Source organism: Streptomyces sp. NPDC040718, from assembly GCF_055593565.1.
In genome coordinates this window covers 1-111665 of sequence record NZ_JBVIXO010000018.1, presented here as the reverse complement: position 1 = coordinate 111665, position 111665 = coordinate 1, and the positions used below count along the sequence as shown (strand labels likewise).

Sequence of the window (111665 nt, the reverse complement as noted above, 5' to 3'; positions counted from 1 at the left end):
ACCGGGGTCACAGGGTGGGCGATGGTCTCCCGGAACCACTTCACCACCCCAGGAGGCGCGACATGGCCGCCAGACGCGACAGAACCCATTACCTGTACATCGCGGTGATCGCCGCGGTACTGCTCGGCATCGCCGTCGGCTTCGCCGCACCCGGCGTGGCCGTGGAGCTCAAGCCGCTGGGCACCGGCTTCGTGAACCTCATCAAGATGATGATCTCGCCCGTGATCTTCTGCACGATCGTGCTGGGGATCGGCTCGGTCCGCAAGGCCGCCAAGGTCGGCGCGGTGGGCGGGCTGGCCCTCGGGTACTTCATGGTGATGTCCACGGTGGCGCTGGCCATCGGCCTGCTGGTGGGGAACCTGCTGGAGCCGGGCAGCGGACTGCACCTGACCGAGGCCGCGGCACGGGCCGGCGAGGCGCAGGCCAAGGCGGGCGGGGCGGAGAGCACCCAGGAGTTCCTGCTGGGGATCATCCCGACCACCCTGGTCTCCGCCTTCACCGGGGGCGAGGTGCTCCAGACCCTGCTGGTGGCGCTGCTGTGCGGGTTCGCCCTCCAGGCGATGGGCCCGGCCGGCGAGCCGGTGCTGCGTGGGATCGGGCACGTGCAGAAGCTGGTGTTCCGCGTGCTGGCGATGATCATGTGGGCGGCGCCCGTCGGCGCCTTCGGGGCGATCGCGGCCGTGGTCGGCGCGACCGGGATCGACGCGCTGAAGTCCCTCGCGGTCATCATGATCGGCTTCTACACGACCTGCCTGCTCTTCGTCTTCGTGGTGCTGGGCACCCTGCTGCGGGTCTGTACGGGCGTCAGCGTCTTCGCGCTGCTGCGCTACCTGGGCCGGGAGTTCCTGCTGATCCTGTCGACCTCCTCCTCCGAGTCGGCGCTGCCGCGGCTGATCGCGAAGATGGAGCACCTGGGCGTCTCCCGTCCGGTCACCGGCATCACCGTGCCGACGGGCTACTCGTTCAACCTGGACGGGACCGCCATCTACCTGACCATGTCCTCGCTCTTCGTCGCGGAGGCGATGGGCAAGCCCCTGGCCCTGGGCGAGCAGATCTCGCTGCTGCTCTTCATGATCGTGGCCTCCAAGGGCGCGGCCGGGGTCACCGGCGCGGGACTCGCCACCCTGGCCGGCGGGCTCCAGTCGCACCGGCCCGAACTGGTCGACGGGGTGGGGCTGATCGTCGGCATCGACCGCTTCATGAGCGAGGCACGGGCGCTGACGAACTTCGCGGGCAACGCCGTGGCCACCGTCCTGATCGGGACGTGGACGAAGGAGTTCGACCGCGAGCGGGCCGCCGAAGTCCTCGCGGGGCGGATGCCCTTCGACGAGGCCACGCTGGTGGACGACGGCCACACGGCGCCTGGCGGACCGGTCGAGCCCGCCCCGCCGGCCGTACCCGGCCCGGCGGCCGGCCCCAAGGACGGTGTGCCGGCCTGAGCCTCCGGGCCGGTGCACCCGGCGGATCCGGTCGGGCAGGGCTCGCCCCCACGGTGCCCAGCCCGGCCGGATGCCGCGTCAAACACCCACGAACGGCCGCGAACCGTTACTTTCGGCCATGTGATCTTCAACTCTGCTGCGCTGAAAGGTACTTCCCTACGGGGCAGCGCGTCTGACATCTTGCGTCCACCACTCGTTTCGTACGGCCCGGCAGGTGCCACCAGCACCGCCGGGCCGTCCTTCGGAGGACGCATTGATACCCCACATATCCAGCCGACCTCGACGTGCGATGGTGCTGGCGGCCGCCCTCGGCGCCGCCCTCACCTTCGGAGCCCCCGCCGCGCTCGCCGGCACCGCTCCCGTCGGTCCCTCCGGCTCCCCGGCCTCCGCCCCGGCGGCGGCCCCCAAGGCTGCGGCCCCGGCTTCCCAGAGTGCGACCTGGGCCGCCGGCACCCGCGCCTACCTCGTGATCACCGCTCCCGGTGACAGTTCGGCGGTGCGCTCGGCCGTGACCGCCAACGGCGGCACGGTCTTCGCGTCCTACGACGCGATCGGCGTGATCGTCGCCCACTCGGCCTCCGGCACCTTCGCCACCACGATGCGCGGGGTCAGCGGGGTCCAGAAGGTCGGCGCCACCCGCACCTCGGACGTCCCCGCCGACGCCTACAACCCGGCGCTGCCCGCCAACCCGGCGCAGTCGACGACCCCGGCCGGCGAGCCGGTCCGCGCCGACATGAGCCAGATCAAGGCGGACCAGGCCTGGGCCGTCAACGCCGGTTCGGCCGCCGTCAAGGTCGGCATCCTCGACACCGGTGTGGACGACCAGCACCAGGACCTGGCGCCGAACTTCAACGCCGCCGACTCGGTCTCCTGCGCCTACGGCAAGACCGACACCCGCGCCGGCGCCTGGCGCGACGTCGGCGACCACGGCACGCACGTCGCCGGCACGGTGGCGGCGTCCAAGAACGGCAAGGGCGTCATCGGCGTGGCCCCGGGCGTGAAGATCTCCTCGGTCCGCATCGCCGAGCCGAACAGCTCGCTCTTCTTCGCCGAGAACACCATCTGCGGGTTCGTGTGGGCCGGTGACCACGGCTTCAAGGTCACCAACAACAGCTACTACACCGACCCGTGGCAGTTCAACTGCCCGGACGACCTGGACCAGGCCGCCATCATCGAGGGCGTCAACCGCGCCCAGGCGTACGCCGAGGGCAAGGGCTCGCTCCAGATCGCCGCGGCGGGCAACGAGAACTACGACCTCGCCCACAAGACGACCGACACGGCGAGCCCCAACGACTCGACCCCGGTCACCCGCGACATCACCAACGCCTGCGTCGACATCCCGACCGAACTGCCGGGCGTGGTCACGGTCGCGGCGAACGGCACCGGCACCACCAAGGCCTCGTTCTCCAACTTCGGCCAGGGCATCATCGACGTCGCGGCCCCGGGCCAGGACGTCTACTCCACGCTGCCCGGCGGCAAGTACGGCTCCAAGAGCGGCACCTCGATGGCCACCCCGCACGTGGTGGGCGTCGCCGCGCTGATGGCGAGCGCCAACCCGGCCCTCACCCCGGCGCAGATCCGCGACCGGCTGGCCACCCAGGCCAACGACATCCCGTGCCCGTCGGACGGCCGCTGCACCGGCACCACGGCCAACAACGCCTTCTTCGGCGAGGGCCAGGTCGACGCGCTGAAGGCGGTCGGCGGCTCCACTCCCCCGGCCGGCAAGTACTTCGAGAACACCGCGGACTTCGCCATCCGTGACAACACCACGGTCGAGAGCCCGATCACCGTCACCGGTGTGACCGGCAACGCCCCGGCCACCCTCAAGGTGGGCGTGAACATCGCGCACACCTACATCGGTGACCTGAAGGTCGACCTGGTCGCCCCCGACGGCACCGTCTACACGGTCCACAACCGGGCCGGCGGCAGCACGGACAACATCAGCCAGACCTACACCGTCAACGCCTCCTCCGAGGTCGCGAACGGCACCTGGAAGCTCCGTGTGAACGACAACGCGGGCGGCGACACCGGCAAGATCGACTCCTGGAACCTCACCTTCTAGGACGCACCGCCACCACGGGGCCATCGGGGAGCGGCAGGTCCGCTCCCCGGTGGCCCTTCGCGTCACCGGGTGCGCAGCACGCAGTCCCCGCAGAGTCCGCCGCCCGGCACCCGGTAGTAGAGGCAGCAGCTGCGCCGTACGAAGGCCACGCCCAGACCCGGTTCGTGGACGAAGGAGCCCGTGCCGGCCAGCGCCCCGCCGTCGGCGAGGAGGGCGCCGGCCAGCTCCACCGCGGCCCCGCCCTCCCCGGGCGGTACCCGGTCGAGCAGCACGCGCAGGGCGCCGACCAGCCCGGAGGCGGCGTTGCCGCGCAGGACCTTGGCGGAGACCCCGTACCGCTCCCGCAGGGCGGCGTCCAGCGGGCCGAGGCTGCCGAGCACGCTCTCCCCGAGGGACTCGGCCGGCAGGTCCGCGGCCGGCTCGGGCAGCCAGAGCTCCAGCGAGCCCGCGCCGGGCAGCCGCCACCACACCCGGCCGGGGTCCAGGTCCGGCAGCCGCCCGGACAGGGCGGCGCAGCCCAGGCCCAGCGACCACAGCCGGGAGGCGATCCCGAACTGGGCGGTGGAGGCCGCGACCCGCCCCGGGCCGCTCCGGGTCCGGCGGCCGACCTCCTCGACGTAGGGGCCCAGCCGCTCCCCGTACAGCTCCGCGAGCGGCCGGAAACCCGGTCCGGGCGGTTCGGCGCCGCAGGGGACGGAGAAGAAGGGCCCGACGGCGGCCAGCCGGCGCAGTACGTCGTCCATGTCCATCCCCGGATGATCTCAGGCGGGGCCGTCACCTCCGCCGGCAAGCCAGCCGAGCATCGCGGGAGTGGCGTCGAAATGGCCGCCGTGCCCGGCATCGGGCTGCCGCGTCAGGGTCGCGCCCGGGATGCGCGCGGCCAGCCATTCGCCGTGCGCCGGCGGCACGAGGGTGTCCAGGCCGCCGTGCCAGAGCCGCACCGGCACCGTGACGGCCGCCGGGTCGAAGCCCCACGGGGTGCCGAAGAGCGCCACGACGTCGTCCACCCAGCCGTCCAGCCCGGGACGGACCGCCTCGGCGAAGGCCGCGCCCAGCATGGCGCTGACGTCCGGCCGGGACAGGACGGCCTGTTCGACCTCCGGCAGCGGCGGCAGACCGGCCGTCCCGACGTTCGCGAGGTGCTCCATGACGGCGGCCCGCCCCACCAGGGCGGCGGCGGCACTGCGGCGGTTCCCCTCGTTCATGCCGGCGGTCCAGTCCAAACCGGCCGCGTCCCGCGGCGCCAGGCTCGCCAGCGCTCCCGCCCGGGTGACGCGTCCGGGGTGCGCGGCGGCGCACGCCAGGGCGTGCGGGCCGCCACCGGACACCCCGAGCACCGCGAAGCGGTCCAGCCCGAGCGCGTCGGCGACGGCGGCCACGTCCGCGGCGGCATCGACGACCCGGCGCCCCCCGCTCGGTGCGGAGCACCCGAATCCGGGCCGGTCGTAGGTGATCAGACGGACGCCGAGCCGCCGGAACAGGGAGTCGTCCGGGTGGCGGGCCAGCCTGCTCATCGGGCTGCCGTGCAGGTACACGACCGGTGTCCCGCCGGGCACCCCCCACTCCTCGACCGCCAGCTTCCGACCATCTTCCAAGATCACTTCGCGCATGGCGGCCAACCTAGCCCCGCCGCCCGTGCGCGGCCAGGGCGTTCATCGACGGCGGAACAGACGGAACGGCAGCCACCGCGGAGCACCGCTCACGGCAGGGAGGCGAGGAACTCCAGCAGGGCCCGGTTGAAGGCCTCCGGCTGTTCCACCCCCGGCAGGTGGCCGGCCCGCTCGATCACGGCGAGGCGGGCGTGCGGCGCCAGCGCGCACATCGCCTCGGCCTCGGCGACCGGGGTGTAGACGTCGTCCTCGCCGACCAGCACCAGGCAGGGCACCTCCTCGGGCAGGGCGGCGAGCACGGGCCGGTAGTCGGGCCGCTCGGCCCGCCCGCGCAGGGCCGCCGCCGCACCCTTCGGGTCGGTGGCGCACATCATGGCGGTGACCCGGGCGGCGGCCTCCGGCTGGCCGGTGACGTTGTAGGGCGCCAGCATCTTGTCAATGACCTCTTCGGTATACGGGCGCATACCCTCCGCGAGGAGCCGTTCGGCGAGCTTCCGGCGGAACTCCTTGCCGTCCTCGGACTCCGGAACGGGGGAGGTGTCGGAGAGCACGAGGGCCCTCACCAGACCCGGGTGGCGCAACCGGAGCTCGAGCGCGATCTGCCCGCCCATGGAAACACCTCCGACGACCGCCTGTTCGATTTCCAGGTGCCGGAGCCGGGCGGCCAGGTCGTCGGCGAAGTCCGCGAGCAGGGTCCGCTCCCCGACCGCCGGGTTCTCCCCGTATCCCCGCAGGTCAGGGGCTATGACCCGGTAGCCGGCGGCGGCCAGTACCGTCGCCTGGGGCGCCCACATCGAGCGGTTGAACGGGTGTCCGTGGACCAGCAGGACGGCCTCCGCGCCGCGGGGACCGAGGTCGTCGGAAAACGATGCCGCGCCATTGCCAAATTGGGGGTTCATGAGAGGACTTTAAGGGGCTACATTGAGCCACTCGCGTTCACCTGACAGCCCGTTGCCTTTCACCCGCGTTTTGCGCGGGGGGCGACGTCAGGAGCGCACACTGTGCAACCACCCCACCGCCCAGAAGGACCGAAGGCTCCGTGCCCGTACCCGTACTCCTCGCCGGCCGCTCCGTGCGGCTCGAGCCCCTCGCCCCCCACCACACCGAGGCCCTGGCCGTGGCCGGGGCCGAGGATCGTACGACTTACGCCTTCACTCCCGTGCCGCACGGGTTGCAGGCGTCCCACGAGTACATCGACCGTGCCCTCGCCGATCAGGCAGCGGGTCGATCGCTTGCGTTCGCCGTCGTCAGAGCCACTGACGGTCGGGTGGTCGGCTCGACCCGGTTCCTGGAACTCGACTACTGGCAGGGTCCGCTGGTGTGGCCCGCCGTCCCGGGGGTCCCCTTCGGTGATCCGGCGACGGCGATCCCCGATGCCGCCGAGATCGGGAACACCTGGCTGTCCCCGGACGCCCAGGGCACCGGCATCAACACCGAGGCGAAGCTGCTCATGCTGCGCCACGCCTTCGAGACCTGGGGCGTGCGCCGGATCTCGCTGCGCGCGGACGCCCGCAACGGCCGCTCCCGTGCCGCGATGGAACGTCTCGGCTTCACCTGCGAGGGGGTCCGCCGGGCCCATTCGCGGGGGCTGGACGGGGCGGTGCGCAGCACGGCCTTCTACTCGGTCCTCGACGAGGAGTGGCCCACCGTCCGCTCGGTCATCGAGCTGCGGCTCTCCAGCGCCGCCCCGCGCCGCCGCCGGCGCCGGACGCTGATCCCGGCGTAACGGTCCTGCTGGGCTCTCGTCCCGGCCCTCGTCCCGCGCCCCTCCCCCGGTGTTCAGCCGAGGAAGGCCGGGGCGAGGGCCGAGGCCGTCAGCCGGGCGGGGGCTCCGCCGCCGTCGGCCGGCAGGGTGTACAGGTCGGCTCCGAAGTCGCCCGGCAGGGAGTAGACGAGCGTCCGGTCGTCACGCCACACCACCTGGTCGTCCACACTGCGCTCCTCCGCGAGCGGGGTCTCCCGCATGGAGGCCAGGTCCAGTACGTACAGCCGCCAGGGCGCCTCGGCGGGCAGGCCGGCCACCCGCTTCTTGAACACCAGCCGCGTCCCGTCGGGGGACAGCGAGGGGCACTCCAGGTTCTCCCGGAGCGTGGTGACCGTGCGCGCGGCCAGGTCGCCGCGGACCAGGTAGGTCCTGCCGCCGGTCGCGAGGGTCGCGTAGAAGGCCTTCTCGTCGGCGGTGAAGGTCACCCCCCAGAAGTTCACGTCGGCGCTGCGGTACTCCTTGCCGTCCTTGAGGACCGTGAAGTCCTCCAGGGAGGCGTCGAGCTTCCCGGTGCGCAGGTCGAGCAGGGAGGTGCGGGTGGAGAAGTCCGTGCCGGCGTACGAGTCCCCGCCGACGAAGACGGTCCAGGCGGCGAGGTGCCCGCCGGGCGAGACCCGGGCGCGGGTGGGGATCCCGGCGAGCGGGTGGGCCGAGACCTCCTTCAGGCCGGCGTCGAGGACCACGGCCCGGTAGCTCTCCTGCACCCCGCCCTTGTCGGCCTGGAGGCAGATCCCGGTGCCTGCCGCGGCGTGGAAGCGCAGGCAGCTGACTCCGGAGGCGGTACGGGGACCCTCGGGCGCCCCGGCCGGGACGGTGGCGAGCTCGTCGCGGTGCGGGCCCCAGGCCATGTTCCGGAAGACGATCCGGGCGCCGGCGCCCGGGGCCAGCGAGACCTCGCCCCGGGTGACCTGCGGCCCTCCGGCTCGGGCCTGGTCCTTCTCGGCGGCGCGCGAGGAGGCCCGCACGACGGCGAACACCCCGACTCCGGCGAGCAGCAGGACGGCGGTGACCAGGATCAGGATCCGGCGCTGGAGGGTCATGGGGGCCTTTCGGGGAGGGGGATCAGGCCTATGGGGTCCGCGAAGTGGCACCGTCCGTCCGGCGGGACAGGCGCCACTTCGCGGACACCCCCTAGGGGGTGTCGGCGGGCCGCAGCCACAGGCATCCGGCGAGGGCCGCGGCGAGCAGGACTGCGGCCGCGGCGAGTGCGGGCCGGGCGCCCCAGAGGGTCCAGGCGGCGCCGAAGCCGAGGGAGGCGGCGAACCGGGCGAGGGCCTGGCCGGTCTGGACGAGGGCGAGCCCGGCGCCGTGGTGCTCCTCGGGGACGGCTCCGGCGGCCTCGGCCATGAGCACGCCGTCGGTGGCGGCGTAGAAGGCGCCGTGCAGCAGGAGCACCGCGTACGGCAGCACCGGGTGGTGCGCGCCGGTGAGGAGCAGGGCGTACACGGCGAGCAGCGCGAGGTGGCCGCCGAGGAAGGCGGCCCGGCGGCCGACCCGGTCGGCGAGCCGGCCCAGCGGCAGGGCCAGCAGGAAGAAGGCGGCGGCGGTGCCCAGCGGGAGCAGCGCGAACCAGCGGTCGGCGATTCCGGTGGCCCGCTGGAGCAGTAGGAAGACGAAGGCGTCGCTGACGGTGCACAGGCCCAGCAGCAGGGCGCAGAGGGCGGTCCGGCGCAGGTCGCGGCGGCGCAGCAGGCCCAGGGCGCCGCGTAGGGACACGGGGGCTGCCGCGGCCGCGGGGGCGGTGCGGCGGCCGGGTACGAAGAGCACGAGGACCAGGACGCCGAGCGCTGCCACGCAGGCGCTGACGGTGAAGACGGCGTCGTAGCCGTCGGCGGCGCCGCGCAGGATCAGGAAGGCGAGGATCGGCCCGATCAGCGCGCCGGCGGTGTCCATGGCCCGGTGGACTCCGAAGGCCCGGCCGCGTGCGGCGGGGTCGGTGGCCAGGGAGATCAGCGCGTCGCGGGGGGCGGTGCGCAGTCCCTTGCCGGTGCGGTCGAGGGCGAGGACGGCGCCGATGGCGGGCAGGGTGTGGGCGAGCAGCAGCAGCGGCTTGCACAGGGCGGAGAGGCCGTAGCCGATTCCGGCGAGGGCCTTGTGGCGGCCGAGGCGGTCGCCGAGGTGGCCGCCGGTGAGCCGGACCAGGGCGCTGACGCCGTTGTAGAGGCCGTCGAGCAGGCCGAAGCCGAGGGGGCTGAGGCCGAGTCCGGCGACGAGGTAGAGCGGGAGCACGGCCGTGACCATCTCGGAGGAGACGTCGGTGATCAGGGAGACCGTGCCGAGGGCGAGGACCGTGGGGGCGAGGGCGGCGCGCCGCCCCGGGCTGGTGCCCGGGGCGGCGGCCTGCGGCCCGGCCGGCGCGGGGGTGCCGCGGCTGTCCGAGACGTACATGGTCAGGAGGCCCAGATCCCCGTGATGTCCTTGGCGGTGGCGGCGTTCCCGGCGTGGGTGGTCAGCCCGGCCAGGCCCTCCAGGGTGCGCAGCACGTCGTAGTGGTTGTAGGTGGTGGAGGAGGTGGAGCCGGGGGTGACGGGCTGGCCGTAGAGCACGGTCGGGATCTTGTTGCCGGCGAGCCGGTTGTCCTCGTCGAAGGTGACGACGAGGAGGCTGTTGTGGGTCTTGGCCCAGTCCGCGTAGGCCTTGAGCTTGTTCTTGAGCCAGGTGTCGCCGGTGCCGACGGAGCAGTCGTGCATGTCGTTGCACAGGTCGGGGACGACGAAGGACACCTTGGGCAGGGTGGTGAAGTCGGTGGGGAACTGCGCCATCGTCTTCGCCGTGCTCGTGGGCACGTTGGAGAAGGCGAACCAGGGGTTGTGCTTGCGGGCGTACTTGCCGCTGGAGCAGGTGGTGGAGCCCTGGCTGGGGAGACCCTCGTTGTAGCTGGCCCAGCTCTTGCCGGCGGCTATCAGCTCGGAGGCGAGGTTGGGGGCGGAGCTGAAGCCGGGGGTGTAGCAGCTGTCGCCGGTGACGCCCTGGTGGGAACCGGAGAACAGCTGGAGGTAGTTGGGCTGGCTGGGGTGGGTGATGCCGTAGGAGCTGGTGAGGTTGGCGCCCCCGGCCTTCAGGGAGTTGATGTAGGGGGCGCTGGAGCTGCCGATGACCTGGTTGTAGGCGTGGTTCTCGAAGACCACGACGACGGTGTGGTCGGGGGCGGGGAGGCCCGCCGCGTGCGCGGGGGGTGCGGCACCGATTCCGGCCCAGAGGGCGGCTCCGGCGGCGGTGGCGCCGAAGGCGGTGGCGAGGGCGGTCTTGCGGCGAGGCCGTGAAATGGTCATGCCAAACACGGGGACATACCTCCGGGCGTGGGGATGGCGCGGGGATGTGGGGCGGCGGCGCGGACGCACCATACCCACCGGCATGTGCATGAGCCAGGGATGCTTGGATAACGGGAAGGGAACACCGGGGGCACCGTGGGTGACGGGTAATGACCTTCCCCGCGGAAACCCAAGAGAAGTAAAAATGAGGAACCCAGCAGGGCTTTCGCTCATCATTCGAACGGAAGCAGACCATCCCCAAACGGGGCAGCAACAGCCGGAGAGCCACCGCACATGTCGTACGAACCCGACGGCCAGGACCAGCCGCCGTACCGGCCGCAAGGGCAGCAGCCCGGCCGGCAGCAAGGCCGACAGCAGGGCCCGCCGCAGTACGCGCCCCAGGGCGGCGGGCCCCAGCCGCCGCAAGGCCGCGCCCCGCAGGGAGCCGGACCCTACGGCGGGCCGCCGCAGGGCCGGCCGCAGCCGCCCCGCCCGCCGCAGGACCAGTACCGCCCCGGCGGCTACGACGAGCCCACGCAGGCGCAGCCCCGCTACGAGCGCCCGGACTACGAGCCGCCCCGCTTCGAGCAGCAGCGTCCCGGGCAGGGGTACCAGCCGGGCCCCGGGCAGCCCCCGTACGAGCAGCCGCAGTACGGCTACTCGGAGCCGCCCTACGGCGAGGAGCCGCGCCGCAAGTCCAAGGTGAAGCGCTGGATCGTCGCGGGCGTCGCGGTCCTGGCCCTCGGCGGCATCGCGGCGGGCACGATGGCCTACTTCGAGATACCCCCCTTCACCGACAAGGGCAAGGACGTCTCCTTCGGCGGTTCCGCCGGCGACAAGAACGGCGGGGCGGCCAAGCAGGCGCCGAACTCGAAGATGTCGATGCCCACCGGGCCGAAGACCGACTTCAAGAACACCTCGACCCTGAGCGACGGCACGCAGATCGGCGTCGCCACCATCACCGGCAAGAAGTCCGGCTTCTCGGGCAAGGTCTGGGTGTGGGCGCCCAAGGAGTACAACGACCCGAAGTTCGCCAAGAGCGGCTTCCCGGTCATGATCGCCCTGCCCGGCGGCGCCGGCTACCCGAACAACTACTGGATGGGCACCGACCTGGGCCTCCAGACGAGCATCAGCAAGTGGTACCACGAGGGCAAGGGCAAGCCCTTCATCCTCGCCATGCCGGTGCTCAACCCGGGACCGGACGACAAGGGCGTCTACTGGGACGGCTCCGACATCCCCGGCCAGCCCAAGATGGGCACCTGGCTGACCGAGGACGTCCCGGACCTGATGCGGGAGAACTTCCGCACCGTCAAGTCCCGTGACGGCTGGGCCTTCATGGGCTCCTCCACCGGCGGCTTCGCCGGCCTGAAGGCCGTGCTGAAGCACCCCGACAAGTTCAAGGCCGTGATCGCCTCCGGCCCGGACATCGTCCCGGACTCCTCCCTGTGGAAGGGCTACGACAAGGAGAAGGCCGAGAACAACCCGGAGCTCCTCGCCAAGCAGCTCATCGACAAGAAGGGCCCGGACGTCTACCTGGCCTTCCAGGTCGGCGACAACGAGAGCAACAAGAAGACGCTGCCGGACGTGCAGAAGTTCGTCCAGACGTACACCAAGGGCCCGATCCACACCAGCCTGAGGGTGATCCCGGGCGGCCAGCACAACGCCAAGACCTACGTGCCGAACATGGGCCTGGGTCCGATGGAGTTCATCAGCAAGGTCATGGAAGGACCAGTGGAGTAACGGCCTCCGCGCCCCGTACTGCCTCCGGCTCCGGCCCGTCGAAGAACTTCGGCGGGCCGTTGCCGTCCCAGGGCGCCCAGCCGGGATCCCCGGTGGCGGCGAAGCGGACCCACGCCCCGTGCATCTCGTCGGCCAGCGCCTGCGGGGCGTCCGGCCCGGCCAGCCACGTGGACTCCGGGACGCCGAGGGTGTCGAAGACGAACCCCAGCTCCAGGGCGTGGCAGGCGCCCAGGCCCGGTACGCCGCTGGGCCAGCGGAACTCGTAGAGGTGGCTGGGGGCCGGCCGCGGGGCGCCGGCGATCCTGCGCAGCGGGTCGCGCAGCAGCCGGTCGGTGATCAGGTGCCCGGCGAGGTCGGCCGGGGACGCCCCCGGCAGCGCGGCCCGCAGCGCCCGTACGGCCGCCCGGTCCTTGCCGCCGCGCAGCCGGCCCAGCGCCACCGCCGCCGGCCCGAGCCGGTCGAGCAGCCGCCCGCCGCCGGTCGGCGCGAGCCACAGCCGGTGCTCCTCGGCGGTCCAGCCCAGCAGCAGCGGCACCTTCGAGGCGGTGGCCGCCTCCAGCGGGTCGGCGGGCAGCGAGTCCGGGTCGGTGACCAGCCCGAAGGCGGGACCGCCGAGCACCGGGGAGGAGCGCCGCAGCACGGCCCCCTGGGCGGTGAGCAGCGCGGGCAGGCCCACCCCCGCGAAGGCCCGGGCGGTGGCGGGCACCTTGAGGAGGGAGGCCATCCGCCGCACCATGGTCCGCACCCCGTCGCGCGGCAGCGCCTCGGGGGCGCCGCTCTGCAGGACGGCCCGGGCGAAGAGGCCCTCGGCGCGGGGCGCGCCGAGCAGGGCGCCGACGCTGATGGCCCCGGCGGACTCGCCGAAGAGGGTGACCCGGGCGGGGTCGCCGCCGAAGGCCGCGATGTTGTCCCGGACCCATTCGAGGGCGGCGATCTGGTCGAGCAGGCCCCGGTTGGCGGGCGCGTCCGGGAACAGTCCGTAACCGAGGACGCCGAGCCGGAAGTTGACCGAGACGAGCACGATCCCGTCGCGGGCGAACGCCGACCCGTCGTAGACGGGCACGGCCGAGGAGCCCCGGGTGTGGGCGCCGCCGTGCAGCCACACCATCACGGGCAGGCCGGCGCCGGGAGACGGGTCCGGGGTCCAGACGTTCAGGTTCAGGCAGTTCGCGCCGGGGACCTTCGGGTCGGGCAGCAGGGCGGCGAAGGCCGGCGGGTAGGGAACCTTGGGCGCGGTGGGCCCGAAGTCCCCGGCGTCGCGTACTCCGTCCCAGGCCGCCGGGGGCCGCGGGGCGTCGAACCGGCGGGCGCCCACCGGCGCGGCGGCGTAGGGGATCCCCCGGAAGACGGCGGTGCCGTCACCCGCCCAGCGGCCCTCCACGATGCCGTGTCCGGTACCGGCCCGGGGCCGCCCGCCGCCCGCTGCGCTCATCCGTGCTCTCCTCACCGGGGTGTCCTCCGGGGCACCGTCGCACAGGCGTCCACGGCCTGACAAGGCACGATCGGGTCGCGCGGAACGGATCGCGCCGGGCCGGGAGTGTCGCTTGTGCGGCCGGGAAACGGTCACTCGGGTGCGGTCGCACTCCGGCTCTGTCCGTTTTCGTGTCACCCGGTAGCCGAACGGGCCGTGACCACTCGGCTCCCGCCGCGTTGTACGCCATGTCACGCGCCGCAGGGATGCGGCGCCCCACATCTCATGAGGAGATCTTGATGTCGCGTATCGCGAAGGCATTCGCCATCACCGCTGTGGCGGGCACCGCCGTGGCCGCGGGTGCGGGTCTGGCTGTCGCCGATGCCGGAGCGCACGGTGCGGCGGTCGGCTCCCCCGGTGTCGGGTCCGGCAACGTGGTGCAGGTCCCGGTCCACATCCCGGTCAACGTCTGCGGCAACACCGTCAACGTGATCGCCCTGCTGAACCCGGCCTTCGGCAACACCTGCGTCAACGCCTCCGGTGGCGGCGACAACCACCACACCGAGGGCGGCAGCTACGGCGAGTGATCGTCTCGCCCGCCTGACCGGCTGAAGGGCCCCCGCCGTACGCGTACGGCGGGGGCCCTTTCCGTGTCTCCGCGCGGCTGCGGAGCCGCGGCCCCCGGTGGTACGCGGGGCCGCCGGTCACTCGTAGCGGTAGACGCCCCGGTGTCCCAGCATCTCGCGCGGGGTGAGGTCCCACGGGGGCATCGGCTCGTCGAGGGAGATGACCCGGCCGCGCTGGAGGTCGCCCAGTTCGAGGGGGGCGGCCGGCAGGTAGCCGGAGCCGGGGTGGCGCTGCTGCCAGCGGTCCCAGAGCAGGTCCACGAAGGCGTGGTGCAGCCAGAAGGCCGGGTCGTTGGGGGCGGTGCCCCCGGTCATGTGGCCGCCGATCCACTGGTGGACCTTGTTGTGGTTGCGCCAGCGCTCGCTCCTGGGCGCCGCCCAGCCCTCCAGCTTGTTGCGGAAGCCGCCCTCGCGGGCGGTGGAGTCCCAGGGCGCGGAGTCGTAGACGGGGTCGTCGATGGCCCACTGGACTTCGGCGGCGGTCGGCAGGGCGATCGGGCTGGCCGGCCGGCCGAGGTTGCGGGTGAGGAAGCGGGCCTCGCTGACCCCGACCGTGACCGTCCAGTTGCCCCGCTCGTAGGCGAAGGGGCCCGTGGTCACCTGGCGGTCGCCCTCCCGGCCGGTGCCGCCGAGGAAGTCCTCGGCCCAGAGGGAGGAGACGGGGCTGTTGTCGGTGGTCCAGTCCCAGTACGGGATGGAGACCTGCGGGTCGACGGCCCTGAGCCGCTTCTCGAACTCCAGCAGGTAGCACCGGTGCCAGGGGAAGAACGACGGCGACATGTGCCCGACGCGCAGCTTTCGGTCCCGGTCGGGCACGAAGTAGGTGCCGTGGGTGCGGACGAACTGGTCGTAGGTGCCGTTGCGCTTGAGTTCCAGCAGGGCGGCCGTGAACCGCTTCTTCTGGGCGCTGGTCAGGTTCTTCTGGTTCTGCCGGGTGTACAACGCGGGGCTCCTCCCGTTCCCGTCCGTCAGCCGTGGTGCGGGGCCGCGAAGGCCAGTTGGTTCGTGCCGAGTTCGTCGACGGCGGCGCGGGCCAGCTCCAGCGGGGTCTCGTAGGACTGGAAGTGGTTGACCCCGCTGAGGTAGCTCCCGTCGGCACGGCGCATGACGTGCAGGGGCCGGCCGTCGATGCGGACCTGCGCCGAGGCCGGGTCGACGCTGATGTGGCGGCCGCGGTACGTCTCCTCGGCGAGCGGGGCCGGGGTGAGGGTCTGGCGGGGGCCGCGGGCGCGCAGTACGGGCGCCAGGGCCGCGGCCACGCCGCCCGCCACGGCCGCGCCGAAGGCCGTACGCAGGACCGCGCGGCGGGTCGGTGGTCCGGCGGCTGCTGCGTACATACGGTCTCCCTCGCTCGGCGGTCGGCGTTCACCTGTCCAACGAGGAGCGGCCGTGCGAGGTCACTTGTCAGCCGGTGGGCCCGGGGTGCCCGGTGCGGCCGGCCTCAGGGGTGCTCCGGGTGCTTGTGGAAGAGGGTGGTGGGGCGCAGCACGCCGGCCGGGTCGGTGGCGTAGTCGGGGATGGTGCCCGCCTCGGTCCATCCTGCGGAGCGGTAGACGTGCTCGGCGCCGCTGCCGGTCTCGGTGTCGAGGAAGAGCAGGACGATCCCGGCGAGGGCGGCTTCCCGTTCGGCTTCGGCCAGCAGCGCGCGGGCGGTGCCGCGGCCCCGGGCGGCGGGGTGGACCATGAGCTTGCGCAGCTCGGCGCGGTGGCGCCCGTTGGGCTTGGACTCCCGGTACCAGCTGACGGTGCCCTCCAGGCGGCCGTCGGTGCCGCGGGCGGCCCAGAGCGCGAGGGAGCCCTCCTCGACGGCGGGCCCCAGGCTGTCCCACCAGGCGGCTGCGTCCTCGTGGTCCAGGCCGGCGAGGAAGCCGAGGGAGGCCCCGCCGTCGACGATGTCGACGAGCAGGGAGGCGAGTTCGCCTCGGTGGGCGGCGAGGGCGGTGCCGGTGAGCCGGGTGATCGTGGTCGTCATGCGGTGAGGATAGGGACCGGCCTGCGGCGCGCGGGCGCCGGGGCGGGGGCTCCGCGTGGAGCGGGCCCCCGCCGCCGGGTCAGGGCGCCGGGAGTTCCGCGAAGTCGGCCACCAGGCCGCGGTGGTGGCCGGCGGTGCCCAGGGCGAGGGAGTCGGCCTTGGCGCGCTTGAGGTAGAGGTGGGCGGGGTGTTCCCAGGTCATGCCGATGCCGCCGTGGAGCTGGACGCACTCCTCGGCCGCGCGGACGGCGACCCCGGAGCAGTACGCCTGGGCGACGGCGACCGTGAGCGGGGTGTCCGGGGCGCCGGTGGCGAGGGCGTCGGCGGCGGCGCGGGCGGCCGCCCGGGCGGAGGCCACGTCCAGCCACAGCCGCGCGAGGCGGTGCTTGAGTGCCTGGAAGGAGCCGACGGGGCGGTTGAACTGGTGGCGGCCCCGTACGTGGGCGACGGTCTCGGCCAGGCACCATTCGGCGAGCCCGAGCTGTTCCGAGGCCAGCAGTCCTGCGCCGGACAGCAGGGCTCCGGCGACGGCGGCCCGGGCGCTGGCGGGGTCCGCGAGGCGGGTGGCGGCGGCGCCGTCGAGGGTGACGTCGGCGAGCGGCCGGGTCAGGTCCAGGGGGACCCGGGGGGTGAGGGCGGCGCGGTCCGCGGGGACGGCGTACAGCCCGGTGCCGGCGAGGACGAGCAGGACGTCCGCGGCCACCGCGTCCGCGACCGAGGTGACGGTGCCGCTGAGGACCCCGCCGCCGCTGTCGTGGACCGGTACCGGCAGGGGCGCGCCGGGGGCGAGGGTGAGGGGGAGGGCGGGGACGCAGACCACCCGGCCGGCCGCGGCCTCCCCGATCAGGGCGGCGGCTTCGGCGTTGTCGCAGGCGACTGCGAGCAGGATCTCGGTCGCGAGGACGGAGCCCGTGAGGTACGGCACGGGTGCGACGGCCCGGCCCAGTTCCTCCAGGACGACGGCGGCCTCGCGGTGGCTCGCGCCCGCCCCGCCGAGCTTCTCGGGGACGAGGAGCCCGGCGGCGCCGATCCCGGCGGCGAGGGTGTGCCAGAGCGCGGGGTCGTGGGGGCGGCCGGTCTCGGCGCGGGCGAGAACGCCGGCGGGCGCGCAGCGGTCGGCGAGCAGGGCGCGTACGGCGGCGCGCAGTTCCTCCTCGGTCTGCGAGTAGAGCAGGTCGTAGGGGGCGCTGGGGGCCCCCGGCGCGGGCTGCGGCGCCGGTGCGGGCTGCGTCGTCATCGGGAGAGGTCCTTCCAGGCGGTGTCCTTGTCGTCGCGCGGTTCGGCGGGCAGGCCGAGGACGCGTTCGGCGACGATGTTGAGGAGGATCTCGCTGGTGCCGCCCTCGATGCTGTTGCCCTTGGCGCGCAGGTAGCGGTAGCCGGCGTCGCGGCCGGTGAAGTCGACGATCTCGGGGCGGCGCATGGTCCAGTCCTCGTACAGGAGGCCCTCCTCGCCGAGGAGTTCCACCTCCAGGCCGCTGATCTCCTGGTTGAGGCGGGCGAAGGTGAGCTTCATGCCGCTGCCCTCGGGGCCGGGCCGGCCCGCGGCGAGCTGCTGGCGCAGCCGTTCGCCGGTGAGCCGGGCGACCTCCGACTCCACCCACAGTTCGAGCAGCCGCTGGTGCAGGGCGTGGGTGCGCAGGGCGGGGCGTTCGCGCCAGGCGGCGGCGACGGGGGCGATCATGCCGCCCTCGCGCGGGATCCGCATGCCGCCGATGGCGACGCGCTCGTTCATCAGGGTGGTGCGGGCGACGTCCCAGCCCTGGCCGACGGCACCGAGGCGGTGGGTGTCGGGAATGCGGACGCCGGTGAGGAAGACCTCGTTGAACTCGGCCTCGCCGGTGATCTGGCGCAGCGGGCGGACCTCGACGCCGGGGGCGTGCATGTCGCACAGGAAGTAGGTGATGCCCCGGTGCTTGGGGAGGTCGGGATCGGTGCGGGCGAGGAGGATGGCCCAGCGGGCGGTGTGGGCGCTGGAGGTCCACACCTTCTGGCCGTCGACGACCCATTCGCCGGCCGCTCCGTCGAGGACGGCTCGGGTGCCGAGGGCGGCGAGGTCGGAGCCGGCTCCGGGTTCGCTGAAGAGCTGGCACCAGACCTCCTCCCCCAGCCAGAGGGGGCGCAGGAAGCGGGCCTTCTGCTCCTCGGTGCCGTAGGCGAGGATCGTGGGCGCGGCCATGCCGAGGCCGATGCCGATCCGGCGCGGGTCGTTGTCGGGGGCTCCGGCGGCCTCCAGTTCGGCGTCCACGACGGCCTGGAGGGTGCGGGGCGCGCCCAGGCCGCCGAGTCCGTCGGGGTAGTGCACCCAGGCGAGTCCGGCGTCGAAGCGGGCGCGCAGGAAGTCGGCGGGGGCGGTGGCGGCGGGCGGGTGGGCGGCGAGGAGGGCGCGGGTGCGGGCGAGGAGTTCCTCGGCGTCGGCGGTCATCGGGCGGCTCCCGCGTGCTGGGACGGTACGACGACCAGGCGGCCGGTGGTGGTGCCGTCGGCGAGGCGCTGGACGGCGTCGGCGGCCCCGGCGAGCGGGACGCGTTCGCTGACGAGGGGGCTGATCGCGCCGTCGGCGGCGAGGCGGGTGAGTTCGGTGTGGCAGGCGAGGACGGCGGCGGGGTCCTTGGCCGCGTACAGGCCCCAGTGCAGGCCGAGTACGGCGTAGTTCTTGACCAGGGCGTGGTTGAGGGCGGGGGCGGGGACGGTGCCGCCAGCGAAGCCGACGACGACGATGCGGCCCTCGAAGGCCGCGCACTTGGCGGAGGCGGTGTAGGCGTCGCCGCCGACGGGGTCGTAGACGACGTCGGCGCCGTGTCCGCCGGTGAACTCCTTGACGCGGGTGACGATGTCCTCGGCGGTGCGGTCGATGACGAGGTCGCAGCCGAGTTCCCCGGCGGTGCGGGCCTTGGCCTTGCCGCCGACGACCCCGATGACGGTGGCTCCGGCGGCCTTGCCGAGCTGGACGGCGGCGCTGCCGACCCCGCCGGCGGCGGCGTGCACGAGGAGGGTCTCGCCGCGCTGGAGGCGGGCCCTGCGGTGGAGGCCGAACCAGCCGGTCTGGTAGCCGATGTGGAGGGCGGCGGCCTCGGCGTCGTCCAGGGTGTCGGGGGCGGGGAGCAGGGCCCGGGCGGGGGCGGTGACGTACTCGGCGAATCCGCCGTGGGGCAGGCTCGGGTTGGCGATGACGCGCCGGCCGTCCTCGGTCAGGCCGCAGACCTCGACGCCCGGGGTGAAGGGCAGGGGCGGGCGGATCTGGTACTGGCCGCGGACAAGGAGCGCGTCGGGGAAGTTGACGTTCGCCGCGAGCACGCGGAGTTTCACCTCGCCCTCGCCGGGCACCGGTTCGGGGACCTCTTCGAGGCGCATGGCCTCGCGGGGTTCGCCGGTCGTGTGTACTCGCCATGCCTGCATCCGGGGCCTCCAGCCGCCGTCGAGGGACCACGCTCGGCGGCATACTAAGCGGTCGCTTGCCCCCTTGGGAACCCCGGTCCGCGCCATCGCCGCCCGGCGGGCCCCCGCCCCGCCCCGGGCCCGACCACCCCCTCCGGAAATCGGACGAACGAACGACGGATGAACACCAGCGCCTGGAGATAGCATCAACGGGCCGCATGCGCACGGCATATGACGCACCAGGGGATTCCGCGCGCCCGGAGCCGACCGGTCCGGGCGCGCGGCTGCGCCACGAGCACACACCTCAGGGGGAACCGAACGATGTACAGCACACGCACCCGCACGAACACACGCCGCGCCGGCTCGGCGGCCGCCGCCGCCCTCGTCCTGGCCGGGATCGTCACCGCCGCCGGACCGGCAGCGGCCGCCACCGCCTGCACGCCCCGGATCCGGGTCCTCGGCTCCATCGGCTCCGGCGGCTACAGCGTGGGCTACGAGCAGACCGAGGGGGTCCTCGCCCTCGGCTCGGGCACCCTGTCCGCCGGCCTCTCCGGCGGCAAGCCCGTCTACTGGACCGGCACCCGGCTCCACAAGGTCCCGATGCCCGACGCGAACCTCTCGGGCGCGGTGCTCGCCGTGAACAAGGGCGGCCTGATGGTGGGCGCCGCCTACGGCGCCGACGGCTACCTCTTCACCTACCGGGCGGGCGACGCCGCGGTCACCCGGCTGCCGGGGAGCGACTCGCTGTCCGACGACGCCGACGTCAACGACGCCGGCTACGTCGTCTCGCGCACCCGGCCGGGCCAGGGCACCGTGTGGAAGGACGGCCGGAAGGTCCGCGACCTGGCCGTGCCGGCGGACGCCGCACCCGGCACCCGGGTCGAGCTGGTCACCGGCATCAACAACAAGGGCGACGTCATCGGCACGGCGCGCGAGGACTACGAGGTCCCGGAGACCGGCGCGCACCTGGAAGGGAGCTACCCGGTCCTCTGGCCCGCCGACGGCGGACCGGCCAAGGCCCTGTCCCGCACGTCCAACGACAGCTGGGTACAGGACATCGACGAGAGCGGCCGCGTGGTCGGCTACGACTGGAACGGCATGGGCTACCAGTTCCTGCCGGTGACCTGGACCCCGCCGTACTCCGGGCCCGTCGGCGCCCCCGGGGCGCTGAAGACCCACCCGTACGGCACCTTCGAGGCGATCAGCCCGACGGGCAACGTGTCCGTCGGCACCGCCAAGTTCCACCCGGACATCCAGACCCTCCCCGACCAGGCGCAGCTGTGGACGGGTACCGGGCCGGTCCTCGCCCTGCCGCGGCTCGCCGCGAACCAGGCGAGCGCCGCCTCGTCGGTCGCGGACGACGGCCGGGTCGGCGGCGCGGCCGTCAACGCGGGCGGCACGCTGAAGCCGGTGATCTGGACCTGCGCGACGAAGCAGGCGTACCAGCCGAAGTAGCGGCCGGAGCAGGGCCGGGCGCAGCGGCCGCCGTCACGGGCATGGCGATCTGCGCGGCGGCGCGCTATCGATGCCCCATGACGGACGAGATCAGGCGCGGCCTGCCCGCGCCCCCTCCGCTAGGCGCCGCCGCCCTGCCCCCCGGCACGTACGCCGGGCAGGTGGTCCTCGTGACCGGCGGCGGCACCGGGCTGGGCAAGGCCATCGCCGCCGAGTTCGCCAGGCTCGGCGCGGACCTGCTGATCGCGGGGCGCCGCGCCGGGCAGCTGGAGGCGGCGCGCGAGGAGCTGGCGGCCGTACCCGGCGCGGGCCGGGTGGCGGCCGCGGTCTGCGACATCCGGGACCCCGAGCGGGTCGCGGCGGTCTTCGACGCCGCCGGGGCCGCGCTGGGACTGCCGGACGTACTGGTCAACAACGCCGCGGCGAACTTCCCCAGCCCGGCCGAGGACCTGTCCCCCAATGCCTGGCGGGCGGTGGTCGACACCACCCTGACCGGGACCTGGTTCATGACCCGCGAGTTCGGCCGGCGCCACCTCGCCGCCGGCACCCCGGGGGCGATCGTCAGCGTCGGCGCCTCGTACGCGTGGACCGGCGGCCCCGGCTTCGCCCACAGCGCCGCCGCCAAGGCCGGGGTGAAGAACCTGGTGGAGACCCTCGCCGTGGAGTGGGGGCCGTACGGGATCCGCGTCAACGGCCTGGTGCCCGGGCTGTTCCCGCACGCCGACATGACCGAGGACATCCGGGGCGGGCTGGAGCTCGCCGCCCCGGACTCCAAGGACGGCCGGCAGCCCGCCCTGCGGGTGGGCGCCCCGCGCGAACTGGGCTGGGCCGCCACCTTCCTGGCCTCGCCGTACGCCCGCTTCGTCACCGGCCACACCCTGGTGGTCGACGGGGCGAACTGGCAGCGCCGGGCCCTGGTCCAGCCGGAGGTGGTACCGGTGCGCGAGCAGCTGGGGCGGGGGCCGTTCCACCCGTGAGGCGCTGTCAGTGCCGTGCGCCACCATCGGGTTCATGAAGACCGACGACTGGGCACCCTTCCTCCGCACCTGGAGCGCCGAGCGGGAGACGGCCGTGCGCGCCGGGACCCCCTCGGAGCCGCCCCTGGGCCGGCTGGGCTTCGACCCCGCCCCGCCGGAGCGGATAGCTGCGCTCGAAGCCAGGCTGGGGGTCCCGCTGCCGCCCTCGTACCGCTCCTTCCTGGAGGTCACCGACGGCTGGCGGTGGGCCGGGGAGTTCGTGGAGCTGCTCGCCCCGGCGGCGCGGGTGGGGCCGCTGCGGGAGCTGACGGACTACCTGTTCGAGATGCTCAGCGAGTGGGAGCAGGAGGACCTCGACGCCGAGGACGAAGACGACGATGGGGACGAGGGCGACGAGGACTTCGGCGGGGAGGACGACGGGGAGCCGTACGAGTCCGCGCGGTGGGGCCGGGCCGTCCAGATCTCCCTGGAGGGGGACCAGACCTGGCTGATCCTCGACCCCGGTGACGTCAACGCCGACGGCGAGTGGGCGGCGTACCGGTTCTCCAGCTGGAGCGGGTGCGGTCCGGAGCGGCACGAGTCCTTCGCCGACCTGATGTACGCCGAGTACCTCGGCTTCCGCGCCCTGCGTGAGCTCGACGGCGAGCTCGCGGTGCTCAGGCTCCCCTGAAGCGCGGGGGCCGGCGGGCGGCCTTGGCTCCGTAGCCTTCCGCGGCGTCCTCGGAGGTGAGGGTGAGGGCCGCCGTCATGGCGGCCCGGTCCAGGGCGGCGGGCAGGGCGGCATCGGCGTAGGCGTCGATCGAGCGCTTGACGCCCTGCACGGCGAGGGGGGCGTTCGCCGCGATCTCGGCGGTCAGGGCGCGGGCCTCGGCGTCCAGGCCGGCCCGGGGGACGACCAGTTGGACCAGGCCCAGGCGCTCGGCCGTGGCCGCGTCGATCCTGCGGCCGGTCAGGGCGAGGAACTTGGCCCAGCCCGCGCCGGCCTCCCTGGCGATGCGCAGGTCGCCGCCGGCGTCCACCGCCACGCCGAGCTGGGCTTCGGGGAGGGCGAAGACGGCGTCTTCCGCGGCGATCCGGATGTCGGCCATGAGGGCCAGCTCGAAGCCGAAGCCCAGGCAGTAGCCCTGGACGGCGGCGACGACCGGCTGCGGCAGGCGGGCGAGGACGGAGAAGCGCTCGTGGACCCAGCGGATGCCCTCGTAGTAGTTCCGGGTCCGTTCGGCGGCGGAGTCGCCCGTGATGGCGCCGCCGGGCGCGGTCACGTCGATGCCGGCGCAGAAGGCCCTGCCCTGGGCGCGCAGCAGGACCGCGCGCACTTCCGGGTCGAAGCGGATCCGGTCTGCGAGCAGGCCCAGCTGGCGGGTGGACTCCCAGCTCCAGCCGTTGAGCTTGTCGGGGCGGCAGAGGGTGAGGAGCGCGATGCCGTCCTCGACGTCCAGCCGGATGCGCTCCGCGCCCTCGTCCACCTCCCTGCCGAGCGTGTCGATCACCGTGTACCGCACCCCCGAAGTCAGCTGACGGAGCGTCAGCTTAGAGGGGGTGCGTTCAGCGGGGGAAGACCTCGAACGGCACCGCCGGACGGCCGCCGAAGCGGGCAGCGGTCTGCTGGACGTTGCCGGTGAGGAAGGTCCGTACGTACTCCTCGGGATCCTGGTCGGTCAGCGCGGAGATGTACGCCTTGTGCTCCAGCAGGGACCGGATCGCGCGCTCCAGGCCGGGGCCGGCGTCGACCGCGTGGGTGGGCGTGGACGTGTTCGCCACCGCCACCCAGCGCACCCCGTCCCAGGGCTCCAGGCCCTGCTCGGAGACGAGTTCGGGGAAGATCCACCGGTTGCCCGCGTCGGCGGCGGCGTCCAGCACGGCCCGGCCGACGGCCTTGTGGTCCGGGGTGTTCCAGTACCCGCCGCCGCCCGCCCCGCCCCAGGTGTCACGGTGGTTGAGGGTGACCACCAGCTCGGGGCGGTGCCGCCGGATGGCCGCCGCGATGTCCCGGCGCAGGCCGAGCCCGTACTCGACGACCCCGTCGCGGTGGTCGAGGAACTCCACCGTGGACACCCCGACGACCGCGGCGCTCGCGCGCTGCTCGGCCTCGCGCAGCGGGCCGCACTCGTCCGGATGGACCCCGTCGATCCCCGCCTCGCCGCGGGTGGCGAGCAGGTAGGCGACCTCGCGGCCGCCGTCCGTCCACTCGGCGATGGCGGCGGCGCAGCCGTACTCCAGGTCGTCGGGGTGCGCGACCACCGCGAGGGCGCGCCGCCAGTCGGCGGGCATCGGCTGCAAGGGCGGCTGCTGCTCAGCTTGTTCGGTCATACGCCGCACAATAGGCGACGTTCCCCTACTGGGCCTGCACGGAGAAGGTCGTCGCGTTGTTGCTCTTGATCGGATCGTTCGGGTAGTCGAGCGAGACGTGGATGACGCCGGAGCCCGGCCCCGCGACCTTGGCCAGCACCGGGATCTGGCCGCTCTCACCGGACTTGAGCGTACCGCCGGTGCACTGGTATCCGCCCGTGGCCCCACCGCCGGCCCCGAGGGCGGTGCACGTGAACCCGCTGAAGGTGCCGGAGTCGGGCGGCCGGCGGATGCTCAGCGAACCCGAGGTCTGCACCTGCAGCACCAGGCCGCTCGCAGTCACCCGGCCCTCGTTCGTGTACTGCACCCAGTAGTTGCGGGTGCCGCCGACGGGGGCGACGGCGTCCCCCGTGACGCCCCGCAGGGAGACGTCCGCGCTGAAGGCGCCGCCGTCGGTGATGACGGGCTCGCCCTCTTCGGCTTCACCGCTGGTCCCCGATTCGGTGCCCGTGCCCGGCCGGCCACCCACACAGATGGTGTTGGAAGGGGCCGTGTGCTCGGTGTACCGGTCGCCGACCCGGATGGCGCTCTTGACCTGAGCGCAGTAGGCGACGTCCGGCCGGATCTTGGCGTTGACGGTACGGGTGACCACCTTGCCGGTGCCGGGCACGCCCGGCGCCTGGAGCATGACGGAAACAGCCGGGTTGTCACGCTCTCTGACCATGACGAACACGACGCCGTCGACGCCCTCTCCGTCACTGTTGGGTTTGACGTTGTCACGGAAGGTCACGATGGCGTCCGGCGGGGACAGGGTGAGGCCCAACAGCGTGGGAGGGTCGTAGCCGACGGCGGCCTGCCCCGGCGCCGAGAGCGCGGCCGCGAGTACGCAGGCCAGCCCCGTACCGCAGGAGATCCGCATGATGCGGCGTCCGACACCGTGCGCGGATGTCATGGAAGCTCACCGCCTCGTGTGCCCGGCACAGGTTGTGTTCCGCTCCCATTCTCCGCCCGCCGGAACCGGCGGGCAAAGGGGACCTAGACCTCGTCGCGGACCAGGGACAGCAGCCGGTCCAGGACGCGGGGGCCGCCCGCGCGGACGCCGTCGTGTTCGAACTCGTCCGTCACCCAGGTGCGCAGGCCTCGGATCGCCCCGGCCGTGGCCAGGGAGTGGGCGGTGTCCACGTACATGTCGTCGTGGTAGACCGCGGCCGCCACCGGGACCTCGTTCGCGGCGAGCCGGGCCGGGTCGTAGAGGGGACCCCACCCGGTGCGGTCCGCCAGGAGGCCGGCGGTCTCGCGGAGGGGGGCGAGGGCCGGGTCGCTGGTGAAGTGCCAGGGGTGGATGGTCTCCCCGGTGAAGAGCACGGGGTCCTCACCCGCGAGGGCCTTCGCGGCGTCGAAGCGGGGGTGGGAGGCACGGACCCGTTCGGCGGCCCAGGCGGTGGGGGCCGCCGGGTCCTGGGCGTAGATCGCTTCGTGGAGCAGGGCGTAGAGGGGGTGGCCCGCGAAGGAGAGGTGGGTGTGGACGGCGTGCAGGAAGGCGTCCGAGAGGGCGGGCCCCGCCGGGGTGGTGACGAAGGCGTCCTCCAGCAGGTAGTGCAGCTGGTGGCTGCCGTCGCCGGCGCCGAGGACCAGGCCGAGGGACTGGAAGGCCTCGACGGTGAGCAGGTAGCCGCCGGGGAGTTCGGCGGGGCGCTCCGCGAGGTGGGCGGCGATGCGGCGGGCGCGCTCGACGTCCATGGGGTAGCGGGCGTAGTGGGCCAGGTTCTTGCGCTCGACGCGGGGGTACGCGGCCTCGTACACCTCGGTCGCGGTGGCGTCGAGGGAGGGCAGCCCGCCGGTGATCAGGGCGGCGGTCAGTCCCTCGGGCGCGGTGGAGAGGTAGTGGGTGGCGCAGAACCCGCCGAAGCTCTGGCCGAGGACGGTCCAGGGGGCGCCGCCGGTCAGGGCGGGGCGGATGGCCTCGGCGTCGCGCACGATGGAGTCGGAGCGGAAGAGGGCGAGGTGGGCGGCCTGCTCGGCGGGGGTGCCCCGCGCGGGGAGGGTCTGCCGGTTGACGGGGGTGGAGCGGCCGGTGCCGCGCTGGTCCAGCAGCAGCACCCGGTAGTCGGCGAGGGCCCGTTCCAGCCAGGCCTCGCGTCCGGTGAACCGCCGCGCCCCGAAGCCGGGGCCGCCCTCCAGGTACAGCAGCCAGGGCAGCCGCTCGGGGTCCTTGTCGTTCGCGACCACCTCGCGGGCGTACAGCTCGATGCGCTCCCCGTCGGGGCGGTCGTGGTCGAGCGGCACGGCGAAGTGGTGGTCGGTCAGGACGACACCGGGCTGGCGGTAGCTGCGCGGGAGGGTCACGGACGGCCCCTGGGGTGTGGGTGCGGATCCCCTCCCCCGCGCCTTCGCCGGATCGCGGCGGGGCCCGGGCCGGGGCTGACGTCCCGGCCGAGTCTATGCGGCGGGGCCCCTGGCCGGGGCCCCGCCGCAGCGGATCAGAAGCCGACCACGGAGCGGAGCACCTCGCCGCGCTCCATGCGGGCGAAGGCGTCCTCGACCCCGTCGAGCGGGATGGTCTCGGAGACGAAGGCGTCGAGGTCGAGCCGGCCCTGGAGGTAGAGGTCGATCAGCAGCGGGAAGTCGCGCTCGGGCAGGCAGTCCCCGTACCAGGACGACTTGAGCGCGCCGCCGCGCCCGAAGACGTCCAGCAGCGGGAGTTCGAGCTGCATCTCGGGCGTCGGTACGCCGACCAGGACCACGGTGCCGGCCAGGTCGCGGGCGTAGAAGGCCTGCCGGTAGGTCTCGGGGCGGCCGACGGCCTCGATGACCACGTCCGCGCCGTTCCCGCCGGTCAGCTCCTGGATCGTCTTGACCACGTCCTCCGTGCGTCCGTTGACGGTGTGGGTGGCGCCGAGGCCGCGCGCCCACTCCAGCTTCCGCTCGTCCAGGTCCACGGCGATGATCCGCGAGGCGCCGGCCAGCCGGGCGCCGGCGACGGCCGCGTTGCCGACTCCCCCGCAGCCGATGACCGCGACCGAGTCGCCGCGCCCGACGTTGCCGGTGTTCAGGGCCGCGCCGAGGCCCGCCATCACGCCGCAGCCGAGCAGGCCGGCGGCGGCCGGGGAGGCGGCGGGGTCCACCTTGGTGCACTGTCCGGCGGCCACGAGGGTCTTCTCGGCGAAGGCGCCGATGCCCAGGGCCGGGGAGAGCGGGGTGCCGTCCTCCAGGGTCATGGGCTGCGTGGCGTTGTGGGTGTTGAAGCAGTACCAGGGGCGGCCGCGCTTGCAGGCCCGGCAGGTTCCGCACACCGCGCGCCAGTTGAGGACGACGAAGTCGCCGGGGGCGACGGAGGTGACGTCGGGGCCGACGGACTCGACGATCCCGGCGGCCTCGTGGCCGAGGAGGAAGGGGAACTCGTCGTTGATGCCGCCCTCGCGGTAGTGCAGGTCGGTATGACAGACCCCGCAGGCCTGGACCTTGACGAGTGCTTCGCCGGGCCCCGGGTCGGGCACGAGGATCGTGGTCGTCTCCACCGGTGCGCCCTTGCTCCGCGCGATGACCCCTCGTACGCGATGTGTCACGTCGTACCCCGTTCTGTTCGTATCGGCCGGATCGGTCTGGATCATCGAACGTACACGGGCACGGCCCTCCAAGGGAGTTGTACCGACCCCCGCGTCACCCACCGTGTCCGGTTCCCGCCAGGTGCGGCGGTACGGACGCGTGCAGTGCCGCGGCGAAGGCGGCCACGGCGGGGTGTTCGGCGGCGCCGCTGCGGAAGGCGACCTTGGTGCGGCGTTCCATGTGCAGGCGGGTGAGGGCGATGCCGGGGTCCGGGGGGCCGGTCACTCCGAGCTGGGGGACGACGGCCACTCCCTGCCCGGCCGCGACCAGCGCGAGGACGGTGTCGAACTCGTCGACCTGGTGCCGGATCCGCGGGGTGAACCCGGCCGCCTGGCAGGCCCGGACGGTCATGGCGTGGCAGAGGGTGCCGGGCGTGGCGGTGATCCACGGCTCGTCCTGACGGGTACGCAGGACCGCGCCCTGGTCGGAGCCGGCGCCCGGGGGAAGACCGGCCGGAGCGGCGGCGGGCCGCGGTCCTCCGGCCGGGGCGGCCAGGTACATCGCCTCCCCGTACAGCGGCCGGGTGGCCAGCCCCGGCTCGGACGGCGCGGGGACGAAGTCGTACTCGTGGACCAGCGCCACGTCCAGGTCCCCGGCCCGCAGCGCGTGCGCGACCGCCGCCGGGTCGGTCTCGCGGACCCGCGGCTCCAGCCCCGGATGGCGCCGGGCCAGGTGGAGCAGGGCCGCCGGGACGATGGCCCGGGTGGCGGTGGGGAAGGAGCCGACGCGCAGGACGCCGGCGAGGCCGCTGCGGGCCTCCGCGAGGTCGGCGTCGGCCTGCTCCAGCCGTTCCAGGACGGCCTCGGCGTGACGTACGAGGTTCTGGGCGGCGGGGGTGAGGCGGACGCGGCGGCCGGTGCGTTCCAGCAGGGGCAGGCCGGCCTCGCGTTCGAGGACGGCGAGCTGCTGTGAGACGGCGGAGGGGCTGAAGGCGAGGGCCTCGGCCACGGCGGCGATGGTGCCCCGGCGGGCGAGTTCCCTCAGGAGGCGCAGGCGGCGGACGTCGAGCATCGGCTCAGCTTACGGGTCGAGTAAGAAATGCGAACTGGATTCGGCGCTCGGTACGGGCGAAGCTCTTCTGCATGCGACAGGAAACGGAATGCACCGAACAAACCTCTGATAACGCCCATCTCGCCTTCGAAGGCATCCACGTCCCGCTCATCACCCCCTTCACGCGCGGCGGGGAGCTCGCCACCGAGGCGCTGGAGGCCCTCGCCCACGAGGTGCTCGACGCGGGGGCCGCCGGGATCGTGGCACTCGGCACGACGGGCGAGACGGCCGCCCTCGATGAGGCGGAGCGCGATCTGGTCACCGGGATCTGCGCCCGGGTCTGCGGGGAGCGGGGGGTGCCGCTGACGGTGGGGGCGGGGGCGAGCGGGACCCGGGCCAGCGAGGTGGCGCTGGCCCGGTTGTCGCGGTGGCCCGAGGCCCGGGCGGCGCTGGTGACCGTCCCGTCGTTCGTACGGCCCTCGGCGGCGGGGGTGCTGGCGCACTTCACGCGGCTGGCGGAGGTGAGCCCGCTGCCGCTGATCGTCTATCACATCCCGTACCGGACGGGGCAGCCGCTGGACGCGGACGCATTGCGGGCGCTGGGTTCTCTGGCCGGGGTGGTCGGGGTGAAGTACGCGGCGGGCGGGATCGACGCGGAGACGGTGGCACTGCTGGGCCGGCTGCCCGACCGCTTCTCGGTCCTGGCCGGGGACGACGCGTACGCGTCCCCGATGCTGGCGCTCGGCGCCCCGGGCGCGGTACTGGCCTCGGCCCATCTGGCGACGGAGCGGTTCGTGGAGCTCGCGGCGGCCTGGCGGGCCGGCGACGTCGGGCGCGCCCGGGGGCTGGGGCACGGGCTGGCGCGGGTGTCGGCGGCGGCCTTCTCGGAACCGAACCCGGCGGTGGTCAAGGGCGTGCTGCACGCGCAGGGCCGGATCCCCACCCCGGACGTACGGCTTCCCCTGCTGCCCGCGTCCGCGCGAGCCGTGGACGCCACCCTGGAGGCCCTGGCCGCTCTCTGAGGACCCCGGAGCCGGCACACGAGTGCCCGGAATGCCCGGCTTAACAGTTTTCGCCGCTCTCATGCGGGTCGCCCGAATCGGCAGCATCGGGCCGCCAATTGACCGTATTGCGCGAGGCGGCCCCAAACCTGCCGGACCCGTGATGTGAGTCACGCGGGCCCGAACAACATCAATTCACCCGGAACGGCCGGCTCCCTTTCCCTGGAAAGGAAATCGGCCTTTTCGTGATCCCTATTTCATGGTCATTTACCGGACACCGCCCGAGAAGTCGATCTACCGGTGGAATTCGTGTCTTGTTCCCGCGCCGCGCGCTCGCCTACGGTCACCTCACTCCCCGCGGCCGACTGCCGAATCCGGCCGCCGCCGGGGCTCTCCCGTACCCCCACGTGAGGAACAGCGCCATGCCCCGACAGGGAAAGCACCGTCGGCCGAAGCACCACTGGATCGCCCGGAAGCTGGCGGTCGCCGGCACGGGTGGAGCGGCCCTCGCCCTCCCCCTGATCAGCGCCACGACGGCCGGGGCGGCCGGCACGCAGCCGGCCCCCGCCTCGCTCGTCAAGGCGGCCACGGAGAAGGCCGCCGCGCAGAAGCCGGCCGTGCAGAAGTCCGCCGCGGAAAAGGCGACCGTGGAAAAGGCGGCGGCAGCCCTCACCTATTCCGTGGTCGGCGGCGACACCCTTTCGAAGATCGCGGCCCAGCATTCCGTGAACGGCGGCTGGCAGGCGCTCTACGAGGCCAACCGCGGCATCATCGGCTCCGACCCCTCCGTCATCCGCCCCGGCCTCAGACTGAGCATCGGCGCGGCGGCGCGGGCGGCGGCCGCGAAGCCCGCCGCCAAACCGGCCGCCCCCGCCTACGGGAACAACCTCGACGGCTGGATCCGGCAGTCGCTGGACATCATGGCCCAGCACGGAATTCCCGGCAGCTACAACGGGATCCACCGCAATGTGATGCGGGAGTCCTCGGGCAATCCCCTCGCCATCAACAACTGGGACTCCAACGCCGCGGCCGGCATCCCCTCCAAGGGCCTGCTCCAGGTCATCGACCCGACCTTCCGCGCCTACCACGTGCCCGGCACGTCCCTGGACTCCTACGACCCGGTCGCGAACATCACGGCGGCCTGCAACTACGCCGCCGCCCGCTACGGCTCGATCGACAACGTCAACGGCCCCTACTAGGCGCCCGGTCGGCGGGGCGTCACAGCCAGCCCACGCCGGCCCCGGCCTCCATGGCCCGGCGCAGGTAGCCGGGCCGGCCGAAGGTGGTCAGGACCAGCACCCGGCAGCCGGGGAGCCGCGTGCGCAGCCCGGCGGCGGCGGTGACGGCGAACAGCACCGGGGCGAGCCTGCGTCCCCGTACCACCGCGCCCGCGGCGAGACACCGGCAGATCCGGCCGTACCGTCATCGGCAGTACGGATGTCACCGGTTCCGGAGCGCGCGGACCAGGGTGCCCACGGGGGCGGCCAGGCCGTAGCCGACGTCCTTGCGCAGGGCGCCGGTGCCGGCCTTCTCCACCGCGGCCAGCTGGTGTCCCATCAGCTCCGTCATGGCGGCGACCACCGGGCGCAGGCCCGGCTCGGTGAGGTCGAGGACGCCCCCGGCCGCGGCGAGGGCGGTGCGCGCCCGGGCGGACTCGGCGGCGAGGAGGGCGCGTACCGCCGGGGTGTCGCGGGCCTGTTCCAGGTCGGCGCGGGTCACGGAGTGCTCGGCGAGGCGGGAGCGCGGGATGCAGAGCCGGCCCTCGGCGAGGTCGCCGGCCAGGTCGGCGAGGAAGTCGACCCGCTGGGCGGCGTCCACGAAGGCGCGCCAGCCCGCGGCCTGGTCGGTGTCGGGCCCGCCCTGGTACTGGAGTCCGGTGAAGACCATGATGCCGGGCCAGGCGTAGGCGTCGAGGTAGGCCTGGAAGTCCTCCTCGGCGGCGAAGCCGTCGAAGCCCGCCTCGGCGGTGGCCGCGCCGTCGAGGAAGCGGGTGATCCAGCCGGCCGGCAGGCCCCTGGTGCGGACGGCGTGGGCGTAGGCGCGCAGCAGCGGGTCGGGGCTGTCGCCGGTCGACAGGGCCGACTCGACGCGGCCCGCCAGTGCGGCGAGTCCGGCGGCCCGCACGCTCGGGGTGCCGGTCTCGGCGACGTCGTCGACCAGGTTCATGAAGGCCAGGCCCGCCGAGAGCCAGGGCACCAGGGGCGGTGCGGCCAGCAGCCGCAGGGTGAGGTACGGGGCCGGTTCGCGGCGCAGCACCCGGCGGGCGGCGTGGGTGTGGTCGGCCCGCAGCCGGGGGTCGGTTATCCCGGCCTTGGTGAGGGTGGTGCGCCAGCTGGGCATGGTGGGCCGTGCTCCTTGGGCCGTGGCTGCCGTACGCGGCTGCGTGCGGGTGCGCGTGCGGGTGCGCGCGTACGGCTACACGATGTCAGGAGCGGTACACCTTCTTCACGTTGCCCTGGGTGTCGGCGTGGACGTAGCCGCCCCGGCCGTACTCGTCGGTGAGGTAGGGGCGCATGGAGGCGGTCGCGTCGAAGAGCCAGGGCTCGACGATGAGGTAGCGGGAGGTCGGCTTGGTGACGCCGAGTTCCTGCTGGGCCCGCTCCAGGAGGCCGGGCAGGGCGTCCCACTTCACGGCCGCCATGTCGATGAGCGGCTCGTCCGGCTTGACGGTGCCGCCGGGGCCGTCGTGCTTGACCTGGCCGTCGCGGTACTCGTACCGGTCGAAGGTGTCCGCCCCGGGGGTGGTGGGGATGGAGGCCAGCACGTACCCCTCGTAGACGGTCATCTCCACGAAGGTGGTGGTACCGGTCTGCTGCTTGAACGCCTCGATGACGGTACGGACCTTGTCGGGCGTGAGCAGGCTGCCCTTGACCGCCGCGGCGGGGGTGCCCTGGGCCTTGGGCGGGGTGGACCTCGGGGTGGCGGGCGCCTGGGCGACGGTGGACGCCGGGGCGGAGGCCGTGGAGCCCTTGGCGTCCGGGTCGCCGGACTTGCCGTCGGGCAGGGCCTGGACGAGCCCGGCCGCGCCGCCGGCCAGGGCCAGCACGAGGACTCCCCCGATCAGGGCGGCGCGGCCGCGCCCCCGGGCGGGGGCCGCGGCGGTGGCGGGAACGGGGGTGGTGTGCCCGTACGGGGAGCCGCCGCCGGGGGTGAAGGGCCGGGTGCCGGAGAACGTGGGAGGCGGGCCGTACGCGCCGGGGCCCGCGAGCGCCCCCGCCGGGGCGGCCCCGGCAACCGCGCCGAGAGCGGTGCTCGCACCCCGGAGCAGCGCTTCCAGCTCGGCGCCGTCGGGCCGCGCCGCGGGATCGCGTACGAGCAGCCGCTCCAGTACGGGGCCCAGCGGGCCCGAGCGCACGGGCGCGGGGATCGGCTCGTCGAGGACGGCGACCACGGTGGCCAAGCTGGTGGCCCGGCGCAGCGGGTGCGTCCCCTCCGCGGCCACGTACAGCATCATGCCCAGCGACCACAGGTCGGAGGCCGCCAGGCCCTCCTCGCCCCGGCACCGCTCGGGGGCGATGTACTCGGGCGAGCCGATCAGCACACCGGTGGAGGTGAGGGCGGTCGCCCCGTGCATGGCGGCGATGCCGAAGTCGGTCAGTACGCCCGCCCCGTCGGGCCGCAGCAGGACGTTGGCCGGCTTCACGTCCCGGTGGAGCACGCCCTCCGCGTGTGCGGCGCGCAGCGCGGAGAGGATGTCGAGCCCGAGCCGCACCACCTCGGGCAGGGGCATCGGGCCGTCGGCCAGCCGGTCGTGCAGGGAGCCGCCCTTGAGCAGCTCCATCACGATCCACGGGTGGCCGTCGGGGGTGCCCGGCGCGGGCTCCACGATGTGGTGGATCGTCACCACGTTGGGGTGGGCGAGGCGGGCCAGGGCCCGCGCCTCGCGGATGGCCCGCTCGCGCAGCTGGACGGCGAGGTCCGGCTGCGCGGCGGCGGTGGCGGGGTCCGGCGGGCGCACCTCCTTGAGTGCGACCTCGCGGTGCAGTGCGATGTCGCGGGCGCGCCACACCGTGCCCATGCCTCCGGCGCCCAGGGGGCCGATGAGTTCGAAACGGCCGTCGATCAGCCGTCTGCCGGCCTCACTGTTCTCCATGGGCGGTCATCGTAGGCCCCGCCACCGTCAGCAGCGGAGGCGGTCCTCCGTCAGGGCGCCCTGAGCGGTGGACACCGTACGGTCGTAACAGCCGCCGGGGATGTCCGACCCGTACAGGCGGTAGCGCTCGGTGGAGGTGCCGACGGCGTGCCGCTGGTCGCGCGGGACGTTCGCCGTGTAGGAGGCGTCGCCGGTGTACCGGTCGTCGAGGTGGGTGCGGCCGATCGGACGGCCGCCGCGCAGGGTGGTGGTGTCGGCCCGGTCGCCGAGGGACAGGACGGTGCGCAGCCGGTCGCCGGCGCCGAGGGTCGTCTCGCCGTCCATGGTGTACGTGCGGGCGGTGCGGGTGGTGGTGGCGCCGCGGGTGACGCTGTCCTCGTCGTTCCAGGCGGCGGTGAGGGCGTCCCGGTTCTCGCCGTCGGTCCAGCGGTGCGCGGAGGTGTGCGACACGGCCCGGGTGACGGTGGTGGTGACCCGGCCGTGGGAGGTGTCGAGGTATCCGGCGACGGTGAGGCGGTGGGCGCCGTCGGTGTCCAGCCGGTGTTCGCCGCCGGGGGCCGCGGGGGTCCAGCGGGAGGAGCCGGTGGGAGCTCCCTCCTCGTGGCGGGTCAGGGCGCCGGTGACGACCTGGCGGCCGTGGTCCTGCCAGAGCAGCAGGTTGGCGGGGGTGTTCCAGCCGGCCTGGCCGGCCGGGACGCCGGCGACGGCGACCTCGACGCGGTGCTCGCGGCCGTCGTTGAGCAGGGCGGCGTAGGGGGTGATGTCGTACACGATGGGCTGGACGTCGAAGGCGCGCGGGCCGGGGGTGACGTACCAGAGGAAGGGGTTGGACCAGCCGCCGGTCCACACGGTCGGGAAGGGCGCGGCCAGCCCGGCGAGTCGTCCGTCGACGGAGATCCGGACCTCGCGGTAGGGGCCGTCGGCGGCCTTGCATGAGTAGGGCGCGGCGTCGGGGACGGTCATGTACCAGTACTCCTCGCAGCCGCCGCCGGAGCCGGTGGCGTACACCTCGGCGAGGAGCCGCTCGGTGTTGCGCGGGGTGGTGACGGCGGCCCCTCCTCGGTCGGAGCCGGTGAGCGGCAGGACGCGGTCGGGGGTGTCGGGGGCCGGGGCGTGCCGGTCGGCGGCGTAGAGGGTCAGGGTCACCTTGACGTCGATGACGCCGGTGTAGGTGTCGTTGACGACGTTGCCGATCAGCATTTCGACGGGCTGGGGGCGGCTGAGCACGTCGCGGTAGCGGGTGACGTCCTTCTCGACGGACCACTCGACGCCGTCGGGCGAGGGCTCGGGGGTGGAGGTGCGCAGGATCTCGACGCCGCCGAGGGTGAGGTTGCCGAGCCGGTCGTACTGGCGGCCCTTGACCTTGCCGTCGAGGCGCAGGACGGCCTTGGCCCAGTCGGAGCGGCCGCAGCCGGCGGGCGGGGTGTAGGTCCCCTTGTAGGGGGTGAAATCCCGGAACTGGGCTTCGGCCAGGGTCACCTGGCAGGACCGGGTCGCGGGGCGCCGGACGGGCGGGGCGGCGGTGAGGGGGTCGTGCCAGTCGGTGCCGAACTCGGCGGGTGGGACGGGTCCGCCTGCGGCGGCGGGGCCCGCGGTGTCCGGGGATCCGGCGGCGGCCGCGGGTCCGGCCAGGGCCCCGGCGGCGAGGGTGAGCGCGCCGAGCAGGCCCATGATCCTGTGTCGTCTCATGGGCCCGCAGTGAAACCCCTGGCGGCCCGCCACCGCCAGGGCCGTGGCCTGCGGGTGGCGCGAAACCGACGGTGTCAGTGCCCGGCGGGCAGCACCACGACGCCGTCGTCGTCCACGTACACGGTGTCGCCCGGGCGGAAGGTGACCCCGCCGATGGTGACGGGCTCGTCGACGGCGCCCTCGCCGGTCTTGCCGCTCTTGCGCGGGCAGGTGCCGAGTGCCTGGACGCCGAGGTCCAGGGCACCGAGGGCGACGCTGTCGCGGACGGCGCCGTTGACGATGAGCCCGGCCCAGCCGGAGGCGTGGGCCGCGCCGGCGATGAGGTCGCCGACCAGGGCGGTGCGCAGGGAGCCGGCGCCGTCGACGACGAGGACGGCGCCTTCGCCGGGGGTGTGGAGGAGTTCGCGCAGCAGGGCGTTGTCCTCGTGACAGCGGACGGTGCGCACGGGTCCGGCGTACAGGTGCCGGCCGCCGATCCGGCGGAACGGGGTGGCGCAGATGCCGAGGACCTCGCCGTGCTCGTCGTACAGCAGCGTAGGCCAGGTGCTCAGCGGCGGGAGTTGCCGAAGAGTATGCGGTAGCCGATGAGCAGGACGAGGGAGCCCGCGATGGCGGAGCCCCAGGTGGCGAGGTCGAAGAACTGGGCCTGGATCGGCCGGTCGAGGAACTTGGCGGAGAGCCAGCCGCCGGTGAAGGCGCCGGCCACGCCGATGAGGGTGGTGACGATGAGGCCGCCCGGGTCCCGGCCGGGGAGCAGGATCTTGGCGATGCCTCCGGCCAGCAGGCCCAGGATGATCCAGCCGATGATGCCCATGCCGTTCTCCCCGCTCTTCGTGTGCGTCTCTGCCCCTGAGGACGCGGGCGGGGGCCCGGCGGTTCTCAGCGGTGGCGGGCGCGCCACAGCGCGGCGGCCGCGGCCGCTCCCGCGACGGCGCCGACCACCGCGACGCCGCTCCGGGAGCGGTAGGCGAAGAGGGAGAGGGTGGAACGGGCCGAGAAGGCGGAGCCCGCGCTCAGCCAGGAGGCGGTCGAGGCGACCGAGAGCGCGGACCCGAGGGAGCCTACGGAGAGGAAGCTGCCCGCCGAGCCGATGGAGAGCACCGAGCCCACCGAGCCGATGGACAGCACGGAGTTCCTGGACCAGAGGGAGAGGTACGAGCGGTCGGCCATGCCGATCATGCTGTCACATGGCCGGCCGGCACGGGGCGGCTTTCGGCGCCCTGCGCGGCGGGCGCGGTGCGGGTGAGCAGCAGGACCCCGCGGGTGGCGGCGAGGGCTCCGGCGGCGGCGAGCAGGATCCCGAGGGGCCCGTGCTGGAGGCGTTCGCCGAGCAGGATCATGCCGATCGCGGCCGCGGCGAGCGGGTTGGCCAGGTTGACCACGGCGAGCGGGGCACCGAGGCCGCCCCGGTAGGCCCGCTGCGAGAGCAGCATCCCGCCGACGGCGAAGACCACCACGAGCAGGGCCACGGTGATCACCCGGCCGCTGAGCAGGGCTCCGCCCCGGCCGCCCGCGACGGCGACGGTCTGGGTCAGGGCGGAGGCGACGGCGGAGGCCAGTCCGGAGGCGGTGGCGTGGCGCAGCCCCGGGCCGGGGTCCTTGCGGGCGGTGAGCAGGAGGATCGCGGCGACGGTGGCGCCGGACACGGCGAGCGCCTCGGCCAGGGTGAGGGTGTCGTCGGGGGCCGGTCCGGAGGCGGGGAGCAGCAGCAGTCCGAGCCCGGCGACGGTGGCGAGGGTGCCCCGCCACTCGGTGGCGGCGACCCGCCGGCCGGCGCCGCGCGCCCCCAGCGGGACGGCGGCCACGAGGGTGAGCGCGCCCAGCGGCTGGACGAGGGTCAGCGGGCCGTACCTCAGCGCGGCGGCGTGCAGCAGCGCCGCGGCGGCGTTCAGTCCGGCCGACCACCACCAGGCGCTGTTGCCGAGCAGGTCCCGGGCGGTGCGGGCGACGGCCCGGCGGGCGAGGCGCTCCTGGGCGACGGCGGCGGCCGCGTAGGTGGCGGCGGAGGCGAGGCAGAGGGCGACGGCGAGGACGGTGGCGTTCACCGGTCGCCTCCGGCGGGGACCGGCACGGGTGCGCCGGGGGCCGGGCCGGTCGCGGGGGCGCCGGCGTGCCCGCCCGGGGGTGCGGACGCCGCGGCGGGCGCGGGGGCGGTCGGCGGCGAGGGGGCTGCCGCCCCGGTGCGGACCGGCTCCGCGACCGGACGGGGACGCGGGCGCGGCAGGCCGCGTACCGCCGGTGCGGCTGCGGCGTCGGCGGCCGGGCGCGGGACCAGCAGCAGGGCCGCGCCCAGCAGCAGGGCGGCCACGACGGCGTCGACCCAGTAGTGGTTGGCGGTGCCCACGACCACGAGCAGGGTCACCAGCGGATGCAGCAGCCACAGGGCACGCCACCGGGACCGGGTCGCGGCGATCATCCCGAGGGCCAGCATCAGCGCCCAGCCGAAGTGCAGCGAGGGCATCGCGGCGAACTGGTTGGCCATGGTGTCGGCTTCCGGGGCGGCCCCGTAGACGCTCGGCCCGTACACCTGCGCGGTGTCCACGAGGTGCGCGGCGTCCAGCATCCGGGGCGGCGCGAGCGGGAAGGAGAGGTGCAGGACGAGGGCCGCGCCGGTGAGGACGGCGAGCACCCGGCGGGTCCACAGGTAGTGCCGGGGGCGGCGCAGGTACAGCCAGACGAGGAACAGGGCGGTCGCCGGGAAGTGCACGGCCGCGTAGTAGGTGTTGGCGGTGTGGACGACGGCGTCGGAGTGGAGCAGCAGCCGCTGGACGGCGCCCTCTCCGGGCAGGTGCAGGGCGCGCTCGGCGTCCCACACCCGGCCGGCGTTGTGGAAGGCCTCGTCGGTGCGGCCCGTCGAGAGCGTCCGGCCCGCCTTGTAGACGGCGAACAGGCCCGCGACGAGCAGCAGCTCGCGTATGAGCCGGCGGCGCGCGTCGCTCTTCCCGGCCGGTGGCCGGTCCGGTGTGGTGTGGGAGGTCATCCCCCGGTCTCACTTCTTTCGGTTCCTATCGACACGCCAGTGTATCGATACATGGGCGTATCGATACGCTGGTGTCCCGATAAGCTCGGATGGCCGTACACTCGGAGCACGGACCCACCGCTGGATCCCGTGAGGAGAAACCCACCCCATGACGTCGACGCCGCAGGTCACCGCGCGCCGCTCCAAGATCAGCCCGGAGCGCGAGCAGGAGTTCTACGACGTCGTCCTCGACCAGCTGCGCGAGCACGGCTACGAGGCCCTCACCATGGAGGGCGTGGCCGCGCGGGCCTGCTGCGGGAAGTCCACGCTCTACCGGCAGTGGAAGACGAAGCCCCAGCTCGTCGCCGCCGCCCTGCGCGCGAGCCGGGCCCGCCGCGGCGAGCGGACCCTGACGGACGTGGACACCGGGAACCTCGCGGGGGACCTCCGCGAGGCCGCCCGGATCGCGGCGGGCACCTCGGGCCGCGACGCCCGGCTCACCCAGGCGCTTGGGGTGGCCGTGTTCGGCGACGAGGAACTCCAGGCCGCGCTGCGCGAGGCCCTGGTGGAGCCCGAGCTGGCGGCCTTCGGCGCGATCGTCGAGCGGGCCGTGGCGCGCGGCGAGCTCGCCGCGGACCATCCGGCGGTGGAGTTCCTGCCGGCGCAGCTGATGGGCGTCCTGCGGATCCGGCCCGTGCTGGAGGGGCGGTACGCGGACGCCGACTACCTGGTCAGGTTCGTGGACGCCTCGCTGCTGCCCGCGCTGGGCATCAGTCCGCAGGCCCCTTGACCCCCTGAACCGGTGGGCCGCCGTTCACGATGACCGGACGGCGACCCACTCGCGCTGCCTCGTGGGGACGGCGGCAGCGCGCCACCCGGACGGGGCGGCGGCCACTCCCGAGCAGGGTGACCGCCGCCCGGTCCGGTGCGGACCACCCGGCGCGGTGCGGGTTCAGCCGCGCGCGGCGCCCATGACCCGGGCGTACTCCTGCGGGTCCGTGTCGAACCCGCGCGTGCGGGCGTCCAGCACCCAGCCGCCCGAGGCGTCCCGGGTGAACTCGGCGACGGTGGCCGCCGTGGCCCCGGCGAGCTCCGCGAAGTCGGTGGCGGCGAGGTCGGTGTGCCCCTCGCGGATGCGCAGCCCCGTACCGCCGACGGCGGCGAAGGTCCTGCGGTCCGGCGCCGCGGCCGTACCGGCGTCCTGGATCACCACGCCGACCACCACCCGGTCCAGCCCGGGCGCCAGCCGGTCCAGTTCGAGGGTCATCACCTCGTCGAAGCCGAAGCCCTGCCCGGTGCGGCTGTCCCGGGCCAGGGTGATGGTGCCGTCGGGGGCGCGGCTGCCGAAGTGGACGAGGTAGACGGGCTCCCCGTAGGGGTCCTGGGTGCCGTACACGGCGGCGACGATGTCCAGGTCGTTCGCGGGCGTGCCGGCGGGGCTGGGGTCCCAGCGCAGCGCTATCTCCACCTTGGCCAGGCTCTTGCGTACTCCGCTCACCGAACTCCCCCTCCGCGTGGCCGCTTGGGCCGTCTCGTCCGGCGCCATGCTGCCACGCGTACGTGATCACCGTACGAACGACCGTACACAACCGGCCAGTTCCCGGCCCTGCCCGCTCAGCGGCTCAGGTCGGCCGGGTCCAGGCGCACGGTCTCCACCCAGCCGGGCGGCTGCGGCGCGCCCGCCCCGATCAGCGCGGCGATCAGCCGGCAGGACGGGGACTCCGCGGGCCAGGGGGTGATGCCGTCGGTCAGCACGACCACGATCGACGGCCGGTCGGGCCGGGCCAGCGCGGCCGCGATCCCCACGCGCATGTCGGTGCCGCCTCCCCCGGCCAGGGCCACCTCCCGGGCACTGGTCACCCGGCTCACGGCGTGCACGTCCGCGTCGCAGGCGAGCACCGTGACCCGGTTGCCCCCCACGCCCACCTCGCGCAGCACCCCGGTGACCTCCGCGAGGGCCGCGGCGAGTTCCGCGTCCCCCATGGACCCCGAGGTGTCGATGACGACCGCCACCCGGGGCAGCGGCCGGCGCAGGCTCGGCAGCACCACCCGGCCGCCGAGTGCGGGCGTGCGGCGCGAGGGGCGCCGGTACGTGTAGTCCACCGCTCCACCGGCCCAGGCGGCGGCCTCCCGCACCGCCCCGGACAGGGCGCGGCGCCAGTCGACGGCCGGCTCCAGCACCTGTTCCGCCCAGCGCTCCCACCCGGCGGGCACGCTCCCCCGGCCCCGCGAGCGCAGATGGGCGCGTACGGCCTGGGCCGTCTGGCGGCGCAGGGCCTCCGCCTCCACCGGACCGATCCGGGCGGTACCGTCACCGTCACCGCCGAGCTCCCAGGGCGCCGGGGTGCCGTGCGCGCCGGAGCCGCAGTCCACGCCGTGCGGGGGCGTGGGCGGGACGCCGGCCAGGTAGCCCTCGAACAGCCCGCCCCCGGGGAGGCCGAAGAGCCCCGGCTCCATCCGGCCGGCGGGCAGGCGCAGCCCGTCGGCGAGGAGGTCGTCGTTGATCTCGCAGTCCTGGGCGATGTTGATCCGGACCGGATCGCGCTGGTCGGCGGGCGGCAGCCGGTCGGCCCGGCCGTGGTGGTCGCGCAGCAGGTGGGCCACCTCGTGGATCCACACCCCGGACAGTTCGGGGACGGGGGTGCGCTCCACGAACTCCGGCGAGACGTAGCAGCGCCAGTACCGGTCGACGCCCATCGTCCGCACCCCGGACGGGCCCGGGGAGGGGACGACGGTCAGCGCGTACAGGGCGGAGGCGAGGTAGGGCCGGGCCTCGGCGGCCGCGTAGCGGGCGGCGAGCAGCTTGGCCCGGTCGAGCGGGACGTCCACCGGCGCGGCCCCGCCCGTCAGCGGGCGCCGGGCAGGGCCCCGGCCAGCTGGAGCAGTTCCACGAAGGCGTCGATCCCCGCGGGGACCGGCCAGGACAGGTCGCGCATCGCCGCGAGGTCGGCGGCCGCCCGCGCGGCCACGTCGGGCACGCCCGCGTCGACGGCCTTGGCGAGGACCTCCCAGCCGGCCTCCCAGCGGGAGCGGGTGGGTTCGGCCTGCACGGCGGCGACGACGGCGATGAGGAAGGCCAGCTGGCGGTCTCCGCGCTCGGGCAGCGCGAAGGCTCCGGGGTCGGCCAGCACGCGTTCCGGGTCGGGCAGGTCCAGGTGCTCCAGGTAGGTCAGCAGCTCCAGTCCGGCGCCGTCCCCGACGGCCCCGGTGAGGGCGGCGGACAGCGCCTCGCGGCCCGCGCCGGCCGCGTACCCGGTGGCCAGCAGGCGCAACGCCATCTCCCAGGTGCGCGGGGAGGGCCAGGCCCTGCCCCGGCCCTCGGCGTCGTTCGGCATGTGGTGGACCAGGCCGGGCCGGGCCGTGAGGAACCCGGACACCGCGCCCCGGGCGCGGGCGACCGCTCCGGCGGACCGGGCGCGGACGACCACGGGGAGGGCGGTCTCGGGCCAGGTCCCGGCCATGCCGCGGGCCACGGTGCGCGGGTCGTGCGTCCAGTCGAGGTGGACGAAGCGGTTGGCGAGGGGCGCGCTGAGGTGCCAGCCGTCGGCCGCGCTGGCGGGCGGGTTCGCCGCCGCGACGATGCGTACGGAGGCGGGCAGCTCCAGGCTGCCGACCCGGCGTTCGAGGACGACGCGCAGCAGGGCGGCCTGGACGGCGGGCGGGGCGGAGGACAGCTCGTCGAAGAAGAGCAGCCCGTGTCCGGTGCGGGCGAGGCGCACCGCCCAGTCCGGCGGGGCCATCGGCACCCCGGTGGTGGCGGGGTCGTCGCCGACGATCGGCAGGCCGGCGAAGTCCGAGGGCTCGTGGACGCTGGCGACCACGGTCTCCAGGGCGACCCCGAGGGAAGCGGCGAGCCGCTCCATTCCGGCGGACTTGCCGATGCCGGGCTCGCCCCACAGCAGGACGGGCTGATTGGCCGTCACCGCGAGGGCGAGGGCCTCCAGCTGGTGGTTGGCGGCGGGCTCGGTACGGGTGGTGCCGAGCCGGGCGGACAGCTCGTCGGCGGCGGCCAGCGCGGGCGGGGGTGCGGTGCTCATTCCCGCGCTCCCGCGTCGCCGCCGGACCCGTCCGCGTCGAGGGCCTCCGGGGTGCCGGCCTCTCCGGTGCCGGCCTCCGTGCCGCCCGCTTCCGCGTAGCCGTCCTCTTCGTGGTCGTCGTCGAAGTCGCCCCATTCGGCGCGCTCGGCCATGAACTCGTCGTAGTCGTCGGAGTTGATGCCGGGGTGGCGCTCCTCGACGAGTTCCTTCAGGAAGGTCAGGTCGGTGCGCTTGTAGCGCGTCACCACCTGGGCCAGTGACAGCTCCATGCCGTCGACCACGTCGGTACGGGCTCCGGCCGCGAGGAGCGCCCGGACCAGGGACGCGGTGCCGCCGTTCTGGACGGCGCACTGGAGCGGGGTGCGTTCGCAGTCGTCCTCGTCCTCCAGGCCGAGTCCGGCCTCCAGCAGCCTGGGCAGCAGCTCCTCGTGGCGTACGAAGGGCAGCAGGTGCAGCAGCCCCTGCCCCCTGCCGTTGCGCGCCCGGGGGTCCAGCCCCGCGTCGAGCAGGGCGAGCACCCCGGGGGTGTCGCCGTGCTGGACGCGCTCGAACAGCTCCCGCCGCTCGGCGCGCAGGGCGCGCGGCAGCCGGCCCTTGCCGGAGGCCCAGGCCTCCCGGACGGCGAAGCAGCCGGCGACGTCGCCGCCGAAGGCCCGCAGGGCGCGCTCCCGCTGCTGTTCCTCGGCACTGTGCGGGAGTTCGAGCCGGCCGTCCCGGGAGCGCACCTCGTGCCACTCGCCCAGGCAGCGCACCCTGGCGGTGCCCGGCGCGGCGGGGCCGGGCGGCCCCGCGGCCGGTGCGGCGGCGGGGAAGAGGGCGGCGGTGACGAGCGGGTGCAGCTCGCCCGGGGCGGTGCGGCCGGTGCGTACGAGGTACGGGTCGGGCAGCGGCCGCCAGGCGTAGTCGGGCAGCCGGGGTACGTCGCGCACCTCGGACGAGTCCACCAGCCGGGCCCGCAGCCCGCCGTCCGCACCGGCGAGTTCCACCAGCAGCAGGCAGCGCCAGTGCGGGGCGAACTCGAACCGGTCGCCCCCGCCCGCCGCGGCGAGCCGGCGCACCCCGGTGGCGAGCAGGGCCGGGTCCAGCACGGCGGTCTTCAGCGCGGCCGCGGCGTCGCTCCAGCGGTAGGGGTTGACCGGGGCGCTCAGGTCGAGCTCGATCCCGGCGGCGGCGAAGGCCTCGACGGTCTCCCCGCGCGACTGGAGCACGGCGGCCCACTCCGCCCTCCCGGCGGGGTCGGCGGGGCCGGGGTCGGCGGTGGGCACCTCGTCCTCGCCCAGCGGGGTGCCGTCGGCGCGGAAGAAGGGCATCCGCTCGGCGGGGCCGACACAGGAGCGCAGCTCGGCGGTGTGCCTCGCGTCCCAGAACCAGCGGGCGCGGCTCCAGTCCTCGACGACCCAGTCGGCGTAGGAGTGGCGCCGCGCCGCGGGGTCGACCGGCGCGCAGTGCAGCCGCAGCCGCTGCGGGCCGTCCACCATGGCGCGGGTGGTGACGTACAGGACCGGCGCGTCCGGGCCGGAACCGTAGCGGGCCAGCACGACGCGGCGGTTCGGGGCGATGACGGTGCGGCCGCCCAGGACCCGGGGCAGGTGCCAGCGCAGCAGGTCGGGGGCGAAGTGGCGCAGGTCCTCCGCCACCGCTTCGGCGAGGTCGGTCCCGTGCCGCGCGGCGAGCGCGGCCAGGTCGACGGTGGTCTCCGTGCCGGCGGCGTCGCAGGCGGCGCGCCAGTCTCCGGCCAGGCGGTGTGCGGTGGCCCGCTCGATCGTCCCGGCGGGTACGGCGTAGCGGCGGATCCGCTGCCAGGCCGCCGCGTCCTGGGACGGGATCCCGCCGGGCGGCGTGGTGCGGGCGCGCTCGCTCACCGGTACACGCTCCCGATGGCCCGCAGGTCCGGGTGGGAAGCCCGGGCGGGGCGCAGCCGCTCGGCGAAGGAGCGCTTGAGGCGGCGGGGGGTGCCGGGGCCGAGGCCGACGTGCTCCAGCGGGGCGCCCTCGGGCAGGGCGGCGAGCAGGCTCTTGGCCCCGCGTCCGGTGATGCCGGTGTGGCGCAGTTCCAGGCGGCGCAGCGGGCTGCCGGGCAGGGCGGCGGCCAGGGCGTACGCGCCTTCGTCGCCGGTCTCGTTGCCGGCGGAGCCGAGGCTGCGCTCGGACATGGTCCGGCCGAGGTCCAGGGCCTCGATGCCGCCGAGGGCGTCGGCGAGGGCGCGGGCTCCGGCGACGCCGATGCCGTTGCCGCCGAGGCCGAGGCGGACGGGGCGCTCGGGGCCGGCGTCGGCGGCCGCGGCGGCGATGACGGCGACGCCCTCGTCGCCGAGGTGGTTGGCCGGTACGTACAGTTCCCGGACCCCGGCCTCGCGGATGAGGGCGGCCAGCAGCGGCGCGGCTTCGGCGGTGAGGCCGTTGCCGCCGAGGAAGACCCGCTCCAGGGGTGCCTCGCGGTCGCGCAGGGCGTCCAGGAGGAGGCGTACGCCGCCGGCGCCGATGCCGGTGTTGACGAGGTCGAGGGTGCGCAGCGCGGTGTTGCGGCGCAGCAGTGCGGCGACCGTGCGGGCGCCGACCTCGTGGAGGGGGTTGCGCTTGAGCCAGAGGGCGCGGACGGCGGTGTCGTCGGCGAGGGCTCCGGCGAGGGCGAGCACGCCGTCGGGACCGATGCGGTTGCAGCCCAGGTAGAGGGTGTGGAGCCCGTGGCGGCCGTCGGCGCCGGCGAGGGCCGTCGCGAGGGTGCGGGCGCCTTCGTCGCTCAGGGAGTTGGTGCCGAGGAGCAGGTGCGCGGCGTGCGGGGAGGTCAGCGCGACGGGCAGCAGGCGGGCCGTGCCGGCGGGGCCGAGGCCCTGCTTGCAGAGGTCGACGCGGCCGTCGGCGCGCAGGGTGCCGAGGGGGAAGGTCTCGTCGGTGTCGACGGGGTGGGCCTGGGCGAGGCGGACGAGCAGCGGGCCGAGGTCCGCCGGGTCGGCGAGGGGCAGGTCCGGGTGCTCGATTGCGGGGCACCGTACGGGCGTCGGCCGTGTCATCAGCATTCCACCGGTTCCGTCGCCGGCGCCCGGCGACCCTGCGACTTCGCGGAGCCGCGGCAGGCCGGCACGCTTCGCGCCGTGCTGCCGCCGTTCCGACATGACGGAAGAGAAAGGCAAGACCGGTCGGATTCGAACCGACGTCCTCCAGCTCGATGCTTGGGCGCGACGACCTCTGCGCTACGGCCTTGCCGACGGTGATCATAGCGGCTCCATGGCCGGAAATCGATCACCAGTTTGAACCACTGGGGGCCCCGGGGCCCCCGGACCCCCGGGCCCCGGGGGCTACCAGTCCCCGCCCTGGACCGGCTTGCCCGGGCGCGGCGCGTCGCCGAGCGGCAAGATCTGGCCGGGCGCCGGGGGCGTCCAGGGCGTGTGGTCGTCGCCGATCCAGTCGCCGACGGGCTTGACCTCGGCGAGGGGGCCGGCCGCCGGGAGGTCGGTACCGCTCTCGTCGTAGTAGTCGTACCAGGGCAGGCCGGCCTTGGTGTAGGCGGAGCGGTCCACGGGCGAGGGCGGCGCGTCCTCGCCGGTGATGCGGCGCCACTCGGGCGGCGTGACCAGGTGGACGAAGACCCGCGCGGCCGGCCGGTCGGCCCAGGCGGAGAGCTTCCGGTCGTCCTGGTAGACCTCCTGGCGCATCGCGCCGCCCACCCCGAGCCCCATGGCCGGGGCGGGGGCCCGGCGAGCTGCCGGGCGGGCGGGGGCCGCGCCGGGGGCGGCGGCGGCCATCGGCATGGGCGGCGCGCCCGGCGCGGACGGCATGGGCGGCGCCGCGCCGTAGCCGCCCCCGCCGTAGAGGTGTTCGGCGACGGCGCCCTCGCGCCGTACCCGCTCCTCCTCCCGCCAGGCCGCGAGGGCCTTCGGGCCGAGCGGGAACGCCTGGAGCTGTACCCCGCCGGTCACCTCCTCGCCGGTCACCTGCCCCTCGACCGTGGCGCCGAGGCCGAGCGGTACGGCGACGAACTGGCGCACCGTCCCGTCGCCGGAGTTGATCCCGTCGAGCCAGGGCTGACGGGGCAGCACCACGTAGTTCTGCGGCTCGCGCTCCAGCCGGCCGGTCCACCGCTTGCCTGAGACGGCGCACACCTTGCCCACGCCCACCTGGAGCGCGGCGGGCTCCCGCGAGCCGCCGAAGCTGAGCCACATGGCCTCGCGCAGGTACACCGGCAGCATCACGCCGCCCTTGGCGAGCCACTCCGGCGGAACCGTGTCCGGATAGTCCTCCACCCGCCGGAGCGGGAACTCCCCCAGCCCCGGCGGGAGTGCGTGCGTACCCGACTCGGGCAGGCGCAATGTCCGGATGAACCGGATCCGTGCCCCTTCGCCCAGCAGGAGCGTGTTGCCCTCGATCCTCGCCGCGCCCATTTCCTCGTTCGCCACTCGGGACAGCCCCCTTCTCCCGCCACTCACCGGAAACGCCGCAAGATCCACGGCTGAACCGGATCGTTATGCTCAAGTTTTCCTCAGAAGTAGTGACGGTGCGGCCGTCACCTTCCTAGCTTCCTCATACACGTGCCCCCGCGCCCCCGCGGTTCCGCACGCCTGCCCCCGTTCCCGCGACGTCCCCCGGGATTCCGCGTTCCCGAGGAAAAGAGTTCAGCATGAAGGTTCCCAAGGCCGGCGCGGTCGCCACGGCGATCGTCCTCGCCGCCACCGCCTCCGGCTGTGGTGGTGAAGCCCCGAAGGAGCCCATCTCCATCGGCATCAAGTTCGACCAGCCCGGCATCGGGATGCGCGAGCCCGACGGCACCTTCACCGGTTTCGACGTCGACGTGGCCACGTACATCGCCAAGGAGCTCGGCTACAAGGCGGACGAGATCGAGTTCAAGCAGGTCTACAGCTCGGACCGGGAACTGCTGATCCAGTACAACGAGGTCAAGTTCGTCGCCGCGAGCTACACGATCAACGACAAGCGCCGCGAGAAGGTCGAGTTCGCCGGGCCCTACTTCGTCGCCCACCAGGACCTGATGGTCCGCGCCGACGACAACTCGATCACCAAGCCGGAGGACCTGAACAACAAGCGGCTGTGCACGGTGAGCGGCTCCACCTCCGCCGAGAACATCCGCAAGAACCTGGCGCCGAAGGCGAGCGTCCTGGAGCTCGGCGGCTACTCGGAGTGCCTCGTCGCCATCCGGGACAACACCGCCGACGCGATGACGACCGACAACTCCATCCTCGCCGGGTACGCGGCGCGCAAGGGCAACGCGGGCAAGTTCAAGCTGCTCGGGCTGAACATGAGCAACGAGAACTACGGCATCGGCCTCAAGAAGGGCGACAACGACCTTCAGCGGAAGATCAACACGGCGATCACCAAGATGGTCTCGGACGGCTCCTGGGAAGCGGCCGTCAAGAAGCACTTCGGCCCGGCCAACTACAAGTACGAGCCGGCGCCCCAGGTCACGACCGGCAGCTGACGAACCCCGGGGCGGGGGCCCCGTCCGGCCCCCGCCCCGGTTCCCGGCCGGCCGCCAGGCCCTGTCCGGGCGGTCTTCGCGGGCCCGCGCCGCCCGGACAGGGTCTAGGAGAGCGGCGCCTTGCCGCGCAGCACGGTGAGGAACTCCCGCATCCAGGCGGGGTGGTCGGGCCAGGCGCGGGCCGAGACGAGGGTGCCGTCGACCACGGCCTCGGAGTCCCGGAAGCCCGCCCCCGCCGCCTTCATGTCGGGCTCCAGCGCCGGGTAGGCCGTGACCTGCCGCCCGTTCAGGCCACCGCTCGCGGCGGTGATCAGCGGGCCGTGGCAGATCTGGGCGATCGGCTTGTCGTCCCCGGCGAAGGCGGCCAGGATCCGCCGCACCTCCGGGTCGTTGCGCAGGTACTCCGGCGCCCGCCCGCCCGGGACGACGACGGCCGCGTACTCGGCGGGATCCACGTCCGCGAAGGCGATGTCGGCGGGCCAGGTGTAGCCGGGCTTCTCCGTATAGGTGTCGAAGCCCTCCTCGAAGTCGTGCACCACGAACCGCAGCTTCTTGACCGCGGGCGCCGCGATGTGCACCTCGTACCCCTCCTCCCGCAGGCGCTGGTAGGGGTAGAGCACCTCCAGGGACTCCGCCGCGTCGCCGGTCACGATGAGGATCTTCACTGCCATGGGCCACTCCAGTGCGAGCTGTCGGCGGCCGCGTCGGGGCCGCCGGGGGCACCCGCTACCGTGCCCTGGGCGCACCGCGGACAAACACCAAGGTCCACGTCCCCGACACATGGTTTTTGCTTGTAGGGCACATGACAATAGGATCCTCGCTCTGCCACCAGACACCCCGCCAACTGCCATGGCGGGGACGGTGTTTGTGGAGAGGTATCCCCCACGTCATGAGAATCTCCCGTACCGCCCCCTGGGCCGCCGGGCTCGCCGCGGCCGCCCTGTTCCTCATACCGGCCAGCGCCACCGCCGGCCAGCACCGCACCACCGCCGACACCGCGCAGGCCGCTCCCCAGGCCTACCCGGTCACCGTCGACGCGTACTACGCGGCCGCCGAGGGCAAGACCGGCGCCGCGCTGAAGACCGCACTGCACGACATCATCAAGACGCAGTCCAAGGTCAGCTACGACGGCGTGTGGAACGCGCTGAAGGTGACCGACCAGGACCCCGCGAACCCCGACAACGTCATCCTGGTCTACTCGGGCCGCTCCCAGTCCAAGTCCACCAACGGCGGCGGCGTCAACGACTGGAACCGGGAGCACGTCTGGGCCAAGAGCCACGGCGACTTCGGCACCGCCACCGGCCCGGGCACCGACCTGCACCACCTGCGGCCCGAGGACGTGACCGTCAACAGCACCCGCGGCAACAAGGACTTCGACACGGGCGGCAGCCCGGTGGCGGAGGCCCCGGGCAGCCTCACCGACGCCGACTCCTTCGAGCCCCGTGACGCGGTCAAGGGCGACGTCGCGCGGATGCTGCTGTACATGGCGGTGCGCTACGACGGCGGGGACGGCTTCGCGGACCTGGAGATGAACGACAGGGTCAACAACGGGACCGCCCCGCTCTTCGGCCGGATCAGCCTGCTCAAGCAGTGGAACCAGATGGACCCGCCGGACGCCTTCGAGCAGCGCCGAAACCAGGTGATCTACGACACCTACCAGCACAACCGCAACCCGTTCATCGACCACCCGGAGTGGGTCAACTCCATCTGGTAGCCGTCAGCTTCCGGGCCTGGCCGGGCCGGGGTCCGGCCCGGCCAGGCCCGGCTCCGGAGCGCTACTTGGCGTAGACCTCGACGAGGGTGTCGATGACCCCGGCCGCGTTCAGGTGGTAGCGGAAGGGCAGGCCCGAGTCCGGGTGGGCGATCACCCATGAGGTCAGCTCGTGCGTGGTGATCGGCTTGCCCATCACCTCGCCCGGCAGGATCGGCGAGGTCGCGGTGATCTCGGCGGTCTCCGAGATCGGGTAGAAGGTCTCCTCGCCCACCGGCTCGAAGGGCCCGGGGCAGCCGAACTCGCCGTGCCTGACGATGAGGTTGTGCGAGCCGCCCTCGGGCGTGTAGCGGTACACCGCGATGGTGTCGGGCGAGATCGGCATCTTGTGGTCGCAGGCGGGCGCGGGGGCCGGGGCCGGAGGCTTCTTCCCCGCCGGGGTGGCGGGCGCCGGGGGCTTGGCCGTCGCGGCCGGCTTCGAGGGCGCGGGCGCGGCGGACGTACCGGCCGCGGACGGCGCGGCCGGGGCCGCCGGGGCGGCCGCGCTGGGCGCGCCGTCCGGCGCGGCGGAGTCGTCGCCGTTCTGGCAGGCCGTGAGCGCCAGTGCCCCGCACATCGCGAGGGCGGCCATGGCCGCCCTCCCCCCCAGCGCTCCCATGCCCGTCTCCCTCTGCCGCGTTCCGGTGTCGCCGCACCGTAACCCTCGGGATCCGGCCAGGGCGATGGCCTGATGTGATTCGTCACCGGGCCGGGATCGGGTCGTTGCGGAGTACGGACGTCCGCCCCTGCTCAGCGGTGCCGGTCACCGCTCAGCGGCGAGCCGGCCGGCGAGGGACTGGAAGTCGGTCCAGGCGGCCTGCGGCGGGCGCGGGTCCCAGACCTTCTGGGACAGGGCGGCCAGCGGCATCCGGATGCCCGCGGCCACCTGGTCCGGGGTCTGCGCGGCGGCCAGGTCGCACCAGACGGCGAGGCGGGCGCCGAGCACCTGCGGGTCGTAGCGGGCCGGGACGGGGGTGGTGCCGCGCAGCACGAGCGGGGTCCACTGCTCGTAGATCCGTTTGCCGGTGGGGTAGGTGAACTGATTGGGCTCGCCGAGCACGTAGTAGAGGTACTCGTCGTTGAGGTTGACCACCTTGCGGCCGGCGTCCAGGTACTCCAGCGGCGGCCGGGCGCCGATCTCCTTGCCCGTCCAGTACTCGGCCTGGATGTCCTGGGCGGCCTTGGCGATCCCGCCCCTGAAGAATCCGTCGTTCCACGCCTTGAGGGCCTTGCCCGACGGCCGGACCACGGCGGCCCGGTCGTTCAGCCAGCCCGTCGCCAGGTCCTGCACCCGGGCGGTGGGCCCGTAGCGGGCCCGCGCGGCGCTCGCGAGGGCGGGGAAGGAGGCCTGGGGGTCGCGGACCACCAGCGCCTGGTACTCGTCCGCGCCCAGGTGCCAGGCGCCCGCGGGGAACAGCGGCAGGTACTCGCGCAGCAGGTCGTCCACGAGCTCGGCCGACGCCGGGTTGGATATGTCCACGGCTCCCTTGACGGCCCGGCCGGCCGCGTCGCGCAGTTGCAGCTCCGGGTGGACGCGGAGGACGGCACCGAGGTGTCCGGGCGAGTCGATCTCGGGGACCACCGCGATGTGCAGCCGGGCGGCGAGCGCGTTGATCCGGCGCACCTCGGCCTTGGTCAGGTGCGGTGTCGAGACGATCTCGGGGTGGGTGGCGGACTCGATCCGGAAGGCCTGGTCGTCGGAGAAGTGCAGGCCGAGCTGGTTGAGCTTGAGGTCGGCCATCTCGCGCAGCCGGCCCTCTATCCACTCCGGGGTGAAGTACTTGCGGGCGATGTCGAGGTTGAGTCCGCGCTGCGGCTTGGCGGGGGCGTCCTTCACGGTGCCCTCGGGGGCCGAACCGGCGCCGCGTATCTCCTGTTTGAGGGTGCGGGTGCCGTAGAAGACGCCCGCCTCGTCGGGGCCGGTGATGCTGACCCGGCCGCCCTGGACGGTGAGGGTGTACGACTCCGCCGGCCCTGAGCCCTTCGCGGCGAGGGCGAGCCGGACGTCGCCGGGCCCCGGCTGGTCCGACTCGGCGTACCCGAGGTCCAGTTCGCCGGCGAGGAGCTTCCCCTCGTCGGCCAGGGCCGCGCTGTCGGCGGGTGCGACGAGGACGCGGGCGCCCGGGGCGGGCTTCCAGCCGGGGCCCCGGGCGGGCACGTGCTCGCGTACGGACGGCACGGTGCGGGGGGCGCTGGAGAGGGGGTACGCCGAGGGGGGCGGCCCGGTCGGCTCCGGGGACGGGGCGGCGGCGGTCGGGACGGGGGCCGGGGAGGCGGCGCCCGGAGTGGCGCGGGTGCCCTCGGCACCGGCCGAGCAGGCGGGTACGGCGAAGGCGACCAGCGTGGCGGCCGCTGCCGTCGCGATGGCCCGACCTCCGCGGAACCGTCCGGTCGTCTGCCTCATCGTGAACCCCTGTCCCCCGTACCAACCTGGCACGGGGGACACGGTCGCGCGACCCGGGGCGTCGCCCGGCCGGGGCGTCCCCTACGCGGCGGAGTCGGCCCGCTCCAGGGTCTCCAGGGCGGCCGTCCCGAAGCCGTGGTCCTGCTCGGGGGCGCCGCCGCCCACGCCCACGGCTCCGATCAGGTGGCCGTCGCGGTGGACGGGGAGCCCGCCCGCGATGAAGAGCAGCGGCCGGTCGAGCGCGGTGGGCAGGCTGTGGAAGGGCCCGCCGGGCAGCACGGCCTCGGTGAGCTCGGCCGTGGGCGCGTTCAGCTGGAGGGCGGTGAAGGCCTTGCGGGTGCTGGTCTCGCCGGAGATCAGGACGGCCCGGTCGTCGCGGCGGAAGGCCAGCGGGTGGCCGCCCGCGTCCACGACGGTGACGCTGACCGCGACCCCGGCCGCCTCGGCGGCGGTACGGGCGGCCGCGACGAGCAGCTCGGCGTCCTCGGTGGTGAGCGGGGAAACGGCTGTGCGGGACATGTGGTGCTCCTGTTGCTGTGTGGTGGTGCGGGTGGGGGTCAGTGGTGGACGGGGGTGGGCGCCCCGGCGGGGGGTCCGCCCGCGATCACCCGGCTCGCGCCCGCCGTGCGGCGGACCGTGCGCCGCTCCAGCGCTCCGGAGACGAGGGCGAGGACGAGGGCGGAGGCGGCGAGGGCGGCGCCGACCCAGTTCGGGGCGGTCCAGCCGAGTCCGGCGGTGATGACGAGCCCGCCGAGCCAGGCCGCGAGGGCGTTGCCGAGGTTGAAGGCGCCGATGTTGACGGCGGAGGCCAGCGTGGGGGCGCCGGCGGCCTGGTCCAGGACGCGCTTCTGCAGCGGCGGCACGGTCGCGAAGCCGAGGGCGCCGATGAGGAAGACGGTGACGGCGGCGCCCGCCTTGTCGTGGGCGGTCAGGGTGAAGAGGGCCAGTACGACGGCCAGCGCGCCCAGGGACACGTACAGCATCGGCATGAGCGCCCGGTCCGCGTAGCGGCCCCCGACGAGGTTGCCGGTGACCATGCCGAGCCCGAAGAGGACGAGCAGCCAGGTGACCGAGGTGGCGGCGAAGCCGGCGACGTCGGTGAGCATCGGGGTGATGTAGGTGATCGCGGCGAAGACCCCGCCGAAGCCGAGGACGGTCATCGCCATGGCGAGCAGCACCTGGACGTTGCGGAACGCGGCCACCTCGTGGCTCACCCGCACGCCTTCGGGGCGGGGCAGGTCGGGGACCAGCCGGGCGATGCCGAGCAGGCCGAGCACGCCGAGGGCGGCGACGATCAGGAAGGTGACGCGCCAGCCGAGGTGCTGGCCGACGAGGGTACCGAGGGGGACGCCGACCACGTTGGCCACGGTCAGGCCGGTGAACATCATGGCGATGGCGCCGGCCTTCCTTTCCGGGGCCACGAGCCCGGCGGCGACCACCGAGCCGATGCCGAAGAAGGCGCCATGGGCGAGGGAGGCGACCACGCGTCCGGCCAGCATCACGCCGAAGGCGGGGGCGAGCGCGGAGAGCACGTTGCCGGCGATGAAGAGGCCCATGAGCAGCATCAGCATGCGCTTGCGGGGGACTCGGGTGCCGAGGACGGTCATCACCGGGGCGCCGAGGACCACGCCGAGGGCGTAGCCGGTGACCAGGAGGCCGGCGGTGGGGATCGAGACGCCGTAGCCGGCCGCGACCTCGGGGAGGAGGCCCATGATCACGAACTCGGTGGTGCCGATCCCGAAGGCTCCGATGGCGAGGGCGAGGAGCGCGAGTGGCATGACGAAGCTGCCCTTCAGGGTGCGAGGGGTGGGGGTGGGGGTGGGGTGGGGTGGCGTGCGGTGACACGGGGCGAGCGTTTTTGCGCTCGCCGGTTACGCTCGTCCACATTAATTGCAGACGCGGGATATTTGCAAGCGCGGGCTATTGCGCCAGTGACCTATCCTTGGCGGTACGCGCACGGCGCACGACCACGCCATCCCCACACCCACGACGGAGGAGCCACATGACGGCCACGGACAGCGCACTGACCGGCCTCGCCCAGGGCTGGTGCGCCCTCTCCCTCCTCCACGGGCGGATCGAGACGCACATCGAGCGGGCCCTCCAGGCCGGCCACGGGCTGAGCGTGCGCGAGTACTCGCTGCTGGACGTGCTCAGCCGCCAGCACGGCGGCCCGGGCGGGCACCTGCGGATGCACCAGGTCGCGGACTCGGTGGTGCTCAGCCAGAGCGCGACGACCCGGCTGGTCAGCCGGCTCGAGGACCGCGGGCTGCTGAGCCGCTACATCTGCGACACCGACCGCCGGGGCATCTACACCGACGTCAGCGAAGCGGGCCTGGCCCTCCTGGACCAGGCCCGCCCGACGAACGCCGCCGCCCTGCGCGAGGCGCTGGACGAGGCCGCGCTCAACCCGGAGCTGGCCCCGCTGGTGGCGGCGGTGGAGAACACGAGCCGGTAGCGGCCGTCAGCCCTTCGGCTTCGAGGAGGGGGTCGGGGTGCCTTCCGGCATCCCGGCCCCGCCGGCGGGAACCGGCGTGGCCGAACCCCCGGCGGGCACGGTCGCCGGGGGCGCGGACCGCGGCGGGCCCACCGGGGCCGACGTCGTCGACGGCGGCGGCGCGGGCGTTCCCGCCCCGGTACCCGTCCCTGCGGGGACGGACGGCGCGCTCGGCGGCACCGAAGCCGACGGCGACACGCTCGGCCGGGGCGTGCCCGCGGGCCCGGTCGGACTGAGCTCCGGCGGCGCGGCGGGCGGCTCGGGGCGGACCGGCCGCTGATCGGGCCCGCCGAGCACGAGGTACCCGGCCAGGGCGGCCGCCGCGAGGCCGGACACGCCCGCGAGGGTCCACCCCCCGCGCCGCAGCCACAGCGCGCGCGGGGACAGCCGCCGCAGGTGCGGGCCGGGCGGATCGGCGGGCCGCAGCGAGACGACCGTCACCTCCTCGGCCCGGGCTTCCAGGGCCTGGCGCAGCCGGCGCTCCACGGGGCGTTCGCCGTCGGGCGCGATACCCGTAGGACCGGTCATACCCTTCCCTCCAGAATCCTCTCCAGCGCGTCCAGGCCGCGGCTGGCGTTCGACTTCACCGAGCCCCGGCTGATGCCCAGGGTCTCGGCGATCTCCGCCTCGCTCATGTCGGACCAGTAGCGCAGCACCAGGACCTGGCGGCGGCGCGGGGTCAGTCTGCCCAGCGCGGCCAGCACCTCGCGGTGCGCCTCGTCCAGGACCACGGACGCCTCGGCGGAGGGGACGTCGGCGGTGACCGGCGGGACCCAGGCGCGGGCCGTGCGGCGGCGGCGCAGCACGGACCGCGCCGTGTTCACGACGGCGGTGCGCAGGTAGCCCAGCGCGTTGTCCACCTCCGAGATCTGCTCCCCGTACCGGCGGTAGAGGGCGGTGAACGCGTCCTGCACCACGTCCTCGGCGGTGCCGAGGTCGTCGACGAGGAGCACCGCGAGGCGGACCATGCCCAGCCGGTGGGCGTGGTACAGCTCGCTGACGGTCGGCGGGCGGGAGGCGTCCCCGGCGCCGTGGCCGCCGTGGCCGTACGTGTCGTCTTGCGCGTACGTGTACGCGCGGGCGCCCGGCGCGAACGGGCCGGGGCCGGCCGACGCCGGTGCGGTGCGCTCGCGGCGCGTGATCCACCACCACAAGCCCCGCCACGTCCGGGCGGAGCCGGACATGAGGGGGCTGGCGGATGGTGCGAGTTCGAGCACGGGTGTCCTCAGTTGGCGGCGCGGCGCCGCACGGCGAACAGGGCGCCGCCGCCTGCGGCGACGAGCGCGGCCGCACCGGCCCCGAGGGCGATGGTGGTCGCCGAGGAGCCAGTATGCGCCAGCTCGGAGCCCTCACCGGAACCGGGCGCCCCGGAGGGCTGCGCGGACGGCTGGGCGGACGGCTGCGCAGAGGCGGGCTGCGAGGGGACCGGGGTGGGCTTGCCGCTCGCGGGCGACGTCGGGGCGGGGCTCGGCGTGGCGCTGCCGGTGCCGCCGTTGCCGCCACCCGCCGGCTGCGAGGGGACCGGTGTGGGCTTACCGTTCGCGGGGTGCGTCGGGACGGGGCCGGGCACCGCGGAACCGGCGGGCGCGGGCGAGGCGGAGGGTCCCTGCGCGGCCGAGACCGGCCCGGCGAGGGCGAGGACCGCCCCGGCGGCGGCAGCGGCGACGGCCGCCCGGCAGGCGGTGACGGGAACAACGCGCTTCAGGTGCTTCACAGTGGCTCTCCACGGTCGGGTCCGGGGCGGGAACTTCGCCCTTCACCCCCGCACGACGTGCGAGTGACCGATCGGTTGCCGCCGTTTCGAAAAAACTTTCCGCGTGTTCCCGTCCCGCCCCGGCTCACGGGCGCGGCGGCGGCCAGGGCACCTCCTCCAGCAGGGGCAGCAGCACCTCCTCCTCGTGGTCGAGGTGGGCGTTCAGCTCCGCCGTCATCCGCGCCAGCTCGGCGCGGAACCGCACGGGTTCGGCGATGGCCGCCCCGCCCAGCAGGGCCACCAGTTCGCCCTGGATCCGGGCGACCGTGAGGTGTTCCTCCCGCAGCCTCTCGAAGACGGGCGCCAGGTGCGGGTGATGGGCCAGGGTCCCGGGGAACAGGTGGGCGTCCTCGCTGGTGTGGTGGAACTCCAGGCCCTGGCAGAAGGCCAGGCAGCGCTGGCGGATCTGGAGCCCGAGCCCGGGTGCCGGCGGCCGGCCGGGCCCGGTGTGGGCGGCGCGGGCGGCGAAGTGGGCCTCGGTCTCGGCGCCGACGTGGCGCAGCTGGGCCCGCAGCCAGGTGTGGACCTCCAGCAGCTTCCCGGCCAGGGTGCGGACCTCGGCGGGGGGCTGCCAGCCGTCGGGGTCGGCGGGTTCCAGCCGGATGACGGGGAGCACGCGGGTGGTGCGGGCCTGGTAGTCGGCGTATCCGGGAGCGGTGCGCAGGACGGCTTCGAAGAGCTCCTCCCGCCGGGCCCCTTCCGCGGGTACGGCGAGGGCCTCGAAGGCGTCGGTGCCGAGCTCGACCCGTACCTGCGGGTGGGCCAGGAGGTTGCGGTACCAGGCGGGGTGGGCGGGGGCGCCGAGGTTGGAGCCGACGACCAGCAGGACGCCCTCGTGGCGGACGAAGCCGAGCGGGGTGGTGTGCTCGGCTCCCGACCGGGCGCCGGTGGTGGTGAGCAGGAGCAGGTCCTCGCCCTCGAAGTGGCCGCCGACCTTCCCGTGGTTGGCGCGGAACTCCTCGATGACGGAGCGGTTGAAGTCCTGGGCGGGTGTTGTGGGCACGTGTGTGTTCTCTCTGGGCAGGCCGGTCCGGCACGCCGCCGGTCCCCCGACGGGCCGCCGTGGAGCGGGAGCCGCCGGAGCGGGGCGTGCGGGAGCGGACGTACGGACGTAGGCGCGTACGGAGTTGTGGAGGAGGGGAGGCGGCTGCGGCTCGATGGCCGGCCGCGACGCGGGAGCCGCGGGTGCGGCTGCTCTACGTCAACTGCGGGGCGCGGAGTTCTGACTCATGGCGTGTCCCTGAGTGAAGGGTGTTCGCCCGATCACCGGCCGGCCCACTGCTCTTTGGCCGGAGTCACGCGACACCGGTCGCCATTAGACGCAAGGGGCACGGCGGTTGTCAATGCCGATGATCTTGGACGGACTCCCGGAGCGCCCGGCCCAGGACGGCCACGCCCTCCTCGATCTCGCTCACCGGCCCGGCGGCGTAGCCGAGGATCAGGCCCGGCGGGCCGGGTCGCAGCCGGTGCCAGGACAGCGGGTGCGTCTTGACCCCGAGGGCCAGGGCCGCCCCGGCCACGGCGGTGTCGTCGAAGGACACGCCGTCGAAGGTGACGGTCAGGTGCAGCCCCGCCGCGGCGCCGTGCACCCGGGCTCCGGGCAGGTGCTCGGCGACGGCCCGCAGCATCGCGTCCCGGCGGCGGCGGTGGCGGCGGCGGACGAAGCGCAGGTGGCGCTCGAGTTCGCCCGAGTCCATCAGCCGGGCGAGGACCAGCTGCGCGAGGACGGGGTTGCCGAGGTCGGCGTAGCGCTTGGCGTCGACGACCGGGTCCCGCAGGCGGCGCGGGACCAGCAGCCAGCCCAGCCGCAGGGCCGGCGCGAGCAGCTTGGACACGCTCCCGGCGTAGCAGACCCCCTCGGGCGCCAGGGCCCGCAGGGCGGGCACCGGCGCACGGTCGTAGCGGTGCTCGGCGTCGTAGTCGTCCTCCAGGACCAGTCCCCCGGCGGCGGCCCAGGCCAGCAGTTCGCGGCGGCGCTCCCCGTCGAGGACGACCCCGGTCGGGAACTGGTGCGCCGGGGTCAGGAACACCGCCGGCGCCCCGCTCGCCCGCAGCGCGGCCACGTCCAGCCCGGCCCCGTCCACGGGTACGCCGACGACGTCCAGCCCGCCGTGTTCCAGCTGTTGCCGCGCCCCCAGCGAGCCGGGGTCCTCCACCGCCACCCGGCGCACGCCGACCCCGGGCAGCACCTGCGCGAGCAGCCAGAGGGCCTGCGCGACCCCGGCGACCACGACGACCTCGGCGGGATCGGCGCGGATCCCCCGGTTCCGGGCGAGCCAGCCCGCGACCGCCTCCCGGAGGGCGGGCGCGCCCTGCGGGTTGCCGTAGCCGAAGTCGGCCGGGGTGAGGGCGGAGAGCACCCGGCGCTCGGCCTGGAGCCAGGCGGTGCGCGGGAAGGCGGTGAGGTCGGGCACACCCGGCGAGAGGTCGATCCGGCAGGGCACGGCGCGCAGCTCGTTCACCAGCCCGCCGCGCGGTACGGCGGCCGCGGGCCCGGCCGCCGGGGGCGGCGGCGCGGCGACGACCACGGTGCCGGCCCGGCCCCGGCCCGCCACCTGGCCGGTCTCGGCGAGCCGCTGGTAGGCCTCGGTCACCAGCCCGCGGGAGACGCGCAGTTCGGCGGCGAGCACCCGGCTGGCGGGAAGCCGGCTGCCGACGGGAAGGGTGCCGTCGGCGATGGCGTCGCGCAGCCGGCCGGCGAGCCACTCGGTGCGGTTGCCGGGCGGGGCCTGGCCGATGTCGAGCTGGAGGAAGTCCGACCCGGTTATGGACCCCTCGACAGCGCCTTCATTGGACCTGCTCACGGGACCATTGTCCCTCCAGGCTGGGCGCATGAGCACCTCCGCCTCCGCCCCGCCCACCGCGTCCGTCTCCCCCTCCCCCTCCTCCCCCACGCGCTCCGCCGGCCTGCGGGACCTGGTCCCCGGGATCGTCGGGATGGCGCTGGTCGGCAGCAGCGTCACCGTCTCCCGCTCCCTGGTCGACGCCCCGCTGTTCGCCGCCCAGGCGGTCCGCTACGTGGCCGCCGCCGCGATCCTGGTCCTCCTCGCCCGGGCCGCCCGGGTCCCGCTGTCGCTGCCCCGGGGGCGGGAGTGGCTCTGGCTGGCCGGGATCGCTGCCGGCGGGCTGGTGCTGTTCAACGTGGCCGTGGTCCGGGGCGTCGCGCACGCCGAGCCGGCCGTCATCGCCGTCGCCGTGGCCTCCGTACCGGTCCTGCTCGGGCTGGTCGGCCCGCTCCTGGAGGGGCGGCGGCCCGGCGGCCGGGTGCTGCTGGCGGCGCCCGTGGTGGTCGCGGGGGCGGTGCTGGTCGAGGGGACGGGGCGCACCGACGCCGCCGGGGTGGGCTGGGCGGCACTGGCGCTGGCCTGCGAGGCGGCGTTCACCCTGCTCGCGGTGCCGGTGCTGGGGCGGCACGGCGCGTGGGGGGTGTCCGTGCACGCGGTGTGGATGGGGGCGGTGCTGCTGGCGGTGCTGTCGGTGTGCACGGAACGCCCGTCCGCCCTGGCGGAGCTGACCGCCCGCCAGTGGGGCGCCGTCGGGTACCTCACGGTGCTGGTGACGGCGGTGGCGTTCCTGCTCTGGTACCGCACGGTGGCGGCCGTGGGCTCCGGCCGGGCGGGGCTGCTGACCGGTGTCGCGCCGCTCGCGGCGGCCGGCGCCGGGGTGCTGTCGGGCGGCGGGACGCCGCGCCCGGCGGTGTGGCTGGGCCTGGCGGTGGTGGTGGCCGGGCTGGCGCTGGGACTGCGCGGCGGCGCGTCCTCCGACACCTGACCACGGCGCGTCCGGTCCTCCCCTCGACAGCGCGGGGGTTCTCAGGGGCGGCACCGGTGAGGGCTCCGGGGCCGGCCGGATGCTCCGCCCGGGTGCTCGCGGATCAGGTGCCGGCGGGCACCAGCACCACGGCCGTCCCGTAGGCGCAGACCTCGGTCCCGACGTCGGCGGCTTCGGTCACGTCGAAGCGCATCATCAGCACCGCGTTGGCGCCGCGCGCCCTGGCCTGCTCGATCAGCCGGTCCATGGCCTGGTTGCGGGTCTCCACGAGGGTCTTGGTGAGGCCCCTCAGCTCGCCGCCGATCATGGATTTCAGGCCGGCTCCGATCTGGCTGCCGAGGTGCCGGGAGCGCACGGTGAGCCCGAAGACCTCCCCGATGACCTGCTCTACGCGGTAGCCCGGGACGTCGTTGGTGGTCACGACCAGGACGCCGGTCTGCTGGGCGCCGGGGCCGCCGCCGTAGTCTTCGATACCCATGGGCCCACTGTGCTGCCGGGGGCGGTCGCGCGCATCCGCAGGCCTTCCGGGCTACCGGAGCCGCCTTGGAGAATATTGGGCATATCGGGCTAATCGGCGGTGCGTCGGCCAGGGCTCCGCCCCCTCCCTCGTCATAGTCGTCGGTGGCGGCCCCCCGGGCTGCCACCCCCAGCCGCGGCCTGCGGCCGGGCGGAAGCCTTCGTGGAGGAGCGGCTCATGCTGAAGCCCACCAGGACCATCCTCGCTCTTGCCGCCGGCAGCATGGTGCTCGGCCTGTTCGGCGCGGGCGTCGCCGTCGCGGACGACGGTCCGGTGGACAACGGGCCCGGCGCGGCGCAGGCCCGCGACGAGGACTCCGGGGACGACGAGTACGCCGAGTACGAGGACGAGGACGGATCCGAGTACGAGGAATCCGACGGGCAGTACGAGAACGGGCAGTCCGAGAACGGGCAGTCCGAGAACGGCCAGACCGAGAACGGGCAGTCCGAAAACGGGCAGGGCCGGCCAGGCGACGGTGACGGGCCCGTCACCTACCCCAAGCCCAAGTACGCCCTGGGCAAGGTCGTCTCGCACGGCCCGCTCAAGGTCCGCAGCAAGCCCACCACCCATTCCAAGCTCCTGTACAAGGTGTACCCGCACCAGAAGCTGTCGATCGTGTGCAAGAAGCACGGCGAGAAGGTCGACGGGAACAGCCTCTGGTACCTGCTGGAGCACAAGAAGGACAACAAGCCCGTGGACGGCGTCGACGGCATGAACGGCACCGGCGGCAAGCAGGGCGCCCAGGCCCGCAAGTACGAGTACAAGCACGCGTGGGTCTCGGCCCGCTACGTCAAGGACATCACGCCGGTGAAGTGGTGCCGCTCCTGACCCTCACGGGTCGCTCCCCGGGCGTACGGGACGGGTCCTCACGGCCCCGCCTCCCGTACGCCCGGCGGCGTGTCAGAAGTCCCCGTAGTTGACCTGCCAGGTCGGCAGCCCCATCCGGCGCCAGACGGCGACCACCCGGTCCCGGTCGTCGAGCGACACCCGGACGGCGTAGCGGTCGCGCACGTGCGCGTCGAAGAGCTCGGCCTTGACCACGTCGTCGCGCCGGGTGTCGCCCGCCGCCCGCATCCACAGCTCGTCGTACGGCACCTCGTGGCGCCGCAGCCAGGACTCCGTCTGCTCCCGGTGCTCCTCACCGCGCCCGGACAGCAGCACGATCGTGTCCCCGTCCGCGCGCCGGAAGGCGTCGAGGGCGTGCCGCACGGGCTCGTTCAGCAGGTCGATCTCGCAGCGCGAGAAGTCGTACGGGCCCCGGTCACCCGTGAGGGCGAGCGTGCCGTCGATGTCGCACATGACGGCCGGCGGGAGTCCCGGGTCGGCGACGTAGGGGCGCACCGGAGGCTGGTCGTTCAGCCACTCCGCCGTGAGCCGCCAGCCGCCCTTCTTCGCCTTGGCGTGCTTGTCGGCGAGTATCCGGATGATCTCCTCGCCGACCGGCCGCTCCCGCGCGGCGTCGCGGCGCAGGCACTCCTCGACGGGCACGTCGGTGAAGTCGTGCACGACGAAGGTGGCGCGGCCGGCGACCGCCGCCTTGAGCCGCTTGGGGATGTTCGACGTCAGGTGGGTGTTGTCGACGACCACGTCGAAGCCGCCCTCGACGGCCGCGCGGACCGCCGCGTCCTGGACGGCCAGCACGGTCTGCTCGTGCCGGTACGAGCGGCCCCGCTCGGGGTCGGGCACGTCGAGCATCGCCCGCAGGTCGTCGAGGTTGACCCGTCGCATGCGGCCGCCGGCCTCGGCCTGGAGGGCCCGGGCGGCGGTGGTCTTGCCCGAGGCCGGCAACCCCGTCATGACGTGGACCACGGGGAGTTCGGGCTCTTCGGACACGTTCAGTTCTCCTCGTCGGTGGTGTAGGGGTCGGCCGTCTCCGGCCGTACGGCCCGCCAGCTGACGAGCTCGGTCGAGCGGCCGTCCAGGCGCAGGAAGACGGCGGAGCGGATCTTGCCGTCCCGGATCTCCTTGGCGGCGCGCGCGAAGGCGCCCCGGTCTCCGGCCAGGTGCGCGAGCGCCTCGAAGGCCTCGTCGACGGCGCGTTCCCGCCGGCCGAAGGCGTCCTCCAGCCGGGCGATGACCTCGCGGACCCAGGCGTCGAACTCGTCGGGTACCTGCTGGAGGAGCGTGTCGAGCGGCTTGCCGCCGGCCTCCTCCACGTCCGCGGCGGTGCAGTTCAGGCCCTGCGCGAGCTGCTTGGCGGGCAGCCCCGCGAAACGCTGGACGCCGTGGGCTCGCCAGATGTCCCGCTCGGTGACGCCGGTCAGCAGCTTGTGCAGGCGTACGTACTCCGAGAGCTTGGCCTTCGCGCGCACGCCCGAGGCGAAGCGCAGCACGAAGCCCTCGGCGTCCGTGCCGGTCGCGGACCCGCCGCCGGGCAGGGTGTTGGACTCGGCCAGCGCGAGGAGCTCTTCGAGCGGCACGGCGGGCCACACCTTGACGACGGAGCCGATGCCCTGCCAGTGGCCGGCGGCCTCGGCGAGCGGCACCTCGGTGCCGTCCCGGCCGAAGGCGGCGAGCAGGACGAGGTCCCGGCGGTCGCCGTAGTCCACCACGATCCGGTTCTGCGGGTAGAGGATCTCGGCGAGGTAGGTCGTACCGGGCACGAGGGCCGTGGTGTCGCGGGAGTCGAGGCGGCGCTGCGCCCAGGCGGCCTGGGCGCTGATGAAGGAGCCCTTGGACGCGGCCCGCCAGTGGCCTGCGTAGTGGAAGACCACGGCGAGGCTGCCGTCGACCTTGTCGTACACCTCGAACGTCTCGTCGGGCAGGGCGGGCGCGTAGGGACGGCCGGAGGTGTGCTCGCCGACGTTGAAGAACTTCGGCAGCGGCAGCGCGACGACCGCTCCGGTCTCGTCGTCGGCGACGAGGCCGCGGCAGCGCGTGGTGACCCTGTTCCATATCTGCTCGTACTGCGCGGTGCGCGTGTACGTGTAGATGGACAGGGGCAGTTCGGGGTGCTGCTTGCGGGTCACGTGCCCGGCGTCGATGGCCTGCGCCAGTTCCTGCGCGGGCAGCAGGCCGTGCAGAGTCAGGTGGTCCTGGCTCATGGGTTCCCTCCCGGTTCGAGATGCCCCATTCTCACGTGCGGGAGGGATCGGCCGGTAGTCAATTACCACTGGTCAGCGGCCGGGGCGGTGGATGTCCCGGGCGGGCCGGGGGCGGCTGAGGGCGAAGGCGAGCAAGGTGAGGAGCCAGGCGGCGACCGCGATCCACAGCAGGACCTCGCCGAGGGGGCGCAGCCAGAGGACGCCGGTCGCGGGGGCGGCGGTGAGGCACGCGGTGGCGGTCATGCCGAGCGGGAAGACGGTGGACCAGCGGCGGACGTCGTAGCGGGTGCGGGGGCTGCGGAGTTCGGCGGCGAGGAGGACCGCGTACCAGGCCAGGGAGAGTGCGAGGGCCGTCAGGGTGGCGGTGCGCAGGGCCGTGTGCGCGGGGCCGGTCCACAGCGGCAGGGCGGTGAGTTTCGCTCCGGCGAGGGCGGTGATGGACAGGGCCCCGCCCGCGACCCAGTGGTCCCCGGCCCCGCTGACCACCTCGTGGAAGTCGAACCGGGTCAGGGCGAGGCCGTACAGCAGCAGGCCGAGGCAGAAGCAGGCCAGTGCGGACGCGGCCAGCCAGTCGGGGCTCCGGCCGGCGGCCAGGGCGGCCGCGAGGACGGCGAGGCCCTGGGTGGCGACGCAGACGAGGAAGGCGGCGCCGGGCACGCGGCGGCGCCAGTGGCGTACGACGGAGACGAGGAGGCCGGGCCAGAGCAGGGCGGCCAGCGCCAGCAGGGCGGCGGCCTCGCGCTGCCGGCCGAGCTGGGCGAGGCGGGCGCCGAGCACGGTGGTCGCGGCGACGGCGGTGAGGGCGGCCGGGGTGTCCGCCTCGGCCCGGAAGCGGCCCCGGTCGCCGATCAGCCGGGCGGTGAAGTCGCCGGCCAGTACGAGCCACAGCGCGCCCGCGATGACCAGCGCGGCGAGGGAGAGCCGGGTGCGGCCGGTCAGCTCCAGGCCGATGGAGAGGATGCCGGTGGCCATGACCGCCCCGCCCGCGGCGGGCGGGAGGGCGGAGCACCAGGCCCTCAGACGGCTCCCGCTGCGCATGGCCTCACATTACGCCGCGGGTGCGGAACTGGACGCTGATCCGGGGGCCGACGGCCCGTGCCGTCTTGGGGACGGCGTGTTCCATGGTGCGCTGGCAGGAGCCGCCCATCACCACGAGGTCGCCGTGGCCCAGCGGCAGCCGCAGCAGGGTGGGGCCGCCGTCGCGCGGGCGCAGGACGAGGTCGCGGGGGTCTCCGACGGAGAGGATCGCGACCATGGTGTCCTCGGTGGCGGAGCGGCCGGTGCGGTCGCCGTGCCAGGCGACGCTGTCGCGGCCGTCGCGGTAGAGGCAGAGCCCGGCGGTGGCGAAGGGTTCGCCGAGTTCGGCGGCGTAGTGCCGGCCGAGGGCGTCGCGGGCCTCGGTGAGCACGGGGTGCGGGAGCGGCTCGCCCTCCCGGTAGTGGGCCAGCAGCCGGGGTACCTCCACTTCGCGCTCGTACATCTGACGCCGCTCGGCGCGCCAGGGCACCTCGGCGGCGAGCCGTTCGAAGAGGGCGTCGGCCCCGGTGAGCCATCCGGGGAGGTGGTCGACCCAGGCGCCGGCTCCGAGCACGGTCCTCCGTACCGGTGAGAGCGGTCCGAGCCGGATCTCGTCGGTCTGGTCGAAGAGGGAGCCCTGGAGTGCGCGCATGGGACCATCCTACCCCCGCTATCGAACACGCGCTCGAAAGAATGGGGGGCTCCGGGGGGTAGTCCGGCGGCCGGAGGAAGAGGATCATGGCCGCACGCCGGCTCCGCCGGGCCACAGAGTCGTGGAGGTACACGTGTCGGTCGCGCCCAGTCACGCGTCAGGAAGCTCCGGGGTCCCGCTGCTGGACGAGACGATCGGGGCCAACCTCGACCGCACCGTGCGCCGCTTCCCCGACCGGGACGCCCTCGTCGACGTGGCCGCCGGGCGGCGGTGGACGTACGCGGAGCTCGCCGCCGACGTGGACGTCCTCGCCCTCGGCCTGCTGGACCTCGGCATCGCCGAGGGCGACCGGGTCGGCATCTGGGCCCCCAACCGCGCCGAGTGGACCCTGGTGCAGTACGCCACCGCGAAGATCGGCGCGGTCCTGGTCACCGTCAACCCGGCGTACCGCTCGCACGAGCTGGAGTACGTGCTGAACCAGTCCGGGGTCCGGCTGCTGGTCGCGGCGGACGGCTTCAGGGGATCGGACTACGCGGGGATGATCGAGGAGGTCCGGCCGCGCTGCGAGGACCTGGAGTTCACCGTGCTGCTGGGCGGCCCGCTGTGGGACTCGCTGCTGGAGCGCGGCGCCCAGGGCGACCCGGCGGACCTGGCGCGGGCGGCCGCCGCCCTGGACCCGGGCGACCCGGTCAACATCCAGTACACCTCCGGGACCACGGGCTTCCCCAAGGGGGCCACGCTGTCCCACCGCAACATCCTCAACAACGGCTTCTTCGTCGGGGAGCTGTGCGGCTACACCGAACGGGACCGGGTGTGCGTACCGGTGCCCTTCTACCACTGCTTCGGCATGGTCATGGGCGCCCTCGCGTGCACCAGCCACGGCGCGGCGATGGTGATCCCGGCACCGGCCTTCGACCCGGCGGCCACCCTGGCGGCGGTGGAGGCGGAGGCCTGCACCTCCCTGTACGGGGTGCCGACCATGTTCATCGCCGAACTGGCCGCGCCCGGGTTCGACGGGTACGACCTGTCGAGCCTGCGGACCGGGATCATGGCGGGATCGCCCTGCCCGGTGGAGGTGATGAACGAGGTGATCGAGCGGATGGGGATGACCGAGGTCTCCATCTGCTACGGCATGACGGAGACCTCCCCGGTGTCCACGCAGACCCGGGCGGACGACTCCGTGGAGCGCCGGGTCTCCACGGTGGGGCGGGTCGGCCCCCACCTGGAGGTCAAGGTCGTGGACCCGGAGTCCGGCGCCACCGTCCCGCGCGGCACCCCGGGCGAGCTGTGCACCCGGGGCTACTCGGTGATGCTCGGCTACTGGGGCGAGCCGCAGAAGACCGCCGAGGCCGTGGACGGGGACGGCTGGATGCACACCGGGGACCTGGCGGTCATGGACGCGGACGGCTACCTGAGCATCACGGGCCGGATCAAGGACATGGTGATCCGGGGCGGCGAGAACCTCTACCCGCGCGAGATCGAGGAGTTCCTGCACGGCCACCCCGACGTCCTCGACGTCCAGGTCGTCGGCGTCCCGGACGCCAAGTACGGGGAGGAGCTGATGGCCTGGGTGCGGATGCGCGAGGGGGCGGAGCCGCTGACGGCGGACGCGGTCCGCGCGTACTGCTCGGGCCGCCTGGCCCACTTCAAGATCCCGCGCTACGTCCACGTCGTGGACGAGTTCCCGATGACGGTCACGGGCAAGATCCGCAAGGTGGAGATGCGCGAGGCGGCGGCCCGGCTCATCGGGTAGCTGTAGGACGCATCTGGTTGCCCCGGGCGGCAGTTGGGTCTCTGACCGCACATGGCAGGCTGTGGCCATGCAGTTGCGTGATGTGATCCTGTCCGGCGGCCCGGCGCCGTTCCGGTACCTCGGCGGCGGCGAGGAGGGGCTCCGGCGGCCCGTGCTCGCCGCCGTGACCATCGACCTGCCGGATCCGGGGCGGTTCGTCTCCCCGGGAGACCTGGTGCTGTCGGGGCTGGTGTGGCTGCGGCCGGACCCCGGGCGCGCCGACGCCTTCGTACGGATCATCACGGAGGCGGGCGCCGTCGCGCTCGGGGCGGGCGAGGCGGAGTTCGGGAACGTACCGGACGAACTGGTGCGGGCCTGCGACCGGCACGGGCTGCCGCTGTTCGCGGTGGGCGTGGACGTCCCCTTCGGCCCCGTCGCCGAGTTCGTGGCGCGCGGCCGCAGCGGGGCCCGGGTCGGGAACCTCGCCGCGCTGGTGGACCGGCACCGGCGGCTGATGGCGCCCCGGCCGGGCAGCGGCGCCGGGACCGGCGCGCTCCTGGAACTGCTGCTGTCCGAACTGGACCTCCGCGCCCACGTGCTGTCCCCCACCGGGCGGCTGATCGCGGGCGCGCGGCCGCCGCTGCCGGAGCGGACGGCGACGGCCCTGGCCGGGCGGTTCCTGGCCGCCGAGCGCTCCGGCCGGCGCGCCCCGCACCGTACGGCGGCCCACGGACTGCCGTACTCGCTGTTCCCGGTGCGGTCCGCGCCGGGGGCCGGGCCCGCGCTGACCGACTGGGCCGTCGCGGTGGAGGCCGACAGCGGGGACTGGCACGACGAGCGCATCGGCCTGGTGGAGCGGCTGGCCGGGCTGATCGCAGTGGAGCGCGGCGGCCGTGACGCCGACCGCACCGCGCGTCGGCGGGCCGCCGGGAGGCTCCTCGGACTGCTGGACTCCGGCGGGACGGGGGCGGAGGCGCGGGAGCAGGTCCGGGACGCCGCCGGACGGCTCGCGGCCGAGGCGCCCGGCGGTGACGGGGCCCGCTGGCAGGCCGTCGCGGCCCGGCTGGACGGCGTACCGGGCGGGGACGGACCCTCGCCGGTGCGGGACCTGCTGGAGGAGGTGCTGCTGCACCCGGCGTGCCTGGGGCCCGGCGCCGCCCGGCGGATCGGGGTCGCCGCCGCGCTCGACGGGCGGGAGGCCGTGGCCTTCGTACGGGCCGGCGCGGGCGCGGAGCTGACCCCGGAGGCGGTCCGGGAGGCCGCGTGCGGTGCCCTGCCGCGCGGGCTGCGCGCCGGGGAGCGGCTCAGCCTCGGGCTCGGCGATCCGGTGGCGGAGCCGGACGACCTGCGGCACACCCTGGCGGAGGCCCGCAACGCCCGCAGGGTGGCATCCGGCCCGGACGCGGAGGCGGTCGCCGTGCGCGGCACCGGGGACATGGCGGCGCACGTCATGTCGCTGCTGCCGCTGCTCCCCGGGGAGGTCAGGCGGGCCTTCAGCCGCCGGCTGCTGGCGCCGCTGCACGCGTACGACCGGCGCCACCACTCCGAACTGGTCCCGACGCTCAGGTCGTTCCTGGAGCACGACGGCTCCTGGGCCCGCTGCGGGGAGGCCCTGCACCTGCACGTGAACTCGCTGCGGTACCGGATCAACCGGATCGAGTCGCTGACCGGCCGGGACCTGGCCCGGCTGGAGGACAAGATGGACTTCGCGGCGGCCCTGCGCATGGACTGAGAGCCCGGTCCCGGTCCGCGCGCCCGTCACCGCGCGTGGCGGATCCGGGCCAGGAGCAGGACCGTGTCGTCGGTGGCCGCGTCGGGGACCAGGGCCGACAGGACGCGGTCGACCTCCTGTTCCAACGGGCCTTCCACCGCCGCGAGCCGCTCCCGCAGGGCGTCCAGGCCGGCTTCGATGTCGTGGCCGCGCGCCTCGACGAGCCCGTCGGTGTACAGGGCGAGGACGGCCCCGTCGGGGAGGTGGGCGCCGGCCGAGCGGAAGGGGACCCCGCCGACCCCGAGCGGCACTCCGAGGCCGCCGTCGAGGGTGTCGACGGTGCCGTCGGGGCGGCGCACGAGGGGCGGGGGGTGGCCGGCGTTCGCGATGCGGGCGCGGCCGGTGTGCGGGTCGTACTCCACGTACAGGCAGGTGGCCAGCTCGATGCCGGACTCCCGGGCGCACGCGTCGAGTTCGCCGAGCAGCTGCTCGGGCTCCGGGCCGTGGCGGGCCAGCGCCTTGGCGGTGATGCGCAGCCTGCCCATGGAGGCGGCGGCGGGCACCCCGTGGCCCATGACGTCGCCCACGACGAGGGCGACCCGGCCCCCGGGCAGTTCGATCACGTCGTACCAGTCGCCGCCGACCTCGGTGGCCCGGCTGCCCGGCAGGTAGCGGTGGGCGATGGCCACGTACTCGCTGCCGGCCAGGGCGCTCGGCAGCAGTGCGCGCTGGAGGGTGAGCGCGATGTCCTGGACCCGGCTGTAGAGGCGGGCGTTGTCCAGGCACAGGGCGGCGCGGGAGGCGAGTTCCCCGGCGAGGCTCAGGTCCTGTTCGGTGAAGTCGGGGCGGGCGGACGACCTCCCGAACATGGCGATGCCCTGCACGGTGCCCCGGGCGATGAGCGGGGCGATGACGATGCGGGCGAGGCCGCTCTCCAGGAGCAGCCGGGCCCGGCCGGGCCGGTCGGTGGCCGCGGCAGCGAACGCCTCGTCGACGCGGACGCAGAGCGTACGGCCGGCGGCGAACATGCGGTGGATGCCGGAGCCCGGCGGGTACCTCACCCGCTCCAGGCCGGCCACCAGCTCGGGCGCGGGCGGCGGCAGCACGGTGCCGGACGCGATGCGGCGGGTGAACAGGGGCAGCCCCGGGTCGAAGGCCTCGGCGGGGTTCATCCACTCCACCAGCTCGACCACGCAGCCGTCGCAGAAGTCCGGTACGGCCACCTCGACCAGCTCCCTGGCCGTGGTGTCGACGTCCAGGGTGGTGCCGACGCGGGCCGCGGCCCGGTCCAGCAGGGCCAGGCGCTGGCGGGCCTCGGTGGCCTCCAGCAGGGCCCGCTCCCGGTCGGTGACGTCCACCAGCAGGCCACCCACCCCGGGGCGGGTCTCCCCGGCCCGGCTGAGCGGGAACAGGCTGACCGACCGGACCTGGTCGCGGTCGGGGCGGCCGGGGGTGCGCAGCCCCACCAGGGCGCCGACGAGGGGGCGGCCCTCGTCGGCGACGGCGCGCAGCATGCGCTGGAACTCGCCGTCGTCGGAGGTGAGCATGATCTCGTCGGTGGCGCGGCCGAGGTGGGCGGCGACGGGGATGCCGTCCATGTCGGCCAGGGCCTGGTTGAGGTGGACGTAGCGCAGGTCCTGGTCGAGCATGACCAGGCCGATGGGGCAGGTCTCGAAGAGGGCGTCGAGGAAGGCGAGGTTGGTCTTCACGCGGTCGAGCTCGTCCCCCCTGCTGGCCAGCCCCATGACCACCGGGTCGTCGGCGCTGCCGGCCACCGGGAAGACCCGGAACCCGCAGTCGAAGACCGAGCCGTCCCGGTGCAGGGCCGGCAGCCGGACCCGCCAGTACCCGAGGGTCCTGGCCCGTTCCGCCAGGCGGGCGGCGGAGTCGGGGGTGCCTTCGGGGGGTTCGGGGAAGAGGGCGGCGGCGGGCCGGGAGAGCACGTCGGCGGCCTCGTGCCCGAAGAGTCCCTGCGCGCCGGGTCCCCAGAAGCGGATCCGGCCGTCCCCGTCCATGCCGAACACCGCCACCGGCACGTGCTCCAGCAGGGACCCCGGCTCCGACCGGATCGGGCCGGCAGCCCCCGAGCCCCCCGCCTGCTCCGACGGCACCGGAAGCCTCCTCTGCCCGGGGCGCGCCGAGTCCCGGTACCCGCCCGCGCGGGGGCGGGGGGCTCGCCGCTCCCCTTCATTCTGCGCGCGGTCGGCGGAGCGGACATCACGGCGACGGACGGTCCGCGACCACCCGGCGCGGATCGAGGACGATCTGCCGGGGGGTCCAGCAGTCGGCGCTCTCGATCGCGAGCGCGGCCGAGCAGCCGGCGCACAGCATGTTGGCCCCGCCCGTGCCGTCGGGGCCGCAGCAGCCGCCGCGGCCCCGGTCGGTGGCGGGGGTCATGCCCCGGGCGTCGCCGGGGCCGATGACGATGCTGTCGGGCGGCCCGCCCCGGGCGAGGTGCGACTTCAGCGTGGGGTGGGGCACGGAGGCGAAGGCGGACGGTTCGGGGTCGTACGCGAAGCGGCCCGGCGGGATCCGCGGCGGGCACTCGCCCTCGGCCTCGTAGGGCAGCGGGCCCTCCCTCGGGAGGGGCGCCTCGTCGAGGTCGGCGGTGACTGCGGTACCGCAGTCGGCGCATCGGAACACGGTCATGCCCCATCCTCTCCGGCCCAGCCGGTCACGGCGATGACGTCGAGGGCGATGTCGGTGACGGGGCGGCCGTCGGTGGGGACGCGCACCACCCAGGGCGGCGCGGCGGCCTCCAGACGCCGGGACATCAGGTCGCCGCGGGCCACGTGGGCGTCCAACTGGCTGCCGGTCTCGCGGACGGCCAGGCGCCTGCGGGCGGTGGCGTCGGCGGCGGTGAGGAGGACCCCGATGACGCGGGGCGCACCGCCCATCGCGCGGGTGATCAGGCCTGGGTCGAGGACGGAGACGGTGTTGGTGTAGACCAGCCTGTGATGGCCGAGCGCGGTGTAGTTGCGCCAGAGCGCGGCGAGGTTGGCCCCGGTCAGCCGGGAGCGGTCGGGGTCGTCGGGCGGGGCGGGGTGGGCCTGGTCGAGGTTGTCGCCCTCGACGAGGCAGTGGGCGACCCGGGCGGCGCGCAGCAGCACGGAGACCTCCCAGCCGACCGTCGTCTTCCCGACGCCGGACCGTCCGCCGATGAGCAGTACCTCGCAGGGACCGTCAGCCATCCGTCCAGGAAACCCCGGCCCGCCCCCGCCCGGCACCCCCGGCCCCGGGAGCGCGCGCGACGCCCGGGGGGCGCACGGAGTCCCACGGTCACCCCGCCCGACCCGGGGCCGCCGGGCCGGCGGCGCTACTTCGCGGACGCGCCCCGGCGGCCGTTCAGCGGGGTGTTCTCGGTGACCGTGCCGTCGGAGCCGGAGACCGTCACCGCGTGGCGGACGCCGTCCGGGCCGAGGACCACCGCGCGCCAGGCGCTGCCGCCGCCCTGCTGGGCGACCGCGCGCAGGGCCTCGACCTTGCCGCCCTCCACCGCCGCGGCCGCCTTCTCCGCCGCCTGGCCGATGGGCAGGGCCGGCAGCGGCGCGGGCGCCGGGGCGTGCCCGGCGAAGCCGCCGCGCGCGGGGCCGGCGCCGTCCCGTATCTTCGGCTCGGCCTTGCGCTCGGCCTTGTGCTCGCCCTTCGGCCCGGCCTCGGGGGCGTGCGCCCGGCCCGGTTCCGGCCGGACGAGGTGGCGGGCCCGGTCGGCGTGGCCGTGGCCGTGGCCGGCCACGGCCACCGCCGCCGCCCCGCCGCCCACGATCACCGCGGCCGCGCCGACGGCCACCGCCCAGCGCGCGCCCGTGCCCCGGGGGACCACGCCGCCCAGGCCCTTGCGGGCGGGCTTCGGCTGCTGGTCGGACTGGTCGGGCCGTACGGGCTGCTCGGACTGGTCGGGCTGCGGGAAAGACTCAGACATACCGGGACTCCTCAGGCGCAACCGGGCACCACACCCGGCTCGTCGCCGAGCATGCCGGGGCAATGCTGAAGCCCACCTGAAGCCGCCTGAAGACCCCTTCAGCAACGCCCGGACCCCACCTGAGACCCTGGGCGGCATGCGCGTACTGGTGGTGGAGGACGAACGACGGCTGGCACTCGCCCTCCAGCGGGGGCTCCGGTCGGAGGGCTTCACGGTGGACGTGGCCCACGACGGGCCGCAGGGCCTGTGGATGGCCTGCGAGCACGACTACGACCTCATCGTGCTGGACATCATGCTGCCCGGACTCAACGGCTACCGGGTCTGCGCCCGGCTGCGCGCCGCCGGCAACGAGTCCGGGATCCTGATGCTCACGGCGAAGGACGGCGAGTACGACGAGGCCGAGGCCCTGGACACCGGCGCGGACGACTTCCTCTCCAAGCCCTTCTCCTACCTCGTCCTCGTCGCCCGGCTCCGCGCCCTGGGCCGGCGTACGGGCCGCCGCGGCCCGCGGACCATGGAGTTCGGCGACCTGCTGGTCGACCCGGCGCGCCACCTGTGCTCTCGGGACGGGACGGAGATACGGCTGACCGCCCGCGAGTTCGCGGTGCTGGAGTGCCTGGCCCGGCGCGCCGGCGAGGTGGTGCCCAAGCGGGAGATCCTGGAACAGGTGTGGGACAGCGCCTTCGACGGCGATCCGAACGTGGTCGAGGTCCACGTCAGCGCGGTGCGCCGGAAGATCGACGCGCCGTTCGGCCGGTCCGCCCTGGAGACCGTGCGCGGTGCCGGATACCGGCTGGCGGCCGACGGTGGCTGAGACGCGGGCACAGACGCACGCCCCGGCCGGGACCCCGGCGGACCCCGGCCCGGTGCTCCGTCCGCTCGGCCGCGTACGCGGACCCGCGCGCCGCCTGCTGCGGCGGATCGGGCCCGCCACCGTCCGCGGGCGGGCCACCGCCGGCGCCGTCGTCGTCGTGGCGGCGGCCCTCGCCCTGGCCTCGTTCGCCCTGCTCGGGCTGCTGAAGGCCAACCTGCTGCGCAACGCCGAGCGCGACGCCGAGCGGCAGGCCGTGACGATCGCCCGGCTCGCGGCCTCCGGCGGCCTGGACCGGATGCGCGCGCCGCTGCCCGGCGCCGACTTCGTCCAGGTGGTCAACGCCCGGGGCCGGGTGCTGCGGGCCACCCCGAACCTGGCCGGAGCGCCCGCGCTCGGCCCCGGCGGGCCGGCGGGCCCGGGGACCGCCTTCCACACCTGGCGGGTCCGGCCGCTCGGCGCCGAGCACCGGCTGCGGGTCGTGCAGGTCACCACGGACACCCCGCAGGGCCTGGTCACCGTGTACGTCGGCACCTCCCTGCGCGACGTGGACGCGGCCGACGACACCACCACCGCCGCGCTCGCTGTCGGCGGGCCGCTGCTCCTCGCCACGGTGGCCCTGGTCACGTGGCGGGTGACCGGCCGCGCCCTGCGGCCCGTCGAGGCGATCCGCGCGGAGGTCGCCGAGATCACCGACCGGGACCTGCACCGCCGGGTGCCGGTGCCCCCCACCCGCGACGAGGTGGCCCGCCTGGCCGAGACGATGAACGCCACGCTGGACCGGCTGGAGTCCTCCGGACACCGCCAGCGCCAGTTCATCGCCGACGCCTCGCACGAACTGCGCAGCCCGCTCACCGTGCTGCGCACCCAGCTGGAAGTGGCCCTGGCCGTCCGCGACCCGGAACTGTGGCCGGAGCTGATCGGCGGGGCGCTGGAGGACACCGAGCGGCTCCAGCACCTGGCCTCGGACCTGCTCCTGCTGGCCCGGATCGACGCCGCCCAGCCCGTCGCCGCGGCCCGCCTGGACCTGGGTGCCGTGGTGCGGTCCGCGGTGGAGGCGCGGCTGGGCGACCGGGTCCCCGTACGCACGGAGCTGGAGGCCGGGGTGGAGGTGGACGGCAGCGAGCTGTGGCTGACCCGGGTGGTCACCAACCTGCTCGACAACGCCCAGCGGTTCGCCGACCGGCGGGTCGAGCTCGTCCTGCGCACCGCCGGCGGCGCCGGGGCGCGGACCGCCGTGCTGGAGGTGCTCGACGACGGTCCCGGCATCCCGCCCGCCGACCGGGAGCGGGTCTTCGAGCGGTTCACCCGGCTCGACGACGCCCGCAGCCGCGACCACGGCGGGGCCGGCCTGGGCCTGGCGATCGCCCGCGACCTGACCGCCCATCACGGCGGCACGCTCACCTCCGAGCCCTCGGACCGCGGCGCCCGCCTGCGGGCCGTCCTGCCCACCGCCGCGCCCGCGCCTTCCTGACGGGAACTTGACGTCGGCCGACCGGGTCCATACGCACCGCTGACGTACGGGCCGCCCCGGCGGGCGTTCAATGGAAGCTGGACGGTTGGCGACGCGGGAGGGGCCGGCGGTGGCACGACGACGGGTGGTGGCGGGCGTGAGCGGCGGGCCCGGGAGTCTGACAGCCCTGCACCGGGCCGCCGACGAGGCCCGGTTGCGCGGGGCCGAGCTGTGGGCGGTGCTGGCCTGGCAGACACCGGGCGGGGGTCCGGCCGCCCGCGGCTCCTGCGCCTGCGCCCCCTACCCCGAGTACCGGGAGGCGGCGGCCGGGCGGCTGCGCGAGGCCATCGACGCCGCCTTCGGGCCGGGCGGGCCGGGCGTCCCCCTGACGGGGCAGATCGTACGGGGCACCCCGCGGGCCGTCCTGGTCGACGCCGCCCGGGACGCCGACGACCTGCTGGTGGTCGGCGCGGGCCGCCGCCGGCTGCTGGCCGGCCTGCGGCCCTCGGTGGCCCGCCACTGCATGGCGCACGCCCCGTGCCCCGTACTCGCCGTGCCGCCGAACCCGCTGGAGGCGCAGCTGCACGCCGTGCGCCGCCGCAACGCCTGGCACCTCCCGCTGGACGCGCGGGAGCTGGCGGGCTGAGCCTCCTGCCGGACACCGGCCGGGAAGCGCTCGCGATTGTCCGATTTCGGGACCGCCGATCACGCGGGGGACAAGCTAAGATCACGGCGTGGTCACAGCCAGGTCCCCCCGTACGCCGTGGATCCGCGCCTCCGCGGGCCTGCTGCACCTGCTCGGGCTGATCCTGCTGCTGTTCGGCCTGCTCTGCGCGCACGACTACGGCCCGCACGGCTCCACCCACGGCACCGCCGTCGGCACCGCGACGGCCGCCCAGACGGCGTCCGCCGGCACCGCCACCCCGGCCTCGGCGACCTCCGCCGACCGCCACGCACCTTCCCACCCGGTCCACGACTGCGCCCCCGAACCCCACAGGGCCGGCCCCCCTGGGGACGCGACCGCCACTCCCCCGGCGGCGACCGTCGCCCGTCCCGCCCCGGCGGCGCACCGGGACGCCACCGGCCACCCCGGCCCGGCCCGGCCCCCGGCCGGAGCCGCCCCCTGCGCCCACCGGGCCACCTCCACCGTCCTCCAGGTGTAGACCCGGGATCCTTCCGGGCCCGTCCCGCGATCCCCGTCACCCTAGCCCGCCCGGGCCGAGGGGTGCCCGCCGCACGGAGGAACCTTGTCCACCCACCCCCACACGCGCCCCTTATCTCCCGATTCACCCTGGTACCGCGTACTGGTCGTCGGCATGCTCGGCGCGCTGCTCCTCGCGGCCCTCGCCTGCTCCTCGCACGGGCACACCGGCGTCTCCTACGGCTCGTCAGCCGCCGGAGCCGCGCTGGAGCCCGGGCCGACGGCCCCTTCAGAGCCCCTGGGCCACGCGCACCCGCATCCGGGCCACGGTTCCAGCTGCGCCTCCTCCGACCCGGCCCCCACCGGCCAGGGTCCCGCCCCCTTGTCCGCCGGGCCCGCACGGCCCTCGGCGGACTCGGGCTCCGCTCCGGCGGCGGCCCGGGCGGCACCCACGGGCGCCGCCGGACCGGCCGCCGCCCGCTCAGGACGTTCCACTCTGACCATCGTCTGTCGATGGCGGCTCTAGTCCGCTCCCGTAAGCCCGTTCGCAACGGCTGACGTATGCCCCGACGGGCGGACCCTGCCCTGCCCTGTCCAGGCTCGGCACTTCCCACGAGCGCGACAACCGAAGCACCATCAAACGAGAGCGGAACAATGCATTCTTCGGCCTCCGACGTCACTCCCCCCGCCCGCTCCGGCCTCTCCGGGCTGGTCGGCAACACCCCCCTGCTGCGCGTGTCCGAGCCCCTGGCCCCGGCGGGCCGCGGCTTCTGGGCGAAGCTCGAAGGGTTCAACCCCGGCGGTATCAAGGACCGGCCCGGCCTGCACATGGTCGAACGGGCCCGCGCCCGGGGCGAGCTGGAGCCGGGCGCCCGGATCATCGAGTCCACCAGCGGCACCCTCGGCCTCGGCCTCGCCCTGGCCGGCATGGTCCACGGACACCCCGTCACCCTGGTGACCGACCCCGGCCTGGAATCGTCGATGACCCGGCTGCTGACGGCGTACGGGGCACAGGTCAACGTCGTCTCCGAACCGCACCCCACCGGCGGCTGGCAGCAGGCCCGCCGCGACCGCGTCACCCAGCTGCTGGCCCGGCACCCCGGTTCCTGGTGCCCGGACCAGTACAACAACCCGGACAACACCACCGCCTACACCCCGCTGGCCCTCGAACTGGCCACCGAGCTGCACCACATCGACGTCCTGGTGTGCAGCGTCGGCACCGGAGGGCACTCGGCCGGCGTCTCCCGCGTCCTGCGCCAGCTCTACCCCGAACTGAAGCTGGTGGGGGTGGACACCGTCGGCTCCACCATCTTCGGCCAGCCCGCGCGGACCCGCCTGATGCGCGGCCTCGGTTCGAGCATCTACCCGCGCAACGTCGCCTACGAGCAGTTCTCCGAGGTGCACTGGGTCGCCCCGGGCGAGGCCGTGTGGACCTGCCGCCAGCTCGCCGCGTCCCACTACGCCGCCGGCGGCTGGAGCGTCGGCGCGGTCGCCCTGGTGGCCGGCTGGCTGGCCCGCACCCTGCCCGAGGACACCCGGATCGCCGCGGTCTTCCCCGACGGGCCGCAGCGCTACCTCGGCACCGTGTACGACGACGACTACTGCGCCGCGCACGGGCTGCTGGGCTCCCCTCCGGCCGCGGAGCCCGAGACGATCGGCCGCCTGGACGAGAAGGAGGTCACCCGCTGGACCCGCTGCGCGAGCGTGGTGGACCCGCTGACCCTGCGCGCGTCGGAGGTTCCCGCCTGATGAAGGGCACCCTCGCTCAGGTCCGTACGTACGAGCGCAGCGTCCAGCTGCTGATGGTCAACCAGTTCACCATCAACCTCGGCTTCTACATGCTCATGCCCTACCTCGCCACGCACCTGGCCGGCCCGCTCGGACTGGCCGGCTGGACGGTCGGGCTGATCCTCGGCGTGCGCAACTTCAGCCAGCAGGGCATGTTCCTGATCGGCGGCACCCTCGCCGACCGCCTGGGCTACAAGCCGATGATCGTCACCGGGCTGGCGCTGCGCATCGCCGGGTTCGCGACCCTCGGGCTGGTCGACTCCGTCCCGGCGCTCATCGCCGCCTCCGCGGCCACCGGGCTGGCCGGGGCCCTGTTCAACCCGGCCACCCGGGCCTACCTGGCCGCCGACGCGGGCGAGCGCCGGGTGGAGGCCTTCGCCCTGTTCAACGTCTTCTACCAGGCCGGCATCCTGCTGGGCCCGCTGGTGGGCATGGTGCTGACGGGCGTCGACTTCCGCGTCACCTGCCTGGTCGCGGCCGGGATCTTCGCGGTGCTGAGCATCGTGCAGCTCCGGGCGCTCCCCGCCCGCCGGGGCAACGACGCCGCCGGGCGCGCCGGGGGCCGCCCCGAGGGGGTGCTCGCCCAGTGGCGGGGCATCCTCGCCAACCGGCCGTTCCTGCTGTTCTCCGTGGCGATGATCGGCTCGTACGTGATGACCTTCCAGGTCTACATGGCGCTGCCGCTGGAGGTCCGGCGCGTGGGCGGCGAGGGCGGCTTCGGCACGGCCGCGGTGGCGGGGCTCTTCGCGGTGTCCGGACTGAGCACGATCCTCTTCCAGACCCGGGTCACCGCCTGGTGCAAGGCCCGTCTGGAGCCGGGCCGGGCGCTGGCCTGGGGGCTGCTGGCCATGGGGGCGGCCTTCCTGCCCCTGCTCGCCGCCACGGCGCTGCCCGAACCCGAATCGCAGCTGGGTACGCGGCTGCTGGCGGCGGTGCCGCCCGTGCTCGCGGCGCTGCTGCTCGCCGTGGGGACGATGATCGCCTACCCGTTCGAGATGGACACCATCGTCCGCCTCTGCGGGGACCGCCTGGTCGCCACGCACTACGGGCTGTACAACACGGTGTGCGGGGTCGGTATCGCCGTCGGCAACCTGCTCACGGGGGCGGCGCTGGACGCGGCCCGCTCCGCCGGGATGTCGGCGCTGCCCTGGCTGGCGCTGTTCGTCCTGGGCCTCGGGTGCACGGCCGCCCTGTACGGCCTGGACCGCACGGGCCGACTGGCCCCGCCCGCCCGCGGGGCGCGCCCCGAGACCGTGGCGGCCTGAGCCCGCTCCCGGCGCCGGCCCGTTCCCGGCGCCGGGGGCGCGCGTCAGGAGATGCCGTACCACTGGCTGGCCCAGCCGGTGTTGATGGTGCTGGTGGACTGCTCGGCGAGGTTCACGGTGGCCGGCAGGGAGTTCTGGCCGGTCAGGATGGTGCTGTAGCGCAGGTTGGGGGGCGTGAGGCCCGCGTTGACCGAGATGCCGGCTCCGGTGGACTTCAGGGTCAGGGCGTTGGTGGCCCAGTTGCCGTTGAGCAGGAGGGCGATGAAGTAGGTCCCGGGGGCGGCGGTGAACGGCTTGGCGAGGGCGAGCGGCTTGGCGACGGGGTCGGTCATCAGCTGGGGCGACACGTCGGGGGTGGCCGCGCGCAGGGCGCCGGTGGCGTCGTACACGCCCAAGTAGCAGTTGGTGAGCTGGGCGTTGGGGTCGAGGCCGGCCAGCCCGAGCCAGATGTTCGACCAGGTGATCTCCTGGCGCAGGACGACCCGGACCAGGGTGACGCGTCCGCCGACGCCGGCCGCCGACTGGGCGGTGACGTGCCCCGCGTCGTTCGGGTCGCCGGTCCAGGCCAGCAGGTTCTGGTCCTGCGGGCGGGGCCCCTCGTACCCGGCCCCGGTGCCGCCCGGTGCGGGCGGTGGCGCCGCGGCCGCCGGCGAACCGCCCGCCGCCTCCGTGCCGTTGTCCGGTGAGGTGCAGCCGGCCAGGACGAAGAGTGCGGCGAGCACGGCGGCGAGGGTGCGCGCGGCGGTGGTGCGGGTGGACATGCTTCCCCCAGGTGGTGCGGATGTACCGGGGGCCATGGTCACATGCCCGGGAGGGGCCGGGTCCGTCGGCTGACGGTCCCGGCCCCTCCGGTCTGCGTACGGGCTCGGTCGGAGCCCGGTCAGAGCCTGGTCAGACGCGGTCGGCGGCGATCAGGACGTACTGGAAGGAGCCGTCCTCGTAGGACTTGATGAACGCCTCCTCGATGCCGGTGACCAGGGACGACGTGGCGCGCAGCTTCCAGTAGGGCAGCGTGTCGGGGGTCAGGTCGATGACGGCCTGCGGTACGAGGCGGTTGTCGGCCATGGCCCGCAGGTACTCGCGGCGGGAGTGGATGTTGCACTCGAAGTGCGCGTTGATCTGCGAGACCCACTTGGAGGGCTGGCCGTAACGCGGGTTCCAGCAGCCGGTGATGGTGACGTAACGGCCGCCGACGGCGAGGACCCGGGAGTGCTCGGCGAACAGGTCGTGGAGGTCGACGTACATGCTCGACTCGTTGTTCCACGAGGCCGCGGCCTGGCCGGTCTCGAACGGGGTGTTCAGCATGTTGCAGACGCGGGCGCGGACGTGGTCCTCGATGCCGAGTTCGCGGGCGCGCCGGTTGGCGAAGTCGGCCTGCTTGGTCGACAGGGTGACGCCCTCGACCTTGCATCCGAAGCGCTGGTGGGCCATCACCATCGAGCCGCCGCGGCCGCAGCCGGCGTCCACGAGGGTGTCGTCGCGGCCGACGGGGCCGAGGTGGTCCAGGAGCAGTTCGGCCTGGGCGGACTCCAGCCGGTGCAGCTCGGCGATCAGCTTCTTCTCGTATTCGCTGTCCTCGGTGTCGCCGAGGGCGGCGTGGTCGATGTCGCCGATGCCGTAGTGGTGGTGGTAAAGGCCGTCGACGTCGCCCAGGCGCAGGTTGACGGGGCGGGCCTCGTCGTTCCAGTAACGGGCGATGTCGCCCTGGTAGGGCGTCGTCGGGGCGGGGATGAGCACGGAGCCGACGGAGGGGGCGGTGGTGAGATCAGTGCTGGTCACGAATAAGTCCGTCCTTACCAGAAATCGGGCAGGGTGTAGCGATAGGTGTTGGTCATGTGCCAGTAGTGGTTGCCGTCGACCCAGACGGCCACGCCCCGCAGGAAGCGCAGCACGGTCGGTACGGGGCAGGCGGCGGCCAGTTGTGCGGCCTCCGCCTCGAAGGCGTGCATGAGGTCGTTGTGGACCCGGACCGCCTTCAGGTAGGCGTCCTTGTCGGACAGGCCCTCGCGCTCGGCGATCACCACGGGCAGGTTCAGGTGCTTGCCGCGGGCGTCAAGTTCCTTGGTGTACGAGTACAGGTCGTTGGCGATGGTCGTGGCGTTCCCCGCCAGCGCGATGACCCGCTGCATGGCGGGCTGCGCGTGCAGGTCCGGCGGGAGTTCGTAGCCGCCGACGGTGTCGGTGATGGTGGGGCAGGGCCGGAAGTTGTTGAACTGGCGCATCGCCAGGTACTCGGACACCTCCGGGACGTACTCCGTCTCGGCCCAGGCGGCTTCGGCGAGGTATCCCATGTGGAGCCGCGCCATGTCGTGCCGGAACCGGTCGGCCTGGGAGGGGGTGGCCGCCCGGACGAAGTACTCCATGGCGGAGCGGTAGGAGCGGCGCGGCGCGTCCGAGAGGAGCGACTCCTCCCACGCCGGGGCGTACTCCGGCGTCGTGTGGACGGGGTCGAGGGCGGTGTGCGCCAACAGGAGCCTCCCGCCGAGACCGACGGGCGAGCCGCCGTGGTCCTCGCAGTAGATGTCGTCCACCACGTTCTCGGCGACCATCAGCCGCGTGGCGATCATCAGGTGCTCGACGGTCGGGGCGTCCGGGTGGCAGGCGACCATGTAGCGGCCCACGGAGAAGCCGTCGAACTGGTCCTCCCACTCCGGCGGGTACGCCTGGACCTCGTCCACCGCCCAGCGCTTGATCCGGCGGCTGACCTCCTCCACCCGCACCGGGTCAGGTTCCGGAACCGGGTGGTGGTAGAGGCCCGGGATGGGCCTGCCCTGCGCCGGGGCGGCCGGAGGGGCGGTGGGCCCCTCGGGCCGGGCGAGGTGCAGGGCGGTCGTGCCCAGGCCGCTGGGCCCGCGGATGATCCGTTCCAGGGCCTCGCCGGCCTGCCGTACCGTTCCCTCCCCCACAGCGGGGGCGGCCGCTGCGGGGGTGTGGGTGCCGAAGGGCAGGACGGGCGCGGACGGCAGGGCCGACCGGGTGGCTGCGGGTGCCGTGACGACGGGCGTCGCGGCGGCGGCCGCTCCGGGGACGGCTTCGGCCGCGGCGGCTTCCGCGACCGGGGCGCCGGCCGGGGCCCGGCCCAGGCTCAGGGTGTCGGCGAGGACGTGCGCCCCGAAGTGCGCGGCGGCGGAGGGCAGGCTCGACTGCAGAGGGGAAGGCCCGGGATCGGGCATCCGTGGCTCCTTGGTGAGGTGGGTGAGGTGGCCCGGATCCCGGGCGTGCTCGGCCGGGCCCGGGGGGGGCCGGGCGTCGCGGCCGGTGGGCAGGTCCTCTAGTCGCGCCTGCGGGCGATCTGCACGTTCTCCAGGACGCCGAGGGCGTCGGGCACCAGGATGGCGGCGGAGTAGTAGGTGGTGACCAGGTAGGAGATGATCGCCTGCTCGTTGATGCCCATGAAGCGCACCGACAGGCCCGGCTCGTACTCCTCGGGCAGACCGGTCTGCCGCAGGCCGACGACGCCCTGGTTGTCCTCGCCGGTACGCATGGCGAGGATGGAGCTGGTGTTCTGCTTGCTGATGGGGATCTTGTTGCAGGGCAGAATCGGTACGCCCCGCCAGGCCGGCACCTGCTGGCCGCCGACGTCGACGTGGTCCGGGTAGAGACTGCGCGCGTTGAACTCGCGCCCGATCGCCGCGATCGTCTTGGGGTGGGCGAAGAGGTACTTGGTCCCGCGGCGGCGGCAGAGCAGCTCGTCGAGGTCGTCCGGGGTGGGCGGGCCGGAGTGGGTCTGGATCCGCTGCTTGAAGTCGGCGTTGTGGAGCAGGCCGAACTCCCGGTTGTTGATCAGCTCGTGCTCCTGGCGCTCGCGCAGCGCCTCGATGGTGAGCCTGAGCTGTTCCTCGGTCTGGTTGTGCGGCCCGTTGTAGAGGTCGGCGACCCTGGTGTGGACCCGCAGGACGGTCTGCGCGACGGAGAGCTCGTACTCGCGGGGCCTGAGCTCGTAGTCCACGAAGGCGGTGGGCAGCTCGTACTCGCCGGTGTGGCCGGCCGACATGGCGATCTCGGCCTCGCCGTGACGGTTCTGCCGCTGGTGCGGGAGCGAGCTGAACTGCTGGATGTGTGCCTGCAGGGTCGGCGCCGCGGACAGTACGGCGGCGAACTCGCTGCGGGAGAGGGTGAGCAGGGTGCCGGGGGTCTCGGCGGTGGCGGTGTAGTCCCAGCCCGCGTCGCCGTCGAGCAGGGCGTTCTCGCCGAAGCGGTCGCCGTCGGCGAGGGTGGCGATGGCCACCTCGTCGCCGTACTTGCCGAGGGAGGTCTGGCTGATCCGGCCGTGGGCGATCATGTGGATCTGGTCGGCCGGGGTACCGCGCTCGACGAGCACCTCGCCGGCCCGGAAGTCGCGCTGGACGCACCGGCCGGCGATCGCGGTCAGCACCTCCATGTCGTCGAAGCCGCGCAGCAGGGCCAGTTCGCCGAGCTCCTGGGGGATCACCCGGACCGAGGCGCCGTCCTGGACGAACTCGATCCGTCCGTCGCCGACGGTGTAGCTCAGCCGGCGGTTCACCCGGTAGGTGCCGCCCTTGGTCTCCACCCAGGGCAGGCTCCGCAGCAGCCACCGGGAGGTGATCTCCTGCATCTGCGGGGCGGACTTGGTGGTGCTGGCAAGGTTGCGGGCGGCAGCCGTGCTCAGGCTGGACTGCTGCGGCGGATCCAGCTGGGCTTCCGGGCTGGTGTCAACGGTCATGCGACGAGCTCTCCTTCGTAAGCGCGGCGACGGGCATAAGCGCACGTCACCGGTGAAAAGGAAAAAAGAGGGCGAATATCCGGGAATCCGTCCAGATCTCTGGGAACAGTAACGGCCCCCTCGTCCGGATGACCTTGAAATGCCGATGGCATTACCTCGATGCAGTGATCTTGATGAGTGGGAGGTTTGGCACGGAAAACGACGGCATCCGGCCAGCCCGGGCACGCAAAAGCCCCTCCCGCCGGGGAGGCTTCCGCCGGCGGGAGGGGCTCGGGGGCCGACCGTCAGGTGCGGTACGCGAAGTAGCGCGCGTCCGGGTAGGACGCGATGATGCTCGCGAGCGACTTACGGTAGGTGTTGGTCGAGTGGTACGTGAGGTACGGCATCCCCGCACGGCTGCGGTAGCTGACGATCATGGAGTGGTCCTTGGACCCGTCCTTGTTGAAGTCCACCTGCAGGATGTCGCCGATGTCCATCTGGTACACGTTCGCCAGGTTCGCGGCCCGCTCGTTGGAGAGCGTGAACCAGGCCCACTCGTTCGCCCCGACCCAGGAGTCGGACTGGCGGGTGCCGTCGTACCACCAGTTGCGGTAGTCCGACGAGGAGCCCGGTACGGGCTTCCAGCCGCCGGCCTTCAGCGCCTGGCTGATGAAGTTGGTGCAGTCACCGCCGGCGCCGTTGAACTTCCGGTAGGCCGGGTTGTAGTTGCTCCAGTACTTCTCCGCGTACTTCGCCATGGCGTTGTAGTCGTACGCGCCGCCGGTCAGCGTCTTGGGCTTGGGCGCCGGGGCCGGGTACTTCGTGGACGCGGGAGTGCCGTCCGGGTACTGGTTGCCGTCGTCCTTGACGGTGGCGGCGACCTTGGCGGCCACGGGCTCGTTCACCGCGACGGGGGCGTTGGCGCTGTCCTGGGAGTTGATGGAGTCCAGCTCCCAGGAGCCGCCCTTCTTGCCCGTCAGGGTGAGCTCGTACCGCGTCTTGAAGTCCGTGGTGTCCGGTTCGTCCCCGCGCACCTTCTTGTAGGTGAGCGTGGTCTGCTCGGTGACCTGGACGGTGGCCTTGCCCCCGGTGATGGTCGCCTTCTCCACCACGACGCGGGTGTCGGCGGCCGTGTAGGCCTCGCCGAGCTCCGCGAGGCGGGTCTTGCGGGACTTGAGCGACGCGATCGCGGCGCTCTCGTCCTTCTTCAGCTTGTCCGACAGGCGGGCCTTCTTCTTGGAGGAAGGCGCGCCCTCGCGGTGCTTCACGTGGCCGTCGACCAGGGCCTGCGTGCGCTGCGAGAGCACATCGTCGGCTATGCGGCCGAAGGCGTCCGCGGTGGCCCGATCGGCTTCTTCGGTCGTGCCCGCGCTCGCGGAGTAGGCGAACAGGCTGCCGGACGCTATGGCCACGGTCAGGGCCCCGATGGCGGCCAGCCTGAACCTCTTAGGTATCACTGTGCATCCCCTTGTCACCCGGTCCACACGGACCGGGAGGACGGAATCTTCGCACAACTGGGCGACGGTGTGGCCGCGTTCCGTTTCGTCCCCCGTTGCCCGGCAATGATCGCCCCGCCCGCCGGGTGCCATGACTCCGCTTCCGCATCGCGAGACGCTCCGGGGCGGCACTCCGGTTCCCGCCGCCTCCTCACCGTCTTCACAGAAAATGCATCTAGGGTGTAGGCGGAAGCGGAGCACGGGGGGCGTACGGAGTGAGCAGGCAGGACATGTCCTCGAGAAGGCGATCACGGGGCAGGCGCGCGGCCCCGAAGACCGGCGGCGCGGCCACCACGGGCCGCCGCAGGAAGTCCGGCAGCCGCCGGACGCCTTCCGGTTCCGGCCTGGCGGAGCGGCTCGCGCCCGTCCTCGGACCGGCCCTGGCCAAGGCGGGCCCGGTACTGCGGCGCCTGCGTCCGGCGTACCCGCGGCCGGGGCGCAGCGGCTGGCGCAGGTGGATACCCTCCGGCCGGCAGTGGCTCGGCGCCGTCGTGTACCTTTTTGTCGGCATGGCGGCTTTCGTCGGAATCGCGTACGCCGCAACGGACATACCCGACGACCTCAACTCGTTCGCGACCCAGCAGGACAACGTCTACTACTGGTCCGACGGCTCCACCATGGCCCGCACGGGCTGGGTCCAGCGGCAGGAGATGCCCCTGGACACGGTGCCCGAGAAGGTCCAGGGAGCCGTCCTGGCGGCCGAGAACGCCAGCTTCTACTCCGATCCCGGAGTCTCCCCCTCGGGTGTGATGCGCGCCGTGCGCGCCGCGCTGACGGGCGGTGAGACCCAGGGCGGGTCCACCATCACGCAGCAGTACGTGAAGAACGCCTACCTGAACCAGGACCGCACCCTGTCCCGGAAGTTCACCGAGCTGCTGCTCGCCGTGAAGCTGGACAGCCGCGCGGGCAAGAAGCAGATCCTGGAGGACTACCTCAACACCAGCTGGTTCGGGCGCGGCACCTACGGCATCCAGCGCGCGGCCCAGGCGTACTACGGCAAGGACGTCTCGCAGCTCAACGCGAGCGAGGGCGCCTTCCTGGCCTCCCTGCTCAAGGGCGCCGGCCTGTTCGACCCCTCGCTCGGCAAGGAGAACCACGCCCGCGCCGTCGAGCGCTGGAGCTGGATCCTGGACCGCATGGTCGAGACCGGGCACCTCTCCGCCGCCGAGCGCGCCGGCTACACGAAGTTCCCGGAGCCCTCGGACGCTTCCCTCGTCGGCATGCCCGGCGCGCAGAACGGCTACCTGGTGGAGATGGCCAAGGCGTACGCGATCAAGGCCGGCCACCTCAAGGAGTCGGACTTCGACCTCGGCGGCTACCAGATCTACACGACCTTCGACAAGAACCGCATGGCCGCCCTGACCGCGGCGGTCCAGCAGGCACAGAAGGACATCGACCCCGAGCGGCGTCAGGACACCGACAAGTTCGCGAAGATCGGCGCGGCCAGTGTGGCCCGCGACGGGCGGCTGCTCGCCGTGTACGGCGGTCCCGACTACCTGAAGCAGGGCTTCAACCAGGCGAACGCCACGACGATCCCGGCCGGCACGGTGTTCACCCCCCTCGTCTACGCCGCCGCGCTGGAGGACGGGGTGCTGCGCACGCGCGGCCAGGCCCGTACGCCCGTCTCCCCCTCCAGCGTCTACGACGGCAACGACCAGGCGACCGTGCAGACGCCCGACGGCCCGTACTGGGACCGCAGCGGCAAGGTGCTGAAGGGGCACAACGAGGGCGACCGCAGCTGGGGGCAGGTGACCCTGCAGCAGGCCGTCGCCAACTCCGTCAACACCCCCATGCTCCAGCTCGGCCTCGACGTCGGTCTCGACCGGGTGGAGTCGCTCGCCGAGCGTTCCGGGCTGCTCGCGTCGAGCCTGGGGCCGCGGATCCCCGCCTTCGCCCTCGGGGAGAACTCCAAGCCCAGCGCCATCCGGATCGCCGGGGCCTACCAGACCTTCGCGGCGGACGGCATGCACACCGACCCCTACTCGGTGCGCTCGGCCACCCGGGAGGGCGCGGCCGTGCCGCTCGACCCGCCGAAGGCGGCCAAGGCGATGTCGCAGAAGACCGCCCGGACGGTGACGGAGGCCCTGCGTTCGACCGTCAGCGACGGCTCGGCCAAGGCGGCGGCCAAGGCCCAGCCGGGGGCGGCGGGCAAGACCGGCACGACCGCGGCGAACACGGCGGGCTGGTTCGTGGGGACCACCGCGCAGGAGACCACGGCGGTGGTGGTCTACCGGATGTCGCTGCTGGACCTGATCCCGCTGCCGCTGACCGGGCTGGGCGGCGACGCCCCCACGACGCCCGGCAGCACGCGGGCGGTCAACGTGTGGGCCGACTACGCGAAGGCCGTGAAGTAGGCGGGAGACGGGCGGAGGGGCCGGGTGGCGTGCGCCGCCCGGCCCCTCCGTCTTTCCGGTCCTACTTGACGACCGTCTTCCAGTCCGGGGCCTGGGCGGGGTCGAGCATCCGCAGCTGGGCCAGGACCTTGGGGTCCTGGGCGTCCATCCAGTCCGCCACCTCCCGGAACGAGGCGCAGCGCACGTCCTGGCGGTTGCAGACGTCCTTCATCACGTCCTCGACGGCCTTCATGTAGATGCCGCCGTTCCAGTCCTCGAAGTGGTTGCCGATGAACATCGGGGCCCGGCTGCCGTTGTAGACGCGGTTGAAGCCGTTCATGTAGGAGCCGCGCACCTGGTCGCGCCACGCGGTGAACTTCGACGGGTCGCCCTGGGTGCTGTCGCCGGACTGGTTGTAGAGGAAGTTGAAGTCCATGGAGAGGACCTGCACCTCCTTGCCCTGGAGCGGGACGAGCTGGAGGGGGAAGTTCCAGATGCCGTCGATCTTGGACGGCCAGAGCTGGAAGTCGCCCGAGGAGCTCGCGTCGTAGCGCCAGCCGTACGGCTTGATCGCGGTGATCAGGTTCTTCTGGCCCTCCAGGCAGGGCGCGCGGCCGCCGACCACTTCCCGGTCCGGGTCGAAGGGCAGGGGCGCCTCACCGGCGAAGCCGGTGTTGGTCTTCCAGGCCTTCATGAAGCCGTACGTCTGGTCGATCTCGCTCTTCCACTCCTCGGGGCTCCAGTCCCCGCCGCCCTTGGGGCCGCAGAAGTGCCCGTTGAAGTGGGATCCGATCTCGTTGCCGTCGGTCCAGGCGCCGCGCAGCTGCTGGAGCGTGGACTTGACGTGCGGGGCGGTCGGGTACGAGATGGCGGCCGCGCCCTGGCCGTGCTGCGGCGGGCGGTAGAGGGACTTCTTGGCGTCGGGCAGGAGGTAGATGCCGGTGAGGAAGAAGGTCATGTGGGCCTTGTTCTGCCTGGCCACCTGACGGAAGTGCGAGAAGAGGTGGTCGTCGCCCTCCAGCGCGCCGTCCCAGGAGAAGACCACGAACTGCGGCGGCTTCTCGCCCGGCTTCAGCTTCTCGGGTTTGAGCTGTCCCGGCTGCGGCCCGGTGTAGGAGGTGGAGCCGTCGCCCAGCACCTCGACCTTGCCGTCCCAGTTCGGCTTGGGCCCCTTGCCGAAGCCGGGGCCGCCGGTCACCCCGCCCGCGCCCGCCGGGGCCGCCAGCCGCGCGTCCCGCTGGGCGTCGGAGGAGCCCGAGAAGCCGACCGCGAAGGCGGTGGCGGCCCCGCCGGCGACGAGCACGGCCCCGGCTATGCCCAGGCGCTTGCGGTTCCGGGTCTTGCGCCGCGCCTTGCGGGCCGAGCGGGACTTCGCCCGGGCACCGGCGACGGCATCGGTCTCGGTCTCGGCCATCGCGGTCGTACCCCCCTGAATCTCCGCAGCAGGGCCGCGCGTGGATGCTTCGTACGAATATAGAACTTGTTGGCACACCGCCTGTACCACACCCCCCGTACGGCACCCTTTCACAGCCGATCCACAGCCCGGCGGCCGTTCGTGGCAACGGAGTGCGGCACTCGGGTGAATCCCGCGGCCCGCGGTGCCGCAGCGCCGGGTTCCGGAACGCCGCCGGGCGATAACGGCACCATGACGCAGTCCCCCAGGCCCCAGGCCGCCGAGATCAAGGTCAGCTTCGCCGGGACGGAGGCCGCGGCGGCCTTCGACGCCCTCGGCCTCGACCGCGACGAGGGCCGGCGCCGGTCCGTGCACTTCTGGGACAGGCCCGCGCGGACCGACGGCCCGAAGATCTCGCTGCCGCTCCTGGAGCGGGGGTTCATCCTGCGGCTGCGGCGGGACCGCGAGGGGCGCGGCTCCAAGGACGAGGCGGACATGACGGTCAAACTGCGTCCGTGTCCCGAGCTTCTGCCGCCTCCCTGGCTCAAGGAGCGCGAGGGCGAGGAGTGGGAGTTCCGGATCGAGGAGGACCGGGCGGCGCCCGTGTTCGAGCCCGTGGTGGCGGCCTCGCTCCAGGCCGAGGTGGGCTTCGCGTCCTCCCTCGACCCCGGCCCGCCCGGCCGGCTCCTCATCGAGGAGCAGCTGGAGCTGCTCGGCGCCGCCGGACTGGCCGACGGCGGCCTGGACGGACTGACGGCACTGGGCCCGGTGCACGCCGTCAAGTGGAAGCAGGAGTGGGACGAGCTGCCCCGGGCGGTGGCCGTCGAGGAGTGGACCACCGAGGGCGGGCTGCGGTTCGTCGAGGTCTCGGTGCGCGCGGACCTGGAGGACGCGGCGGACGCCCAGCACCTGCTCGACGGGGCCCTGCGCGAGCGCGGCCTCACCCCGCCGCCGACCGGCGACACCAAGACCAAGACCGTGATGACCGCGCTCGCCCGCGCCCTGCTGCGGTAGGGGCCCGGCTCCGTAGCCCCGCGCCGCCGGTCAGAGCCGCTCCACCACCCGGATCAGCGCGTCCATGACGTGGGTGCGCCAGCCGCTCCCCATGAGCTTCCGGGCCATCATCTGCATCGGGTCGTCCGGGTCGAAGCCCTCGTGGACGAGGAAGAGGCGGGTGCCGCGCCCTTCGGGGGCGAGGGTCCAGGTGATCGTCCAGTCGGCGGGGTGGGTGCCGGAGGCGTCCTGCCAGCGGACCGCGAGCATGCGGCCCGGCTCGAAGGCGAGCACCTCCGCGGCCGTGGTGCCCGAGAAGCCCGTGTTGGGCCGGGGCGCGGTGGTCATCGTGTAGCGGTGGCCGACCTCCAGGCGGAAGTCGCACGGCATCAGCCACTGGGCGATCAGGTCGGGCTCGGTCAGGGCGCGCCAGACCTTGGCGGGCGGGTGGGGCAGGAACTGGTCGACCCGGACGGTCGTCAGGTCCTCGGGTTCGTGGGTCATGTCTCAGCGTCGGGCATCCGGTCGAGGAGCCGGCCGAGGTCCTGGAGCCTGCCGCGCCAGTACCGCTCGTACGGGTGCAGCCAGTCCTGGACGTCGGCCAGCGGGGCGGCTTCGAGCCGGTAGATCCGCTGCCGGCCGGCCCGCTCCTCGGATACGAGCCCGGCCTCCCGGAGCACCTTGAGGTGCTCGGAGAGGCTGGGGCGACGCATGTCGAAGTGGTCGGCGAGGGCCTGGACGGGCTGCGGGCCGCGCTCGCGCAGCAGGCGCAGCACCTCGCGGCGGGTGCCGTTGGCGAGCGCGGCGAACACGCGGTCCTCGTCGGCACCCGTCGTGGCCATGGGGCTAGAAGCCTTCCTTCTCCGTCAGCAGCATCAGGCCGTTGCCGTCCGGGTCGCGGAAGCCGGCCATCCGCCCCCACGGGGCGTCGTCCGGTCCGGTCACCTCGACTCCGGCGGCGGCGATCCGCGCGCAGTCGGCGTCGACGTCAGCCGTGAGCAACATGATCCCCCGGGTGGAGCCCGACGTGAAATCCCCCATGCCCGGGCCGGAGAGGGTGAAGACGGTCTGGGCGCCCGCGGGGGCGACCTGGAGCCAGCGCATGGGGCCGACCTGCCGGTCGGCGCGGACCTCGAAGCCGAGGACGCCGGTGTAGAAGGCGAGGGCCCGGTCCTGGTCGGCGACGGGCAGCGTGATGAAGGAGGCGTGCGTGATGTTCATGCCCTCGACGATAGGTAGGGGATTCCCTACGTGTCAAACGTAGGGAATCCCCTACCGGTCATGCCCGCCGGCCCCTTACGCGGCCGGCTGCTGCTGGGTGACGCAGTGGATGCCGCCGCCACCGGTGCCGAGGCGGTCGATGTTCAGCTGCTCGACGACACGGCCGGGGAAGAGCCGGGTGAGAGTGGCCCTGGCAGCCGCGTCCGCGGGGGCGTCACCGAACTGGCCGGAGATCACCGCGCCGTTGCAGACGTAGTAGTTGGCGTAGGAGGCGAGGAAGTCCGGGTCGGCCGAACGGATCTTGTAGTAGTCGGGGCCCTGGAGCCGGTCCACCGACATGCGGGTGCCGTTCGCGGCGGTCGCGGCGGACAGGATCTGGTACTGCTGCCGGGCGTCCTTCGCGTAGACCGCCGGCTTCGAGTGCGTTTCCGGGGGTGTTCGCGGGGGTGCTTCCGGGAGTGTTCATCGGTCTCTCCTGGCGACGCGGTCGGCCCGGCGTTCGCCCACCACGTTGAAGGCGACCACGGTCAGCACGATGACGGCGCAGGGCAGGATCGCGGACAGCGGGTATCCGTGCTGGATCGCGGTCTGTCCGTCGAAGACCATGCGGCCCCAGTCTGGGGTGAGCGCGGGGACGCCGAGCCCGAGGAAGGACAGTCCGGCGAGGTCCATCAGGGCGTAGCCGAAGTTGATGGTGGACTGGGCGAGGACGACGGGGGCGATGTTGGGCAGGACGTGGCGCAGGCAGATCTGGAGGGCGGAGTGGCCCTGGACCCGGTAGGCGCTCACGTACGGGCGGGCGGCCTCGGCGAGGACGAGGGAGCGGGTGAGGCGGCTGACGTAGGGCAGGTAGGCGACGGCGAGGGCGATGACCGGGGCGAGGAGGCCCTCCCCGTACACGGAGATGATCAGGATGGCCAGCAGCATGCCGGGGAAGGCGAAGACCAGCTCGGTGCTGCGGGAGAGCACCGAGTCGAGCCAGCCGCCGCGCCAGGCGGCGGCCCAGCCGGCTGCCGTCCTCGAACACCGCCTCCACCATCACCTCGGTGACGATGTCCGCCACGCCCGGGAGCACGTCGTCGCGGCCGAGTACGCCGCGCCCGCGCTCAAGGGCCTCGCCGAGGCGGAGACCGTCGCGCGCCGCCTCGCACACCGTGTCCGCGATCAGCGCCGTGGCCTCCGGGACGTTCAGCTTCAGGCCCCGGGCGCGCCGGGCCCTGGCCGGTTCGGCGGTCGTGAACAGCAGGAGCCGGTCACGCTCGGTGGGGGTCAGGGGCATGGTGTCCTTCCTCCGGAGACGGGAGGGTGGGGTGGTGTGGGTGGGGCGGGGTCCGCCGGGGCGGAAGTGCCGGCGGGCCGGAGGGGTGCGCCGTCCGGGTGCGGCGGCGCGGGACGCCTCGTGGGCGCGGCGCGGGAAGTACCGCGAAGGGGGATGCGGCCAGGGGGCACGCTGATGATCACCGAGAGCTCGATCGTCAACGACAACCGCAACCGGGGCAAGTCCCGCGGCACCATCGAGGCCGAGCTGAAGACGACCCTCGGAGTGGAGAAGGCCATCTGGCTGGCCGGCGTGCGCGGCGAGGACATCACCGACGCCCACGTCGACAGCCTCGTACGGTTCACCGAGCCCGGTGTCGTCCTGCTGGACCGCGCGCACCCCAGCACCCCGCCGGACTCCTGGTCGCGCTCCGCGGACCAGGCGAAGTCCGTCCTGTCGAGGGCGACGGACGCCCGCGGCCGCCGCTTCGAGGTCATCGACCTCCCGCAACCGGACCTGAACCGCATCACGGGCCGCGGTGACGACTTCGTCTCCACCTACGCCAACTTCTACATCGCCAACGGCGCCGTGTTCATGCCCAAGTTCGGGGACCGCAAGGCCGACGACCGCGCCCGCGACATCCTCCGGGAGCACTTCCCCAAGCGCGACGTGGTCCCCGTCCCCATCGACACGATCGCCTCGGGCGGCGGCGGCATCCACTGCTCGACCCACGACCAGCCGGCAGGCCCGCCGTCTGACCGTCCCCCTCGCGCCCCTCGGCGGAGACCGCCGAGGGGCTGCTCAGGCCGCAGGTGTCAGGTGGTGTCGGCCATCGTCATGTGGAGAGTGTCACGCACTGCCGGAGCAGCGGTTCCAGGCGCAGCTGAGTGTCCTCTCGATCGAAGGCCTGAAGGGCGTCGAGGCAGCCGACGATCCAGCGGGCCTCCTCCTCGTCCTCGATCTGGACCGCCACCGCGGTGACGGCCTCCTCCAGGTCGAACCAGCCCTCCTTGAACTCCTCGTCGAGTGCCCGGTACCCGGTCGCGAGCAGCGGATCCGCGTACACACCCGTCTCCTCGGCGAAGGCGCGGGCGTACGCCCGGTCGGTCCGCACGTCGGCCAGGCGGCGCAACACCGCGTCCGGATCACCGAGTTCACCGTGCAGGCGGTGGGCGCGGCCCACCAACGACGGCCAGCCGCTGGTCAGTTCGTACAGACGGTCCAGACGGTCCTCCGTGTGGAACATCTCGACCCGTTGGGCCCAGCCGCGCAGACTGCGGCGATCGTGCCGACGCAGCACCACGGGGGCGGCCGAAGTGGTTTCGGCACCCGTCAGCAGAGTTCGCCACAGGGCCAGCTGGGCAGGGTCGGTGACGAGAACGACCGCACGGGTCACCCCGGGGGTGGCGGGCAGCAGGGTCTCGGCCAGGTCGACGGCCTCCCGGCACGTCTCGGACCGCGCCGGATAGCGGGCGAAGTCGCTGATGACCACCCGCCGTTCCCGCGGGATCCCGCCGGTGAGTTCCTGTTTGTAGACGCTGGGCTTGCCGACGGGCGGGAGCTTCCAGTCGGCGATGCGCCCGGCGACCGTGCGCAGCGTGTCGCCCACGTCGGTGACGCCGGTGGCGGAGCTGCCGAGGACGACCCTCGTCTGATTGGAGCGCTCGCCGAGGAGGTCGTCCAGCTGGGTGATGGTGAGGGGGGCCGGCCTGCCGTCGGGCAGTTCGGGACGGCCCTCCTGCACGATGCTCTCCTGGAGTTTGCAGTCCTCCTCGGCCCGGAGCAGGCGGGCGTCCACCTCGTGCGAGGTGCCGATCATGCGGAGTGCGTTCGGGCCCCGCAGGTGCCAGCCCTGCCCGTCGTGGTTCGGCGCGAGGATGCCGAGGCCCACCATCTCCGAGAGATAGGCACGGAAGCCCTCCGTGTCGAGCCGTTCGAAGCCCCTGCGCCAGAACGTCTCGCACTCCTCGCGCAGTTCGGCGTCGCTCAGCCGCATTTCCAGGCCGTGGTGGCGGGCGTGGTACGCCAGCACGTTGGCGATCACGTCGTACCGGTGGTCGAGGCTCAGCGTGTCCTTGAACGCCGCCGAGATCCCGTCCCTGAGTCCGGTGTCCGACTCGACGCCCTCGATGTCGGCGGCCTCCACCGGATACGGGGGGCCTTCGGCTCCGCGTCGGGCCCGCTTCCGGTGCATCAGCTCGACCAGCCGGTGTCCGAACATCTGGAGCAGGAAGGGCTGGTAGGAGCAGTAGCCGAGGACCCTGTTGACGAGGTCCACGTCCTGGAACTCGAAGCCCAGGGCCCTCATCGGCTCGACCAGCAGCTCAGCAGCGGACTGGGGAGCGAGGGGGCCGATCACCTTCGGTGTCTGGGCGAGGTGCCCGAACGGCCCGTTGCTCGCCAGTTTGGCGAACCGCTGCACGGAGTGGAGCCCCGCGAAGACGACTTTGGCCCGGTCCTTGGTGTCGGAACCGAGGCCCTTGAGCTTCTTGGTCTGGTCGAAGCGGGGGGCGTCCGCTTCGAAGAACTGGTCGCATTCGTCGAGGAGGATCAGGACGCGCCGGCGCGAATCCCCGTCCAGCCAGAGGCGGATACCGGCCCGCACCCGCTCGGAGACCTCCTGCCGTGACTTCTTGGCCTGCGGGCCCCCCAGGACCTGTGCCGCCCGCAGCTCCCTGTCGAGGACGCTCCACAGTGCCTCGGGTCCCAGCGAGCTGCCCTTGCCGATGTTCTCCTGGTCGAGGTTCACGTACACCACTTGGTGGTAGCCGGGCCGCTGCCCCTCGAACCGCTCCCCCGCGTCGCTGAGCAGCGCCGACTTGCCGAGACCACGACCGCCGAAGATGACCTGGGTGCCCTGCGGGTCGAGGATGCTCACTCGTTCGGCGTCACGGCCGTAGAACATCTCGCCGCCGATCCGGCCCCGCTTCTCCCGGATGTACGGGTTGACGCCCGAGAACGGCAGGAGCGTCTGCGTGGCCGTACTGACCTGGCGGTTGCCCCGGGCAGCGAGGTAGGCGAGGGCCGCGTCGTCCACGACCAGCAGCGGTTGCAGCTGGTCGGATCCGACGGAGAGTTCCACCCTGGCCTCACGGCCAAGGGTGCCGAAATAGGCGACCAGGAGACTCGCGCCGCTGGTGTCCCGGGCGGCCAGGCTCATGACGACCTTCGCGGGCGGGCGGCCCCAGACCATCAGGACCCGCAGGCTGCCGCCCTGCTCCTTGATCTGTGAGCCGAAGGCGGGCGCCTTCGCACGGCCGTTGATGTCGACGTCGGTCACTTCGAACAGCCGGTACTCACGCCGGTGATGCGACTGCTGGTCCAGCGGCCTGGCGCTCTTGGCGTCGTAGCCGAGCAGCTTGAGGGCGGGGAGCAGCTGTCGGCGGGCGGACACTTCGAGCCGGTCCCGGCCTTCCGTCGCACCGAGCTCCCTCCACGCGTCGAGGGCGTCGGACGCCAGGGCGGCCTCGTCGCTGGAGAGCGTGCCGTAGTCCAGGACGGGGAGCACCTGGTGCTTGCCGCCGTTCCGGACGAGGTCGACCAGGTCGTGGTCGATGCCCTTGGGTAACCCGTCGGGTACGGCCGGGAAGAACTCGGTCAGGTACGACTCGCCTCCCTCGATCTCCGGGACGGGCTCGTCGATCTCCAGGAAGTAGACGAGGTCGGCGGCGGTGGGCAGGCCGCCCGTCTCCAGGTGCCGCAGGACTTGGGCCCGCTGGTCCGCGGTGACGTCCAGGACGTCCAGCCGGGCCCGGATCCGGTCCGCCGCCTGCTGCCGGAAGGCGGGCAGGTCGCGCCGTACCGTGTCGAGGGCTCGCCGTACCGCCATCAGGTCGTGCGTGTCGCCGCGGTCCAGCTCGTCACGGGCGTCGGCCAGGAGCTCCTGAACACGCAGGTCCTGGTCATCGGTCACCGCCCCGTCCGCCTGGGCACGGTGCAGCTCGGCGACGAGCTTGTCGTGTTCCTGGCCGAGCGTCGTACGCCTGGTGGTCTCCCGCTCTTCGATCTCCCCGAGTCCGGGCAGGGTGAGCTCTCCCGCTTCCGCCGCCGGCAGCATCCCGCGTCCGGCCAGCTCGACCATGACACGGGCCGCGGTGAAGGCGTCATGGGCGAGGCGCTCGGCCAGGGCGTCCTCCCAGCTCCGGCCGACCGCTACGAGGAGCCGGGCGAGCGGCGGCCTCTCGTCACAGGTGTCGCACACCTTCAGCAGCTCGGCGTCCAGCACCAGTTCGGGAGGAAGCACGCTGCCGGGCCGCATGGTCCCTGTGTCACCGGCCAGCAGGGCGAACAGTTCCTCCATCGACGTACGCGCCGCCCACGCCGTCGCGGCCGCGAGGGCGGCCGAGCGTCGGGCCAGCTCCTCCAGCTCCGCGAGCACGGCTTCCTTGACGTCCAGCAGGGAGCGGCGCAGGGAGGAGATCTCCTTGACGGCCCGATTTCCGTCGGACCGGTCGCCGCGGCGTACGCCGTCGACCGCCAGGCACCACTCCTTGGCGAGGCCCACGGCCCGCTCGATGAGGTGCACCAAGTCCTGACGCCCGGACCCCTGGAGCGGTTTGCCACTGGGCGAACGGTACTTGCGGTCCATACGGTCGATCTCGTTGTTGACCTCGCCCAGCTTCGACAGCCGATCGGCCTGCTCCCGCACCTGCCGGATCGCGTCGCGGTCGTCACGGACCACGGTCGTGAGCAGCGTTCCGAGCAAACCGTCGTCCGGTGCCAGCCACCGCTTCGCGATCTCCGTCGCCCGCGCGAACCGGAGCCTCTGCGGGGCGAGCAGGGCCCGGCACTGCTCGCGCAGCTCCCTCAGCCGCGCCTCCGTCTCGGACACGTCGGCGATGACGACGAGCGGTGAAGCGATCATGAGGGCGCCGCTGAGTGCGCGGTCGGCGACCGCGGCCGCGACCTCCGCGAGCCGGTCGGGCAGCCGGGGTACCAGGGCCTTGAGCTGTGCGCCCGCCAGGTGGTCGCCGGTGATCAGTGCCGTGCGCAGCAGGGCGGGCAGGAGGACGAGTTCGCTCCCCTCGGCGTCACGTCCCTCGTATCCGCCGTACTCCTGGAGCAGGTCCGAGGTCAGCCGGGCTCCCTGGCTGTCGCCGGAGGTGAGCAGGGCGGCGGCACCGGCGAGACGGAGCGCTGCCACCTGCGGTGCCGGGAAGCCAGCGGCGTCGGCCACGTGCCGGGCGAGCCCGAAGCGCCGTTCCACGACCAGCCGGGCGAGGGCCCGTGCGGCCTCCTCGTCCTCCTCCTCGTCCTCCTCCTCGTCCTCTTCCTCGCCGTTCTCGGCGGAGCCCGTGGCGGGGGCCGAGGCCGTGTCCGGGCCGGGGGCTGCGGGCTCGTCGTACGGAGCGGCGCCCGGGGGGCCCGGCTCGGCGGACGGTACGGGGACTTCGGCCGACTGCTCCTCCACCGCCTTCGGGCCGGGTCCGGCAGGTGCCGCGGCGCGGGTGGAGCCGGCGTCGGGCGAACCGGAACTGGCTGTGACGACTTCCCGTTCGGCGAGGTCGTCCTCGGCCGTCGTGCCGCCGACGTGCTCGGCGGCGTCCTCAGGGTCAGGGCCAGCCGATACGGTCCCGGCCGCTGCGGGTTCGCTCCGGTCGCCCTCCGGCTGCGTCAGCGTCAGTGCAGGAGCCATGATCACTGCCATGGCGCACGTGGGCAGCACCCGCACGACCTGCTCCTGGAGGGTCAGGATCTCGGCCGCGGCGTCCGCCCGCCCGGTCAGCCTGATGATGCGTGCCAGGGCGGCGAGCGCGGCGCTCTCCTCTCGCTGCCCCTCCTCCCACACGGGTGCGGCCAGCAGACGGCGGGCTGCTTGCCGCACGGCCTCGGCGGCAGAGGCAGCGGCGCTGTCGGGTCGGCACGCGACGTGCAGCAGCTCCCCCAGTGTCTCCCGGGCCCGGGCGTCGTGCTCCCTTGCCGTCGCGTACGCGCGCGCGGCGCGCGTCATGTCCTCCAGGCGACGGGGCACCCCCTCCATGCCCGATGCGCGGAACACCTCGCTGGTGGCGGCGAACGCGGGGCCCAGCGCGCCCAGCGGGACCAGGTCCGCGTCGTGCGGGGGACGCCCGTCAACCAGTGCTTCGGACACCCTGACCACGGCCTGTCGGGCCCGCGCGACGGCCGACTCCAGCTGTCGGCAGGACGCCTCCGGATCCGGATCCTCCTCGGGGCGGGCGTCGGTCGTGCCCGGCTCGGCGATGACGGCATCGCGCTCGGAGTTCCGGTCGGCCACGGGCGACTCCCCGCCCTCGGATCCTCCCTGCGCCGTACCGAAGGTGAAGTCGGGGTATGCCGCCATGATGGACCGGGCCACATCACCGACCGCGGCGAACCGTGCCTTGCCGTCCTCGTCGGCCGTGGCCGCGAACCAGTCCTGATCTGCCGCCCAGGCGAGGATGTACGCGTCGGCGACGGAAGCGCTGCACCAGGCGAACACGGTGGCGCGGACCAGCGACGCGCCCCACCGGGCGACGGGATCGGGCATCGGCTCACCGTCCCGGGCCAGGACGAAGCCGCCCACCTGCTTCATCACGGTGAACGTGAGCTCCCTGACACCGCAGGTACAGGCGTGCTGCCGGACGTCGCGGCGCAACCTGGCCAGTACGTCCCTGCACAGGGCACTGCCCGCCCGTCGAGGGGCTGCCATGCGGATCCCCAGGTTGCCCAGCAGCTCCTGCCGCCTTCTGTGGGACAGGGAGTTGAAGGCGAGCTCCACCATGCCGGCCGTGAGGTCGGGCAGGGCGGCTGCGACCGGGGGCTCCAAGGCGTTGAGGGCGTCGGCCAGGCGTTCGAGGGCTTCGGCCGAGACACCGTGCGGGGACATCGGCGGCCCCGTGAGGGCGAGGTAGCGGTCTTGCATGTACGCGTGCTCCGTATTCTTTGCCGGTCAGTGGTCGGTTCTCGGGCTCGGCTCACTCGACGCGCGGCGCTGGTGAACCGGTCACTGGCCACGGGTGTGCGGGGTGACGAACGTGTAGCCGTAAGGCAGTTCCCAGCCGTCGGCCTTGCCAAGTCCGCGGCAGTACTCCCGGAACGCCGCCCGCTGGAGTCCGCTGGGAGAGCAACCCGGCCGGAGGCGGCGCAGATGGCCGGCGACGAACTGGACGGCGTACAAGCCTTCACCCCCCGGTTCCGTACCGCCCCAGGGGTGCCTCACCCGGTACCGGGCGGGACGGTAGCCGATGAGCGGGACCTCCGGTTCCCCGTCGCGTGCCGGAAAACGCGGTTGGCCCCAGGCGTCGCGGCTTCCGAGGGCGGGTTCCAGGAAGCGTTCCGCCAGCAGTTCGACGACCGCCGATTCCAGGGTGGCGACCTGTGACCTGGCGGGCCGGGGCCCGTACGCCGCATACGGCAGGACCGAGCGGTCCAGCAGGGCATGGCCGTCCAGGGTGAGGAGCCCGCATCGGCGCACCGTCCGCATCACCAATGGCCGGGGGCCGAGACCGGCAGCCGTGTCACCCTGGCGATCGCTCCCCGGAGCGTCCTCCCTGGTGAGCACACAGGGGTCGAAGCAGTGGCCGATCACTCGGCCCCCGGCCGCCACCGGTTCCCCGAGCGGTGTGGTGACGGCGCGGATCACACTGCCCCCGCGGAGCCAGCGCAGCTCCAGCAGCAGGCCGGGAAAGAAGTCCGCCGGCCAGCTGACCCCGGTCAGCCGGCCGCCGCCCCCGCCGAACTCGGCGGCCACCTCCTGGACCGACTCGCTCCCTCGGCCGCCGCGGGGGGAGTGGGCGAGTTCGAGGCGCGGGGTGGGGCGTTGTCCTCGGGACAGCCGGAATTCGCGTGCGACGTCCGGGTGCAGGGGGAGCCACCCGCCGGAGAGGTGGGCCAGCCTCAGGGGCAACCGCCACACGATCTCCTTCCCGTCGGCCCGCAGCAGTTCACTGGGGCCGAGGGAGTCGTCGTCGGCGAGGGGCAGGTCGAGCGGTTCCGCCTCCGCTTCCTGCTCCCGCGCCGGCGCGCTCGTCGTGGAGGTCCAGCCGCGTCCGGCCGGGACCAGCGGATCTCCGAGGGGCTCCTCGTCACCGGGATGGTGGGACCTCCACACACCGCCGCCTTCGAAGGCGTCGTCGAGCGTGATCCGGGAGCCGGTCTCGAACCGGCCCCGGTCGCTGTCCCGCCGGACCGTGTCGGCCAGCGTCACGTTCGCCCGGCAGACAGCTCCCGCGTACCCCGGTCCCCTGAGCACGTCGCCGGCTCCGGGGAACCCGCGCAGCCTGGGCCCGACCGCCGTGTACACGCTCACGGAGGAGGTGAGGCCGTGCCGCCGCCTCGCGGGCGTGGCCGCGTGTTCCACCGCTGCCGCGAGGGACCTCAGATCATCGCCACCCAGTGGTCCGGGGTCGCGCCAGCCGGCGGCCAGGGAGGCGCGGGTCATGGCGTAGTGGCCCCATGTGCGCAGCGCATCGCTCGAATCCAGGACGCCCCGCACCGTGTCGAGGAGGCCGCGCAGCCCCTCCCGCAGATCGTCGTCGTGCGTGCTGCCCACGAGTGCGGCGAGGGACACCGGCACGAAGGGACTGAGCAACTGCTCGCGTGCTGTTGTCAGGAGATGGTCCGAGTAGGCCGTGAGGTCGTCGCACAGGGCGGCCCCCCCGGGAAGGGAAGCAGATGTCGACGACGACGTGCCCGTCCCCGTTCATCCACTTCCGGCGCATGCGTAAGCGGTGGATCTGGGCCGGTGACAGACTCAGGGCCGGGCCGAAGGCGTTCAGATCCGGCACCAGGAGCTCCCTGCGCCGTGGGGCGTCGTCGTTCCCCGGCCTGCCCGGCCCCTCGGCGCCCGCGGGCGCGCCCGACACCCAGGCCGGTACGTCCCCGAGGGGACCGACCTCCGGGTGGGCGCCCTCCCTGTAGACGATCTCGGCGTAGAGCGGGTCCGAGCCGGTGGCCATGCACACCATGGCGCCGACCGGGAGTACGGGAGCCTGTTCACCGAAGGTGATCACGGGGAAGTCGTCGAGGCGCAACGGGCTGCCGCCGTATCCTTCGCCGCCGATGTCGTAGCCGAAGTACACGGCGTTGAAGGCGACCGCGGTGTGCACCGGCGCCGAGCGGGCCGCGACGACCGCTTCGAGGTAGCGCAGCAGCCGGTCCCGCTCCTGGTCGGATGCGGCCGCGTGGCCCCTGGTCATGGCAGGGGTCAGCAGAGGCCGGTCGCCGTACGGGACGGGCACCTCCCTCCCGTCCCGGCGTACTGATGACGTCTGCGGCCCCGGACGGCCGCCGACTGCTGTGGATCCGTATGAGTCCCCACCCATGACACCTCCGCCACACTGCAGGTTGCCCCGGCATGGTCTGCGGTTATTCACGCAGACTATGCCTGCGCATGGTGTTGCGGTGGTGGTTTCATCACTTCACCCCGGTCGACGGGCTCAGAGCATCAGGTGTTCGAGGCGGGTGCAGTCCAGCAGGCCCGCCATCGAGAGGTCGCTGCCGTAGCCCGACCGGCCGGTGCCGCCGTGCGGCATCTCGGAGACCGTGGTGCCGTGGGTGTTCACCCCGACGATGCCGGTGCGCAGGGAGCGGGTCGCGCGCATGGCGCGGTCGTGTTCGGCCGTCGACACGCTGGCGGCCAGGCCGTGGCGGACGCCGTGGGCCAGGTGCGGGGCCTCCTGCTCGTCCGTGAAGGACTGCACGGTCACGACGGGGCCGAAGCCGGTGCCGGGGCGGAGGTCTTCCCGGACATCCGAGCGGCCGGGCCGGCCGTGACGCGGGCCGGCCTACCCGGTGGTATGTGAGGCCCCGCGCACGGGGGATGACGCGGGGCCTCGCACCCCACCATAGCGCGCGCCCCGGGCTCCGTACGACGGTCGGTCCGGGCCGTCGGCCGAGCTCACCCCCGTGAAGCTCGACCCCGACCCGGCCGGCGCCGCCTGCCGCTCCGCCCACTCGACACTCCAGTGGCGGAGAAGCATTGGTAACGTACACCAGAGTATCCGTCAGGCGTCAACCAAAGTGTCGCCGGTGCCGGCCCGTTGGGCTTCGAGGAACACTGTGGTGGGCAAGGACTCGGCATCACGCCAAGGAGGTCGTGTACGTGGAGGATGACCAGTCGCCCACCTTCGCCCAGCTCCTGGACCACCTCTTCCGCGAGGTGCACCCCCCTTCGCGGGGGCCCTACACCTACGCGGAGGTCGCCGAGGGGATCCGCAAGGCCGCGACCGGAGAGGGGCGCGGGGTGACGGCGAGCGCCATCCAGCAGCTGCGCACCGGCGCCAAGCGGAACCCGACGCGGCACACCATCAAGGCCCTGGCCGACTTCTTCGGCGTGCCGGCGGGCTACTTCGTCGACAGCGCCGCGGCCGAACGCACCAGGGCGGAGATCGGCCTCCTCGCCGCCATGCGCGACCAGGACGTCCGCAAGGTGGCCCTGCGCGCCAACGGCCTGAGCGCCGACAGCCTGAAGATGCTGTCCACCGTCATCGAACAGGCCCGGAAGCTCGAAGGACTCACCACCGACGACCCCGAAACGGACCTCGACCTGGACGACTGAACCGCACGCCGGGCGCAGGTCGCACGACCCCCGGCGCCGCAACCACCCCCCTGTGGCCGCTCATCGGCAGGGGGGCGTCAGGCGTTTCCCGACCCCACCATCGATGCGGAGTCGCGGACATGCCAGCATGGGGGCGCGTTCCGGGCTTCCAGGGAGAGGTTCGCCCCGGCCGACCACCCCCGACCGGCGTCACCAGAGTGAGGACATGGACCTTGAGCAGCTTCGCGCCACGTGTGAGGCGCGCGTCGAGGCACTTCGGCTCCCGCACCGCTTCAGCACCCGCGACCTCCGCGACGCCGTGGCCGAACTGCGCGGACGCCCCATCATCCTCCGCCCGCTGAGCACACTGGGCGCCATGGACGCCCCGTGCGGCATCCGCCTGGAGACCCCGGACGCCGACCTGTTGTTCTACGAGGAGGCCACCTCCCCCCTCCACCAGAACCACATCCTGGCCCACGAGATCAGCCACATCATCTGCGACCACCCCGGCAGCCTCGAACTGGACCAGGACACCCTGCACGCGATCGGGTTCAACCCCACCCTCGTCCAGCGCATGTCCGGCCGGACCAGCTACACGAGCGAGGACGAGCGCGAGGCCGAGGTGATGGCCAGCGTGATCCGACAACTCATGTACCGGGGACGCGAAAGCCCGCCGAGCCGGCCCGCCAGCGGGGCCGAGAGCTGGGACGCGCTGTTCGCCGAGCCACACAGGAAGAAGCGCCACCGGAAATGATCGACATCCTCTTCACGGGCACGGCCGTCGTGCTGCTGTGCTTCGCCGCATACTGGGTGCGGGGACGCGGCGGGCACCGCCCCAAGGGCACCTGGGCGATGGCGGCGCTGCTGACCTCGTTCGCCCTCGCCTTCGCCTCCTACGCGCCCGCCGTGGAGCGCGCGGTCGAGTCGGTGGTCCCCCACGTCGCCCGGCTCCTCAGCAACACCTTCACCCTGACGGCGGCCACCTCGGTCCTCGCGTTCCTCTTCCAGCTCAACCTGGAGCGCGAGCGGGCCCGCCGGCAGATCCGGCTGCGCGTCATCACCCTCGCGCTCTGCGCCGCCGGCATGACCGCCTTCTTCGCCGCGGAACAACTCACCGGACGCAACCCGGTGTTGTACGCGTGCTACGTGCTCATCTACATCTCCTACCTGGGGTACACGGCCAAGGACTTCCTGGTGCAGACCTGGGCCCAGTCCAGGCGCTCGGCCCGCCGCAGCCAGCGCTGGGGCCTGCGCACCACCTCGGTCGGCTGCGGCTTCGCCCTCCTCTACGCCGCGTACAAGCTCTTCGCCCTGGTCTCCATCGGCCTCGGCCTGGGGCTCGTCCCCGACCACGCCCGGTGCTCCACGCCGCTGACCCCCTTCCGCTGCGCGTTCAGCGTGACCGCGCCCGCCGTCGCCGTACTCCTCATCACCGTAGGGCTCACCCTCCCCGCCCTGCTGTGGCCGCTCAGCCGACTGCGCCGCCGCCGCTGGGAGCGGAACTCGTACACCGCGCTGGAACCCCTGTGGCGGGAGGTCACCTCGGCGGTCCCCGAGGTCGTGCTCGACCCGGGCAACACCGGAGCCGACGCCCACGACCTGGACTTCCACCTCCACCGCCGGGTCATCGAGATCAACGACTGCGTGCTCGCCCTGCGCCGGTACCGTCAGACCTCGGTACGGGACGCCGCGGCCGCCGAGGCCGCCCGCCGGGGCACGGCCGGCACCCCCGAGGGCGACGCCGAGGTGGAGGCGGCCGTCATCGCCGCGGCCATCGACGCGAAGCGCACCGGCCTCCCCCTCGACGGCGACGAGGCCCCGCCCGCCGCCGGAACCCGCTCCCGCAAGGGCGACCTCCCGGCGGAGACCGCCTGGCTGCTGCTCGTGGCGGACGCCCACGCGCGCCGCCGGGCACCCGAGCACGCGGGCGCGGCCTCGTGACCGCCCCGCGGCAGGACCCCCTGCGCGACCCGCGCTTCTTCGCCGACCCCTACCCCACCTACGAACGGCTGCGCGAGGGCTGTCCCGTCCAGCGGATCCCCACCGGCTCCGGCGGCCACCACGCGTACCTGATCACCGGCCACGCCGAGGCCCGCGAGGCGTTCACCGACCCCCGGCTGTCCAAGGACACGGCCCGGTTCTTCGCCGGCCGGCCCTCGGACCGCGACCTGCACCCCGCCGTCTCCCGCAACATGCTGTCGAGCGACCCGCCCGTCCACACCCGCCACCGGCGGGTGGCGACACCGCTGTTCACCACCGGCCGCGTCCGGGAACTGCGCCCGTTCATCACCCGGGTCGTCGGCGGCCTCACGGCCACGTGGCGACCGGGCACGGACATCGACCTGGTGGCGGACCTGGCCGTCCCCCTCCCGGTCACCGTCGTCTGCGAGCTGCTGGGCGTACCGGAAGCCGACCGCGCCGCCCTCGCCGACTGGTCCCACGACCTCTTCGACGCCACGGACACCGCCCGCGTCGACGCGGCGTCACACCGCATCGGCGACCACCTCACCGCGCTCGTGGAGACGGCCCGCGCGAACCCCGGCGAAGGCCCGCTCCACTCCCTCCTGCGCGACTGCGAGGAGAACGGCCTCGACGGGGACGAGACCGTCTCCCTGGCCGCCCTCCTCCTGGTCGCCGGGCACGAGACCACCACCCACTTCATCGGCAACGCCGTCCTGGCCCTGCTCCGGCACCCGGAGGCGTTCGACCGCCTGCGCCGGGACCCGGACCTGGTCCCCGGTGCGCTCGACGAACTGCTCCGCTTCGACTCCCCGGTGAGCGTGGCCACCTTCCGTCACAGCACGGAGGACCTGAGCATCGGCGGGACCGGCATCCCGGCCGGCCATCCGGTGCTCATCGCCCCCGGGGCCGCCAACCGCGACCCGTCCGCTTTCCCCGACCCGGACCGCCTGGACCTCGACCGCGACGCGGCCGCCCACCTCTCCTTCGGCCACGGCATCCACCGCTGCCCGGGTGCCCCGCTGGCCCGGGCCGAGGCGGAGATCGCCCTCCGCACCCTCCTGACCCGCTTCCCGGACACCCGCCTGGCCGTCCCCGCGGAATCCCTGACCTGGCGCCGGACCCGCCTCACCCGGGGCCTGACCGCCCTCCCCCTCACCCTCGCCTGACCCGCGCCGACCGGTCGGCGCAACCGGACGAGCCGGCGGGGGCACCGATACGGTGCCCCCGCCGGCTCGTCCCTCACGAGCACGTCACCTGGCCGCGAATTCCCGTCGCCGCATTTCGGGAGTCGCCGGCTGCTGGGCGGCCAAGCGGTCGACCAGGGTGAGCCCGGGCGCCGTCAGCACCGTGGTGACCAGCGTCATCACCACCAGCATGGCGAACACGGTGGGTGTGATGATCCCGAGTTCCAGTCCGACACCGAGCACCACGAGCTCGGTGAGCCCCCGGCAGTTCATGAGTGCGCCGAGCGAGAGCGACTCCTGCCAGCCGAGCCCGGTCATCCGGGCCGCACCGGTGCTCCCCGCCCACTTGGTGACGGTCGCGACAGCGACGATGAGGGCGCACCAGCCCCACAGCGCGGGGTCCGCACCGATCAGCCGGAAGTCGGTCTGCAGTCCCGAGTAGGCGAAGAACAGCGGCATCAGGAGCACCACGGTGACGCCCCGCACCTGTTCCACGGCTGCCGTCTGCGCCGCACCGCGCGGAACGACGACGCCGAACAGGAACGCCCCGAAGATCGGGTGGATGCCGATCCAGTCAGTGGCGAAGGACGCCAGCAGGATGCCCGCGAGGAGCACCAGCAGGAGCGCCGCTCCCCCGCCCAGCCGATCCGCGTGGCGCTCGGCGAGCCGGGCCAGCAAGGGCCGCAGTCCGTACATCATCACGGAGATGAACGCGGCGGTCAGGACGAGCGTGGTGAGCACTGCGGTCGGGGAGGTGCCCCGGCCCAGTGCCGTCGCCAGAGCGAGCAGGCACCAGGCGGTGATGTCGTCGACGGCTGCGCACGTGAGCGCGAGCGCGCCTACGGGGGTGCGGTCGATCTTCCGGTCCGTCAGGATCCGTGCGAGCACCGGGAACGCGGTGATGCTCATGGACACGGCGATGAAGAGCGCGAAGGCCGGGAACCCGATGCCGGGGTCCGCGAACCGCCCGTACATCACGAACGCGAGGAGGACTCCGCCGATCATCGGCACGGCCACGCTCACGTTGCTGACCATCACCGCGGCCTTGCTGCGGCTGCGGACCTGCCCCACGTTCAGCTCGTACCCGATCAGGAACATGAAGAGGATCAGGCCCACCTGGGCCATCGCGTTGATCACGGGCAGCAGATCGGCGGGGAAGAGCCACCGCTGCCCCGAGGGCCAGACGGCCCCGAGCAGCGAAGGGCCCAGTGCGATACCCGTAAGGATCTCGCCGATCACCGGAGGCTGCCCCAGCCGGCGGCAGAAGCGGCCCGCGAAATGACTGCAGACCATGATCAGGGCGAGCATCAGGAAGAGATGGGACATGCGGGACACGGCCGGCAGACCGATGTCGAATCCAGCGATCATCGACAAAGCACCAATTCTCTGAGTTGTTGAAGGATTCGGGGAAGTGCGGGCGGATCCGAATCCGCCCTCGAATACCTACCGCCTGTTCCCGCGGGCAATGTCCTGCCATATTTCGGTCAGCGACTCCGGGCGAGCCATCTCCGCGTGGGTGCAGGAGATGCGCGCGACCTCGAACCGTCCCGACACGTGTCCGTTCCAGACGGTCGCATCCGGCATGCCGGCGGGCTTCCCGTATTCCGCCTCATAGAACCGGACGTCCCCGTCGAATTCTCCGGGAACGTGCTCCACCATGATCCGGTGGTTGTTCCTGTACACCGCGGCGATCTCCTCGAGGTTCCGCTCGGCGAGTTCGGTGAACAGGCTTCGGTCCCGGCGCAGTGCCGCCACGACCCCCGTCATCGTGAGCGGCTCCCCGTCGTCCTGGGCCCGCACTCCGAAGAACTCGGCGAGTCCGGCCACCACCTCCGCCTCTGTGATCGGGGTCTGGGTCGGGGCCTCGTGTGCGGGATAGGAGTCGAGCAGCGCGAGGGTCTCCACCTTCTCGCCCTGAGCCCGCAGCTGGACGGACATCTCATGGGCGACGACACCGCCGAAGGACCAGCCCATCAGGTGGTACGGGCCCGATTCCTGCACGGCACGGATCTGCCGGATGTAGTCGGCCGCCATTTCCCGTATCGAATCCGGGAGCGCGTCCTTGCCGTCCAGGCCGCGTGCCTGGAGGGCATAGACGGAGTGCTCCGGGGAGGCGATTCCCGCCAAGGGCGAGTAGCACCAGCCGATACCGCTGACGGGGTGGACGCAGAAGATCGCGGAGCTGCCTCCGTTGCTCCTGATGGGCAGGAGCACGTCGAACGCCTCCCCGGCCGAAGCCCGGCCCAGCTGTCCGGCAAGAGTGGCGACGGTGGGCGTGGCGAACAGGGCCCTGATGGCGAGCTTGGCGCCGAGGACCTCCCGGATGCGGCTGATCACCTGGACCGCCAGCAGCGAGTGCCCGCCCAACTCGAAGAAGTTGTCGTCGATTCCGACCGTCGGGACCCCGAGGACCTCGGCGAACAGGTCGCACAGGACCTCCTCCTCCGGGGTCCGCGGACCGCGCCCGGCCGCGTCGGCCTCGAACACGGGCGCCGGCAGGGCCCGCCGGTCCAGCTTGCCGTTGGCGGTCAGCGGGAGCCGGTCGAGCACCACGAACGCGCTGGGGACCATGTACTCCGGCAGCAGGCCGGCCGCGTGCGCACGCAGCGCTTCGGCATCCACCCCCTCGTTCCCCGCCTCCGCCACCACGTAGGCCACCAGACGCTTGTCCCCGGGCTGGTCCTCCCGGGCGACGACCGCGACCTGCGACAGCCCCGGGAAGCGGCCCAGCACGGTTTCGATCTCGCCGAGTTCGATGCGGAAGCCGCGGATCTTGACCTGGTCGTCGACCCGGCCCAGGTACTCCAGGAGTCCCTCCCGGGACCAGCGGGTCACGTCGCCGGTGCGGTACATGCGGCTGCCGGCCGGGCCGAAGGGATCGGCCACGAACCGCTCCGCCGTCAGACCCGGACGCCCGAAGTAGCCCCGGGCCAGCCCCGTACCGGCCAGGTAGAGCTCGCCGGCCACACCTGCCGGCACCGGCTGCAGGTTGCCGTCCAGGATGTAGGCCTGCGTGTTCCGCAGCGGGCGGCCGATCGGCGGCACCCCCGAGACGGGGCCCTCGGTGGACCAGACGGTGGAGAACACCGTCGCCTCGGTCGGGCCGTAGATGTTGTACACGCGCCCGGCTCCGAGTGCGTCACTGACCTCGGCGGCGGCCTGGGCGGTCAGGGCCTCGCCGCAGAACACCAGGTTCTCCACCGTGGTGCGCACGTCACCCTGGGACACGATCCGGGTGAGCGCGGACGGAACCCCACTCATCAGGGCCGGCGAACCGCCGTCGGGGTTCCGGTCGCCCAGGGCCAGCAGATCGCGCAGCACCTCGATGCGACCGCCGGCCAGCAGCGGGCCGAACATCTCGAACACGGAGACGTCGAAGTTGAGCGACGTGGTGAACAGGACGTGCTCCAGGGCACGTTCACCGAACTCGGCCCGTGCCCAAGCGCCCAGGTTGGCCACGTTGGCATGGGTGACGACGACGCCCTTGGGGCGGCCGGTGGAGCCCGAGGTGTAGATGACGTACGCCGGGTGCAGCGGTTGCAGGGCACCGACCCGGTCGAGGTCGGTCGGATCGGTGGCGGGCCGGCCTTCCAGGGCGGCGACGACCTCGGGGGCGTCCAGGACCAGGCGCGGGGTCCGGGAGCCGTCCGGGAGCGTCCCCGCGGTCTCCTCGACCGTGAGGACGAGCGCCGGATCGGCGTCCTGCAGCAGGTAGGCGATCCGGTCCGCCGGGTACGCCGGGTCGACGGGCATGTAGGCGGCTCCCGCCTTGAGCACGGCGAGCAGTGCCACCATCGTCTGCGCGGTGCGCGGCAGAGCGAGCGCGACGAACTGTTCGGGGCCGACCCCGTGCGCGATGAGGTGGTGGGCCAGTCGGTTGGCCCGCTCGTTCAGCTCGCCGTAGCTCAGTTCGGCGTCCGAGGCCAGGACTGCCGGCCGCTCGGGTGCCAGGGCGACCTGCGCCTGGAAGAGCGCGGGAAGGGTCGCGTCGGTCAGCTCGGCCCCGGTGTCGTTCCACTCCCCCAGGATCTGCCGCCGCTCCTGCTCGGAAAGGATCCCGATCCCGCCGAGCGGCCGGTCCGGATCCACGACCGCCGCCTCCATCACCCGCACCATCCGGGTCACGAGGGCTTCCACGCTCGCCCGGTCGAACAGGTCCGTGCTGTAGTACAGCAGGCCACCGATTCCGGCCGGACCGCTGCCGGTCCCGTGCTGCTCGGTGAAGTGGAAGCCCAGGTCGAACCTGCTGAACTCGAACGGGGCCACCTCCTGATCCACTGTCAGGCCGGGCAGGCTCAGCGCACTGCCGTTGGCGGCCTCCACGCCGAAGATGACCTGGAACAAGGGGTGTCGGGCCATCGACCGCTGGGGGTTGATCGCTTCCACCAGTCGTTCGAACGGTACGTCCTGGTGGGAGTAGGCGGCGAGGTCGGTTTCGCGGGTGCGGGCGAGGAGTTCGCGGAAGGTGGGGTTGCCGGAGGTGTCGTTGCGCAGGACGAGGGTGTTGACGAAGAAGCCGACGAGGTCGTCGAGTGCTTCGTCGGTGCGTCCGGCGATGGGGGTTCCGAGGGGGATGTCCGGGCCGGCGCCCAGTCGGGTCAGCAGTGTGGCGAGGGCGGCCTGGAGCACCATGAACATGGTGGTGTTGGTCTCCTGGGCCAGGCCGGCGAGTGCGCGGTGGAGTTCGGCGTCGATCCTGATCGGGACGGTGTCGCCGCGGTAGCTGGCCACCTTCGGCCGGGGCCGGTCGAAGGGCAGCTCCAGCTGGTCCGGGATTCCCTCCAGGGCCCGCTTCCAGAAGTCCAGTTGCCTGCGCACGAGGGAGCCGGGGTCTTCCTCCGCGCCGAGGAGCTCGTGCAGCCACAGGGTGTAGTCGGCGTACTGCACCGGGAGCGCGGACCACGCCGGCGCCAGACCCTGGAGCCGTGCGCGGAACGCGGTCTCCACGTCACGTCCGAGGGGCCCCATCGAACCGCCGTCGCTCGCGATGTGATGCACGAGCAGCAGCAGGACGTGCTCGTCGGGACCGAGGGTGAACAGCGTCGTCCGGAGCGGGAGCTCGGCGGCCAGGTCGAACACGTACTGTCCCGCGTCACGCAGCGCTGCGTGTGCCTCGTCCGCGGGGCAAGTGGCGCGGTGCAGCCTCACTTCGACCGCGTCCACTCCCAGCACGACCTGGGTCGCGCTTCCGTCGATCTCCCGGAAGACCGTCCTCAGGCTCTCGTGCCGTACCACCACATCGTTCAACGCCTGTTCGAGGACGTCCGCGTCCAGGGCCCCGGTGATCCGGAACGCCACCGGGACGTTGTACGTGGCGTTCGCACCCTCCAGCTTGTTCAGGAACCACAGCCGGTTCTGCGCCGGCGACAGCGGGATCCGTTCCGGACGCTCCGTCGCGGTCAACGCGGGCCTGGCTGAGGCCGCTTCCGCGATCCGGTCGGTGAGGGCGGCGATGCTGGGGGTCTCGAAGAGGGCCCGTACGGGCAGCTCGACGCCCAGGGTCGCGCGGATGCGGCTGATGAGACGGGTGGCGAGGAGGGAGTGGCCGCCGAGCTGGAAGAAGTCGTCGTCGATGCCGACGGCCGGGACGCCGAGGACCTCGGTGAAGAGCCGGCAGAGGGTTTCCTCCTGGGGGGTCCGCGGGGTGCGTCCGGTTCCGGGGGCGGGCAGGTCGGGGACGGGCA

98 protein-coding genes, 1 tRNA gene and 4 pseudogenes are annotated in these 111665 nt (G+C 73.7%); 32 read left to right on the top strand and 71 right to left on the bottom strand.

Annotation, left to right across the window (positions count from 1 at the left end; translation table 11 throughout):
- Positions 1–62 precede the first annotated feature (62 nt).
- Positions 63–1439 (top strand): cation:dicarboxylate symporter family transporter, encoded by a 1377-nt coding sequence (locus ACZ597_RS31700; protein ID WP_471337677.1) that lies wholly within the window; start codon positions 63–65, stop codon positions 1437–1439.
- Positions 1440–1731: 292 nt separating this feature from the next.
- Positions 1732–3501, top strand: coding sequence for a S8 family serine peptidase (locus tag ACZ597_RS31695; RefSeq protein WP_471337800.1), 1770 nt, complete (start codon positions 1732–1734; stop codon positions 3499–3501).
- Between the two features lie 62 nt (positions 3502–3563).
- Here ACZ597_RS31695 and ACZ597_RS31690 read toward each other — a convergent pair whose 3' ends face one another.
- The 3 genes from ACZ597_RS31690 to ACZ597_RS31680 all read right to left on the bottom strand — a co-directional run bounded on the left by ACZ597_RS31690 (position 3564) and on the right by ACZ597_RS31680 (position 6010).
- Entirely contained in the window at positions 3564–4250 is a 687-nt protein-coding gene (locus ACZ597_RS31690) for a (2Fe-2S)-binding protein (RefSeq protein ID WP_471337670.1), read from the bottom strand.
- A gap of 12 nt (positions 4251–4262) precedes the next feature.
- Entirely contained in the window at positions 4263–5111 is an 849-nt protein-coding gene (locus ACZ597_RS31685; RefSeq protein ID WP_471337664.1) for an alpha/beta fold hydrolase, read from the bottom strand.
- 89 nt (positions 5112–5200) lie between these two features.
- Positions 5201–6010 (bottom strand): alpha/beta fold hydrolase, encoded by an 810-nt coding sequence (locus ACZ597_RS31680; protein WP_471337662.1) that lies wholly within the window; start codon positions 6008–6010, stop codon positions 5201–5203.
- A gap of 140 nt (positions 6011–6150) precedes the next feature.
- On the opposite strand from ACZ597_RS31680, the gene ACZ597_RS31675 reads away from it, so the two are divergent.
- Complete coding sequence (locus ACZ597_RS31675) at positions 6151–6837, top strand: GNAT family N-acetyltransferase (protein ID WP_471337656.1); 687 nt, start codon at positions 6151–6153, stop codon at positions 6835–6837.
- A 53-nt stretch (positions 6838–6890) separates the two neighbouring features.
- Here ACZ597_RS31675 and ACZ597_RS31670 read toward each other — a convergent pair whose 3' ends face one another.
- From ACZ597_RS31670 to ACZ597_RS31660, 3 genes are all read right to left on the bottom strand, one after another.
- Entirely contained in the window at positions 6891–7916 is a 1026-nt protein-coding gene (locus ACZ597_RS31670) for a TolB family protein (RefSeq protein WP_471337649.1), read from the bottom strand.
- Between the two features lie 91 nt (positions 7917–8007).
- Entirely contained in the window at positions 8008–9264 is a 1257-nt protein-coding gene (locus ACZ597_RS31665) for an MFS transporter (protein ID WP_471337642.1), read from the bottom strand.
- A gap of 2 nt (positions 9265–9266) precedes the next feature.
- The gene (locus ACZ597_RS31660; RefSeq protein ID WP_471337639.1) at positions 9267–10148 is read right to left on the bottom strand and encodes an alkaline phosphatase family protein; all 882 of its coding nucleotides are present in this window, start codon (positions 10146–10148) and stop codon (positions 9267–9269) included.
- Between the two features lie 273 nt (positions 10149–10421).
- Between ACZ597_RS31660 and ACZ597_RS31655 the strand changes: the two genes are divergently transcribed.
- Entirely contained in the window at positions 10422–11867 is a 1446-nt protein-coding gene (locus ACZ597_RS31655; protein ID WP_471337635.1) for an alpha/beta hydrolase, read from the top strand.
- Here the strand turns inward: ACZ597_RS31655 and ACZ597_RS31650 are convergent.
- On the bottom strand, positions 11845–13299 hold the full coding sequence (locus tag ACZ597_RS31650) for a carboxylesterase/lipase family protein (RefSeq protein WP_471337632.1): 1455 nt from the start codon (positions 13297–13299) through the stop codon (positions 11845–11847). The genes ACZ597_RS31655 and ACZ597_RS31650 overlap by 23 nt on opposite strands.
- A 278-nt stretch (positions 13300–13577) precedes the next feature.
- Between ACZ597_RS31650 and ACZ597_RS31645 the strand changes: the two genes are divergently transcribed.
- On the top strand, positions 13578–13865 hold the full coding sequence (locus ACZ597_RS31645) for a chaplin (RefSeq protein WP_471337629.1): 288 nt from the start codon (positions 13578–13580) through the stop codon (positions 13863–13865).
- Positions 13866–13982: 117 nt separating this feature from the next.
- On the opposite strand, the gene ACZ597_RS31640 is transcribed toward ACZ597_RS31645, so the two are convergent.
- From ACZ597_RS31640 to ACZ597_RS31615, 6 genes are all read right to left on the bottom strand, one after another.
- Entirely contained in the window at positions 13983–14846 is an 864-nt protein-coding gene (locus ACZ597_RS31640; protein WP_471337626.1) for a tyrosinase family protein, read from the bottom strand.
- A gap of 26 nt (positions 14847–14872) precedes the next feature.
- Entirely contained in the window at positions 14873–15241 is a 369-nt protein-coding gene (locus ACZ597_RS31635) for a tyrosinase family oxidase copper chaperone (RefSeq protein ID WP_471337623.1), read from the bottom strand.
- Positions 15242–15345: 104 nt separating this feature from the next.
- Positions 15346–15876: a GNAT family N-acetyltransferase gene (locus ACZ597_RS31630; protein WP_471337620.1), complete on the bottom strand. Its 531-nt coding sequence runs from the start codon at positions 15874–15876 to the stop codon at positions 15346–15348.
- Positions 15877–15955: 79 nt separating this feature from the next.
- Positions 15956–17113 carry an acyl-CoA dehydrogenase family protein gene (locus ACZ597_RS31625; RefSeq protein WP_471337617.1) on the bottom strand — a complete coding sequence of 386 codons (1158 nt, stop codon included), beginning with the start codon at positions 17111–17113 and terminating at the stop codon, positions 15956–15958.
- Positions 17110–18300, bottom strand: coding sequence for an acyl-CoA dehydrogenase family protein (locus tag ACZ597_RS31620; RefSeq protein ID WP_471337614.1), 1191 nt, complete (start codon positions 18298–18300; stop codon positions 17110–17112). The genes ACZ597_RS31625 and ACZ597_RS31620 overlap by 4 nt, the downstream gene beginning before the upstream one ends.
- A complete protein-coding gene (locus ACZ597_RS31615) occupies positions 18297–19274 on the bottom strand; it encodes an NADPH:quinone oxidoreductase family protein (RefSeq protein ID WP_471337611.1) in 978 nt (325 codons plus the stop codon). Before ACZ597_RS31615 ends, ACZ597_RS31620 begins: the two co-directional genes overlap by 4 nt.
- A 300-nt stretch (positions 19275–19574) precedes the next feature.
- On the opposite strand from ACZ597_RS31615, the gene ACZ597_RS31610 reads away from it, so the two are divergent.
- The 3 genes from ACZ597_RS31610 (at position 19575) to ACZ597_RS31600 (ending at position 22355) form a co-directional block, all read left to right on the top strand.
- Positions 19575–20708 carry a hypothetical protein gene (locus tag ACZ597_RS31610; RefSeq protein ID WP_471337607.1) on the top strand — a complete coding sequence of 378 codons (1134 nt, stop codon included), beginning with the start codon at positions 19575–19577 and terminating at the stop codon, positions 20706–20708.
- 77 nt (positions 20709–20785) lie between these two features.
- Complete coding sequence (locus tag ACZ597_RS31605) at positions 20786–21685, top strand: SDR family oxidoreductase (protein ID WP_471337603.1); 900 nt, start codon at positions 20786–20788, stop codon at positions 21683–21685.
- Positions 21686–21719: 34 nt separating this feature from the next.
- On the top strand, positions 21720–22355 hold the full coding sequence (locus tag ACZ597_RS31600) for an SMI1/KNR4 family protein (RefSeq protein WP_471337599.1): 636 nt from the start codon (positions 21720–21722) through the stop codon (positions 22353–22355).
- Here the strand turns inward: ACZ597_RS31600 and ACZ597_RS31595 are convergent.
- The 6 genes from ACZ597_RS31595 to ACZ597_RS31570 all read right to left on the bottom strand — a co-directional run bounded on the left by ACZ597_RS31595 (position 22342) and on the right by ACZ597_RS31570 (position 28591).
- Positions 22342–23175 (bottom strand): enoyl-CoA hydratase/isomerase family protein, encoded by an 834-nt coding sequence (locus tag ACZ597_RS31595; RefSeq protein WP_471337594.1) that lies wholly within the window; start codon positions 23173–23175, stop codon positions 22342–22344. The genes ACZ597_RS31600 and ACZ597_RS31595 overlap by 14 nt on opposite strands.
- 55 nt (positions 23176–23230) lie before the next feature.
- A complete protein-coding gene (locus ACZ597_RS31590) occupies positions 23231–23995 on the bottom strand; it encodes a PIG-L deacetylase family protein (RefSeq protein ID WP_471337591.1) in 765 nt (254 codons plus the stop codon).
- A 25-nt stretch (positions 23996–24020) separates the two neighbouring features.
- Positions 24021–24926: a hypothetical protein gene (locus ACZ597_RS31585; RefSeq protein WP_471337586.1), complete on the bottom strand. Its 906-nt coding sequence runs from the start codon at positions 24924–24926 to the stop codon at positions 24021–24023.
- Positions 24927–25009: 83 nt separating this feature from the next.
- Positions 25010–26320, bottom strand: a complete 1311-nt coding sequence (locus ACZ597_RS31580) for an alpha/beta fold hydrolase (RefSeq protein WP_471337583.1) — start codon at positions 26318–26320, stop codon at positions 25010–25012.
- Between the two features lie 134 nt (positions 26321–26454).
- Positions 26455–27540 carry an S-(hydroxymethyl)mycothiol dehydrogenase gene (locus tag ACZ597_RS31575; RefSeq protein WP_471337579.1) on the bottom strand — a complete coding sequence of 362 codons (1086 nt, stop codon included), beginning with the start codon at positions 27538–27540 and terminating at the stop codon, positions 26455–26457.
- Positions 27541–27634: 94 nt separating this feature from the next.
- Positions 27635–28591, bottom strand: coding sequence for a LysR family transcriptional regulator (locus ACZ597_RS31570; protein ID WP_471337575.1), 957 nt, complete (start codon positions 28589–28591; stop codon positions 27635–27637).
- A 71-nt stretch (positions 28592–28662) separates the two neighbouring features.
- Here ACZ597_RS31570 and ACZ597_RS31565 point away from each other — a divergent pair, with 71 nt between their 5' ends.
- Together ACZ597_RS31565 and ACZ597_RS31560 are read left to right on the top strand one after the other, a co-directional pair.
- Positions 28663–29592, top strand: a complete 930-nt coding sequence (locus tag ACZ597_RS31565; protein ID WP_471337571.1) for a dihydrodipicolinate synthase family protein — start codon at positions 28663–28665, stop codon at positions 29590–29592.
- Positions 29593–29993: 401 nt separating this feature from the next.
- Positions 29994–30770, top strand: coding sequence for a transglycosylase SLT domain-containing protein (locus ACZ597_RS31560; protein WP_471337566.1), 777 nt, complete (start codon positions 29994–29996; stop codon positions 30768–30770).
- A 37-nt stretch (positions 30771–30807) separates the two neighbouring features.
- On the opposite strand, the pseudogene ACZ597_RS31555 reads toward ACZ597_RS31560, so the two are convergent.
- The 9 genes and pseudogenes from ACZ597_RS31555 to ACZ597_RS31515 form a co-directional block, all read right to left on the bottom strand.
- A pseudogene (locus tag ACZ597_RS31555) lies at positions 30808–30912 on the bottom strand (DNA-binding response regulator); the annotation flags it as partial.
- Between the two features lie 99 nt (positions 30913–31011).
- Positions 31012–31911 (bottom strand): squalene/phytoene synthase family protein, encoded by a 900-nt coding sequence (locus ACZ597_RS31550; RefSeq protein WP_471337562.1) that lies wholly within the window; start codon positions 31909–31911, stop codon positions 31012–31014.
- Between the two features lie 85 nt (positions 31912–31996).
- Complete coding sequence (locus tag ACZ597_RS31545; protein ID WP_471337558.1) at positions 31997–33664, bottom strand: serine/threonine-protein kinase; 1668 nt, start codon at positions 33662–33664, stop codon at positions 31997–31999.
- A 27-nt stretch (positions 33665–33691) separates the two neighbouring features.
- The gene (locus ACZ597_RS31540; protein ID WP_471337554.1) at positions 33692–35353 is read right to left on the bottom strand and encodes a peptide-N4-asparagine amidase; all 1662 of its coding nucleotides are present in this window, start codon (positions 35351–35353) and stop codon (positions 33692–33694) included.
- Positions 35354–35427: 74 nt separating this feature from the next.
- Positions 35428–35883, bottom strand: a complete 456-nt coding sequence (rraA, locus tag ACZ597_RS31535; protein ID WP_471337797.1) for a ribonuclease E activity regulator RraA — start codon at positions 35881–35883, stop codon at positions 35428–35430.
- A 17-nt stretch (positions 35884–35900) separates the two neighbouring features.
- On the bottom strand, positions 35901–36167 hold the full coding sequence (locus ACZ597_RS31530; protein WP_471337549.1) for a GlsB/YeaQ/YmgE family stress response membrane protein: 267 nt from the start codon (positions 36165–36167) through the stop codon (positions 35901–35903).
- Between the two features lie 65 nt (positions 36168–36232).
- A complete protein-coding gene (locus ACZ597_RS31525) occupies positions 36233–36523 on the bottom strand; it encodes a hypothetical protein (protein WP_471337546.1) in 291 nt (96 codons plus the stop codon).
- A gap of 5 nt (positions 36524–36528) precedes the next feature.
- Positions 36529–37398, bottom strand: coding sequence for a hypothetical protein (locus ACZ597_RS31520; protein WP_471337543.1), 870 nt, complete (start codon positions 37396–37398; stop codon positions 36529–36531).
- A complete protein-coding gene (locus tag ACZ597_RS31515; protein WP_471337539.1) occupies positions 37395–38333 on the bottom strand; it encodes a phosphatase PAP2 family protein in 939 nt (312 codons plus the stop codon). Before ACZ597_RS31515 ends, ACZ597_RS31520 begins: the two co-directional genes overlap by 4 nt.
- Before the next feature lie 148 nt (positions 38334–38481).
- On the opposite strand from ACZ597_RS31515, the gene ACZ597_RS31510 reads away from it, so the two are divergent.
- Positions 38482–39102: a TetR/AcrR family transcriptional regulator gene (locus ACZ597_RS31510; protein WP_471337535.1), complete on the top strand. Its 621-nt coding sequence runs from the start codon at positions 38482–38484 to the stop codon at positions 39100–39102.
- Positions 39103–39264: 162 nt separating this feature from the next.
- Here the strand turns inward: ACZ597_RS31510 and ACZ597_RS31505 are convergent, their stop codons facing one another.
- The 7 genes from ACZ597_RS31505 to ACZ597_RS31475 form a co-directional block, all read right to left on the bottom strand.
- Positions 39265–39810 carry a TerD family protein gene (locus ACZ597_RS31505; protein ID WP_471337532.1) on the bottom strand — a complete coding sequence of 182 codons (546 nt, stop codon included), beginning with the start codon at positions 39808–39810 and terminating at the stop codon, positions 39265–39267.
- A 116-nt stretch (positions 39811–39926) separates the two neighbouring features.
- Positions 39927–41141, bottom strand: a complete 1215-nt coding sequence (locus tag ACZ597_RS31500; protein WP_471337527.1) for a vWA domain-containing protein — start codon at positions 41139–41141, stop codon at positions 39927–39929.
- A 17-nt stretch (positions 41142–41158) separates the two neighbouring features.
- The gene (locus ACZ597_RS31495) at positions 41159–42349 is read right to left on the bottom strand and encodes a sigma 54-interacting transcriptional regulator (protein WP_471337523.1); all 1191 of its coding nucleotides are present in this window, start codon (positions 42347–42349) and stop codon (positions 41159–41161) included.
- A complete protein-coding gene (locus ACZ597_RS31490) occupies positions 42346–44211 on the bottom strand; it encodes an ankyrin repeat domain-containing protein (RefSeq protein ID WP_471337520.1) in 1866 nt (621 codons plus the stop codon). Before ACZ597_RS31490 ends, ACZ597_RS31495 begins: the two co-directional genes overlap by 4 nt.
- Positions 44208–45359, bottom strand: a complete 1152-nt coding sequence (locus ACZ597_RS31485; protein ID WP_471337517.1) for a leucine-rich repeat domain-containing protein — start codon at positions 45357–45359, stop codon at positions 44208–44210. The genes ACZ597_RS31490 and ACZ597_RS31485 overlap by 4 nt, the downstream gene beginning before the upstream one ends.
- Positions 45360–45476: 117 nt before the next feature.
- A tRNA-Arg gene (locus ACZ597_RS31480) sits at positions 45477–45549 on the bottom strand.
- Between the two features lie 95 nt (positions 45550–45644).
- On the bottom strand, positions 45645–46727 hold the full coding sequence (locus ACZ597_RS31475; RefSeq protein WP_471337792.1) for a hypothetical protein: 1083 nt from the start codon (positions 46725–46727) through the stop codon (positions 45645–45647).
- Positions 46728–46963: 236 nt separating this feature from the next.
- Here ACZ597_RS31475 and ACZ597_RS31470 point away from each other — a divergent pair, with 236 nt between their 5' ends.
- Positions 46964–47776, top strand: coding sequence for a glutamate ABC transporter substrate-binding protein (locus tag ACZ597_RS31470; RefSeq protein WP_471337514.1), 813 nt, complete (start codon positions 46964–46966; stop codon positions 47774–47776).
- Positions 47777–47880: 104 nt separating this feature from the next.
- Here ACZ597_RS31470 and ACZ597_RS31465 read toward each other — a convergent pair whose 3' ends face one another.
- Positions 47881–48447: a DJ-1/PfpI family protein gene (locus ACZ597_RS31465; RefSeq protein WP_471337510.1), complete on the bottom strand. Its 567-nt coding sequence runs from the start codon at positions 48445–48447 to the stop codon at positions 47881–47883.
- A gap of 218 nt (positions 48448–48665) precedes the next feature.
- Here ACZ597_RS31465 and ACZ597_RS31460 point away from each other — a divergent pair, with 218 nt between their 5' ends.
- A complete protein-coding gene (locus tag ACZ597_RS31460) occupies positions 48666–49490 on the top strand; it encodes an endonuclease I family protein (RefSeq protein ID WP_471337505.1) in 825 nt (274 codons plus the stop codon).
- Positions 49491–49551: 61 nt separating this feature from the next.
- Here ACZ597_RS31460 and ACZ597_RS31455 read toward each other — a convergent pair whose 3' ends face one another.
- The 4 genes from ACZ597_RS31455 to ACZ597_RS31440 form a co-directional block, all read right to left on the bottom strand.
- Positions 49552–50145, bottom strand: a complete 594-nt coding sequence (locus tag ACZ597_RS31455; RefSeq protein WP_471337501.1) for a hypothetical protein — start codon at positions 50143–50145, stop codon at positions 49552–49554.
- Between the two features lie 144 nt (positions 50146–50289).
- On the bottom strand, positions 50290–51930 hold the full coding sequence (locus ACZ597_RS31450; protein ID WP_471337495.1) for a beta-N-acetylhexosaminidase: 1641 nt from the start codon (positions 51928–51930) through the stop codon (positions 50290–50292).
- An 81-nt stretch (positions 51931–52011) separates the two neighbouring features.
- Positions 52012–52449, bottom strand: coding sequence for a GlcG/HbpS family heme-binding protein (locus ACZ597_RS31445; protein WP_471337492.1), 438 nt, complete (start codon positions 52447–52449; stop codon positions 52012–52014).
- 38 nt (positions 52450–52487) lie between these two features.
- Positions 52488–53708, bottom strand: coding sequence for an MFS transporter (locus ACZ597_RS31440; protein WP_471337489.1), 1221 nt, complete (start codon positions 53706–53708; stop codon positions 52488–52490).
- Between the two features lie 224 nt (positions 53709–53932).
- Here ACZ597_RS31440 and ACZ597_RS31435 point away from each other — a divergent pair, with 224 nt between their 5' ends.
- Positions 53933–54385 carry a MarR family winged helix-turn-helix transcriptional regulator gene (locus tag ACZ597_RS31435; protein WP_471337484.1) on the top strand — a complete coding sequence of 151 codons (453 nt, stop codon included), beginning with the start codon at positions 53933–53935 and terminating at the stop codon, positions 54383–54385.
- A 6-nt stretch (positions 54386–54391) separates the two neighbouring features.
- Here ACZ597_RS31435 and ACZ597_RS31430 read toward each other — a convergent pair whose 3' ends face one another.
- From ACZ597_RS31430 to pdxR, 5 genes are all read right to left on the bottom strand, one after another.
- The gene (locus ACZ597_RS31430) at positions 54392–54952 is read right to left on the bottom strand and encodes a hypothetical protein (protein WP_471337480.1); all 561 of its coding nucleotides are present in this window, start codon (positions 54950–54952) and stop codon (positions 54392–54394) included.
- A complete protein-coding gene (locus tag ACZ597_RS31425; protein WP_471337477.1) occupies positions 54949–55608 on the bottom strand; it encodes an RNA polymerase sigma factor in 660 nt (219 codons plus the stop codon). The genes ACZ597_RS31430 and ACZ597_RS31425 overlap by 4 nt, the downstream gene beginning before the upstream one ends.
- Positions 55609–55649: 41 nt before the next feature.
- Positions 55650–56138: an LAETG motif-containing sortase-dependent surface protein gene (locus ACZ597_RS31420; RefSeq protein ID WP_471337475.1), complete on the bottom strand. Its 489-nt coding sequence runs from the start codon at positions 56136–56138 to the stop codon at positions 55650–55652.
- A gap of 124 nt (positions 56139–56262) precedes the next feature.
- Entirely contained in the window at positions 56263–57180 is a 918-nt protein-coding gene (locus ACZ597_RS31415; RefSeq protein ID WP_471337472.1) for a nitroreductase/quinone reductase family protein, read from the bottom strand.
- 337 nt (positions 57181–57517) lie between these two features.
- Positions 57518–59011 (bottom strand): MocR-like pyridoxine biosynthesis transcription factor PdxR, encoded by a 1494-nt coding sequence (gene pdxR / locus ACZ597_RS31410; protein ID WP_471337469.1) that lies wholly within the window; start codon positions 59009–59011, stop codon positions 57518–57520.
- Here pdxR and ACZ597_RS31405 point away from each other — a divergent pair.
- The gene (locus tag ACZ597_RS31405; protein WP_471337466.1) at positions 59010–59948 is read left to right on the top strand and encodes an EamA family transporter; all 939 of its coding nucleotides are present in this window, start codon (positions 59010–59012) and stop codon (positions 59946–59948) included. The two genes, pdxR and ACZ597_RS31405, sit on opposite strands and share 2 nt — an antisense overlap.
- Before the next feature lie 103 nt (positions 59949–60051).
- Here the strand turns inward: ACZ597_RS31405 and ACZ597_RS31400 are convergent, their stop codons facing one another.
- A complete protein-coding gene (locus ACZ597_RS31400) occupies positions 60052–60426 on the bottom strand; it encodes a YbjQ family protein (RefSeq protein WP_471337463.1) in 375 nt (124 codons plus the stop codon).
- Positions 60427–60642: 216 nt separating this feature from the next.
- Between ACZ597_RS31400 and ACZ597_RS31395 the strand changes: the two genes are divergently transcribed.
- Positions 60643–61293, top strand: a complete 651-nt coding sequence (locus ACZ597_RS31395) for a hypothetical protein (RefSeq protein ID WP_471337458.1) — start codon at positions 60643–60645, stop codon at positions 61291–61293.
- A gap of 72 nt (positions 61294–61365) precedes the next feature.
- On the opposite strand, the gene ACZ597_RS31390 is transcribed toward ACZ597_RS31395, so the two are convergent.
- From ACZ597_RS31390 to ACZ597_RS31375, 4 genes are all read right to left on the bottom strand, one after another.
- Positions 61366–62298: a phosphatase domain-containing protein gene (locus ACZ597_RS31390; protein ID WP_471337453.1), complete on the bottom strand. Its 933-nt coding sequence runs from the start codon at positions 62296–62298 to the stop codon at positions 61366–61368.
- Between the two features lie 2 nt (positions 62299–62300).
- Positions 62301–63509, bottom strand: a complete 1209-nt coding sequence (locus tag ACZ597_RS31385) for an RNA ligase (protein ID WP_471337447.1) — start codon at positions 63507–63509, stop codon at positions 62301–62303.
- A gap of 72 nt (positions 63510–63581) precedes the next feature.
- Positions 63582–64547: a tellurite resistance/C4-dicarboxylate transporter family protein gene (locus tag ACZ597_RS31380; RefSeq protein ID WP_471337440.1), complete on the bottom strand. Its 966-nt coding sequence runs from the start codon at positions 64545–64547 to the stop codon at positions 63582–63584.
- A gap of 4 nt (positions 64548–64551) precedes the next feature.
- The gene (locus ACZ597_RS31375) at positions 64552–65178 is read right to left on the bottom strand and encodes an alpha-ketoglutarate-dependent dioxygenase AlkB (protein WP_471337433.1); all 627 of its coding nucleotides are present in this window, start codon (positions 65176–65178) and stop codon (positions 64552–64554) included.
- Between the two features lie 121 nt (positions 65179–65299).
- Between ACZ597_RS31375 and ACZ597_RS31370 the strand changes: the two genes are divergently transcribed.
- Both ACZ597_RS31370 and ACZ597_RS31365 read left to right on the top strand, forming a co-directional pair.
- Positions 65300–66931, top strand: a complete 1632-nt coding sequence (locus ACZ597_RS31370; RefSeq protein ID WP_471337427.1) for an AMP-binding protein — start codon at positions 65300–65302, stop codon at positions 66929–66931.
- 67 nt (positions 66932–66998) lie between these two features.
- On the top strand, positions 66999–68642 hold the full coding sequence (locus ACZ597_RS31365) for a PucR family transcriptional regulator (protein WP_471337420.1): 1644 nt from the start codon (positions 66999–67001) through the stop codon (positions 68640–68642).
- 26 nt (positions 68643–68668) lie between these two features.
- Here the strand turns inward: ACZ597_RS31365 and ACZ597_RS31360 are convergent, their stop codons facing one another.
- From ACZ597_RS31360 to ACZ597_RS31345, 4 genes are all read right to left on the bottom strand, one after another.
- Complete coding sequence (locus tag ACZ597_RS31360; RefSeq protein ID WP_471337414.1) at positions 68669–70732, bottom strand: SpoIIE family protein phosphatase; 2064 nt, start codon at positions 70730–70732, stop codon at positions 68669–68671.
- Between the two features lie 106 nt (positions 70733–70838).
- The gene (locus tag ACZ597_RS31355; RefSeq protein ID WP_471337407.1) at positions 70839–71270 is read right to left on the bottom strand and encodes a hypothetical protein; all 432 of its coding nucleotides are present in this window, start codon (positions 71268–71270) and stop codon (positions 70839–70841) included.
- The gene (locus tag ACZ597_RS31350; protein ID WP_471337404.1) at positions 71267–71812 is read right to left on the bottom strand and encodes a hypothetical protein; all 546 of its coding nucleotides are present in this window, start codon (positions 71810–71812) and stop codon (positions 71267–71269) included. Before ACZ597_RS31350 ends, ACZ597_RS31355 begins: the two co-directional genes overlap by 4 nt.
- 125 nt (positions 71813–71937) lie before the next feature.
- Positions 71938–72543, bottom strand: coding sequence for a hypothetical protein (locus ACZ597_RS31345; RefSeq protein WP_471337398.1), 606 nt, complete (start codon positions 72541–72543; stop codon positions 71938–71940).
- Positions 72544–72679: 136 nt separating this feature from the next.
- Between ACZ597_RS31345 and ACZ597_RS31340 the strand changes: the two genes are divergently transcribed.
- The 7 genes from ACZ597_RS31340 to ACZ597_RS31310 all read left to right on the top strand — a co-directional run bounded on the left by ACZ597_RS31340 (position 72680) and on the right by ACZ597_RS31310 (position 79001).
- Positions 72680–73357, top strand: a complete 678-nt coding sequence (locus ACZ597_RS31340) for a response regulator transcription factor (RefSeq protein ID WP_471337391.1) — start codon at positions 72680–72682, stop codon at positions 73355–73357.
- Between the two features lie 94 nt (positions 73358–73451).
- Positions 73452–74828 carry a sensor histidine kinase gene (locus ACZ597_RS31335; RefSeq protein ID WP_471337789.1) on the top strand — a complete coding sequence of 459 codons (1377 nt, stop codon included), beginning with the start codon at positions 73452–73454 and terminating at the stop codon, positions 74826–74828.
- A gap of 109 nt (positions 74829–74937) precedes the next feature.
- Positions 74938–75453, top strand: a complete 516-nt coding sequence (locus tag ACZ597_RS31330) for a universal stress protein (RefSeq protein ID WP_471337386.1) — start codon at positions 74938–74940, stop codon at positions 75451–75453.
- Positions 75454–75541: 88 nt separating this feature from the next.
- Positions 75542–75970 carry a hypothetical protein gene (locus ACZ597_RS31325; protein WP_471337382.1) on the top strand — a complete coding sequence of 143 codons (429 nt, stop codon included), beginning with the start codon at positions 75542–75544 and terminating at the stop codon, positions 75968–75970.
- 153 nt (positions 75971–76123) lie between these two features.
- Complete coding sequence (locus ACZ597_RS31320; protein WP_471337378.1) at positions 76124–76474, top strand: hypothetical protein; 351 nt, start codon at positions 76124–76126, stop codon at positions 76472–76474.
- A gap of 128 nt (positions 76475–76602) precedes the next feature.
- Positions 76603–77697 (top strand): PLP-dependent cysteine synthase family protein, encoded by a 1095-nt coding sequence (locus tag ACZ597_RS31315; RefSeq protein WP_471337374.1) that lies wholly within the window; start codon positions 76603–76605, stop codon positions 77695–77697.
- Positions 77697–79001: an MDR family MFS transporter gene (locus ACZ597_RS31310; protein WP_471337371.1), complete on the top strand. Its 1305-nt coding sequence runs from the start codon at positions 77697–77699 to the stop codon at positions 78999–79001. The genes ACZ597_RS31315 and ACZ597_RS31310 overlap by 1 nt, the downstream gene beginning before the upstream one ends.
- 44 nt (positions 79002–79045) lie before the next feature.
- Here the strand turns inward: ACZ597_RS31310 and ACZ597_RS31305 are convergent, their stop codons facing one another.
- From ACZ597_RS31305 to ACZ597_RS31285, 5 genes are all read right to left on the bottom strand, one after another.
- A complete protein-coding gene (locus tag ACZ597_RS31305) occupies positions 79046–79762 on the bottom strand; it encodes a hypothetical protein (protein WP_471337368.1) in 717 nt (238 codons plus the stop codon).
- Positions 79763–79892: 130 nt separating this feature from the next.
- A complete protein-coding gene (locus tag ACZ597_RS31300; protein WP_471337365.1) occupies positions 79893–80780 on the bottom strand; it encodes a geranyl diphosphate 2-C-methyltransferase in 888 nt (295 codons plus the stop codon).
- A 14-nt stretch (positions 80781–80794) separates the two neighbouring features.
- Positions 80795–82174: a family 2 encapsulin nanocompartment cargo protein terpene cyclase gene (locus ACZ597_RS31295; RefSeq protein WP_471337361.1), complete on the bottom strand. Its 1380-nt coding sequence runs from the start codon at positions 82172–82174 to the stop codon at positions 80795–80797.
- Positions 82175–82272: 98 nt separating this feature from the next.
- On the bottom strand, positions 82273–83685 hold the full coding sequence (locus ACZ597_RS31290; RefSeq protein ID WP_471337358.1) for a family 2B encapsulin nanocompartment shell protein: 1413 nt from the start codon (positions 83683–83685) through the stop codon (positions 82273–82275).
- Positions 83686–83969: 284 nt separating this feature from the next.
- Positions 83970–85121, bottom strand: coding sequence for an amidase domain-containing protein (locus ACZ597_RS31285; RefSeq protein ID WP_471337354.1), 1152 nt, complete (start codon positions 85119–85121; stop codon positions 83970–83972).
- 269 nt (positions 85122–85390) lie between these two features.
- On the opposite strand from ACZ597_RS31285, the gene ACZ597_RS31280 reads away from it, so the two are divergent.
- Positions 85391–87514 (top strand): transglycosylase domain-containing protein, encoded by a 2124-nt coding sequence (locus tag ACZ597_RS31280; RefSeq protein ID WP_471337350.1) that lies wholly within the window; start codon positions 85391–85393, stop codon positions 87512–87514.
- 61 nt (positions 87515–87575) lie between these two features.
- Here ACZ597_RS31280 and ACZ597_RS31275 read toward each other — a convergent pair whose 3' ends face one another.
- A complete protein-coding gene (locus tag ACZ597_RS31275) occupies positions 87576–88907 on the bottom strand; it encodes a polysaccharide deacetylase family protein (RefSeq protein WP_471337345.1) in 1332 nt (443 codons plus the stop codon).
- 231 nt (positions 88908–89138) lie between these two features.
- Between ACZ597_RS31275 and ACZ597_RS31270 the strand changes: the two genes are divergently transcribed.
- A complete protein-coding gene (locus ACZ597_RS31270) occupies positions 89139–89900 on the top strand; it encodes a hypothetical protein (RefSeq protein ID WP_471337340.1) in 762 nt (253 codons plus the stop codon).
- Between the two features lie 30 nt (positions 89901–89930).
- Here the strand turns inward: ACZ597_RS31270 and ACZ597_RS31265 are convergent, their stop codons facing one another.
- The 6 genes and pseudogenes from ACZ597_RS31265 to ureA form a co-directional block, all read right to left on the bottom strand.
- Positions 89931–90383, bottom strand: coding sequence for an SRPBCC family protein (locus tag ACZ597_RS31265; RefSeq protein WP_471337334.1), 453 nt, complete (start codon positions 90381–90383; stop codon positions 89931–89933).
- Positions 90380–90721: an ArsR/SmtB family transcription factor gene (locus ACZ597_RS31260; RefSeq protein ID WP_471337329.1), complete on the bottom strand. Its 342-nt coding sequence runs from the start codon at positions 90719–90721 to the stop codon at positions 90380–90382. Before ACZ597_RS31260 ends, ACZ597_RS31265 begins: the two co-directional genes overlap by 4 nt.
- Positions 90722–90725: 4 nt before the next feature.
- A complete protein-coding gene (locus tag ACZ597_RS31255) occupies positions 90726–91100 on the bottom strand; it encodes a VOC family protein (RefSeq protein WP_471337324.1) in 375 nt (124 codons plus the stop codon).
- 75 nt (positions 91101–91175) lie between these two features.
- Positions 91176–91493: pseudogene (locus tag ACZ597_RS31250) on the bottom strand (agmatine deiminase family protein); the annotation flags it as partial.
- A gap of 69 nt (positions 91494–91562) precedes the next feature.
- On the bottom strand, positions 91563–92069 hold the full coding sequence (locus tag ACZ597_RS31245) for an ABC transporter permease (protein ID WP_471337321.1): 507 nt from the start codon (positions 92067–92069) through the stop codon (positions 91563–91565).
- Positions 92070–92103: 34 nt separating this feature from the next.
- Positions 92104–92379 (bottom strand): annotated as a pseudogene (ureA, locus tag ACZ597_RS31240) (urease subunit gamma); the annotation flags it as partial.
- Between the two features lie 165 nt (positions 92380–92544).
- Here ureA and ACZ597_RS31235 point away from each other — a divergent pair.
- Positions 92545–93108, top strand: a pseudogene (locus ACZ597_RS31235) (agmatine deiminase family protein); the annotation flags it as partial.
- Between the two features lie 85 nt (positions 93109–93193).
- Here the strand turns inward: ACZ597_RS31235 and ACZ597_RS31230 are convergent.
- From ACZ597_RS31230 to ACZ597_RS31220, 3 genes are all read right to left on the bottom strand, one after another.
- Positions 93194–99220, bottom strand: a complete 6027-nt coding sequence (locus tag ACZ597_RS31230) for a hypothetical protein (protein ID WP_471337318.1) — start codon at positions 99218–99220, stop codon at positions 93194–93196.
- An 81-nt stretch (positions 99221–99301) separates the two neighbouring features.
- On the bottom strand, positions 99302–100873 hold the full coding sequence (locus tag ACZ597_RS31225) for a hypothetical protein (RefSeq protein ID WP_471337314.1): 1572 nt from the start codon (positions 100871–100873) through the stop codon (positions 99302–99304).
- An 862-nt stretch (positions 100874–101735) separates the two neighbouring features.
- Positions 101736–102005 carry an aldehyde dehydrogenase family protein gene (locus ACZ597_RS31220; protein ID WP_471337309.1) on the bottom strand — a complete coding sequence of 90 codons (270 nt, stop codon included), beginning with the start codon at positions 102003–102005 and terminating at the stop codon, positions 101736–101738.
- 395 nt (positions 102006–102400) lie between these two features.
- Here ACZ597_RS31220 and ACZ597_RS31215 point away from each other — a divergent pair, with 395 nt between their 5' ends.
- The 4 genes from ACZ597_RS31215 to ACZ597_RS31200 all read left to right on the top strand — a co-directional run bounded on the left by ACZ597_RS31215 (position 102401) and on the right by ACZ597_RS31200 (position 105963).
- Positions 102401–102856 (top strand): helix-turn-helix domain-containing protein, encoded by a 456-nt coding sequence (locus ACZ597_RS31215; RefSeq protein WP_471337306.1) that lies wholly within the window; start codon positions 102401–102403, stop codon positions 102854–102856.
- 205 nt (positions 102857–103061) lie between these two features.
- Positions 103062–103589 carry a regulator component gene (locus ACZ597_RS31210; protein WP_471337302.1) on the top strand — a complete coding sequence of 176 codons (528 nt, stop codon included), beginning with the start codon at positions 103062–103064 and terminating at the stop codon, positions 103587–103589.
- Positions 103586–104776 (top strand): MAB_1171c family putative transporter, encoded by a 1191-nt coding sequence (locus tag ACZ597_RS31205; protein ID WP_471337299.1) that lies wholly within the window; start codon positions 103586–103588, stop codon positions 104774–104776. The genes ACZ597_RS31210 and ACZ597_RS31205 overlap by 4 nt, the downstream gene beginning before the upstream one ends.
- The gene (locus tag ACZ597_RS31200; protein WP_471337296.1) at positions 104773–105963 is read left to right on the top strand and encodes a cytochrome P450 family protein; all 1191 of its coding nucleotides are present in this window, start codon (positions 104773–104775) and stop codon (positions 105961–105963) included. The genes ACZ597_RS31205 and ACZ597_RS31200 overlap by 4 nt, the downstream gene beginning before the upstream one ends.
- 84 nt (positions 105964–106047) lie before the next feature.
- Here the strand turns inward: ACZ597_RS31200 and ACZ597_RS31195 are convergent, their stop codons facing one another.
- Both ACZ597_RS31195 and ACZ597_RS31190 read right to left on the bottom strand, forming a co-directional pair.
- Positions 106048–107349 (bottom strand): cation:proton antiporter, encoded by a 1302-nt coding sequence (locus ACZ597_RS31195; protein WP_471337785.1) that lies wholly within the window; start codon positions 107347–107349, stop codon positions 106048–106050.
- A 75-nt stretch (positions 107350–107424) separates the two neighbouring features.
- The coding region (locus tag ACZ597_RS31190; protein ID WP_471337292.1) for an amino acid adenylation domain-containing protein at positions 107425–111665 on the bottom strand (4241 nt) is incomplete at its 5' end.

Bases quoted from the DNA above. Each gene is read 5' to 3' on its own strand.
- ACZ597_RS31455 (WP_471337501.1), bottom strand. From the start codon at position 50,145: ATGGGAGCGCTGGGGGGGAGGGCGGCCATGGCCGCCCTCGCGATGTGC.
- ACZ597_RS31430 (WP_471337480.1), bottom strand. From the start codon at position 54,952: ATGACCGGTCCTACGGGTATCGCGCCCGACGGCGAACGCCCCGTGGAG.
- ACZ597_RS31450 (WP_471337495.1), bottom strand. From the start codon at position 51,930: ATGAGGCAGACGACCGGACGGTTCCGCGGAGGTCGGGCCATCGCGACG.
- ACZ597_RS31585 (WP_471337586.1), bottom strand. From the start codon at position 24,926: ATGACATCCGCGCACGGTGTCGGACGCCGCATCATGCGGATCTCCTGC.
- ACZ597_RS31530 (WP_471337549.1), bottom strand. From the start codon at position 36,167: ATGGGCATCATCGGCTGGATCATCCTGGGCCTGCTGGCCGGAGGCATC.
- ACZ597_RS31660 (WP_471337639.1), bottom strand. From the start codon at position 10,148: ATGACCATTTCACGGCCTCGCCGCAAGACCGCCCTCGCCACCGCCTTC.
- ACZ597_RS31270 (WP_471337340.1), top strand. From the start codon at position 89,139: ATGACGCAGTCCCCCAGGCCCCAGGCCGCCGAGATCAAGGTCAGCTTC.
- ACZ597_RS31560 (WP_471337566.1), top strand. From the start codon at position 29,994: ATGCCCCGACAGGGAAAGCACCGTCGGCCGAAGCACCACTGGATCGCC.
- ACZ597_RS31545 (WP_471337558.1), bottom strand. From the start codon at position 33,664: ATGGAGAACAGTGAGGCCGGCAGACGGCTGATCGACGGCCGTTTCGAA.
- ACZ597_RS31280 (WP_471337350.1), top strand. From the start codon at position 85,391: ATGTCCTCGAGAAGGCGATCACGGGGCAGGCGCGCGGCCCCGAAGACC.
- ACZ597_RS31310 (WP_471337371.1), top strand. From the start codon at position 77,697: ATGAAGGGCACCCTCGCTCAGGTCCGTACGTACGAGCGCAGCGTCCAG.
- ACZ597_RS31680 (WP_471337662.1), bottom strand. From the start codon at position 6,010: ATGAACCCCCAATTTGGCAATGGCGCGGCATCGTTTTCCGACGACCTC.
- ACZ597_RS31515 (WP_471337539.1), bottom strand. From the start codon at position 38,333: ATGACCTCCCACACCACACCGGACCGGCCACCGGCCGGGAAGAGCGAC.
- ACZ597_RS31565 (WP_471337571.1), top strand. From the start codon at position 28,663: ATGCGACAGGAAACGGAATGCACCGAACAAACCTCTGATAACGCCCAT.
- ACZ597_RS31255 (WP_471337324.1), bottom strand. From the start codon at position 91,100: ATGAACATCACGCACGCCTCCTTCATCACGCTGCCCGTCGCCGACCAG.
- ACZ597_RS31700 (WP_471337677.1), top strand. From the start codon at position 63: ATGGCCGCCAGACGCGACAGAACCCATTACCTGTACATCGCGGTGATC.
- ACZ597_RS31405 (WP_471337466.1), top strand. From the start codon at position 59,010: ATGAGCACCTCCGCCTCCGCCCCGCCCACCGCGTCCGTCTCCCCCTCC.
- ACZ597_RS31315 (WP_471337374.1), top strand. From the start codon at position 76,603: ATGCATTCTTCGGCCTCCGACGTCACTCCCCCCGCCCGCTCCGGCCTC.
- ACZ597_RS31365 (WP_471337420.1), top strand. From the start codon at position 66,999: ATGCAGTTGCGTGATGTGATCCTGTCCGGCGGCCCGGCGCCGTTCCGG.
- ACZ597_RS31290 (WP_471337358.1), bottom strand. From the start codon at position 83,685: ATGACCGTTGACACCAGCCCGGAAGCCCAGCTGGATCCGCCGCAGCAG.
- ACZ597_RS31540 (WP_471337554.1), bottom strand. From the start codon at position 35,353: ATGAGACGACACAGGATCATGGGCCTGCTCGGCGCGCTCACCCTCGCC.
- ACZ597_RS31205 (WP_471337299.1), top strand. From the start codon at position 103,586: ATGATCGACATCCTCTTCACGGGCACGGCCGTCGTGCTGCTGTGCTTC.
- ACZ597_RS31440 (WP_471337489.1), bottom strand. From the start codon at position 53,708: ATGCCACTCGCGCTCCTCGCCCTCGCCATCGGAGCCTTCGGGATCGGC.
- ACZ597_RS31210 (WP_471337302.1), top strand. From the start codon at position 103,062: ATGGACCTTGAGCAGCTTCGCGCCACGTGTGAGGCGCGCGTCGAGGCA.
- ACZ597_RS31230 (WP_471337318.1), bottom strand. From the start codon at position 99,220: ATGCAAGACCGCTACCTCGCCCTCACGGGGCCGCCGATGTCCCCGCAC.
- ACZ597_RS31470 (WP_471337514.1), top strand. From the start codon at position 46,964: ATGAAGGTTCCCAAGGCCGGCGCGGTCGCCACGGCGATCGTCCTCGCC.
- pdxR (WP_471337469.1), bottom strand. From the start codon at position 59,011: ATGCGCCCAGCCTGGAGGGACAATGGTCCCGTGAGCAGGTCCAATGAA.
- ACZ597_RS31355 (WP_471337407.1), bottom strand. From the start codon at position 71,270: ATGACCGTGTTCCGATGCGCCGACTGCGGTACCGCAGTCACCGCCGAC.
- ACZ597_RS31685 (WP_471337664.1), bottom strand. From the start codon at position 5,111: ATGCGCGAAGTGATCTTGGAAGATGGTCGGAAGCTGGCGGTCGAGGAG.
- ACZ597_RS31570 (WP_471337575.1), bottom strand. From the start codon at position 28,591: ATGCTCGACGTCCGCCGCCTGCGCCTCCTGAGGGAACTCGCCCGCCGG.
- ACZ597_RS31295 (WP_471337361.1), bottom strand. From the start codon at position 82,174: ATGCCCGATCCCGGGCCTTCCCCTCTGCAGTCGAGCCTGCCCTCCGCC.
- ACZ597_RS31495 (WP_471337523.1), bottom strand. From the start codon at position 42,349: ATGAGCACCGCACCCCCGCCCGCGCTGGCCGCCGCCGACGAGCTGTCC.
- ACZ597_RS31550 (WP_471337562.1), bottom strand. From the start codon at position 31,911: ATGCCCAGCTGGCGCACCACCCTCACCAAGGCCGGGATAACCGACCCC.
- ACZ597_RS31375 (WP_471337433.1), bottom strand. From the start codon at position 65,178: ATGCGCGCACTCCAGGGCTCCCTCTTCGACCAGACCGACGAGATCCGG.
- ACZ597_RS31260 (WP_471337329.1), bottom strand. From the start codon at position 90,721: ATGGCCACGACGGGTGCCGACGAGGACCGCGTGTTCGCCGCGCTCGCC.
- ACZ597_RS31475 (WP_471337792.1), bottom strand. From the start codon at position 46,727: ATGGGCGCGGCGAGGATCGAGGGCAACACGCTCCTGCTGGGCGAAGGG.
- ACZ597_RS31665 (WP_471337642.1), bottom strand. From the start codon at position 9,264: ATGTACGTCTCGGACAGCCGCGGCACCCCCGCGCCGGCCGGGCCGCAG.
- ACZ597_RS31460 (WP_471337505.1), top strand. From the start codon at position 48,666: ATGAGAATCTCCCGTACCGCCCCCTGGGCCGCCGGGCTCGCCGCGGCC.
- ACZ597_RS31385 (WP_471337447.1), bottom strand. From the start codon at position 63,509: ATGAGCCAGGACCACCTGACTCTGCACGGCCTGCTGCCCGCGCAGGAA.
- ACZ597_RS31625 (WP_471337617.1), bottom strand. From the start codon at position 17,113: ATGACGACGCAGCCCGCACCGGCGCCGCAGCCCGCGCCGGGGGCCCCC.
- ACZ597_RS31305 (WP_471337368.1), bottom strand. From the start codon at position 79,762: ATGTCCACCCGCACCACCGCCGCGCGCACCCTCGCCGCCGTGCTCGCC.
- ACZ597_RS31670 (WP_471337649.1), bottom strand. From the start codon at position 7,916: ATGACCCTCCAGCGCCGGATCCTGATCCTGGTCACCGCCGTCCTGCTG.
- ACZ597_RS31340 (WP_471337391.1), top strand. From the start codon at position 72,680: ATGCGCGTACTGGTGGTGGAGGACGAACGACGGCTGGCACTCGCCCTC.
- ACZ597_RS31630 (WP_471337620.1), bottom strand. From the start codon at position 15,876: ATGACGACCACGATCACCCGGCTCACCGGCACCGCCCTCGCCGCCCAC.
- ACZ597_RS31345 (WP_471337398.1), bottom strand. From the start codon at position 72,543: ATGTCTGAGTCTTTCCCGCAGCCCGACCAGTCCGAGCAGCCCGTACGG.
- ACZ597_RS31645 (WP_471337629.1), top strand. From the start codon at position 13,578: ATGTCGCGTATCGCGAAGGCATTCGCCATCACCGCTGTGGCGGGCACC.
- ACZ597_RS31435 (WP_471337484.1), top strand. From the start codon at position 53,933: ATGACGGCCACGGACAGCGCACTGACCGGCCTCGCCCAGGGCTGGTGC.
- ACZ597_RS31265 (WP_471337334.1), bottom strand. From the start codon at position 90,383: ATGACCCACGAACCCGAGGACCTGACGACCGTCCGGGTCGACCAGTTC.
- ACZ597_RS31690 (WP_471337670.1), bottom strand. From the start codon at position 4,250: ATGGACATGGACGACGTACTGCGCCGGCTGGCCGCCGTCGGGCCCTTC.
- ACZ597_RS31445 (WP_471337492.1), bottom strand. From the start codon at position 52,449: ATGTCCCGCACAGCCGTTTCCCCGCTCACCACCGAGGACGCCGAGCTG.
- ACZ597_RS31610 (WP_471337607.1), top strand. From the start codon at position 19,575: ATGTACAGCACACGCACCCGCACGAACACACGCCGCGCCGGCTCGGCG.
- ACZ597_RS31600 (WP_471337599.1), top strand. From the start codon at position 21,720: ATGAAGACCGACGACTGGGCACCCTTCCTCCGCACCTGGAGCGCCGAG.
- ACZ597_RS31655 (WP_471337635.1), top strand. From the start codon at position 10,422: ATGTCGTACGAACCCGACGGCCAGGACCAGCCGCCGTACCGGCCGCAA.
- ACZ597_RS31525 (WP_471337546.1), bottom strand. From the start codon at position 36,523: ATGGCCGACCGCTCGTACCTCTCCCTCTGGTCCAGGAACTCCGTGCTG.
- ACZ597_RS31635 (WP_471337623.1), bottom strand. From the start codon at position 15,241: ATGTACGCAGCAGCCGCCGGACCACCGACCCGCCGCGCGGTCCTGCGT.
- ACZ597_RS31650 (WP_471337632.1), bottom strand. From the start codon at position 13,299: ATGAGCGCAGCGGGCGGCGGGCGGCCCCGGGCCGGTACCGGACACGGC.
- ACZ597_RS31380 (WP_471337440.1), bottom strand. From the start codon at position 64,547: ATGCGCAGCGGGAGCCGTCTGAGGGCCTGGTGCTCCGCCCTCCCGCCC.
- ACZ597_RS31590 (WP_471337591.1), bottom strand. From the start codon at position 23,995: ATGACCGAACAAGCTGAGCAGCAGCCGCCCTTGCAGCCGATGCCCGCC.
- ACZ597_RS31465 (WP_471337510.1), bottom strand. From the start codon at position 48,447: ATGGCAGTGAAGATCCTCATCGTGACCGGCGACGCGGCGGAGTCCCTG.
- ACZ597_RS31350 (WP_471337404.1), bottom strand. From the start codon at position 71,812: ATGGCTGACGGTCCCTGCGAGGTACTGCTCATCGGCGGACGGTCCGGC.
- ACZ597_RS31195 (WP_471337785.1), bottom strand. From the start codon at position 107,349: ATGATCGCTGGATTCGACATCGGTCTGCCGGCCGTGTCCCGCATGTCC.
- ACZ597_RS31320 (WP_471337378.1), top strand. From the start codon at position 76,124: ATGCTCGGCGCGCTGCTCCTCGCGGCCCTCGCCTGCTCCTCGCACGGG.
- ACZ597_RS31395 (WP_471337458.1), top strand. From the start codon at position 60,643: ATGCTGAAGCCCACCAGGACCATCCTCGCTCTTGCCGCCGGCAGCATG.
- ACZ597_RS31510 (WP_471337535.1), top strand. From the start codon at position 38,482: ATGACGTCGACGCCGCAGGTCACCGCGCGCCGCTCCAAGATCAGCCCG.
- ACZ597_RS31485 (WP_471337517.1), bottom strand. From the start codon at position 45,359: ATGACACGGCCGACGCCCGTACGGTGCCCCGCAATCGAGCACCCGGAC.
- ACZ597_RS31605 (WP_471337603.1), top strand. From the start codon at position 20,786: ATGACGGACGAGATCAGGCGCGGCCTGCCCGCGCCCCCTCCGCTAGGC.
- ACZ597_RS31620 (WP_471337614.1), bottom strand. From the start codon at position 18,300: ATGACCGCCGACGCCGAGGAACTCCTCGCCCGCACCCGCGCCCTCCTC.
- ACZ597_RS31425 (WP_471337477.1), bottom strand. From the start codon at position 55,608: ATGTCCGGCTCCGCCCGGACGTGGCGGGGCTTGTGGTGGTGGATCACG.
- ACZ597_RS31400 (WP_471337463.1), bottom strand. From the start codon at position 60,426: ATGGGTATCGAAGACTACGGCGGCGGCCCCGGCGCCCAGCAGACCGGC.
- ACZ597_RS31275 (WP_471337345.1), bottom strand. From the start codon at position 88,907: ATGGCCGAGACCGAGACCGATGCCGTCGCCGGTGCCCGGGCGAAGTCC.
- ACZ597_RS31615 (WP_471337611.1), bottom strand. From the start codon at position 19,274: ATGCAGGCATGGCGAGTACACACGACCGGCGAACCCCGCGAGGCCATG.